Source organism: Kurthia huakuii LAM0618, assembly GCF_000505545.1.
In the GTDB taxonomy this organism is placed as follows: domain Bacteria; phylum Bacillota; class Bacilli; order Bacillales_A; family Planococcaceae; genus Kurthia; species Kurthia huakuii.
The window spans coordinates 227,885-330,693 of record NZ_AYTB01000013.1; the positions used below are offsets into that span (position 1 = coordinate 227,885).

Consider the following 102,809-nt stretch of genomic DNA (forward strand, 5'->3'; position numbering starts at 1 on the left):
AGAGCTTGCGTTGGTCGATGGAAATTTGCGCACGTTGTGTCGGAGTTGTCACAACAAAAGGCATGGTCGTTTTGGTTTTACTCAACAAAAAAACAAGTGGGCAGAAGATGAAAGTTGGGATTAAAGCACTACCCCCCACTCAAAACCTTTTGCCTTTTAAAAAAATATTGGGAAACCGGTGGTTGGGGTCAATTCATCAAATGTAACGAATGAATTATACCCACCCCACCCCTACCTCCTAAAATGAAGGGATGTGATTAATTTGGATAAACGAGAAGTGGGCTCACGAATGCGCAAAAAAAGAAAAGAAAAAAATATGACACAAGTAGAGTTATCAAAGGCTTGTGGCATTTCCTTTAACTATTATTCTAGTATTGAAAACGGACGAAATTCACCTAGTTTAGATGTGCTAAATGGCATTGCTAAAAACTTGGGTGTATCGTTAGTTTACTTATTAAACGATAGAATTGATGAAATGGAACAGCGGGTAGCAGAAGAAGAAAATCGAATCAAAACACTTTTCAAGACAATTCCAGAGCCGCAGCGGAAACTGTCTGAAGGATTAATCACACAATCTGCACGACTTCGTATTTTACTCGATGATAACTGGAAAGACATTTTAGAAAATGGTGAGTATGAAAAGTTTTCGCAAAGTGAAAATCAAGTACCTTATGACCGAAAGAGGCCGATTGTAGAAAACTACGATAATCGCGATCGTACGTATCAATCCATCATGAAACAATTAACTGAACTTCTTCCACAAGAAATGAAATCTAAAAAGTCGAAGTTATTGGGCCGGTAACTGATGCTGCAAAATGATTATGTAGATAGCTACATACAAAAGTGGAAAGATGGAGCGATACTTTTAAATAAAAAGCGTGAGCAATTATTAACCTTAATTGAAACGATGATTCTACCACGTGATGACTTGTATTATTTCAACGAAGAACAAATTAATAACTATATTGAATTTAGCCAAGTTTGGTATTTTGAATTAGATGAATGGGAAACGTTTATAGCCCCGTTCATCTTTTTATTTTACGTGGAAGATGATGAACCGGTATTCGATGAATTTGTTATTAACATGGGCCGTGGTGGCGGTAAGAATGGTTTTATTTCGACATTGGCCAACTATTTTATTAGTGAGCTACATGGCATTGATTATTATGACGTGTCCATTGTGGCCAACTCGGAAAAGCAGGCAAAACGTAGTTTCCAGGAATGTTATCGTGTCATTAATAAGAAAGACAATGAAGATTTATTAGAGGAATTTGAAGCGTATAAAAGTAGCATCACCGGATTAACAACGCAAAGTGTTTTTGAATACAAGACAAGTAATGCCAGCTCACAAGATGGTGGACGTGAGGGAGCAGTTATTTACGATGAATACCACGAAATGGAGACAACTGAAATTGTGGATGTCTTTTCTGGTGGTCTAGGTAAAGTCGATTGTGGTCGTCAATTCTTTATTGGTACAAAAGGTTTTGTACGTGAAGGTTATTTCGATATTAAATATCGTGAGTGTGAAGATTTATTAAATGGCCATACACCATTTAGAGGATTGTTCCCCTATATCTGCGAACTAGATAGCATTGAAGAATTAGATAAACCAGAAGTATGGGCAAAGGCTAATCCGGCGTTACAGGAGCCATTAAACAAGCGAGGGAAGCGTTTATATACAAAAGTATATAAAGAATACGAGAAGTTGGCTAAACAACCTTCTGGACGTTCTGCATTTGTTACGAAACGCATGAACTTCTTAGAGGATAATATGGAAAATTCGGTTGCAACCAAAGAAGAAATTACCGCAACGAATCGCCCATTTTTTGAATTGGATCATGTCCCTATTGGTTCGCTCGATTTTGGGAGTGTCCGAGATTTTGCAGCATGTGGATTGCTCTTTAAAAAAGGTGAAGAATATACCTTTAAAACATTCTCTTTTGCCTGTAAGCAGTTCTGTGATGTCCATTATGGCTATTCCAACAGTGCCAGTGATATAGGTACTGAAAAACGCGCACCGATCAAACAGTGGGAAAAACAAGGATTATTAAAAGTGGTAGACGAGCCATCGTTAAATCCTATGCATATTGTGAATTGGTTTATCGAGATGCGTGAATTGTATGGTGTTCGAAAGATTGTAGCGGATAACTACAAATTAGATATTCTACGGCCATTGCTAGAAGAAGCCGGTTTTGAAGTGGAATGCATTAAGCGCCCTACCAGTATTCACCCATTAATGGCACCGCGAGTTGAAGATGGGTTTGCCAATCATAAATTTATTTTTGGAGACAATCCACTGATGCGCTGGTATACCAACAACGTGTATGTAAAGGAAACGTCAAATGGTAAACAATTTTTGAAGAAAGAAGAAGTAAAACGAAAAACAGATGGATTCCAAGCATTTGTTTATGCGCTTTATCGTGCAAATGAATTAGATGAAATCAACATGGATTCAACGTTTGATGCATATAGCGACTTTTATGCATAGGAGGGAGGTGGATAATATCGGAGTCCTTGATTTTTTATTTAATCGGCACAAGGAATTAGGAGAAATGCTGGACTTAGAGTATGTCGTAGAAATTGAACAACGAACCTACCTCAAGGAATTAGCAGTTGAAACGTGTTCTAACTTTATTGCGCGATCTGTATCTCAAACGGAATTTAAACATATGCGAGGAAAAAAACGACTGCTAGATAGTGATTTGGATAGGATTTTTAATATACGCCCAAATACAGATGAAAGTGCATCTGATTTTTGGCAGACGGTTATCAATAAATTAATTCGAGAAAATGAAGTGCTCATTATTCCATACGAAAAACAATTATTGGTGGCGGATGGTTTTCATCGCATAGAACGCGCTCTATATCCAGATACATTCGAACAAGTTTGCATCAAAGATTTTACGTTTACGAATAAAAAATGGAATATGGATGAAGTTATTTACTTAACTTATAACAATGCCCATCTATCAAAATTTTTAGATGGATTAACCAATGATTATGCGGATTTATTCGGTGCACTTATTGATGCATCTAAACGTGGCTATCAAATTCGAGGGTCCTTTTCTTTCGATACCATCAATGACCCTAAAAATCTTGATAAACCGAAAGATGTTATCAGGCGAACGTTAGATGTCGTTAACAAAAGTATGGTCGCTGTATTCCCCATTTTTAAAAATTCTACTTATACGGAGTATGCAGATGGTAGCAAATCTGGTCCAAGTATTGATGAATCTGAAAAGGTAAAACGTGCATTAATTGATAATGTGGCTAATATCTTGGGTATTCCCGTTAATCTGATTCATGGTGATGTAGCCGAATTAGAAGATGCGATGAAAGCCTATGTGAAGTTTTGTTTAGGACCACTTTTAAAGAAGGTTGAAGATGAATTGAATGCAAAAATCAAGCTAGGAAAAGATGAAAAAATCCAGCTGCGTGGAATTGCTATTCATGATGTCATTCAAAATTCAGAAGCTGTAGATAAATTGATTGCGTCCGGTGCTTTCAGTCGAAATGATGTGCGAGAATTATTTGGCATTGATCGTGTTGATGACCCAGAGTTAGATGTTTATGTGCTTACGAAAAACTATGAAAAAGTAGATACAGCAAAGGGAGGTGAAAGTGAATGAAATTAGAAGTAATGGGTGCCATCATTTCGAATGATGATAAATGGATTTATGATTGGTTAGATATGGATAGCACATCACCAAAGGATATTGTCAATTCGTTACCTTCAACAAATGAAGATCTAGACGTTATTATTAATTCTGGTGGCGGTGACGTATATGCTGGTAGCGAAATTTATACAGCATTAAAAGAATATCCTGGTAAGGTAAATATTAAAATTGTGGGGATTGCAGCATCTGCAGCATCTGTTATTGCGATGGCCGGTCATGTAACAATCAGCCCTACAGCACAAATTATGATTCACAATGTATCGAGCTTTGTAGCTGGTGACAATCGTGCAATGCAACATGAAGCTGATGTATTAAAGGGATTCAATGAATCAATTGCGAGCGCTTATGTAGATAAAACAAATCAGCCGTTAGACGATATTTTAGAATTAATGAATAAAGAAACATGGCTTACGGCTCAACAAGCTGTTGAACTAGGATTTGCAGATGAAGTAATGTTTTCTGAGAATGCGCCAAAACTTGTTGCAACAACAGGCGGTGGTCTATCACCAGAAGTCATCAACCGTATGAAAACAATCATGAATAAAGAACCTGTTGTAAATGTGAATGTAGACATGGATGAAATCGTAAATAAAGTAATCGAAAAAATGAATACACAAAACGAGCCACCAAAACCTCAAAATACAGGATTTGGACGGTTCGTTTTTTAATTTAACTAGGAGGTCATATACATGACAATTAATTTAACAGATGATTTTAAAACAGCACGCCAAAACTTCTTAAATGCCGTACAAAACGGTGAATCAGAAGAAAAACAAGGCGAATTATATGCTGAAATGATTAATGAATTATTTGAAGAAACAAAAAAACAAGCGCGCGATGAAGCTGAAAAATTTGCTGCCAAAACACCGGCTGAATTAAAAATGACTGCACAGGAGCGCAAATTTTTCAATGCGATTAATACGGAAGTAGGCTACAAAGAAGAAACGCTTTTACCAGAAGAAACAATTGACCGCATCTTTGAAGATTTAACAACGGCCCATCCGTTATTAGCTGAAATTGGTTTAAAGAATGCCGGCCTACGCTTAAAGTTCTTGAAATCAGAAACCTCTGGTGCAGCAGTATGGGGTAAAATCTTTGGGGATATTAAAGGTCAATTAGATGCAACATTCAACGATGAAGTAGCAATCCAACATAAATTAACAGCATTTGTTGTCGTACCAAAAGACTTAACAGATTTTGGTCCAGCGTGGGTGGCCGCATTTGTATCAGCTCAAATTGATGAAGCATTTGCTGTGGCGCTTGAAGCAGTGTTTCTTGCCGGTGATGGAAACGATAAGCCGGTGGGGTTAAACCGCCAAGTACAAGAAGGTGTTTCTATTGTAGGTGGTGTTTATCCTGAAAAAACAGCCCAAGGCGAATTAACATTTACAGACTCTAAAACAACTGTTAAAGAATTAACATCGGTGTATAAGCACCATTCAACAGATGAAAAAGGAAAAGCCGTATTAGTAGATGGCTTAGTTGTAATGGTAGTTAATCCAGCAGATGCATGGGATGTAAAAGCGCAATATACATCACTAAATGCAAATGGCGTGTATGTAACAGCACTACCTTTCAACTTGAAAATTATTGAATCTGTTGCGCAAAAAACAGGTACGGTATTAACATTTGTAAAAGGTCGTTACGATGCTTATGTTGGTGGCGGGATTACACTTCGTAAATATGATCAAACATTGGCTATTGAAGATTTAGATTTATACACAGCAAAACAATTTGCATATGGTAAAGCGAAAGATGATAAGGCTGCGGCGACTTGGACACTTGCAATTCCCAGCTAATGCCGGCTCATTAAACGTGTCGGCTAGCCCGAATGCTAAAAGTGCCAATATTTCATGGGAGGTTAAGTAATGGCTACGATTAAAAATAATGGCGTTGTGGTGTCGACAGATGCTACATCGCCTTTTAGTTTGCAAAATTTAACACCGAATACAGCATACACTGTGGAAGTCGAGGACAACGGGGCTAAGGGTTCCGTTAAATTCACGACAACGGATATTGTGCCCGGTGCGCCAACTGTTACGGCTACAGCAAAAGTTGGCGCTATTGACTTCACAATTGTAGACGGTACAAATGATGGTACAGCAATCACTGGTTATACAGTGCATTACACAGAAGGCACAACACCTAAAACGCAAGATACCACATCTAAAACAGGTACTATTACAGGTTTAACAGCAGATACCGAATATACGATTCAAGCCACTGCTAAAAATGGTAAGGGTGAGTCATCAAAATCTGCTGCAGTTAAAGCGACTCCTACTGCATAAAGGAGTGATTAGATGGACGAATTACTAAAGGCATTTAAAAAACGCATGAAAATCTTCCACACGGCAGAGGATGAAACATTACTAGCCATTATTTCTGCATCTGTAGAGGATTTAAAAGTAAAATGCGGTCAATTCGACATAGCATCGCATGAACGTGCTAGAGAGCTTGTTATGGAGCGCTCACGCTATGTGTATAACGATAAGCTCGAAGAATTTGACACTAATTTTTTATCTCAAATTCAGTCGCTACAATTTGAACTTTATGAGGTGATTGAAGATGGCACGACAACTTACTAGCGGTGATTTACGGACACCTATCACGTTCTTTAGTTATGAGCCTGTACCAGGTTTCAATCCGGGAGAACAAGAAAAGGAAACGTTACATTATTGTTTTTGTGAAATCTATGCATCCAGTCAAAAGGATTTAGAAATCTTAAAAACGGTGCATGCAAAAGAATCAATCACGATTAATATCCGAGATCCACTGATGGATTATATTCCAGACCGTAAACATTTTGCAGAGATTGGCCATTATCGTTATATCGGCAAGGTTTGGAATATCGTTGAAGTAAGGCCAGATGCACAATCACTAGGGTTTATTAACATCGTATTGGCGGTGGTTTAATGAGTGTAGAATTTCATGGTTTAGCAGAAATCCAACAGCGTTTAAAACAAATGATGACTGAAAAAGAGTTTAAAAAGCTAACAGATACAGCTGTATCTGCCGGTGCAACCGTATTGAAGAAAGAAGTTACTAGGCGTTTATCAAGTAACTTAGGTGATTATTCAATTGGTGCAACTGTTGAAGAGACTGTGATGAGCAAGCCAAAATCAAAACGCGGTGCGCGGACTGTGCAGATTGGTTGGAATGGTCCGTTAGAGCGTTATCGTATTATCCATTTGAATGAGAATGGATATAAGCGTGATGGGAAGTTTTACGGTCCACAATTAGGTGGTTACAAGCAAATCGCAAAAGCTATGGAAACTAAAAAACAGGAAGTATTTGATGCAATGCGAAGGGAGATGGCGAAACGTCTATGAGGGATTTGATGATGGAAATTAATAATGCGTTACGTGAGAATACGCTCATTGCAGAAAGTTGTGGTGACCGAATTAAACCTTACGAATACGCAGAAACAGGCGATTTATTCAGTCCATTTATTATTATTACACCGTCACAGCCAAGCAAACCAAGTAGCTATGGCAGTAACATCAACCATAGTGAAAGCTACTACTACCAGATTAATGTGGAAGCAACAAGCCGAGGAGTCCGGGACTCTTTAGCATATGAAGTACGAAAAGTTATGAGGACACTTGGATTTGAACAACAAGCCGGTGGACTGGACACATATTTTAAGGAAACAAAGCGCTACGTAAACACACGTTTATATAGCGCTATTTTATTTAATCAAAAGGAGGAAAATGAATGAACGCAGTAGGATTTGAAAAAGCAGAAATTGCGGTATTAGATGAAAACTTTAAAACAACAGATGAAAAGATTTTCACACTTGAAGGTAAGACGGATAAAGGGGCAACACGTTCATTTAGTGTAGAAGGTTTAACTGCTGAAGCTGTGAAGCAATTTGGTTCGAATATTCCATATCGTACAGCAAAACGTGGTATCGGGGACTTATCAGCTACATTATCAGCAATCGATGTGCCGTTAGATTTAGAAATGACAATCTTGGGTATCGCAAAATCTTTAGAAGGTTTTTATGAAGGTGGCGATGATACAGAAGCACCTTACACAGCAGTTATCTTTTATGACAAAACACCGCAAGGCGAACCATATGCGATTGCACTTTACCGTGGATCATGGTCACGAAACTCACTCGAAGGTGAAACGCTTGAAGGTGAAAACAAAGAATTGCCAGAGGAAGAATACACAATGTCGTGTGTTGTTGGCGATGATAAAAAAGGTTACGGAATTGCAGTAGGCGCAGAACAAGTGGCAGCACTACGCGCAAAAGCATTTCCGAATGCTACCCCCAGCGAAGGCGCTTAATGTAGGCGCTACGCCAGAGGCAAAGCAAGCTACGATTACGTGGCAATAATTAAATGAAAACTCAATGAAGCACTCCGTTTTGGGGTGCTTTTTTATTTATCTAAAACATACTGGAGGGCTATTACATGGCTTTATATGAATTAAAATTGATGAAGAGAAAAGAAATTGTGGACGGTAAAGAACAATTTGAATATGAAACACGTAAGTTAGATTTTGTATCGATTAAAACAACACGCGATGCGCTAAAAGTAAAAGCAGAATTAGAAAAAATGGCGAATGAAAAAGAGCCAGATGAAGTGGCAATTTTAGATAAACAAATCGAATTTGTTGCAGACATTTTTAAAGTGACATCGGATGATATTTGGGAAGGCCTGGATGCATCGACTGGCGCATTAACAATCAAAAACATTTTTGAAAAAATCTTAGGTGTCGAAGAACTAGAAAAAGACGAAGAAAAAAAAATGGCGAAAATGATGAAATACATGCAGAAGTAACGTATGAAGCATCGTTAGAAACTATTGATAAATTGTATAAATCATTTATGGAAAACGGCATGGCTTATCAAGATATAGCAAATGCCGATTTCTTTCATTTAGTCGAACTTTTCAACAAAGAAAAGAAGGAAGAAAAAAAGGTCGGCAGTATGTATGAAGCCTTAAAAGGATTTATGTAAGGAGGTGCATTATGGCAAGCAATGAACAACCGTTAGGGCAGATGATTATCGAAGTCGATATTTCCAGTGTTGGTTTTGAAAATAGTTTAAAAGATATGCAAAAAGCATTGAAACAAAATCAACAAAAAATGAAAGCTGAAATGGCTGTTTATGATACATTAGATGATAAAATCGGAAAACTTGAAGCAAATTATGATGGTTTACGTGACTCCATGAAGCTCAACGCAAAACAAATCGATAAGCTAAAACAAGCCTATGCAGACGAAGTGGCAGCATCTGGGGAATCGTCAGAAAAAGCACGAGAATTAGCGCGTCAAATCAACAAAACAGTGCAAGAACAAGCAAAGTATCAAGCACAATTAAATCGTGTTACATCGCAATTAACGGATGCACGTGACGGTACAGATGAATTGCGTAAATCAATTAGCCTTTTGAGTACTGAAAATCGTTCAATTGTTGCAAATTTACGTTCGCAGGGCAGAGAACTTGAAGCGCTTGAAGCCGATTATGTAGGCCTTGACAGAGCTGTGGAAGAACGAACGCGTTTAATCGATAAAGAAAAACAAAAGATGCAACGTTTAAAGCAACAATACGGTGAAAATAGCGAAGAATATCGTCGCCAGGTAGCACGTGTACGCGATTTAGAAACATCGAATAATGAAGCACGACGCGCTATGAATCGTTTACAAGAAGAAATGGATGAAGCACAGCAAAGTAGTAGTAAGCTACGTTCAGCATTTTCTAAGGTAGGCGATAAAATTAGCGGTATGAGTGGGCCATTAATGGGATTATCTACAGCTGCTGCAGGCGTGGGAACGGCCATGGGGGCGCTTGCTATCGATATTTCAAATGCAACTGACAATATCGAATCAAGATTAGAAACATTAGTAAATGGTTCTGAAGAAAAATTGAAGAAAATGAAAAAGAACATCATGGAAACGTACACAGCTGGTTTAACTACGGATCTTGATGAAACAACCAATATTGCTGCACGTACCGAGCAACGAGGAATTGCAGATGAAGATAAACAAAAAGCAATTGATTATGCCACAGTTATTTCGAAAAATAGTGACTTAGAAGGCAAAGAGATTGTCGATGTCCTTTCTATGCTTCAGAAAAAATTTGGAATGACCATTGAGCAAGCCGGTGACTATGCACAACGTATTGCTCAAACAGGTATTGAAGATTTTGACCAAGCAATGGAGTATATTCCCCAGTTAAAAGATGGTGGATTGAGCATTGATGAAATCATTGCGCGACTTGAAGGTGGGATGAAATCCGGTGCATGGAATAGTGATAAAACACTCGATTTACTTGCTGAAGGTCAAAAGAAAGTAGTCGGTGATGGTGCTGATGCATACAAAGAATTTGGTTTAGGTACAGAATACGCAAAGTTCCAAGCTGGTGAAATTGATTATAAAGCTTTCATGATGGAAGCAAAGAAAAAGGCTGATAAATTACCAAAAGAAGATAAGAAAGCCTTTTGGGCAGCTATTTTCGGGACGCAAGGTGAAGATATTGATTTGGATTCAATCAATGGTATTTTCAATGCGAAAGAAAAAAGTGGTAAAGCAGAAAAAGGACAAGCTGATGATTTAGTAAGTAAAGAAAAAGAAAAAGCGATTGTTCGATTAACTGCTGCTTATAATAAGTTGAAACAAGAGTTGTTGCCACTTGGAACTATTTTAATGAATACAGGTGCAGCAATAGCTGAAGGACTCCTTCCTTATATTGAAAAGTTAATTAATTGGTTCAATGGATTATCTGATACACAACAAAAAATCGCAATTAGTGCGGGTATATTAGCGGTTGCAATGGGGCCTTTAACGATCGCTTTTAAAGTATTAGCTATGCCAATTAAACTTGCTTGGAATGCTGTTAAAGGATTATTTAGTGGTTTAAAATTACTCGTTTCCTTCCTACCATCTATGAGTACGGTTATGAGTGGGTTAGGTAAAGCTATCGACATCGCGTACAAACCAATTTCATGGCTAGGAACCGGGCTATCAAAAGTTTTAAGTGTTGCAAGATTTTTAGCACCATTTATCCGAACAGGGTTAAGCGTGGCATTCCGTACCTTACTTGGTCCAGTTGGTCTTGTAATTGGTGGTGTTACGCTACTTGTTTCTGGCTTTAAACTCGCTTATAAACATTCCGAAACGTTCCGTAATTTTATTAATAAACTAAAAAACACTTTGCTCACGACATGGAATACGCTTAAAGCAATGGGTGTCCGTGGTGTGGTATCGGCAATGTGGAAACATATTAAAGGAGCATTTAGCACAGGCTATACATTCGTTAAATCGAAGATAGATGGTACGAAGAATGCCATTTCAAATGCTTGGACAAATGCAAAAAAATTGGCTGTCACTAAAGTAACAGGCATGTGGACGAGTACGAAGAATTTATTCTCGACAGGTTACAACGCCGTAAAAACACGCATGTCTAACACTAAAAATACCGTAGTCAACACGTGGACAAATATCAAAAAGTCTGCAACAGATAAAGTATCATCGATGTGGACGAGCACCAAGAACTTTTTCACAAATGGCTATACTGCTATTAAAACTCGTATGTCTAATGTAAAAACAGCCATGTCAAATTCATGGACAGCTATTAAAAAATTAACAGTTGATAAAGTAGATAATATGATCGATCACGTTAAAAAAATGCCACAGCGAATGGCAGATGTTATCGCTAAAGGTGCCGGGGCACTAAAAAAAGGCGGTAAAAAAATGCTTAACGGGTTAATCGGTGGCGTTGAGTGGGGATTGAACAAAGTAGTCGGCGGTGTCAATAAAGTTATGGGCTGGGTTGGCGCTGATGATTCTAAGTTGAAAGAAGTCAAATTAGAAAAGTATGCGAAAGGTACACCAAATGGCGGGCACGATGGTGGTTTAGCAATGGTCAACGATGCACCAGGTAGTAACTATCGCGAGTTAGTAGCATTGCCAAATGGCCAAACATTCGTGCCAAAAGGACGAAATGTGGTCATGAATCTTCCACAAGGTGCCGAAGTGTTACCTGGGCATAAAACACGCGACTTAGCCCAACGTGGGTTAATTCCAAAATACAAAAATGGTATTGGTGACACATTATCAAACGCATGGTCGTCTACAAAATCGGGTGCATCAAAGTTATGGCAAGGTGCTAAAGATGTAGGTTCATCAGCTTTCAACAAAGTAAAAGATTGGTCTACAGAAATTTGGGATTGGGTAACAAGTCCAAAAAAAGTAAAAGAACTTTTGATGAACGTAATTGGTAATGTTATTCCTAGCCAATTTTCGTCTGGCATGGTGCCATCAATGCTTAATGGCATGATGAAAATGATGGTTGATAAAGCAAAAGATTTTGTCTTTAACATTGCCGATTCAATGGGCGGTGGCGCTGATTTTGGTTCTTGGTCACCATTTACAGGTGATTTTAATAAAATTAGTAACAAAATGGGCGTATATGATTATCTATATGATTTAGGTAAACAAATCGTAAATCAATTTAAATCGCAGTATCCGTCGCTTTATATTTCAAACGGGAAACGTAACGAGTCAACAACAAAAGCTGGTACGAAATCAGACCACGTTTATGGATTAGGATTAGACTTAGCACGTGGTGGCATTAGTGATAATTCCTACTATCAAATGGCGAAGTCCTTACAAGGTCACCCTTATCTTAAGTATGTAATCGGAAGTGATAAATGGAGTCAAAATGGTGGCGAGTTTAAAAAATTCCCGTATGGCGGGCATATGAATCACCTTCACTTATCAGCAAAATCGCCGGCTGAAGCAAAGGCATCCAAAGGAAGTTTTGGTGCTGCAGGAAATGTTTCTGGCGGTGCAAAGGCATGGATTCCACAAATCAAAAAAGCTCACCAAGCTATCTATGGTCGTGCAATTTCGAAACAAGGGTTAAATGAAGTACTTGAACAAATTCAAACAGAGTCCGGTGGTAATGCAACGATTCGACAAGGGATTGTCGATGTAAATACGCATAATGGTTCGGGCGGAGCAAAAGGGTTACTTCAATTCATTCAATCGACATTTGATAACTATAAAATCAAAGGTCATGGAAATATATTTAGTGGGTACGATCAGTTACTCGCGCTATTTAACGTTTCAGATTGGTACCAAGCAATCACACGTGCCGGCAAAGGTAAAGGTTGGTCGCCACGTAGTGGACGTGTTAAGCCTTATGCAAATGGTGGTATTGTCACAAAAGCACATATGGGGCTAGTTGGAGAAGATGGGCCAGAAGCTATTATTCCACTTGATAGGGCGAAAAGAGGACGTTCCATGCAATTACTTGCACAAGCTAGTCACTATTTGAATGGAAATAAAGCAACCACTTCTACTGCATCATCTGTGGAAGGTATCGTAGCTGCTATTATGGCGCAAGGTACTGAAACATCTAAGAAATTAGATGCGTTAATTGCTTTACTTGCATCGGGCACTACCATTCAAATTGATGGAAAGGAAATTGCGAATGTCGTGAATCGTATCAATCAAACGAATGAGCGCATGAGCATGCGAGCGAAAGGAGTGACAATATGATAATTACAGCAGAGCCGTCCTTTACTTATGACGGGGCATACATGAAACAACTAGGCTATTTTTTAAATGATGCAGTTGTTTCTCCGCCAGAGATTTCCCCAGAAACCGTGAATGTACCTGGTCGACTAGGAATTTTAAATATGGGCAATGATATTGGTTCGCGTCAGATTACATTAGACGTGAGCCTTTATTGTTCTTCACAAGAAGATTTCAATGAGAAACGATTATATTTAGAGAATCTAGTCATTTTACAAGAACCTGTAGAGAAACCACTTGTTTTAGACACAGATGCACAGTGGACATATTATGGACAGTTTACCGGCATTTCTGATTTTGAATGGATTAACGGCTATGACCATAAGGTAACTCTTACATTTACTTGTGCGGATCCATTGAAATATGGTGAACAAATGACGTATAACATCGTCAATAATATCTTGAAATTTACGCCAAGAGGACAAAAACAAACGTTTCCGGTCATCCATGCAATCGCTCAAAAAGACGCTACATGGTGCGGTTTATCGACTGTAGACCAGTTTGTTTATGTCGGAGGTAAAGTCGATGTGGAAACAGGTGAAACTGCTACAACTATCTACACACCAATCATGACTGACACCGCACAAAACATGGCGCTATGGCAACGACAATCGAGCGAAACATTTACACAAGTAGACAATGGTACTGTGGGCAAAGGCTCGTACTTCCAACAATCTGATGACGACATCAATGTACAAGATTTTGGTGAAAACACTGGTAAAAGTACGGAATGGTATGGCCCAGCACTCAAACGTATGATGACGAAACAAGTCGCTAACTGGAAAGTTACATGGCGCATACAATCCATGAATAATTACAAGCGCGCTGAAAACAAATTGGAACTTTATTTACTAGACAGTGCCAGTAAAGTAATTGGTAAGTTGGGCATTAAGGATAACGGTGAAGGTAGCGAACAAGAAATTAATGTACAAGTATACCGTTCAGATGGCAGCATCAAAAGCGTTGGCCAATTCAAACCAACTGTTAAAAATAAAAAAGCCGTTGCGCTTTCTAAAAAACAGAAAGTGAAAAAAACGGACTCAAAAGGAAAAGTAACGTATAGCTATGTCACGCTAAAAGAAACACTCAATGAAAATAACAGCACGAATGACTTAACAGATTTTTATGGTTATATCGAAATTGAGAAAGTCGGCAACAAATTTTTTGCAACAGTCGTTAAATTAGATACAAAAAATCGGAATGAATTGAATCGTTGGGAATCCATGTGGACAGATGAATTTGATACGTTTAAAAAAGACTTAGCCGGTTTCGTGTTATATGCCGGCAAACGTTCAATTACAGAAGATGCTAAAGGAATTAGCTACAAATCTAACTATTTAGCGTTCTGTGATTTAAAAGTGTATGAACGTGCTGAAATTAAAGAAGATACAATTTTATCGTCCACACCAGAGGTCATTATCTGGGAAGGCGATGAACTTATTTTTGACTGTGAACGTGGTCGTATTTATAAGAATGGTCAGTTATTTATGGATGCAATGCATATTGGCACCGACTTTATTAAGCTCGTAGGCGGTGTACAAGATGAAATTGTATTTGCAGAAGGTTTTGATTGGGTTATGCATATACGCCCAACAGCATTATAAAAAAGAAAGGAGGTAACCGATGAATCTACTCATTTTAAAAGCAGATGCAGCAAGTCGTTATGCTGCTGATGATTATAAAACAGTTGCAGTATTAAGTAATGATAGTACACATTCTTGCCCTTTTTATGATGATCTACGCATGGAAAAGCTAGAGGATTTTTATGACACATATCAATTTAGCGTTCCATCAAATGAAGAAGAATCCCAGCACATTGTGCGAGGAAATTATGTAGTATTTCAAGATGAAACTTATAAGCACCGGTTGTTTCGTATTTACGATGTAGAAGATGCATTATTAGGCGATATACATGTGAAAACAGCTTATGCAGAAAATGCATTTGTACATGATTTATTAAAAACATTAGTGCCACGTGCAAAAATTGGAACGGTCAATTTTCGCGATGCTTTTGCGCATTGTTTAAGTAATAGTGGTTGGCAAATTAAACAATCTGATTATCTGGGCGAATTAATCGCACAGGAATTTGACGGCACCACAACAGCGCAAGCGGAGATACAAACGATTTGTAAAGATTATCGTGGGGAAATTGACGCTTATGTAGAATTAAATGATGCGAATAAAATTATCAATAAATGTTTTGATCTTGTAGAAGAACGTGGACGACATGACACAGGTAAACGATTTGAATATCGCAGAGATTTAGTTGGTGTCACGCGTAGGGCATCTGATGCAGAGCTTTATACAGCTATCAAGGCACGTGGTAAAGATGGCATTACATTCACAGACATGAATAATGGTAGTGATACGATTTACGATAATGCTGCCAATGATTTATACAATGGTGGCCGCGAATATCTAGTGAAGTTTGTTGAGTATAGCGAAATCGAATTACCATCAGCTTTATATGCTGCAGCACGACAAGAACTAAATGAATGCAACCGCCCAAAATACCAATATGAAATTGATACAGCATTGCTCAATCAAATGGCGGGTTATACGGATGAAGAACCTGTTTGGCTAGGTGATAGTGTACGAGCAGTCGATTTTGAAATGTCCCCAGAACTTACAGTAGGTGCGCGGATCATCGAAAAAGAAACATCTTTTAGTGATCCAACGAAAAATAAAGTTGTTTTAGGCGAATATATTGAATTAGTAAACAATACGCCAGATGAAATTAAAAAAATACAATCAGATTTAACGGACCTAAACAATAGTTTATCGCCGGTTTATCGCATTGAAATTCGTCCAAGCGCCGGTTTAATTGCACGTAACGGTTACCTTCAAACGACTGGCGATGCAGTACTTGAAGCAGTGGTTTACAAAGATAATATTCGAGTGAACGGCACAAAGGAACAATACGTTTGGGAAAAGATTTATCGCAAAACAGGCGAGCATGATACAGCATGGGAAGTAGCACATCAAAACGTTGGCAATACGGTCACAGTGACAGGTGAGGATTATGCAAAAAACTGTGATTTTTATTGTCACTTTTTAGATGATTCGTTTAATTTTGTAGCAACAACTTACTTTAAAACAGCAATTGAAGACATGGTGAAAAAAATCGAAGCCTTGCAAAATACACATGTTATTATCCCCTTTATTACAGACACGCACTATGCAACAGACGGTATGGAACATACACAATCTAAATTGCGCTCGATGGACCATATCCGAAACGTTGTTGAAATTACACATCAAGTTGATTGCGATTTAGTTGTACACGGTGGTGATCTAGTGGATGGTAAAACATCTAGGGCGCTCACGTTGTCAAACTTACAAGCTGTAGCAGCTATGTTAAATCAATCCGATTGTCCAGTCATGTTTACAAAAGGAAATCATGATGATAATGGACTTGGCGATGTACGACAATATGGCGCAAAAGGTGATGGGCTTGTAAAACCAAAGGAAATGGCCATGATTTTGAAGGACCAATATTTACAGCATGATATTAAATATAATGCAGAAGATAACGCAATATACAGCTACTATGATTTGGATGATAAAAAGTTACGAGTGCTTGTATTAGATGCATGGGATTTACGTTATGACCTACTCGATGATGTAAAAAAAGTAAAATATCAATCACGTAAATATTTAGGTTTCCAAGCCACGCAAATCGAATTTGTTGCAGACGTTTTAAAGCAAACACCAAGTGAGTACGGTGTCGCTGTATTCGTCCACAACGGTTTAAATGGTACCGTTGATAACGGCGAATGGACTGCTATTAATGATGAAGTAATTTCCGGCATATTTAATGCATGGCGTACTGGCACAGCATATGATTCGACAAAAGATACGCTGCATACTGCTAATAAAAATAACGATTATCCCATTAATATTAAAGTAGATTACAGCGAACGTGGCACCGGTAAATTAATGAGTTTCTTTGCCGGGCACAAACACCGCGATGTGGCCAAACGTGAAGGTTTTGGAAATACACCAACAATTTTAACGAATTGCTCCTATTCCGCAGGTGATGCAGATGACAAAGAACGCCGTATCATCGGGACAGTTAATGAGGATTTATTCGATGTTATCGCAATTAGTGTTGAATTGAACGATATTCAATTAATTCGTTTTGGTGCCCAATCTAATAATCGTCCAATTCGGCAATATACAGGAGGTGCGTGATGAAGGAAAAACGAGTTAAAGCAACAAGTAAAGTTTCACTTAGTAATAACACGGACATTCACGTTGGTCCTACACCACCGCCGTTTCCAGTCGAAGGGCAGCAATGGTTGAATACATCCACTAATCCGCCACAGTTGTATGTATGGGATGGCAAGAAATGGGTACTACAGCAAATCGATGTTGAAAAGCTAGATCCTGATTTAATTGATGATTTAAAAAATGATACGCTACAAAAACACCAAGAATTATTAAACGAAATTGAAGGTATTAATACATCGATGGATGATTTAAAACAAACTGTGGAAGAACGCAATCAACAGGATGATGCAGCGTTTGCCACTGTGACGCAATCTATCATTGATAATCGGCTTGAAGCGCTTGGTTGGTATGAAGAAAATGATGGCCGGATTAGTGTAATTGCTCAATCAATGGATGGTTTAGTTGTAAGAGTCGGAAATGCAGAAGGTAATATTACCAACTTAACATTAACAGCTAGTGGTCTGCGTTCAGAAGTAAATGCTATCAACAATGGTACGGCATCTGTTATTACACAAATGAGCGACCGCATTAATTTACGTGTACAAAAAGGTGATGTTATTAGTCAAATCAGTGTTGAAGCTGATAAGGGTGTTTATATTGCCGGGAAAGCAATTTATTTAGACGGTACTGTAAAAGTAGCTGATACATTCGTTGCACCGCGTATTATTAGTGCCAATAGCGCGAATACGGCTTATACAAAAATTGAAGGTCAACAAATGACGTGTTTTGGCTATTTCTCAAATAACTGGCGTGGAAAAACATACGCTGGGAATCATTCACTTGAAGCCAAAGTGGGCTATATTAAAATGAAACAACTGGACGGAGGGAATACGAATGCTCTCTATTACAGTGCAAAAGGTATTTCAACGCGGATGGATGCTGATAATAACGGTTCTGCATCCGGTGTTATTGAATTTTTTGCTGATGGTTATACATCACAAGCTAACTCACTTGTACTTGCATCGAGTGGGAATATTATTTTAGAGTCAACTGTTGGTAGTAATATCTTTATTAATCCAGCAGGCGGTTCGCTCTATGTATCTGATAAAAATTATAATATGTACGACATCTATGCAAAATTAGCTGACTTAAGTCGTGTCAACGCTGTAACAGCAGGGATTGGGAACTTTTATTTTAATAGCACAAATATCAATTCCTGGAGTGACGCAATTAAAATTGGTGGTACAACAGGTAATGTTGTAATTTCAGGGAATATGACATGCGCAAAATTAGTGGAAACATCAAAACGTGAGTTAAAGAAAAACATCCGAACATACGAAGGCGATGCATTAGCGATTATTAACAGTATGCGAATTACAGAATATCAATATCTAGATGATATTGAAGGTATAGATCGCCCATACGTCGGACTAATTTTAGATGAAGCACCAGTTGAGGTTGCAGATACAAAAGGCGAAGGTGTTTTAGTTGCGCAAGGCACATGGCTTAACAGTCGCGCGATTCAGCAACTACTACATCGTGTGGAAGAACTAGAAAGGAAAGTGGCATAATGGCAGAAAAAACAACAGAGCAATATGAAGCAACGATTACGCGATTAAATCGTGTGATTAAAAATATGGCATCGTCCAAAGCGGATGATGCTATTTTAATTGCAGAATTACAAGCAATTGTAGGAGAGGATCAAGAAATTATTGAACACTTGGAAAAAGAAAATCAATCCTTAAAGCAAGCTATTACACATGCAGCAAAAGAAGGAGATGACGAGGTAAATGAAGTTACTACTGGTAAATGATATTGATACTTTAAAAAGTACCGATAACGCTACACAAGTTGAATTAGCTGTATTAGACGAAGAACAGCAACGTATTGATTTATCACAATTCACGACAATCGCTGTACAAATCGGCTCTAATGGCTCACTTTATTCAACTGAAACACCTATTGTAAATGAAGAAATGAATACATTTTCGTTCACACTATCAAGTGAATTGCCAGCCGGTACTTATAGCATTCAAGTCAATTTAACAACAGCAGATAATAAGCTACACATTGCCCCAAATGCCGGTACACAACGATTACTAATTGAAAAGTCGTTTAATGAAGTTGGGGAAACCATTCCGATTATCAGTATCAAGTCATTATTAGATGATATGGCTGAAACGTTAGTTATTGCAAAAGATGCTAAAACGGTAGCAGATGAAGCGAAAACTCAAGTAACACAAGCTGTTGAAGCATCTGAAAACGCCGTATCACAAGTTGAAGGTGCGGTAGCAAGTGCGAATCAAGCTGTGCAATCTTCCACAGATGCAGTAGCAGTAGCAAATGAAGCGAAAGATGTAGCACAGACTGCGACTGCTACATCAAGTGAAGCTATGACACAAGCAGACAGCGCTAAAACATTGTCTACGCAAGCGACTACTGATGCAACGAAGGCAAAAACGGATGCCAGTAATGCATTATCGACAGCAAATAGTGCGAAATCGACTGCTGAAAGTGTGGAAAGTCGATTTAATGAATTAACCGAAGGTAATACAAATGATGAAGTAATTCAAGCCCGTACAGACGATGAAAATACAACGCACGCTACGTTAAAAGCTCGACTAGATCATGAAGCAACAGCACGAAAAAATGCTGATGCTCAAACGCTTGCTGATGCGAAATCATATACAGACACAAAAGTAGGGAATGTTGATTTATCGGCGCTTGCAACAAAATCCGAATTGACTGAAGGATTAGCTACAAAAGTAAATACTGTGGAAGGTAAAGGCTTATCTACGAACGATTATACAGACGCAGATAAGTCAAAACTTGATGGTATCTCAAATGGCGCTAATAATTACACGCTACCTGTCGCGACTAGTGGAATTTTAGGCGGAGTGAAAGTTGCAGTGAATACAGGTATTGAATTAACGTCTGGCGGTACAATTAGCACAGCGACATTAAAGAAATCAGTAGATGACCACTTGATTGATTCGTTGAGCCACGTATTTTATTGTGGTGCTTCTAGCGGTGTAAATGCGAAAATCATTAGTAATGCAGCGGTAAAGTCATATGTTGAAGGTCTACAAGTGAAGTTCAAAAATAGTGACGCTAATACAGGTAATGTAACAGTCAATATCAACGGATTAGGAACGAAAAAACTATTATCATTCGCTGGCGCAGAACTAAAAAGCGCAGAACTACGGGTGAACATGGTTTATAACGTCGTTTACAATGGTGCCGATTTTTTCTTAGCTAGCGGTGGGGTGAACACAGGGGACGCTACCGCGTTATCAAATGATATTTTAAGCGGTAAGACTGCTTATGTTGATGGACAAAAAGTTACAGGTACGATGGCTAACCGCGGCGGAATAACGGAATATATCGCGCCGAATGACACGATCACTATTCCAGAGGGTTATCACAATGGCAGTGGTAAAGTTGTGCAGCAAGTAAACACTAAAGGCGCTGAAACATTTATTCCGAAAACTGTAGATCAACAGATTTTAGTGGGGCAATTGCTAGTAGGTACACAAACAATTAAAGGTGACGCTAATCTTGTGGGCGCTAATATTGTTAGTGGAAAAAGTATTTTTGGTGTGAATGGTAGTGCCGAAAAAACCATAAAGCCAATGTCTAACACTTTATTGAACATTGTTGGCGATGTAAACTCATCATATAAATTATCATCAATCGATAGTGATAGTAATTACTATTTTTTAAAAAATGGTGACCCTTTCACTGGTACAGGTTTTGTTTTTGAGAAATACTCTTATAACGGAAATTTACTCTCTAGTTATTCGCTAAAATTGACAACACAATACGGGAAATTGTTAGGATATACCAAGCATGGCTATTGTTATATTGATAACAGTAATTATTTTATAATAGAGAACTCTAACAAGAATATCATACACAGCCAACTTGCTAACAATAGTGACAGAATATCAGATTCTCAATATGTTAAAGCTGCATGGTATTTGGGCGGTGACAAAGCAATCTATCCTTACGACACTTACGGGGCTAATGCGGGTATTTTAACCAATTTCAAAACATTATATGCTGATTTAGGTTTTTTTCATCAAGAAACAGCCGTTTTGACATCAAAAGATGAAATTGTTTACTACTATGGCAAGACTTCTATGGGGGAGATTTACATCGCGAATACAGTAACAGGACAAAAAAGGTCTGCAAGAAATACTAAAATTGCATTAGGTTCATATATTTTATAAAGATAGGAGTGGTTTAAATGTATTTAAAGGTATCAAATATATTAAGTGGAGAAAGCGCACTTGTGAACTATCATGGGTTAGATATTTATTATTTCGATAATCCTATTTATTTCCTGGAGGAAAATTTTGTTGTTATTAAATACAACATTGAAACGTTCGATAATAATGCAAACATACTTGAAATAACAGAACAAGAATACAACGATTATAAAATCAAAAAGGAAAACGAACCACCAAATCCGCCACCGTCAGATGTATTAACATCAGAACAAAGAATCGAACAATTAGAAAAAGAAAATACAACAATTAAAGCGAGCATGGCAGAACTAGCTGAACTCGTATTATCGGGAGGAATGTAAAATGTATATTATTTACGCAGATTTAGTTGAATTAGGTTTACGAACAGTGGACGCAGAGAAAGCAAAAGAAACAGGCATCATCTTAGTACCTTCATTGTACCGCGATAAAGTAGTTGCCGAATTAGAACGCCGTGGCACACACGAAGGAATTTACGCTTAATCATCGCACCTATTAGGGTGTTTTTATTTTGGTCAAAATGAAGAAAAGTAGGTGTCACATGGCAGAGGAAAAAAGCGTTATGCTAGAAGTTTTCGAGAAATTAGGGAGTCTTGACGCTAAGCTAGACAATATTAATCAACTACGCAATACTGCACAACGTGCTGAAACAAAAGCAGATTTAGCACAAGACATCGCAGAAGAAGCACGAGCAAGTTCAAAAAGTGCGCATCATCGTATTGATCGCCACGATAAAATTATTTTTTGGGCCGGCACATCAATTATTGGTTCAGTCATTGTCGCGATTATGGCGCTCGTATTAGGTCAATAAAAAGGAGGAAATTATGAACGCAGAAAAATTAAAAGAATACATTGCATTATTTGGAGGATTGCTTGGTGCAGTCCTTTTATTTTTGCAGACATTAGGTTTTGAATTTACATGGTTTACAAATTCATCAATTGAAGCATTTACGAATGCATTACTTGCTGCAGTACCGTTTATTTTGATTGTTTACGGTGTGTGGAAGAACACGTATGTAGTGACAAAGAAGGCAAAAGAACAGAAACGAATCATCGATGAACATGAGAAAAATAAGGAGGAAGAATAATGTCAAAAATTAAAAATGATTATGTAATCGTTAATCAATTTAGCCGACCAGGGTTAAAACGTTCGGTGACAAAAGGTATCATCGTACACTACACAGCAAATCCTGGTGCATCAGCTGCCAATCATGCATCATACTTTGACGGAAAAGACGGTGGCGGAGGTCGCTATGCAAGTGCACATGTATTTGTCGATGCAAAAGAGGCTTTGTGTATCGTGCCATTGCATGAGCTCACTTATCAAGCCAATGATGTACAAAAATACGTACAAGGAAAAGCCTATCGTGGTGCTGCGGCTGAACTTGGCCAAAACGCTAACTGGACAACAGTAGGTGTTGAGATGTGTTTAGAAAAAGATGGTTCAATCTCAACAGCGACATTTAATCGTACAGTCGATGTAGTTGTAGAGTTGTGTAAAAAATATGGTTTGAACCAACATGATTTATATCGACACTATGATGTGACAGCCAAGAATTGCCCGGCACCATTTGTTGCACGTCCGAGCGACTGGACACGTTTTAAAAATGAAGTGGCACGTAAATTAAAAGGCGATACCACAAGCGATAAATTTTACATGTACACGCCAGATCGTGTCGTAACATTACAAGAAATCGGTTTGTATGAAGATGTTACATTGAAGAAAACGATTAAACGTTATCCAGAAGGTACGCGACTCACGATCACTGGAATCGAGTACGCTGGGAAAACGCCACGCTTGAAAACAGCAAAAGGCTACATCACTGCAAACAAGAATAATGTAAAAGGCTATCACACATCAATTGGCACAATCAAAGTACTTGTGGACGAATTGAATTACTATGATACAGCACGTTGGACGAATCCAGATGGACAAGTAAATAAATGTGAAGTATTCACTGTTGTTAAAAAAGTTGGAGATATGTATCTATTAAAAAGTGGTTTATATATCACTGCATCACCTAAGTTTGTGAAGAAACTGTGAATTTCTAAGATTACTTATTTTTTTATCAAGGATTATAGTTTACTTTTTAGGTAAATATTAGTACTTTTAAGTAAGTAATGTTTTTAGGTAATTTATACTTATTTTTAATAAACATTAAAATCAGAAAAGAAAGAAGGTTTATAAAGAATGAAGAAAAATTTAATTATTAAATCATTAGTATATTTAATAGTTTCATGTATCTTTATAAGTTTTGGTGGAGTAGCACATGCGTCAGAGTATATGGAAGAAGAGAATAATTTCTCTGATATGAATATCGCAGAAAGTTACCCTGCGGAAAACACTCTAGATGATGCAGAAAGTTACCCTGTGGAAAACACTCTAGATGATACAGAAAGTTACTCTGTGGAAAATACTCTAGATGATGTAGATGCAGCAGTTGCTCCTTTAATACCTATTATAATAGGGTGGATTGTACGTAATGGTTTAAAATCAGCTGTACAAAAATGGGGGAAATCCGTTGTTGGCAAACTAATTCGTACTAGTTCTAAGTTTGCAACAGCAGCAGCCAAAGATTTAGGTTATTCTAAGACTAGTTATACATCACATAACAAACCGGTATATAAAATTATTAAAAAGAAATCAGGTAAACCAAACTATATTTCACCAGATGAGACTGGTCACTTAGACGATTCTGCGTGGAAAGGTGCTAGTACAATAGAAAATTTAAAGAAAAAAAGCACTAGATCAGGAACATATGATGCCGAATTAAATAAAATCGGAGACTAATAATTAGAAGGGGGTATATAATTATATGAAACATTTAACTATAAAAGATATAATTAACAGAAAAATACAACACATAAATAGTCGTTCACCTGAAGAACAACTAGAATTTAAATATTATGATAAGGGAAGTCTTAGAGCATATAAAGATATTTTAATTGACATAGACTCTTTAGAAGAAGACGAGTTTGTTAAAAAATACATCGGCTTTATTCAAAAAAATAAAGAAAAAAAATTCAAACTTGAAGAAGGACTAGAAGAAATAGAAGAATTTGATGGTTATAACAACTTTGTTGTATTTGTTCTAATGCTTTTGAATCCTATATATGAATATGATTTAGATGATTAATTTCTAATCAGCAAAAATCCCCGTATCTTTTCCACATGTGTTAAGGTGCGGGGTTTTTTTTATTTCAACATCGAAGAATCCATATAAATAAATTTAAAAGTCTTAATTATAAAAAAGAGTAGTAATTTCCAATTAATCACTACTCTTTAATTTTCTTTGTTTGCCGATGATGAAGTTTTAGTTTATAGATGGTTCTCAAAACGTCCCCCAATAGTTCCCCAAAATAATGTATTAAATGTCGTTAATTTTATCTTTCATCTATGTGTTAGAATCGTTGCAAACGCTTGTATATCAACGTTTGATAATAATTTTTGTTAGTACGCTAAAGCCGTTGTCCATTTCCAATGACTGAGCGGTCGTAATTTTGCGCCGCCCACGAGCATATCGTATGCTTGTCCATTCCCCATATAAATACCGACATGTCCTTTGCCATCATATAAAATATCACCGGGTTTAGCATTTTTTACAGAACGCGTTTTGAGTGCACGGTCCGCTTGCGCTTTCGTTGTCGAGCCAATATCAACACCTAAAGCATTTAAGTAAATTTTTTGTGTGTATGTCGCGCAATCAAGTCCATAAAATAGCGATTGGCCGTTATAAACGTATCGTCCACCGGATAAGCGACGCGCTTCGTGCAATAGTTTTTCAGTTTTTGTACCGGTCGTTTTTGTTTTTGAACGATTATAGCGACGCACTGTATCGTCTTTACGTGCTTGGTCATTGTAAAGTACGGTATAACCCTTGGATTTTACTAATGCTTTATTGCCCTGCCATTTGAAAAATAAATTGTTGTTTGATGTATAGCCAGCGACAACTTTCATCCCTGTAGGTGTATAAAATGTTTGGCTTTTCCCTTTCTTAATTTGACGGTAAGTCGTATTTGAATATTTGTTTAACTGGCTGACAAAGCCATACGCCTGGCCATCACGCGTTGTACGAAGCCCTACTTCCGCTTGTCCAGAGCGGTCGCGCGTAATAAGCGTTTGAGTGGTCGGATATAGTACAAGGCTTGTACTGCGCAATTGATCTGTGCTTTCCACAGCTTGGATTGTCACGCTTGATGTTGGATTGATTAGACGTTCTTCGTCATGTGTCACGTCTTTATATTCAAGTTTTGAAAAATACGCCTCGTTATAACTAATGGCACTCGCTTGTTCGATTTGTGCCGTTAAAGCTACGGCTAAGAAACTTGAAGCGAGCAATGTGCCTCCAAATAATTTTTTCATAATTGCTAATTCTCCTTTAATGATGTTAGTGGTATTTTATAACAAAATTTTGTTATTAGGAATCCTTATTTCATAATTGCTTGTGAAAATGATTGATTTAATTAGAACCGCGTTATGGGCTACTATTTTGTGTAGAACATTCTAGAATAACGATGACAATGCCTAAGTTATTTTATATATAATGAAGAAAAGGGGGCGAAAGAAATGGTACATGTTATACAGATTGATGCTTTTAGTTGCATACCGGGAAAAGGGAATCCAGCAGGTGTTGTACTAGAGGCGGAAGAACTTACAGAACAAATGATGCAACATGTCGCAACACGCGTTGATTTTAATGAAACGGCATTTGTAAAATCTTCCGAGCTTGCAGACTTTCGTATTCGCTATTTTACGCCAGGGCATGAGACACTACTTTGCGGCCATGCGACGATGGGTGCTGTTTATGCATTATATCGAGCAGGGAAATTACCAAATCTTGATTTTACGATTGAAACAGGTGCAGGCGTGTTACCGATTCATGTCGAGGAGGGTGACGAAGTACGCATTACGATGCAGCATGCGAAACCACAATTTTTACCATTTGTTGGTTCAAAGCAGGAATTGGCAGAAGCAATTGGTTTAGCAGAAACAGATTTAGTTGAAGACTTGCCAATTGTTTATGGTAGTACGGGCGCTTGGACGTTTCTTGTGCCAGTGGAAAAATTAGCGAGTTTTGCGAAAATGCAGCCGCTTATTGCGCGATTCCCTAAGATTTTAGCGGATCGTCCGACTTGTTCGGTCCATCCATTTTGTTTAGAAACGCAATTTGACGATGTTGATATGCACGCGCGCCATTTTTCATCTCCTTTTTCTGGAACGACAGAAGATGTGGCGACTGGAACGGCATCTGGTGTTATGGGCGCGTATTATAAAGAATTTATCGACCATGAGAAGGTAACGCCGTACACACTTGTCGTCGAACAAGGCATGGAAATTGAAAAAGATGGACGCATATATGTACATGTCGATGAAACGATTGCGATTTCAGGAACTGCTGTTTTTGTGAAAGAATGGGACGTTTAATGGCAAGAGAGCTTAAATGGCTCTCTTTTTCTAATAGGTGATGGGAATGGAGAATTAACCACTTATTAGAAGGTAAGTGAACAGCTAGACATTTACATAGTCGCATGATTTATGAACAACGGCGTTCACTTGCCAAATGGTGCGCTAACTGTTAGTGTACTAACGATGGACGAAGCTGTGCGCAATATGCGTAAGTCGACAAATTATTCGTTAGAAAAACTTGTACGAATAACACAGCCGAGCAACTTTAGATAGTACACAAAAGATATGATGCTACTTGCTAAAAATTTAACGTTAGTTCAAGTGGTGAAAGCGGGTACTGTAGTGTATGAAGTGCAAGTATAAACAACTACATCGCTTATTAAACAATGTTGAAGCTACAGAAGTATCGAAAATCACAAATCGTCAATCAATTATTGGCGAATGGTATTATTTAATTATTTGGGTAGGACATTCGATGTTATTAGCACAAGATGGCTTGAGAAGCAGTGGTCTCGTCGCTTATGCTTCATAAAGTAGTGTTATTATCGTCAGTAAATCATAAGAGGACATTTGAAGTAACAGCTTAAACATGGCGTTGATTGCATAGTACGGACAGCACATACATTTTAATCAGAAAAGGGGATCAGTGATGGCAATACAATTAGAGAGAATTCCTTCAACAGAGGCGCTTTATGAGCGTGCAGTGACAATTATTAAAGAAGTAAAAGCGCAAGGCGCAAAAACATTTGGTTTAGCAACGGGTGGTACGATGGAGCCACTTTATGCAAAACTATGTGATACGACCATTGATTTCAGTGAAGCGGTAAGCTTTAATTTGGATGAATATGTTGGTTTAGGGGCAACTCATGATCAAAGCTATAATTACTATATGCATCATCATCTATTTAAACAAAAACCTTTTAAACAGTCGCATTTACCGCAAGGCTTGGCACACGATACGCAACAAGAAGCGGCACGTTATGAAGCATTGTTAAACGAGCACATACTTGATTTTCAATTGCTTGGTATCGGCGTCAACGGTCATATTGGTTTTAACGAACCAGGAACATCATTTGACTCCGTAACGCATGTCGTAAATTTAACACCTTCTACACGTGAAATTAATGCGCGTTATTTTGCATCGCTTGAAGATGTACCACATAAAGCTTTTACAATGGGCGTTCAATCCATTTTACGTGCCAATTGTATTTTACTTATTGCAATTGGTGAATCAAAGCGTAATGCGTTAGAGGCGCTAATTAATAATGAGTATATAGAAGATGTACCGGCAACTGCATTGACAAAACATCCAAATGTCATTGTATTAACGGATTTAGTATAATCGTAACTAACCACTTTCAATGGGAATATAAACCATTGAAAGTGGTTTTTTTACACGATATATGGAGAAATCATGGCGCTTCTTTTACGGCTATATTAGCGTTTTGTAAAGACTATGTAAAGTCTCTTTACGTTGCCATTCATTCTTGTTGTAATGGATGAGAATGAGGTGACATATGCGACATATTTTAGAAATCTTTTGGACAGCGCTCAAATTGGGGCTTGTATCGTTTGGGGGACCAAGCGCGCATTTAGCATATTTTGAACGCGTCTATGTTCATGAAAAGAAATGGTTATCGGCGATGGAATATGCAGATTTAGTTAGTTTGAGTCAATTTTTACCTGGACCTGCTTCGAGTCAAGTAGGAATGGGGATTGGTTTGAAAAGAGGCGGACTGCTTGGGAGTATCGTCGCGTTTATTGGTTTTACGCTACCATCAGTTATTGCGCTAATGATTTTTGCATATTGGCTCACAAAGAGTGATGTGTCGCTTAGTTGGTTGCATGGGTTAAAATTAGTAGCTGTGGCGATTGTTGCACATGCGATTGTCGATATGTCGAAAAAAATATTACGCACAACCGCCTCGAGTGCCATTATGGTTGTGACGACGATTGTGCTGTTGGCGTGGCAGACGACCTATAGTCATCTTATCGTCTTGATTGCTGCAGCTGTTATTGGGCAACGCTTCTTAGCTCAACAACAAGAAGTAATAGCTGTAAAGCCACTATTATCAAAGCGTGTGGCCTCGATTTTCCTTGTTGTTTTTGCGGGCTTATTAATTGTCTTACCACTTGCCGCAAAAATATGGCCTGCATCATGGCTTGTGTTATTTGAAAAGTTTTATACAGCTGGCTCGCTCGTATTTGGCGGGGGACATGTCGTATTGCCACTATTAGAATCACAGTTTGTCCAAACCGGTCTTATTTCAGCGAATGATTTTCTTATTGGTTATGGTGCTGTACAGGCGATGCCAGGGCCATTATTTACATTCGCAAGTTATTTAGGAATGGTGATCGGTGGATGGCCTGTAGCACTGTTAGCAACGATTGCGATTTTTTTACCAGCCTTTTTATTAATTGTTGGCGCCTATCCATTTTGGCAACAAATTCGTGCTAATTCGAAATGGCGTGGTGCATTAAATGGTATGAATGCAGCAGTCATTGGTTTGCTTGTTGCTGCATGGGTGACGCCAATTATGACGTCAACGATTCGTTCAGTATTTGATATTGTGTTCGCAATTTTATTGTTTGCGATGCTTTGGAAATGGAAACCGACGATTGTTGTGTTAACCGGACTTATGATTGGTGTCGTATTTTATACATAAGGAAAAGCAGAAATCAATGGATTTCTGCTTTTTTGAGTTGTATTTGTTAATGTTCATCCTCTTTATTGTCGCGCTTTTTAAAGTTTGTTGGTGGTTTTGCGCGGCGAAAAGCTTCAAATAAATTCATCATTAAGCTGAATAGTACGAATATAATGATGACAACAATCGCGATGGACATTTTATCACTTCCTTATGTAAAACGGCTGGCAACAACCAGCCGCCAACCTTAATGTTTAAGTCGATAAAAACGTGGCATAATCAATGTTTGTTGTAATTCGAATGTGTCGGCTGAAGGGTGTCGTAACAATTCTTTGACGTTAGAAATAAGCATCATTGCACCAAAGATAAAGAGTAATAACGCAATGAGTAACATGTTCACCACATCCCTTGCAAGTAGTATAAATATTATTCCCGTTTTCTTTAAACATTAATCCTGATGTAAAATGGTGCTTTGTTGTAAGTAGCGAATGTTATAGCGCATTGCAAGCAAGGCTAACCATAAGCGAACAGCTTGCCAATCGGCGGCTTCTAACAATGCTAAATAATGTGCTTTTTCGTCAACGGTTGCACATTTTTTAAAATATCCCCACATATGTTGCAGTGCATTGCGGCGACTACCGTCTGTCGGAGTGAGCGCTGTCGCTTCATCAATTGTTTTTTGAAGCGTTTCAAGCGTACAACCATCGCGCATCAACTGTCGAATTTGATTGTAATGTGTTTGGCTATGATACATGACGCGGTATTTTTCAGTGCGCCATAGTAGCTGTTGTGTGTGCATTTCATTCACCTCATAACGTAGTATAACAAAAAACAGGAAACGCGTTACATGCGCTTCCTGTCTCGTATTTTTTATTTCGCTTCTTTGCGTTCTTTTGCATATTGTGCAGTAGCTGTGAATAAGACGTCTGTAGATGAGTTTAATGCTGTTTCACAAGAATCTTGTACAACACCGATAATCATACCAACGGCAATCACTTGCATCGCAACGTCTGTTGGAATACCAAATAGGCTACATGCTAACGGAATTAATAACAGTGAACCACCTGTTACACCTGAAGCGCCAGCAGCAGATACAGCAGATAACACCATTAATAAAATCGCTGTAGGAATGTCTACTTCGACACCTAATGTATGTGCAGCTGCTAACGATAAAATCGAAATTGTTACGGCCGCACCACCCATATTGATTGTGGCACCTAGAGGAATTGATACAGCATATGTATCTTTGTCTAAGTTTAATTTTTCACATAGCTTCATATTAACGGGAATGTTAGCTGCAGAGCTACGTGTGAAGAAGGCAGTAATACCACTTTCTTTTAATGTTGTGAAAACTAATGGATATGGATTACGACGCGTATAAATAAAGACGATAATCGGATTGACGACTAATGCAAGGAATAACATTGTGCCGACAAGAACGATAATTAAGTGACCGTAATCAAGTAAGGCTTTTAATCCGCTTGTTGCAACGGCATCGAATACAACCCCAATAATACCAATTGGTGCTAAATTGATAACCCATTGTACGATTTTTGATACGGCATCTGATAAATTTGAGATAACGGTTTTTGTCGTATCGCTTGCCATACGCAATGCTACACCGAGTAAGATAGCCCATGTAAGAATTCCTAAGTAGTTAGCATTTAATAAAGCATCAACTGGATTTGTTGTAATGTTCATTAAAATATTGTTAAAGACTTCCGAAATGCCACTTGGTGGTGCAACATCTTGTGCACTTTCTTTTAAATGTAATGTCGATGGGAATAATTTTGCTGCGATAACAGCTACCGCGCCTGCCATAAATGTTGCAAAAACATATAAACCTAAAATAGATTTCATATTTGTTTGTTGGCCGCTTTTATGGCTTGAAATCGCTGCGATGACTAGTACGAATACTAGAACAGGAGCGACCGCTTTTAAGGCACTAATAAATAGTGTGCCAAGAATAGAAATGCCAGCTAAAGATTGTGGGGCAACGAGTGCAAGAATAACACCGATGATGATGCCGACAATAATGCGATTGACTAAGCTAATTCTATTCCATGTAGCGAATAGATTTTTCATTCATATAACCTCCGGATGTGTTCTCTGAAAAGACTGTTGTTTTTGTATAGTGTACAGTTTACCACTAAATATTCCATTAGTCTGAAAAATTTAGACTTTCTTATATTTTTACGCAAAAACACGCCATATTTCAACAAGAAACAGAAAAATCGATACATAGTCTATTGAAAAGTGAGTGATTTTGAGCAGTTTTGTGTATTGTGTTCTATTCAAGTATAATAAAGTAGATATTGGAGGGATTATTATGAAAATCACAGCTTTAGATCGCTGTAATAAAGAAACAGAAGAAATTATTGCGTCAGCCGACGAAAAATTTCTGACACAACCTTTAAACTATGTCGCACAACATCAAATTGAATATATTTATGCCGAAGCAAAAGAATTTACTGATCGTAAAATGGACGCGGTTGTTATTGAATTTGACGATATGTTTAAAGTACATAGCGCATTATTTGGTTTAGCGTTGCAGAAAAAGTTTAGCAATCCGATTAAGACGTATTTACGTGCGAATTTAACACCAATGCTTGGTTCATCAAGTGCGATGTTTAATGGCCAAGAAGGGATTTGGGAAATTAACATTGCTTTTGATGCGATGAAAGATTATACAGGTAATGAAACATTTGACGAAGCTTATACGAAATTATTACAATTTGTCGATAATATGTTAAAAGAAATTGGCGCGTAATGCGTAAAATGGGCTCACAGTTATGTGGGCTTTTTTTGTATGTAAAAGGATTTAAAATGGCATATTTAGGGAATGTATTGATACTTGTTGTTGCGCCTGCCATTGGAATTTTGATGACAAAAGGGGAGATGAAGCATGCAAAAATGTATGCCCTATGTTTTAAAGCAGCAAGCAATAAACCGACCTGACCACAGCGCCATTGAATTTCGCACGCATAAAAAGACATATGCTGACGTTTACCGTGAAGCGACAGCACTCGCTGGATACTTACAACAATTTGATTATGAGAAAAATACAGTCATCGGTATTTTTATGGATAATCATGCAGATTTTCCGGTCATTTATTTTGGCATTCAATTAGCTGGATTGATTGCCATGCCAATTAATACAAAATTAGCGCCAACGGAAGTAGCGTATATAATAGAGCATTCGGAAGCAAAGGCGATGTTTTGCGATACGGCACTTATCGAAAAAATGGCCGCAACGGGTATGCCGTTAGCACAGTGTTTTACAACGGAAGAGTTGCCGACAATTTATGCGCATGAACCATATGAAGCGAGCGACGTCGATGACGAGGACATCGCGGTGATTATGTATACATCGGGCACAACAGGAAAGCCAAAGGGGGTTATGTTGTCGTACCGCGCTATATACGAGGCAAGTGTACAGTGGGAGACATCAAGCGAACTAACGGCTCAAGATCGCGTATTTATTTGTACACCGTTGTTTCATTGCGCAGGGTTGCATGTTTTTTTAACACCAACTATTATGGCGGGAGGCTCATTTATTATTGAAGAAGCATTTTCACCTACACAAGCACCGACATGGCTTCGTGATTCGCAAGCGACGATTTTCTTTGGCGTGCCGGCAATGTATATGTTGCTATTAAACAATGATGATTTTTCAACATTTGACTTGTCGAAGTTGCGGTTGTTCGCGTATGGGGCTGCACCAATGCCCTATGAGTTAATCGCAAAGTTACGTCAATTGTTCCCACATGTCGCGTTGCAAAATTTTTATGGCCAGACGGAAAATTCACCTTGTTCAACAACATTAAAAGGTGATGATGTACTTGAAAAAATTGGCTCAGTCGGCAAGCCTCCTACGGACAAAACATCGGTGCGTATTGCAGCGCCAGATGGAGAAGAGTTGCCAAATGGTGTTGTGGGAGAGATTGCTGTGAAAGGGCCACAAACGATGACCGGCTATTTGCGTAATCCAGAGGAAACTGCGCATGCACTGCGCGATGGTTGGTTGTTTACCGGCGATTTAGGGCGGCTTGATGATGATGGGTTTTTATATATTGTCGATCGTCAAAAGGATATGTTGATTCGTGGCGGTGAAAATGTTTATCCTGTAGAGGTGGAAGAAGTGCTATTCCAAATGCCAGAAGTGCTTGAAGCAGCTGTTGTTGGTATTCCCCACCCGGTATATGGAGAAGTGCCAAAAGCATATGTTTGTTTGAAAGCAGGGCAGTCATTGACGATTGAATCGTTGATGAGCTATTGTAGTGAACGTTTAGCGAAATATAAAATCCCTATGGAAATGGAAGTACTTGAGGCACTGCCGCGCAATGCTTCGGGGAAAGTATTAAAGCACGTGTTACGAAGTGATAGATAGGGTATAGTTATATAACGAATAGAAACGGAGGCGAATAGATATGGATTGGATTAGTCTTATTATTGCCGCTGCATTTCTAATACTCATTGGATTAGCATTCTATCGCGTTGTGATCAAGCGTCGTCCCGTTGAGGATATGTATACGCCATTTGACAATGCTACATCAGGAAAAGATGATGGTGTCACGCGCCATCCGATTCAAGATGATAACACGTATATTGAGCCGACAACGGAAGATACAAAAAAATAAAAAAAGGAATCGCATCTACGGCGATTCCTTTTTTTATTTTGCATAGCCATTTTTATAAGTAATTCCATTATAAGTGCCATTTGCTGCTAGACCATCAACGAAATATTTACCACTTGCGTCATGCATACCGGTTAATAACTTGCCATCAACATAGCGCAAGTTCTGTTGCACGCCTGTATACGCGCGGCCATTTTTATACAAAATATCATTGAAAATACCGGTCGCGACTTTGCCGTCAGCAAAATATTTGCCACTTTCTTTATGAATGCCTGTTAGTGGAAGCCCGTTGTTATAGCGAATACTTTGTTGTACGCCACTATAGCGCACGCCATCATGATACAGTACCCCTTTATACGAATGACGACCCATTTTTTCAATGGCATCATAATAGAGAGTATGATTGTAGACACCATAACCTTTCACCGGTTGATTCGTTTTTTTATTGTAGAGCGTATAATAGACCAACTTGTAAGAAGCGGCCGATACAGGCGTTGTAGCAACGGTTAGTAGTGCGGCACAACTTATTGTAGCAAGCGCTTTTTTAAGTACATTCATCTGGCATAACATCTCCTTTTATGTAGATAACTTAACCTATTATATCATGTTTTTTTAAGTATAAATACTCAATTTTAGTTGTGATAAATACCCTCCTATGTTTATAGGGAATTAGCTATATGACAAAGATGCATTAGTTATGAATACAGTTGCTTTATCGTATATGCATAAAATTAAAATTGTATAAAAGTCTGTATTTTCAATGATTTTAACTATTTTTATAAAAAATAATGAGTTTTTGTTGACAACATACCTGCAGGGGTATAAACTGAGAATCGTAAAGTAATTCATTGCACCACTATGAAAAATAAAATACCCATTATCGTATAGGAGTATAGGAGGTCGTTATATGTTTTCATTTTTTTCAAAGATTCCAGCGATTTCAACGACGGAATTAAAAAAGATTATTAATGACAAAGATAAATTGTTTGTTGATGTCCGCACAAAAGCGGAGTACAAATCAAATGGCTTACGTCAATTTAAAAATATGCCACTCGGCTCAGATTACAGCAAGTTGCCAATGAATAAAGAAATCGTTGTTATTTGTCAAAGTGGTATGCGCTCAAAAGCGGCATGTAAACAAATGAAAAAGCTTGGCCTAAACGTGACGAATGTTCGCGGTGGCATGAACGCTTATTAATTAGGAGGAATTACGATGAAAGAAATTTCAACAACAGATGTTTTAGCAAAAATAAACGCTGGCGAAGCACTTCACTTAATTGATGTGCGTACACCAGAAGAAGTAGCAGAAGGTCATATTGACGGAATTGATAACATTCCACTTCATTTATTAGAAGCAAAATTACCAGATTTAAATAAAAAAACACCATACATTTTAGTATGTCGTTCATCTGCACGTAGTGGACAAGCAACACAATTTCTAACGGATATGGGCTATGACGCGACAAATATGGTCGGCGGCATGCTTGCTTGGGCAGGCCCAGTAAAATAAATAATTTAGTATAAACATCTAACTATTAGGAGGAAATTTATTATGTCAAACAAAGTAGCAATTATCGCAGCAAACGGTGGTCTTTTCGACGCTTATAAAGTATTCAATATCGCAACGGCAGCAGCCGCAACAAACAAAGAGGTCGCAATCTTCTTCACATTCGAAGGCTTAAACTTAATCCATAAAGAAGCAATGCATGCACTACCACTACCAGCTGGTAAAGAAGCAATGGCGGAAGGTTTCAAACAAGCAAATGTACCATCAATTCCAGAATTAGTGGAAATGGCGCAAGATTTAGGCGTTACAATGATCGCTTGTCAAATGACAATGGACGTAATGGGCTTAGGTAAAGAAGCATTTATCGATGGCATTGAAGTAGGCGGCGCCGTAACATTCTTAGAGTTCGCTAAAGACGCAGCTCCTTCATTATCATTCTAATGAGTTGCTTTAATAAAAATCGCCCATGCTTCGTGCAAAATACATCGGTTTTTATGTTTTATGTAAAGAAAATGGTTTATCGGATAAAAGCCGTTTCAAAACATGTACTATTAAAACGGAGTAGGTAACAATGAAAGAAGGTACATTATGACCATTGGACTTATTGTGACGTTATTTGCCATCGGTCTTGTTGGATCATTTATTTCCGGCATGCTCGGCATCGGCGGCGCTATCATAAAATTCCCGATGTTGCTCTACATTCCGACGCTCCTTGGTGTAGGTTCGTTTACATCGCATGAAGTATCAGGGATTACAGCGGTCGAGGTGTTGGTGACATCAATTTCTGGTGTGCTGGCATTCCGTAAAGGTAGTTATTTAAATGCGCAGCTCATTATGATTATGGGTGCAGCTGTGTTAGTTGGTAGTTTAGGCGGTAGTTTTTTATCGAGTGGCTTTAGCGAGGAAGGCGTCAATCTTGTCTACGGTATTTTCGCGTTACTAGCAGCGGTACTGATGTTAATTCCGCGTAAACAAGTGCCAGATACAACAGAAGTAACATTTAATAAACCACTTGCAGCAGCGCTCGCGTTGTTTGTTGGACTTGGTTCTGGTGTTGTTGGTGCAGGCGGCGGGTTCTTATTAGTACCAATTATGCTTGTCATTTTAAAAATTCCAACGCGTGTGACGATTGCATCGAGCTTAGCGATTACATTTATTTCGTCAATTGGTGGTTCAATTGGGAAAATCTCAACAGGACAAGTGGAATGGCTACCGGTTATCATTTTATCAGTAGCCGCTATTATTGCTGCTCCAATAGGCGCAAAAGTCGCAAAATCAATGAATACACGAGCGCTACAAATTTTCCTTGCGTTGTTAATTACGCTAACAGCAGTGAAAATTTGGACCGATATTTTATTTTAAGTAAAAAGAGGCTGGGACATCCGTGTAACAACACCCTCTCAGATGAGCATAAGAAAAAACGGAATCGCGCGGTGGCGCGGTTCCGGTTTTTTGTGGCGAACGCTAAAAAAGGAACATGACCTGTTTTGAACTGACCCACAAAAATGGGACAGTGAAAAAGACACTTCTTTTTAGCCGAATTTGACGGACGCTTACCTGGGGCATGGCCGAAGCCTCCTCGCTCGCAAGCTCACTGCGGGGTCTTCTGCTCATGCTTTTCCCCTAGGAGTCACCGTCAAATTTTTGTTGAACCATCTTTTTTCGGTACGCAACTGGAGAAAGGTGGTTTAACGTTACCAAAATTCGAGTATGATTATAGTAGTTGATGTATGTTTGAACGACAACGTCATTTGTTGTTCTCAAAATCCCTTCAATCAATGATGGCGTTATCAGCGGGCGTGCCTTTACGGGACATGCTCATGATAACGCCTTTTTCTTTGACTGCTTGCGATGTATAAACAGAATCTTAATCGCTGTGAAGTTATAAGATTTTGGAATTTTATAAATTTTTTTCTAGATGGTGCTTGTTTCAAAGGGAATCGTTCACTTAATATCTTGATGATTAGAATGAAATTTGCTTCATCACTTCCTTTTCGATTTGATGTACTTTTTTAGTAAGATATTTTGAATAGCTAACACTTCATTTTTAATCTTTAACTGTTCCATCTCACTCATGCCTTCTTCCTAAGGTCATTTACGATAGCTATATTGTTTGCCAATTGGCTGTTCTAATCGATGCAACTCCCCATCTTTAAACCATTTCATCCACTGATAGATTGGCGTTTCATTTTTAATCTCACATACATCCTTCACTTCTTTCGTTGGCACTTGCGCTAACTTCATTTCAATTGCTTTTATTTTGGTTTCATACGCACATACTTGTTTTTTACGTATCAAAAAACACCTCCAACGTTTTTATACCCTGAAAGTGTCTTTCTCTTTTTATGTTGTCTCATTTATTTAGGTCAGTTCGTTTGTCCCAGCCTCTTTTTTTATTTGACGGTGAGTATATCACGCTTCGTTTTACCATGTGCTTGATAAGTTAGAATGAGTTTATATGTGTCGCCTTTTTCGACAACATTTGTCGTGCTACGTAAATAAAAAGGATGCAGTAGCATATCAAAATCTTCAATGGTCGTACCTTCTTCAAATTGTGTAATATGAATGAGTTCCTCGCGACCATGACGTAGCTCAATCGATTGCATATCAAGCTTGTCAGTCGTGAGTTGTTCGATTTCATACGTCCAATTGTTCGTATCAAATGGACGCTCAAAAGAAACGTGCCATGTGTCGCTTGTCGTTGTATTAGACATGCGATGTAGCGCAAATAAAATCACATAAAGAATCGTAAAAAAGAGTGCAACAAACACGAGTGCTGGAATGGCTTTTTTCATTAATGGCACCTCCTCTGTAAGACTAGTGTAACATTAGAGGACTCTTTTTAAAAAATACAAATAGCTTTTTTTGTATCGTGTTACGTAACGAGCAATGCCCATAAAAGGGGAATGAAAATAATGAGTAATAAACAATAAGCCCATGGATTGCCAAAATTTAACGTCCAGCCGATATTGGTGCGTTTGCTAATAAAGAGCGCTGGGTCATGTCGATTGATATAAAATACCCCGCCGCGCCAATAGTGATCATCGCGTAGGGCGGTTTTTGTAGATGTCGCTGCAGTAGTGGTTTGTTGGCGGGCAGTATAAATTGTTAACCATAGCGTACCGCCAATAATGATGACGAGAAGCGCGATAAATGGCCAGCGTGCGTGTGATGCTTGTGGACGAATGAGTTCGGTAAACTGTAAATAGCTAAACATCGTAGTTAATGCATAGCTGAGTATCAGTGAAAAATATGTGCTCGCGCGGCGTTTTTTGACTTCAAAAGAAGCTGCTTCAGCTGATTGATTGGCATTTAGCTGTACTTTTGCTTGCTGAGAGCCCAATGCAACAATAAGCATTAAAACTTGTATCCCTAGCATGACAATTGGTAGCCCCATTGCCGCCAGCCATGATTTATCAACCCAACTATCGGCTGAGCCGTCAATGCCCCAGTGAATCGGGATTTTAGAAGGAATCGTGTCATAATATTGAAACGTTAAAATGGCTATCGCAATTGTGACAATCATCGGTAATAAAAATAACAATGTTGGCGTAGTATGGCTTCGTGCGCGCACCGATGTATCAGTTACGCGTATTTCTTCAAGCCCTGCATAAAATTGCTCATCGTCGACTAGTTGTTGTGCGCGGCGATGGTATTGATAATACAATAAAAAGCTGGCGATAATTATCGCAGTTACTGCTAAGAAAAAGCTTTGCTCCTGTGGTGAAAAGATGAAAAAAAGAATCGTGATGATACATATCAAGCCAAACATTGTGAAGCTATAGCGTTTGCGGAGTGCGCGTACTTTGGCATGTTGAATAAATTGTTCCGGAATGGCCGTGCCAAATAATAACGTGCGCTTTGATAAATATGGTTGCGCAATAAGGAGTGCGGCAACCAATACGAATGTAGTTGCTAAAAGAATCATTACTATGACCTCCATTTTGCCAAAATGTTCGTAACAAGCTGTTGGACATCGTGTTCGGCGACACCCATCGCAGAAGCCTCTGCTAGCGCGGGTGTTAAAGCTTCTTCAAGCGTTGTCATCGTCTGAGTTGTCGGTTTATGCGCAATGACACGCGCTTTTTTTTTCGGTTGTTGTTCAATTAATCCTTTTTCAACGAGCTCGTGATAGCTTTTAAGCACCGTATTGACATTAATGCTTAAGTCGCTCGCAAGTTGTCGGGCTGAAGGTAATGTGTCGTCATAGCGCAATGAGCCACGAGCGATATGCTCGGTAATTTGTTGCACAATTTGTTTGTACAGTTGGATGTCGCTCTGTTCATTTAATATAAGTTGCATCGTCGTTCACCTCAATTAATCTGTTATACATTTACTATATCAGTTTAGCTGATATAGTTCAATTAGTGCAGATGATGCGTGTGCAAAAAAGCGTCTAGGACAAACCAGTTCCTGTTCCTTTTTTTTATGCTCATCTGAGAGGGTGTTGTTACACGGATGTCCCAGCCTCTCCACGTATTAATCTTCAATGGTTGGTTGTTTCGTTGCGTTTTCCTTTGTAACAATTTCAAGCGAGATCCACGTTAGTGCAGCGGTAATTGTAATGAAAGCTGTCGCGCCCCAATAATAACCTTTTTCTAAATACACCCAATCAGTATTATAAATGCTGACACAACAATAAATAATCGAAATAACCGCAATGACCGATGCAATTCCTGCGTAGATGCGGTCGAGTTTTGTGCCACCTGTTTCGACAACGGTCGTAATTGATTTAGCGGCAGAAATAACAGAAAAGACGATAATGCCAGACATTGCTGTATAGTACCCACGCTCAAGCAAGAGCCAATCGATGTTGTTCCAAACGCTAATATTAAAGTAAGCAAATGAGAAAATAAGGCCAACCGCGCTAATAATTAAAATAAATTTATTCATCTCTAAAACCTCCTTTTACGGTACATTACCCATTTATAAAGAAAATGAAGATTCAGATGAGGACAAAGGTAGAATGGCACTAAAAAATGCTGAAGCGCTTCTATCTTTTGCGCTAAATAAGCAGTGCTGTAAACAACAAACAAGGTCTGTCGTACGCCACTTTCAATACGGAAAAATATGTTGCTAATCGATGTTCGAACGCATCGTCAGTTTTCTTTTTTTAAGGTAATGTAGGATTTCGTTTGTTTTTTTGATTTTCATAGTATCTATGCAAAAAGGTCCACAAAGCGTTTGTTTTGCGTTAAAGTAAAGGAAGAGATTTTAGAGAAAGGGTTTTGACTATGAATTATCTTTATCGAACAGAGGCCATAACAAAGACGCCACTACGACATTTGGCGCTTGTAAATGATGCGGTGCCAGTCGTCTATGTGTCGCTGAAATTAAGTGCTATCGATGCGCTTATTGCTCATTGTGACGCTTTACTCGTACGCTTTAATAAACAGCTTGAAAAAACCGTTAGTCGCTTCCAATCGCTTAGTGCGGTGCGCAAAAAATATAGCGACCAAGAAAAACAATTGAAGCCGCTTCGTGATGTGCGCGATGCCTATGTAGAAAATCCAACAGCTGATACGGCGATGACGCTTTATGACCATGTGTTACGTCATATTGAATTTGCGGCGAAGCATATGCCATTTGTTTATGATGCCAATGCGTGGCTGCTTGACAAGCATGGCGTGACGGTGGCGAGTGTGCGCGCTTTTTTCCATGAATTATACGATGTTGCCATCGATGTTTATGCGGCAAATGTCACGGCTGATGAACTTGGGATTCGCGATGAATACATGACTTTTTATATGATGGATACAGCCGTATTATATGATTTTCCAACGATGTTACACACCGATGATTTACCGAGTTTTGCGCTTAATTTAACGACCTATTTTAAAAAAGATGCGATGCATGGTAAAACGAAAAGCGCTGTTATTGACCATGCTTTCTCACGCATCGTCCAAGGATTAGCGCTTTCTCCGATGTCAGATGAAAATTTTTTATTCCGTCCAAATCCAGCATTTCGTGTGCATTTTGATGATGCGGCGCTACAGTTAGTAACAGAACGCAAGCGCTATACGATTCAGCGCTTGCAATCATTTGAGACGATTCCACATATCGCGATGCATTATGATAACGGTCGTTTTACGCGCTCAATGGAATGCGTTGAACAAGAGGCAATGCCGTTAATAGAACAATTTGAGCATAAGCCTTATATTGCGCGCGTTTATCATGATGTCACTAGTGGTAAACGCGATGCGGCGCATATACCAACGGCCATTGAAGTCATTACGGACCTTCATGCGTTTATAGAACAACAGACGGCTACATTATCACCAGAACAACGTGCGTTTAGTGCGTTACTATTACGCCAATTTGAAAAAGAGGGATTAACATGCACCAATTAGTAAAACAATTATTAGTAACTGAACAAGCGATGAATGCCAATTTCGTTGAGCGCCAACATGAAATTCGTGCGATTATGTTGGCATTAATTGCAAAGAAAAATATTTTATTAATCGGCCCACCAGGCGTCGCAAAATCAAGCATCATTCAGCAATTTATCGATGCTTTTGATGATGTTCATACGTTTACGCGCCTTATTTCACCAACAACACAGCCCGATGAACTGTTTGGCTCGGCGAAATTTGAGCGCTTAAAAGAGGGCATTATTGAACGGAATATTGAGGGGCAGCTACCGACCGCTCATTTTGCATTTTTAGATGAAATTTTTAAATCGACATCGGATTTATTAAATGGTTTATTGAAAATTATGAATGAACACCAATTCGAAAATGGGACGGCCGTATTAAAAACGCCGTTATTTACGTTGATTGGTGCAAGTAACGAGTTTCCAGAAGAAGACGATTTAGCCGCGCTGTATGACCGTTTCTTAATTCGTCGAGAAGTGGTAAGTTTGAAAACACCGGATGCGCTTATGGTGATGTTAAGCTCGTCAACGACAGCTGTTGACGTACCCAAAATTACGCTTGCACAACTCGCAACATTGCAGGAACTTGTCGACACAATTACTATGCCGCCAGCGATTCTTGAGCAAATTGTGACGATTCATTTCCGCTTGAAAGAACAAGGAATTCCGGTATCGGACCGTCGCACAAAGCAATGTCTTGCCTTATTAAAAGCACAAGCACTTTTAAGTGGTCGCATGCAAGTTGTCACAAATGATTTACTTGTGCTAGAAGATGCGCTATGGATTGACGCAGAGGATCGTTCAGTTGTGAATAGTATTCTTCATGAATATGTGCTCACACCACTAGATCACGCCTTTGAAAAAGCGGAAGCCTTTTACGGAGATGTAATGGAAGCTGTCAAGCGTTTTAGCACAACAGCCATCGAATATAAAGCGTATACCGAATATGCATCGGAAGCGTATAACGACTGGCAAGCAGTGAAGGAAGAAGTGATGGCATTAATCGACACGACCGAGCAACAGCAACGTTTTGATGCGCTTGAGCAAGAAGTGGAGCAGGCGTTAACGAAGGTGTTGTTATAATGCTAAAACATGAACAACCGCAAGTGCAGCAACAGTATGAACGTATACGCCAGCAATTTCATAAATTTGATGACTTGATTGAGACGTATGATTATGCACATTTTGCCGAACTTATTCGCGACCTGTGGCAGGCGCTCTATAGCGGTAATAAGGAGCTTGTTGAAGAGGATTCAGCTAATCGGGCGCTCCTTGAACAGTTATTTGCGAGCGAGGCATTTAGGAAGTTGCAAGACAATGCGACCGGCAACGTCTTACTGTCAACACTTGCGACGTGGCGTTTTAGCTATGTGGCAGGCGAGTGGTTAAACGAGTTTACTGATGATGCGACTGAGGAACAGGCGAAGGCGACCGATGACGGTACGAGTGAGACACCTTCAAATACAACGACGGCCGGTAACGATGAACAATTAACGGCAGCGCAACTTGCCGAACTTTTTAATGATGCGGAGGCGTTGGCTGCGTGGCAGGCGATGCTTGATGATGAGCTGCACGACGTTGAAGAAGTGGCGTCTAATGTCGATGATCTATTGCGTGGACTTGCGCCGAGTGTCGGTGAAGGAGATGCTAGTAAAGTGCCGGTGCAGCAGCAACTCGCACTTGCTGAGGAGCTCGCAAAAAATCCAGAGCTACGCAAAATTGCGGAGTGGGCCGGGCGCTTTAAAATAAAGGCGCGTTATGCGCGAAAGACAAAGCAAGTGCGGACGATTTTAAAGCAGGGGATGACGACCGGCAATGCGGCGGAGCGTTTATTGCCAATCGAATATTTGAAGTCGGAGGCGGAGGAATCAAAGCTTGATTTTATGCATCGCTTTGTCGAAGGTCGCACGCTTATGTACGATTATAAAAAGCGCTCGAAAAAAGGGAAGGGTGCATTTGTCGTGTGCTATGACGAGAGTGGCAGTATGCAGGAGCTTGATGTCGAAGGCAAGGGCTTTGTGCTTGCACTAATGGCGATTGCAAAAAAAGAAAAGCGCGATTTTGTCTTTATTCCATTTAGTGGCGACGTTGGCTATAGCGACGTGCAAGTTTTTAAAAAGGGACGCTATAGCGTACGTGAATTGCTCGACGTTGCAGCCTCTTATATAGGTGGTGGCACGAATTTTGAGGCGCCGCTACGCGAGGCGATGGTTCATTTAGAGCACTCAGCGAAAGATGGTGATATCGTCTTTATTACCGATGGCATGTGTCATATCTCGGATGATTTTATTGCAGAATTTAATGCGCTAAAGACGAAAAAGAACTTTGAAATGCTCAGCTTGCTCGTTGGTCATAATAAACATGAAGGCTTATTGCCGGAAGTATCCGAAGCGGTCATTAAAATTCATCATTTTGAAGATGACAACGGCGCGATTGCATTTACGTTATAGAAAAGGTACTTGACGATGCTCAAGTACCTTTTTTTATGACACTTCCATTGACATTTAAGAGAAAGTATGAGCAATGGATTTTTAGCAATATACTACATATTTTACGAGATAATCTACATAATTATAAGAAATTTTTTCATTTCTCCTGTTTTCAATTGAGAATCATTATTAATTAGTTGTTGACATCATAACAATGTATAAGCCATTATAAGTAGTAAATAAACGACTGAACATAAACGACTTGACGAGTTGTTTATCTCTAACAGCATAGAGGAGAATAGCCGATGAAATTTCAAAAGAAAAGTATCGTAGCGAGTTTAATGTTATCAGCAGCAATTGTAGGATTAGCAGGATGTTCAACGAGTGATTCATCAAGTAAAGCAGAGAGCGAACAACAGGATGTTTTAACGGTTGCATGGCCTCGTGACGTAGCCGAAATGAATCCGCACGTCTATAACCCATCGCAAATGTTTGCGCAAACAATGGTATATGAACCGCTTGTAGGTTATGGGGAAGATGGCAAGTTAGTACCGATGCTCGCAAAAAGCTGGGATATTTCAAAAGATGGTAAAACGTATACATTCCATTTGCGTAGCGATGCTAAATTTTCAGATGGGTCGGAGCTAACGGCTGACGTAGTCAAACGTAATTTTGATGAGGTGCTGCGCCAAACGACAGAAAATGGCACGCACGCATGGCTAACGGTGTTAACAAAAATTAAAACGGTTAATGTGGTCGATGATGCGACGCTTAAAATGACATTAACAGAGCCGTATTATGCAACGCTACAAGAGCTTGCAGTGGCGCGTCCGGTACGTATTTTAGGCGATGCTGGCTTCCCGAAAGATGACGATACGTCGAAAGGTGTCAAAGAAGCGGTTGGCACAGGTCCATGGGTGTTAAAGGACTATAAAGCGGATGATTATGCTATTTATGAACGTAACGAGCATTATTGGGGCACAAAACCTGATGTGAAGGAAATTAAAGTAAAAGTGATTCCAGATGCTGAAACGACGGCGATGGCGCTTGAGAAGGGTGATATTGATTTAATTATCGGTGAAGGTGCAGTGTCAACAGAGACATTTAAAGAGCTTGAAAAAGACGATAATTTAGAAACGCAAATTTCAGAGCCATATGCAACGCGTCAGCTTGTGATGAATACAACGCGTGAGACATTATCAGACGTACGTGTTCGCGAAGCGTTAGCGATGTCATTTGATAAGGCGACGATGGTGGACAGTGTTACGGCGGGTATGGAAGAAACAGCAGATCACGTCTTAGCAACGAATATGCCGTATACGAAAGATGTCGCGGCACAAAAAGCAGCATATGATCCGAAAAAAGCGGCGACGTTATTAGACGAGGCTGGCTGGAAATTGAATGCGAGTGGTACAGCACGTGAGAAAGACGGCAAGCCACTCGAAATCGAGATGATGTACGTATCAGCTGATACGATTCAAAAAACAATGGCAGAAGCGATGCAATCTGAATGGGCAGCAATCGGTATCAAAGTTAACTTAGTATCAGAAGAATTAGCGAACCAAGTCAAGCGTTTTAAAGGGGATGACTTTGATATTAATTTATTCAGTAACTACGGTACACCGTATGATCCACATACATTTGTCAACATTGTAGCAAGCGAAGGCTTCGGCTATCATACAACGATGGCGTCGTATGATAAACAACAAGCGTTAAACAAAGAAATTAAACGTGCTTTAACGTCAACAGATGAAAAAAAACGCCAAGCACTGTATACCGATATTTTAACGCAAATCCAAGAACAGTATTCTATCGTACCAATTTCTTATATTAATAAAATTGCCGTTTACCAACATGATGTAGAAGGCTTACAATTTGCGCCAAATCGTGATGAGCATTCCTTTACGGGCATTAAATTGAAGTAGGTGGCAACATGGGTGTCTTTATTACAAAACGGCTTTTGGCGATTATCCCGATTTTCTTGCTCGCTATTTTGTTAACATTTATTATGGTCAAAGCATCGCCGGTAGATCCGGCAGAAGCGTATTTTGCAGCGACTAATACGCATCCAACAGCACAGGCATTAGAAGATAAACGACAGGAGATGGGTTTAAATAAACCCATCTTTCTTCAATATGTGGATACGGTAAAAAGGGTCGTACAGTTAGACTTTGGTGACTCGTATATGACGAAGCGTCCCGTAACCGAAGAGATGCGTGAACGGCTGCCGATTACTTTTCAGCTAGGCATGTTAAGCATTTTATTAACGTTTCTTATTAGTGTGCCACTAGGGTTTTATACAGCGCTCCATAAAAATGGCATCGTGGATCATGGCACACGTTTTCTAGCATTTATCGGTGCGTCAATGCCTGCCTTTTTAGTCGGTTATTTACTCGTCGTATTCTTTTCAGTGAAGCTCGACTTATTGCCGATTGAAGGTGTAGGAACGTGGCAACATCTCGTACTACCAACCTTTACGTTAGCGTTGCCGTTTATCGTCCAATATACGCGTATGTTACGGGCTAATATGTTAGAACATCTTGATGAACCAGCCGTTCTTTTCGCGCGTACACGCGGATTAACCGAACGTGTCATTATGGTGAAATATGTGCTGCGTATGGCAATTGGCCCAGTTATTACAGGGCTAGGTATTAACTTAGGGACGCTTATGACCGGCATGGTAATCGTTGAAGTAGTCTTTTCAATTCCAGGCTTTGGTCGCTACTTTATCGATGCTATTTTTAGTCGTGATATGCCAGTGATTCAAGGTTATGTATTGTTAGCGGCAATCCTTTATTTACTATGTAATTTAGTCGTGGATTTAATTCAAATGTATATCGACCCACGCATTGTCAAAAAAGGGGTGCGCTAATGAGAACATTTATAAAACAACATAAATTATTGACGTTCTATAGTGTGTTGGTTCTGTTATTATTTGTCGTCACGCTCCTAGCACCGTGGCTTGCACCGAATAATCCAACAACTGTGAATTTAGCATTGAAGTTACAAGGTCCATCCGCGCAATATCCGCTTGGTACCGATCATTTAGGTCGATGTGTGTTATCGCGACTGCTTATTGGTATGCAAGCATCACTCGGTAGTGCCGCTTTTATTTTTGTTTGTGCGCTATCAATTGGACTTATGGCGGGGACGATTGCTGGGTATTTTGGTGGCTGGATTGATTATGTGCTCATGCGCATTTGCGAAACGATGATGGCTTTTCCGAATTTGCTGCTCGTTATTGGACTTGTTGGCATGTTCGGACCAGGGCTAAAACAAGTCGTTTTAGCGCTGATTCTTGTGCAATGGGTTTATTATGCCCGGATTTTCCGCGGCATGGTGCTATCGTTGAAAACGGAAAACTATGTGAAGGTTGCGAGGATTAATGGTTCGTCATCGTTTAAAATTATTCGTAAACATATCGTGCCGAATATTATGCCGCCATTGCTTGTGATGAGTACGCTTGAGATGGGCTGGTCGATTATGAACATTTCATCGATGTCGTTTTTAGGGCTCGGTGTGCAAGCGCCAACGCCGGAATGGGGTATGATGATTTTAGAAGGAAAATCTTTTGTTCGTACGAATATCGAGCTAATGCTTTATCCGGGGCTCTGTATTATGCTGGTCGTCATTATTTTTAATTTATTGGGCGAATCATTAGCGTCATTATTTGGCGTGAAAAAGCAAGCGTTGAAAGGAAAAGAGGGCTTATGACGATACCGGTTTTAGAAGTGCAGCAATTAGCTGTTGAAGTAGCGGGACAGCCGTTACTTTATCCGCTTGATTTGTCAATTGAAGCAGGTGAAGTAGTCGGCTTAGTTGGAGAAAGTGGTAGCGGGAAAACGATGACAAGCTTAGCTATTTTTCAGCTGCTGGATGCGTCGCTCACACAGCATGGCTCGATTCGACTCAACGGAGAGGAGCTAACAACGATGAGTGATAAGGCGTTGCGCCAGCGTCGAGGCAATGAATTAGCGATGATTATGCAAAATCCGATGACCGCTTTTTCACCGCTGTATACGATTGGTTATCAATTTATCGAGCTGATTCGTCAGCATAGCGCGTGTACGAAAAAGCAGGCCACACAGCGCGCATGCGCGGCGCTAGCAGACGTGCAGCTACAAGCACCAGAAAAATTGCTGACATTGTACCCATTTGAGCTGAGCGGAGGAATGTTACAGCGCGTCATGATTGCATTTGCGGCGGTACTGCGTCCGAAATTAATTATTGCTGATGAGCCGACAACAGCGCTCGATTTATACAATCAAAAGGAAGTATTAAAGCATTTAGAGCATATACGGGTCACGCATCAGACGGCGATTTTACTCATTTCGCATGATTTATCCGTTATTGCAGAAATGGCGGACCGCGTGCTCGTCATGGAAAAGGGGCATGTTGTCGAAGCAACCGATGTCGTGTCGTTGTTTCAGGCTCCGCAGCACCCATATACGCAGCATTTAATAAAGGCACGTTTAACAGTTCCCGCGCTTGAGGAGGGATTGTAGTGGCAATTTTAACATTAACGGACATTGCACATAGCTATCAAAAAAAAGGTCTTTTTCAGCCAAAGCAAGCACCCGTTTTAGAGCATATTTCACTTAATATTCCTGTAGGGCAATGCTTTACGCTACTCGGTGTCAGCGGTGCGGGGAAATCGACGCTCGGTAATATTATGCTTGGTATTGAGCGCCCGACTCGTGGCACTGTGACATTTTTAGGGCAAAATTTATACGAAGCAAAGGGCGCTACCTTAAAGCAATTGCGTCGAGAGTTACAAGTCGTTTTTCAAGATTCTTTGTCAGCGGTCGATCCACGTATGACGGCCGAGCAAATTATTGCAGAGCCACTTGATAATTATCAAATGGTGGCACAAGCGGACAAACGTGCCTATATTACGGAGCTCCTAGAACAGGTGGGACTTAGCGCCGACGATTTAACAAAATATCCACGTCAATTTAGCGGTGGGCAGTTGCAGCGTATTAACATAGCACGCGCGCTCGCACTGAAGCCAAAGTTGATTGTGCTAGATGAGCCGATTAGTAGCTTAGATATGGTCAATCAGCGCCTTATTATCGATTTATTACAGCGCCTAAAAGAAGATTTTCAATTGACCTATGTTTTTATTACACATGATATTAAGGCAGCCTGTTTATTGTCAGATCATATTGCGATTTTGGAAGCTGGAACGATTACCGAGCAGTATACGACTGTTGCAGACTTTATCGCTTCGACAAAGTCAGCTGCACATCATTTGAAAACGAGTCTGTTAGCGGAACATCCTATGAAGCGCACAATTCGCAGCTTACCATAAAAGACTTTACATTCGTATGATACTTCTGTAGGATAACAGATAGGGATTGCAGAATGGAAACTGTATGTTAAACATACATAAAAAAGCAGGGATCGTCATGAGGCGATCCCTGCTTTTTTGTTGCGTAGTTAAAACAAAAGAGACTTCGACAATCGTCTAAGTCTCTTGCAAGTCAAAACTAATGGGCAACTTTTGTTCCGTTACGTTTTGCTTGGCGGTGTTTTTCAATTTCTTCAGGTGGTAATGATAAATAGTTGATATCATATGCGTTGATAATGAATAGTCCAATTATAGAGCCAATACCAATTGCCATGAAGATGATAGTAGTAATAATAGCCATCATAGTTATATAACCTCCAATCCTTTTACGCTTATTATAGGCGATTTTTGTGCTTGTGACTACAAGTAAAAGAGAGCCGTTACAAAAAGTTCATGAATGACGGCCAAATTTAGCAGTATTATCACGAAATTGTAATCATTTTGCCATTTCTTAAGAAATTCTTCATAATTATCATAAGCAAATGTTCATAAATTTTTTATACGATAAAGATACTTCGAGAGGGAGGCAATGGATATGTATACGATTTTAGTAGTCGATGATGACGCGGATATTCGCAGCGGCATTGAAATTTATTTGAAAAATGAAGGGTATGCGGTGCTGCAAGCTGACAACGGCGAAGAGGCGCTTCAAATGCTTGAGACGCATGATGTGCATTTAATTATTTTAGATGTTATGATGCCAACATTAGATGGCATTCAAGCAACGTTTAAAATTCGTGCTGAACGTAATATTCCAATTATTATGCTGAGCGCGAAAGTTGAGGAAGCGGATCAAATTTTAGGATTGTCTGTTGGTGCTGATGATTATATGACGAAGCCATTTCGTCCACTAGAGCTACTAGCACGCGTGAAGTCACAACTTCGCCGCTATATGACGCTTGGTACATATGAACTTCAAGATAATAACGCGATGTTAGAAGTGGGTGATTTGCGTATCAATATCGACACGAAGCAATGTTTTGTCAGCGGCAATGAAGTAAAATTGACCCCACTAGAATTCCAAATTTTGACGCTCCTCATGCAACACCCGGGGCGCGTTTATCCGATTGAAGCGATTTATGAAGCGGTGTGGCAAGAGCCAGCGTACAATGCAGCGAATATTGTAGCGGTCCATATTCGTAAAATTCGCGAAAAAGTAGAAGTGAATCCGAAAAACCCACAATATATTAAAGTGGTGTGGGGTGTAGGCTATAAAATTGAGCAACCGTAGTTGGTCTATCGTGGCAACGGTACTAGGTGTGTGTACAATTTTAATGTGTCTATTGCACTTTCTCTCACTAAATTTAATGAGGTGATGACGTTGAGAAGGGTATTGATTAGCATTTTGCTGGCGCTTAGTTGTATCGCATTTGCGGCACTTGTGAGCGTTGGCGTGAATCAAAAAACGCAAGACAGTCTTATGATTAACAATCAAGTTTATTCGATTGAACGGGAATTGCAACAAAAAATTCTTTTGCATTATAAGCTCGAGGAGTTGTTGAAAGAAACGACAGTGACAAATGATGATTTGCGCGCTTATCGTGAGAGTTTAGCGCCTTCTGAATCGGAGCGTGAGAATAATTTACGCAGAACGTATAGTAATGCGATGAGCTATAAAACAACAGCGCAGCAAAAAAAAGACTTACAACAAGAGCTAAAAAAAGCATTAGCATACAATAAAAAAATTTACAATGATGATGCATTTACGAAAAAAATTGTGTTGAACATTAAAAAACGACAACTAAAAGAAGCCTATCATGCGCTAGAAGAAGCGAATTATAGCTATGACATGGCAGGCATTACGTATAACATTACGAATGTTCAAACAGGGGAATTAATTTCGAATGAACAAGAGCCTCAAAAAGCGGCTTTTTCTAAGTCGTATAAAAATTTTGTGTCGGATTTTAATTCCGATTATTTAGTAGGTGCATATGATGAGAACTACAATGATGTCGTACATTTATCGTTAATGCCTGAAAACTATAAGAAATATAATGTGACTTGGTATTTACCTGTGTCGGAAAAGGAACATACGTTATTAGGTGAAGCATTGCAAAGCCAAGAAGATTTAGCGATGTTTACACGCATGATTCAAATCGCCGGTGCTATTACGCTTATTGTCGCAGTTATTTTATGGGTGCCGATTCGAAATCGTTATCCACGCATGACATGGCCGATTGATATTTTAGCGCTGGCGTCCATGGCAATTTTAGTAGCGGGGTTATTATTAGGTGGCATTGCGAGTGGTATTTTTAATGCGAGTAGCGAGCTAAATGGTCGAGCTTATTTAACGCTTGCTGCAGTGTGGACGACGGCTGCGTTCTTAATTTATTGGTTGTTGCAGTTTGTTCATACAATTGTGTATGCATTACATGAACGAAATATTCGTGAGCGACTATTTATTGTGAAATTAGCTCGGACGCTCGTACAAGCATTTGGTACACCGCAATATACGATGTTTTTATTGTTTTCATGGTTTGCCTTTTTCTTAGCAGGCTTTGGATTCCTTATCATAATGGAAGCGGGCTTTAGTATCGATATTTTCTCAATCTATATTATTTTATGGCTCATCGTTATGGTGCCGATTATGTACATAGCGCTTAAACATATTGGCTCGGTAAATTATGTCATGGACCAAACGAAAGAAATTGCGCTTGGCAATAAAAATGTTGTGCCGTTACAAGGCTCGACACCACTGGCGAAACATTCACAGCGCATTCAACATTTAAAAACAGGTGTGGATGAATCGATGGCTGAAAAGCAAAAAAGTGAACGCATGAAAACGGAACTGATTACGAATGTCAGTCACGATTTACGTACGCCGCTGACCGCGATGATGACGTATACCGATTTATTGAAAAATCCAAATTTAACGGCTGACGAACATGCGAAATATGTCGACGTGCTCGATGCGAAAACACAGAAGCTAAAGCTATTAATCGATGATTTATTTGATGTAACAAAAATGGCGTCTGGGCAAGTAGAACTGCACAAACAGACGATTGATTACGTGCAATTATTGCAGCAACTTGTCGGTGAGCAGGAAGAGCTCGCAGCGGAGCATCAATTAACGATTCGCACGCAATTAGATGCCGAAACATACCCGATTACCGTTGATGCGGCTAAATGGGCGCGCATGATTGATAATCTACTTGGCAATGCTATTAAATATAGCGCGGCAAATACACGCATTCATGTGCAATTAAAAGAAGGGACATTGACGATTAAAAATGTTTCCGCCTATGAACTAAGCGAAGATGTCGATGAACTCGTTGACCGCTTTAAGCGCGGTGATGCATCGCGCCATACGGAAGGCTCTGGTCTAGGGTTAGCGATTGCGCAATCGATTGCGAATTTGCATGGCACGCATTTAACAATTCAAGTAGACGGTGATTTGTTTAAAGTAATCGTTTCGCTATAAATAAAAAGTAGGAGTCGCAATTATGCGATTCCTACTTTTTGTTTATGGGCGACGTACGACTAAAACGTCGCAAGTTGCGGTGCGCAGTACAGCACTTGCAACGCTACCAACGACAAGGTGGTCAAGTCCACGTACACTTGATGCGCCGATGATGATCAGGTCTGCTTGAACATCTTTGGCAATTTTTTTCGTAATAATTGAGCGCGGCGAACCGGCTTCAACGATGATGTTAAATTGTGTTTCAGGCATGCCACTTTGTTCGATGAAATGCTTCACCGCTTCTGCGGCTTTGGCGCGTGCTGTTTCTTTTAATTTTTCTTCTGTTTGCGTTAAATTTTCATAGCTTGGCCAGTTACGTGTATCAACCACGTTGGCAACATGAATTTTTGCGGCATTGCGTCCTGCCACGTCAATTGCGTGTTCTAATACGAGCGGTGATACTTCAGAGCCATCAATACAAACTAAAATTTGTTGATACATAAAAAATCCCTCCCTACATCTAGTATACATGGTGTAGCGAAGGGAATCGACAACTATTTACATATCTGGATGAACAACGAGCACATCACATTTGGCTGTATTTAAAATATGCATCGTCACATTCCCAACAAAGCGTTCGGCTCCTTTTTTTGGACTGCGTGCTCCACAAATAATAAGACCTGGTTTAATTTCTTTGGCAATTTTTGGTGTAATTAACTTTCTAGGCGAACCAGCTTCTACGATGATTTTCACACGATCATAACGTTCGGGTGTATCGGATTGCGCTTTATACGCCGCAACGACTTCTTCACATTTTTTATAAGCATCATCAGTCATTTGTTCAAATGTCATGGCAACATAGCTCTTCATATACGGTATGGCGCGCATATCGATAATACGTACTAAATAAACGTCCGAATCATAACGTCCTGCAACGACAATTGCTTGTTCAAATAATTTATACGACATTTCTGTTCCATCTACACAAACCATGATTTTTTCATACATGTGAAACCCTCCCTATTAGTTTTATAGTTTATATAGCACTTTTGTAAGCGCTTCAAACCTCCACTGGCACTTGTGGCACAAAAATGAATAAGGCGAATATTGTCAATTCCTCCCCTCCTTGTCTATACCCGTATTTGTTCTGAGAAATGTGGGTATAGGGTAATAATTCTGAGAAATAGGAGTGATGAACGTGAAGAATAGTGACAACATGAGCGAGCGCTTTATCGAAATGGAACGGCTTGAACGTTCAAAGGATTCACATGAATGGCTCCTTTGGCAGACGATAAAAGAAACTTTCGCGAAGCGGACCAGTAAAAGTTATTGGCGCTTTCCTTTATATACGCTAATTGAAGACCGTATGCAGCAACCTGATCTGTTAATTATTGACCGTGAGGAAGGTATTTTTTTGATTCAAGTGCACCTAGGCGAGCTTGATGAGCAAGAACTAATTGCTGCTAAACAGCGCGTTGATGCTCATCTTGAGGCGTTGATAGACATGTTTAATCGCGATCCGCGCACAGAAAATAAAGTAAATGGTAAGGTGTTTGTAGCCGTACCACATGCGGCTCACCAGCAAGTTGCAAAAAATGAAGGATGTTTAGGGGCAGAAATGTTGACGCCTAACCGGCTGTTGCAAGCTATGAAAGAGGCGCCGTACCAAGTGAAAGGGGCACGCTTAAATGAGGAGCGCTTTTTGCTTATACAATCGCTGCTAAATGGCAATCGTATGCGTGAGCGTGAGCAGCGCCCGGAAAAGAGTGGCACGCGTTATGAAGTTATTTACGAGCTCTCAAAGCAAACGCGAGAAGTGGATTTAAAGCAGCATGAGCTCGGCAAAATAATTCCACCGGGGCAACAGCGGATTCGTGGTATTGCTGGTACCGGGAAAACGGTTGTGCAATGTCAAAAAGCTGCGCATATGCATTTAAAACATCCGGAGTGGCAAATTGGCTTTGTGTATTATTCGCCGCATTTACAGGCGACTATTATTGAGCAAATCGATCATTGGCTACGTTATTTTAGCAATGATACGATTAATTATGAAATGGCACAACATCAAATTCGTATCATGCCATTTTTTGGTGACGAAGGTTTTTACGCGACGGTGTGCGATGCGCATAGCTATGAGCCACCAAGTGAAACATTGCTTGAAAAACAACAACATATTACGTCTAAAAGTGATTTAGTTGGAGCGTTGTGCTGTGAATTTTTAAACAATGTTTATATTTTTACACAGCTATACGATGCGTTATTAGTCGATGAAGGCGAATGTTTCGTGACGCAAGATGCATATCGTTTTGAGGATAAACAAGCCTTTTATTGGCTCGCCTATCAGCTCGTACAGCCACTTGCCAATGAGAAGGTGAATCGCCGCCTAATCTGGGCATACGATGAAAGTACGGATTTAACGAAAATGTTGACGCCGACTGCACGTGATTTATTTGGTGAGGACCTAACATTTCGCCATTTTGTGACCGGTATGCACAAAGGCGGTTTATTAAAGAGTGATATCATGCAGCGTTGCTATCGCACACCAGGGTCGATTATTGTCGCCGCACATACGATTGGCATGGGGCTGTTGCGGCAACGTGGTATGTTAGCGGGTATTACAACGAAAGATGCCTGGCAACATCTTGGCTATGATGTACGAATGGGCGTGTTTCAAGAAGGGGAACGAATCGTGCTATATCGTCCTCCAGAGCATTCGCCAAGCATTGTGCAAAAGCTCTGGAAGGGCGATGTGTTGACGCTTGCCACACATCCGTCACGCCAACAAGAACTCGATGATTTAGCGAGGCGCTTGCAGCAAAATGTATATGACGATGAACTTGATATAACACGTCATATTGCGGTACTAGTCTTTGGTGATGATGAGGCGTTATTAATGGAAGTTGCAGACGGGCTAAACCAACGTGGTATACAGACGCACATACCTGATGAAGAAACATTTTCGATGCCGGGTGTGGTGACTGTGACAACGGTTCAGCGCGCGCGCGGGCATGAGGCGTACATGATTTATATTGTTGGTATCGACAAGCTTGCGCGTCAAGAGTCCAATCAAGCGTTACGCAATGAGTTGTTTATGGCGCTGCTTCGCACGAAAGGTTGGTGTCATCTGTCGGGTATTGATGGGGGAATCTTTTATGAAGAATTACGTGATGTGATGCAATGTGGCAATACAATCACGTTTACGTTTAAAAAAAGTACCGATCGTTAGCGCTTCTTAAATAATGAATGACTAATTTCGTCATAATTATCAGAAATTTCTCAGACGTCAAATAGCGTGTTTTCGATATGACATATTTTTAAAAAGCGATAATGCTAGGAGACAAGGCTTGTATATGGCGTAAATAATTGTTTAACGATGGAAAAAGCAGCTCTTTTCTAGTTTGAATCGAGCTGTTTTTGTTTGTTTTTAGCACTTATTTTTTAGAGAGGGAAAAATAACATAAAATCATCACGTTAATCTTATGAAAAGAGGGTAATAAACAATTAAATACAGTAAAGGGGTGTTTCGATGAATATTCGTATTGCGACAATAGACGATGCTCGGCAACTGTTAGAGGTTATTGAAAATGCCGATGCGTATGACTCAGTTGTTTTTCAGTTAGAAGAAATCGACTTAAGAGAAGAGCGTATTGTAAAATGGATGGAAGATAATAAAGATTTTATGACGATTTTTGTAGCGGAGGAAGATGGCGATATTATTGGCTATCTACAATTGAAGCGTGGTGTCATACATAGCACAAAACATTGCGGCACAATCGCGATTGGTGTGCACAGTAAGGCACGAGGCTCAGGCGTTGGTACAAAGCTTTTTGAACACATGCACGAATGGGCGCGTGCGAATCAACTTCATCGCTTAGAACTGATGGTATTAACGAATAATGTCAAAGCGATTTTCCTGTTCCGGAAAATGGGTTATAAAATTGAAGGCACAAAGCAAGATGCGATGTGGATTGATGGGCGATATATAGACGAATATTCGATGACGCGTTTTATTGACGAAGAATAATATCCGAAGGCAAAGCATTTCGCTTTGCCTTTTTCTATGCGTTTTGTATCATAAGATGGCAGAGAGGTGATCGAGATGGTAACAATTTTAGTTGCTGATGATGATGTGCATATTTTAGAGCTTGTATCGCTAACATTGCGCGATGCCGGTTATGATGTCAAAACAGCAAAAGATGGTATGAAGGCGCTTGAAATCGCGAAAAATCAAGCCATTGATGCGGCCGTACTTGATGTGATGATGCCGTTTATGGATGGCTTTTCATTAACGAAAGAGCTACGCAAGCGCTTTGATATGCCAATTATTTTATTAACCGCAAAAAATCAAATTAATGACAAGGCGCAAGGTTATGAATCGGGGACCGATGATTATTTAGTGAAGCCTTTTGATGTACAGGAGCTCTTATTCCGTTTAAAAGCCTTATTGCGCCGCTACAATGTGTACGAGGACAGCGATGTGCTAAAAGCCGGCAATTTAACGATTTATAAGTCGAGCTTTAAAGTGATTGTTGGCAATGAAACGTTTTTCTTGCCACCAAAAGAATTTGAGCTGTTGAGTTTTTTAGTAGCGAATAAAAAACAGGCATTTACACGTGAACAGCTGATTGAGCACGTATGGGGCTTAGATTTTATTGGCGATGAGCGGACAATCGATGTTCATATAAAACGATTGCGCGAGCATTTTCGTGATTTAGCAAAAGATGTTGAAATCAAAACGGTGCGCGGCATTGGCTATATGTTAGAGGTTTACGCATGAAAATGAAAACACTTTATACGAAATTCGTCGTTGTGACGGTTTGTATTATGATTGCGAGTTCAGTCATTGCGTTTGTGTTATCAAATGGCTATTACCAATATAAGTTAAAGCCTGAAAATGATTTGAAAAATATGCGGATTGCACAAAGTATTGCGGAATTCACAGATGTGCATGCGGATATGTCGCTTGATGATTATTTGGAAAATTTATCGGAAATTGGCTATCAATTTTATATTGTTGAAGATACCGGCGAAGAGCGCTTTTATGGCTCACCATTTCGCAATAATGACCTATCACAGCAAGCAATCGATGAAGTACTTGTTGGTGAACTATATCATGGTATGCGCGACTTTCCGCAGCAAACATTTGTCACAGGCTTTTTTGCAAATGAGCTAACGAATACAGTAGGGGTGCCGCTGACGCACAACGGGCATCATTATGCGCTGTTTTTACGCCCGGATATTAAGCTATTATTTAATGAAATGCATGGCCTATTTGGCGTGATGTTTGCGGCGGCGATTTTACTAAGCATTTTATTTGTTTTTGTCAGCACGTATTATTTAGTGAAACCGATTCGTAAATTAACGCGTGCTACGCATGTCATTGCAGAAGGGAAATTTGATGTGCCACTTGACGTCACAACGAAAGATGAAATTGGGCAGCTAGCGACAAGTTTTTCACATATGACTGCGCAACTGGCGAAGATGGAAGATGTGCGCCGTCAGTTTATTTCTAATGTGTCGCATGATATTCAGTCACCATTATCTAGCATTAAAGGCTATACGAATTTATTGGCGAAAGACTCGCTGACCGATGAGCAAAAGCGCTCGTATATCGAGGTAATTAATAGCGAAATTCAACGTTTATCGAATTTAACACAACAGCTCTTGCAATTGACATCGATTGACCAAATGCAGCATTTAGTAAAATTTGAAACGGTTAATTTGACGGCATTGTTGCAGGAGATGCTACATCAACATCAATGGAAAATTGGACAAGCGGGGATTATGCTGCGTTCGCAAATTGACGATATTGTGCTCGAAGCCGATACGGTGATGGTTGGCACAATTGTTGATAATTTATTAACGAATGCCACAAAATACAATCGCGAAGGTGGGAGTATTGAGCTAATTGCAAAAAATGATGGCGAGCAGGTCATGTTACAAGTCAAAGATAGTGGCATTGGCATGACAAATGAGCAACGCGCGCGTATTTTTGAACGATTTTACCGCGCTGATGATGCACGAACGCAAACGGTGTCAGGCTCAGGACTTGGATTATCAATTGTTGAGTCGATGGTGAAACTGCATAACGGGACAATTACGGTCGACAGTACGTTGCATGGTGGTACAACATTTACAGTTCGATTGCCGAAAAAACAAAGGTTATAAGAAATAATAGAGAAAATGGCTTTCCAGTAAGGATGTGCCGTTTTCTCTATTTATTTTAAGAAACAGAAGTATATAATAGTTAGTAATTATGAGAAAATCTTTAAGAATAAAAAGCCTAAAGACTTATAGCTACATCTAAAAAAAGAATGAATGGACCTACAAAATAAGTAGAACTGTACTAGAATCATAAACAATCGTTATAATATACTATAATTATAAAAAGAGAACTATTATCTTATTAGTGCTAGCAACTAGAGTGGGAGAAAAAAATGCGAGAATTGTTATTTTTACAAGTGAAGCCAGGGTGTCTTTTTTTTAATCAGTTGACAATTGATAATGTCAATCGTGCAAAAATATCGTTAATTATTGTTATTATTTTTGAGTTATCCTTAGTAGTACGTAATATCCTCGAGTACGGCTTGTCAATGCATTACTATGTCATTTTTTATAGCGTGCTGTTAGTCGTATCGATTGGATCATTGTTGCTATTATGGTATTTGCCGAATAAGGAACAACATATTCGTTTTTTAGATCGTTTTATATTTCTCTATTATTTATTTTTTATTTTATGGGGTGGCGCTTTAACAGCTCTAGATCAAGGGTCTTATGGGCAAGTGACGGCCTATTTATCGAATGTATTAGTCGCTGTGTTAATGTATCATTGCTCGATGCGCAAATTTGTCGTGCTACAATTTGTGCCACTTGTTATCGTGGCGTTTGCGATGCATTATGCACAACCAAATGAAGCAATATTTATCGGTCATTTAATTAATATGACGATATTTATGGTCTTTGCAACGATTGGTTCACGCTTTTTATATAATAACGCCGCACAAAATCATTTACAGCGCGAATTGTTATGTGAAACAAATGAAGAGCTTGAAGCGTTAAATACGGAATTGGAATATTTATCGGTGCGTGATGAATTAACGACATTGCCCAACCGCCGCGGATTGTACCGCTATTTGGAGCAGCATTTACACGATGAGCAGCAAGTAGTCAGTGCGGTTATTTTAGATATTGATGCATTTAAACATTACAATGATTTTTATGGCCATTTAGAAGGCGACTATATCTTGCAACGCGTCGCAAAAATTTTACAGCAACAAGCTGAACAGCATCGTGCGTTTGTGGCGCGTTTTGGTGGCGAAGAGTTTATGTTTATTTGCTTTCATGATGATGCAGAAAATGTTGAGGATTTTGCTGAAGATGTGCGCCAAGCGGTTTTTCAAGCACATATGCCACACGCCTCTTCACCATTTGCGGCATTTTTAACGGTGAGTTTAGGCGTGTCTAATTCGCATAGCGCGTCAACTGTTAATATGACGCAATTGTTTAAGGAAGCAGATGAAGCATTGTATGAAGCGAAACATCGTGGCCGCAATGGTGTTTGTCGGTTCGATGACGTAGCAATAGGGGTATAAAAAAAGAGGCTTGGACAAAACATTTCATGTTCCTTTTTAGCGTTCGCCACAAAAAACCGGAACCGCGCCACCGCGCGATTCCGGTTTTTCTTATGCTCATCTGAGATGGTGTTTTTATACTTATGTCCAAGCCTCTTTTTATTTAAGCGACTGGATCTAATAAGATCGCTAATTCATCAATATCATTAATATGGTAAGTTGATAAGCGGTCATCTGCCGTATGAATCGATAATTGATTTTCACCAATAGTTGTTACTGTACCGATTGTTGTACGATTCGCATTTTCAACGATTACTTTGTCATTAATTTTTACATTTTGGAATTTTGTCATGTAAAACGCCTCCTAGTTAATAGATGGCTGACTTACAGCGACATAATCTCGTTTTTCGTATTTTTCCAACGTTTCTGCGATGTTGCTGTCTGTGTCAGCTGTCAGAAATGAGTATCAGTTGTGAGATGTCTGACCTTTATTCTGTTTCTATGAATACTATACAACGATTGTAGCTGTGCGTCAAAGTTTTTGTCCTCAGCGTATAAAACTTCAACATTTCAATATTTTAAAAAAACAAAGCAGCCGATAATGTATAATAGAAAAGAGACAAAAAATAGACAGTGCATAAAATTTTTGCATGATAAAGAAATGTTTGTGTAAAATAAAAGTAATTTATTTTGCGATAAAACGAAATCTACGAAGGGAAGGAATGCTATGAAACAACCGGAATTAACGGCGCTGTATCGCTATATTACAAATCATGTCGAAGCGGGGATTCACGCTATTGACGTGCAAGGAAAAACGCTTATTTATAATGATAAAATGCGTCAATTAAAAGGAATTTCAAGCGATGAGCGCATGGAACAAGCACTTGATGCACGCGGGCAAGATAGTTTAATTTATCATGTTCTCAAAACGGAGCAGCCGATTAAAAATCATCGTCAAAATTATTGGCTTAAGTCCGGTGAAGAATTTGTGACGCTATCGGATTTGACGCCGGTGTATCAACAACAGACCTTGATAGGCGCCGTTGAAATCACACGTGATATTACCGAGCAGGAATTGCTTGCCTATCAACCGCTACGCCGTTATGGGAAGCCTTTATTGTTTGAAACAATTACGGCTGTATCGAAAAAAATGGCACGCGTCATCGACAAGGCGCGCATGGCCGCTGAAAATCAAATGCCGGTGTTATTATATGGGGAGTCTGGCGCTGGAACGGACCTTATTGCAGAAGGTATTCACCACGCGTCAACGGTGAAGAAAGAGCAGTTTGTGACATTGATTTGCCGGCACGATGAACAGGCGCTGTTATCGCAAATTGCTGCACTTTTTGATGAGCAACAAAATGTTACGGTCTTTTGCGAACGTCTGGAATATTTAAGTTTAGAAGGGCAGCAACGTCTTCTAGAATTGTTTGAACGACATCATGAGCACAATCAGTTTATCGCCTCTGTTGGCGATGATCCGATTGATTTAATTAGCGAGCAAAAGCTATTAAAAGAACTGTATTACTTTTTTGCGTCAGTATGTGTACGCGTGCCGGCATTGCGCGAACGTAAAGAAGATATTCAACCATTTATTGATGATTATTTTAAACGTTACCGCGAGACGACCGGCAGCCAATTAGAAGGCTTGTCTGAGCGCGTTGAACAACTTTTTATGGACTATGAGTGGCCAGGGAATTTAAAAGAACTTGAAATATTGCTTGATGAAACGATGAGTACAGTAACAAATGAACGCCAAATTGATGTTGACCAATTGCCGATGTCATTTCGTTGGAAAGTACAACGTGAGGAAGAGGTCGAGCCGGTGCAATCGATTGTCGTGACATCAAAGCAAGATATTCGCCCGCTGACCATTTTTATGCAGGAAATGGAAGAATATTATATTAAAAATGCACTTGAGCTATTTGATGGTAATGTTTCACAAGCGGCGAAAGCATTGGATATCCGCCGCCAAAGTTTGCAATATCGTTTAAAAAAATTTGAAGATTAAGCCAAAGGATTTTGCATTTGCAAAATCCTTTTTTCGTGTAATAATTTACTTAATGATTCGTGAATAACTTTTTCGCACTAGCGTAAAATAATAATACGCGTGTTTTTATTATCGTTTCAAAATTTTGATTTTTCCGATTATTATTGGAAGTATACATATGAAAAGAGGGATTTCATGTCAGATAATGGATATCAATTAATTGCCATTACACTTTATATGATTTTGATGCTTGCAATCGGCTGGTATGCATTCCGTCGCACAGACAATTTGACGGATTATATGTTAGGTGGTCGCTCACTCGGGCCAGCCGTTACAGCATTAAGCGCGGGTGCTGCAGATATGTCAGGGTGGTTATTAATGGGCTTACCGGGTGCTGTATATGCGGCAGGGTTAGTAGAAGGTTGGATTGCGATTGGTTTAACAATCGGAGCCTATACAAACTGGCGCATTGTGGCACCACGTTTACGTGTCTATACACAAGTATCAGACAATGCGATTACGATTCCGAGTTTCTTAGATAGTCGCTTAAAAGATAGCTCAAAATTATTGCGCATCGCATCAGGTCTTATTATTTTAGTATTCTTTACGTTTTATGTGTCATCAGGTATGGTATCAGGCGGTGTGTTTTTTGAAAGTTCGTTTGGTTATTCATACCATACCGGCTTATTTATCGTCGCTGGTGTCGTCGTTGCCTACACGCTATTTGGCGGGTTTTTGGCGGTAAGTTATACAGACTTTATTCAAGGACTTACGATGTTTGTCGCATTAATCGCTGTGCCAATTGTTGGATTGTATTATACGGGCGGCGTATCGGAAACGCTCGCAACGATTAAAGAAGTCAATCCGGATATGTTAAGCCTTGTCGCAACAGCAACAACGGCCGGTGTTATTTCAAGTCTTGCGTGGGGGCTTGGTTACTTTGGTCAGCCACATATTATCGTTCGTTTTATGGCGATTTCAAGTGTTAAAGAAACAAAACAAGCGCGCCGCATTGGTATCGGTTGGATGTTTTTAAGTTTATTTGGCGCTGTCGCAACGGCGTTAGTCGGCGTAGCGTATTTTAAGCAAAATAATTTAACTTTAGAAGATCCAGAGACCGTTTTTATCTCACTTGGTCAAATTTTCTTCCATCCATTTATTGCCGGCGTCATGTTAGCAGCCATTTTAGCAGCAATTATGAGTACGATTTCATCACAACTAATCGTTACATCATCAGCATTAGTCGAAGATATTTATAAAAAAGTATTTAATAAAAATGCCTCTGATAAACATTATGTCTTTATGGGGCGTATGGCTGTATTAGCCGTCTCGCTCGTTGCATTTTACTTATCATGGGAACAAAATGACACGATTTTAAAATTAGTATCGTTTGCATGGGCTGGATTTGGTTCGGCCTTTGGACCAATTATTTTATTAGCGTTGTACTGGCGCAAGTTAACAAATTGGGGCGCGTTATCAGGCATGGTTGTTGGAGCAGTCGTTGCGTACGTTTGGGGCTCAAATGCTGCACTACACGCGATGTTGTATGAAATTGTGCCAGGTTTCTTCTCGGCTTTAGTAATCGCCATCATTGTTAGCCTTGTGACATATAAGAAAAATGAGCGTATTGAGCAAGAATTTGATGAAACATTACGTATTTTAAAAGAAGAACATTAATTAAAAAGACACTCTTGTGCTAAAACAGCCAAGAGCGTCTTTTTTTAATATTAAATTTGTTTTCCTAAAATAACTAAATCACGTTTAATACCGTCTAATTCGGCAATTGCTGGATAGAAGCCCCATTGCTCAAAACCAAAATGTTTAAACAGCGCAAGGCTCGGTGTATTATGACCAAAAATAAAGCCAAGTAATGTTTCAATGTGTAACGCAGGGCAAGCATCTAACGCAAATTGAATTGCTTTTTTTCCTAAACCTTGGCCGCGGAACTGTTCGTCTAAATAAATACTTACTTCAACCGTACCATCGTAGGCAGGGCGTCCGTAAAAGTCTTGAAAGCTAATCCAACCACAAATCATACCATCTAATTCGATAACCCATAGTGGGCGGCGTGCTTCGGTATGTTCATAAAACCACGGCGTGCGATTTTCAAGTGATACTTCTTCGGTATCGGCGGTTACGGTGCGACTAGCGATTGTTGAGTTGTAAATGTCTACGATGCGCTGTAAATCTGCTAACTGTGCAAAACGAAATGTAGGATTTGTCATGTTCATCACTCCTAAATAAATACTATGCTTAGAATAACATATTTCTTGAAAAAAACGCATTCACATCATATTTGTTACAATCATGTTTCTACTATGACTAATTGTTGCAAAAATATTACTATTTAATTGTAAGATGATTACATTTGAAACGAATGTCATAAAGGTTTAATGCGCCGCTTTAAGGGTATATCAATATAATAGAATAGAGGATATAGTTACATAAAGAAATCTAGGAGGAAATACATATGAAGCATTTTTTAATTCGTGCAGGCGTTTCACCGCTAGACAATTTTGATGCAGCTTATATGGCCGCAAATAATTCAATTGGTAGTAACGTCGGAAATTTAGTTTATGCGTATAGCATTTTCCGTACATTAATGAAAGAGGACGTCAAAATTACACCGGATTACTATAAAATTAATCCGAATCAAGCGGCGTTTATTAACGAACATTATGACGGTTATATTATTCCGTTAGCTGATGCTTTCCGTGACAAATTTGCGCCTAAATTACGCGCTTATACAGATTTGATTAATCGTTTAACGATTCCTGTTTATGTTGTTGGCGTTGGCCTGAGTACAGACTTTGACCCAAAAGCAGGCCAAAGTTACGCGTTTGACGATGATGTACGCAATTTTGTGAAGGCGGTATTAAATAAATCGGCAATTGTTGGTGTACGTGGACAAATTACGGCGGATTATTTAACGGGATTAGGCTTTAGAGAAGATATCGATCATATGGTCATCGGCTGTCCATCAATGTATATGAATGGCCGCGAATTAGTCGTGCGCGATACGACGATTACGAAAGAGTCGATTATTTCGGTTAACAACTCACCAAAATCACCCGACAATGTGCTTGATTTTATCGATCGCAGTATGCGTGAGTTTGACAATCACCACTTTATTCCACAATGGTTACGTGAGCTACGCATGTCGTATTTAGGTGGCCCGGATTTACCAAATTCCGATAAAAACTATCCGTATTCGGTATCGCATTCTTTATATCAAGAGGACCGCGTACGCTATTTCTTAGATGTTCCAAGCTGGCATCAGTTTTTAGAGTCAACGGATTTAAGTTTTGGCGCGCGTTTACATGGGAATGTAGCGGCGATTTTAGCGGGCACGCCAAGTATTATTATTCCAAAAGATGGTCGTATGCGCGAGCTAGCAGAATACCATAATATGAACTTTATTTATGGCCCAGAGATTACCGATGAAACGTCGATTTGGGATGTTATTGAACAGAGTGATTTCCAATCGGTAGCACGTCAAGCACCGGCTAATTTCGACCGTTATATTCATTTCTTAAATCAAAATAAAATTCCACATATTTATGAGGAGACGAATCATCCGAGCGATATTTATTTTGATAAGCTTGTTGCAGAGATGCCACAACGTGAAGCCATTCCATCGTTCTTCACATTATCACAAAATGCGAAAAGCAAGCGCTGGATGAGTTATGTTGAAGAAGAGAAGAAAGCGCAAGAGCGTAAATTTAATGCGCAAAAACGGCGCCTTGATAAAAAAGTAAAGGCATTGCAATCAAAAGTAGATTTCCAAAAACGCACGCTGGATCGTAAAGCAGTTAAAACAGCGTTAAAAGCGGCGAACTTATTTACAAAAAAATCATAATCTTCATAATGAAAACGGCGGATGACGTAAATTCCGCCGTTTTTTTTATCGTTATTTATAAAAAAATGACATGAACAGCATTAAAAAAATACATATCAGTTTACAATGTTGTTATTTTATTAATAAAATAATGTATAGAAAGGGGAAATGTGGAATGAGAGATAAAAAAATGAATTTAGCGGTGCAAATTTTAATTGCGCTTGTACTTGGAGCAATTGTCGGTATTATTTTAAATATTACGTCACCATCGTTATTTGAAAAGTTAGACGGCTTATTGTTTTCACCACTTGGAACGATTTTCTTAAATCTTATTAAAATGCTTATTGTGCCATTAGTATTTTTCTCGATTGCAGTTGGCGTCGCAAACATTGGCGATCCGAAAAAATTGGGGCGTATTGGCGCAAAAACGATGATTTTCTTTTTAACAACGACAGCGATTGCAATCATTGTAGGGATTTCATTAGCGCTTGTCTTTAAGCCAGGCGAGGTGGGGTCATTTAACACCGAAGGCTTATCGTATGAAGCGACTGAAGCACCACCTGCATCGGAAACGCTGTTAGGTATTATTCCAGCGAATCCGATTGAGGCGATGGCGTCAGGGTCGATGCTACAAATTATTTTCTTTGCTTTATTTATCGGTCTTGGCTTGAGCTTTCTCGGTGAAAAAACAGCGACTGTACAACGCTTCTTTGAGCAAGCGAATGAACTGATGATGTTTTTAGTAACACTAGTGATGAAAGTAGCACCATTCGGTACATTTGGTTTAATCGCATCAGCGGTTGGTTCACAAGGCTTTAGTGCGTTAAAGGCGATGTTACTTTATATGGTTGTCGTCTTGCTTGCTTTAGCAGTACATTTCTTTATCGTGTATGGCGGCGCGCTTAAATTTATGGCGAAACAAAATCCACTCAAAGTATGGAAAACTTATATTCCAGCATTAACGGTCGCATTTAGTACATCAAGTAGTAGTGCCACGCTACCAGTTGGCATGAATATTGCACAAAAGCAACTTGGCGTGCCAAAATCGATTAGTAGCTTCGTTCAGCCACTTGGCGCCACGATTAATATGGATGGGACGGCGATTATGCAAGGGGTTGCGACGATTTTTATCGCGCAAGTATTTGGCATTGATTTAACGATTCCACAAATGGCAATGGTCGTTTTAACGGCTGTACTCGCATCGATTGGGACAGCAGCTGTACCTGGTGCCGGTCTGATTATGCTCGCGATGGTATTAGAATCGGTTGGTCTACCAGTCGAAGGGATTGCGCTAATTATCGGTGTCGATCGTTTACTTGATATGACACGCACGATGGCCAATTCAATGGGAGATTTAACATGTGCTTTATATGTCGCGGAAAGCGAAAAAAATAAAGGGGTTACATTTAACGAAAAAGATGTGGCAGATTCTGCATCACAATAACACAACGGGGATGGCGTCTTCATGACGTCATCTTTTTTTAGTTAATGACGCGTTTTTTCGGGTATACTAAAAGGGATAATAGAGACGATGAGGTGGCAATATGGCAGTGGATTTAACGGGAAAAACGATTTTAATTACGAGTGGTGGCACGCTCGAAAAATGGGATAAAGTACGTGGTCATACGAATATGGCCACAGGAACGATGGGTACATATTTAGCAGAAGAAGCACAAAAGCTTGGTGCAACGATTATTTATTTGAATGGGTATTTCGCAAAAAAACCGAGCAATACCGATAATTTATCGTTGATTACATTTGAAGGTATCGAAGATTTACGCGACAAAATTAAGCATATTGTGACGACGCAAGCTATAGATGCTGTGATTATGGCGGCAGCTGGGAGCGACTGGCTTGTTGATGAAATTTTAGACCAACAAGGGAACCCCATCGCGGAAGCGGGGAAATTATCGAGCGATGAACCACCAATCATTAAATTTAAAAAAGCACCTAAAATTTTGCCACAAATTAAAACGTGGAATCATGATTTAACGCTCGTTGGCTTTAAATTAGAAGATGCGACAAATGACGAGCTTGTTGCGCGGGCGACAAAGCGCATGGCGACGTCAAAAGCATCGTTTATGGTGGCCAATCAATCAAGTTCATTGTATACGCCTGATGTGGATCATTATATTATTGATGAAGCGGGAAACTATACGATTTTTGCAGGTAAGCGTGCCGCGGCACAAGGGTTAATGGCAACGCTAGCGGCACATTTAAACGAGGCTGGGACAGACGTGTAACAACATCCTCTCAGATGAGCATAAGAAAAACCGGAATCGCGCGGTGGCGCGGTTCCGGTTTTTTGTGGCGAACGCTAAAAAAGAAAAATGAAATGTTTTGTCAAAGCCTCTATTGAATGACTAATTGCTCTAATAAATCGATGACGCGTGGTAAATCTGCTAACGTTTCGATTGTCGCATCTGCACCAAGCGCTTCAAATTTTTGTTTTGTCGCTTCGATTGCGGTTGAATATCTTCTTTCTTTACATGCTTCTGCTTATTTTTTAAGCCGTAGACAATATTGTCATAGGCTGTTAAATGCGGAAACAGCGCAAAATCTTGAAAGACGATATTAAAGCCGCGATCTTTCATCGAGACGTGCGAAATATTTTGCTGCTCATGCGAAATCGTACCGCCACTCAGCTGTTCTAATCCTAAAATGACATTGAGTAGCGTTGTTTTTCCACAACCACTTGGCCCAAGTAATGACAAGATTTCTCCGCGCTCAATTTGAAACGAAATATCTTGCAATACTTGTTTCGGGCCAAAATTTTTACAAACATCGTTTAGCGCTAACATACAATCACCTCTGTTTTGTTGATAGCTTTAGTATAGGGGCTTTTTGTAAATGGCACATACGATTTGTGTAAATGTTGGGTAAATTATGAGTATAAGTTGACTATATGTTGAGGCTCTTTAGTATAGTAGATACAAGGAGGTCGTAGAAATGTATCCAAAAGAACGACAAAAACAAATCATTCAATTGTTAACAGAACAGGATATGATGAAGTTAACCGATTTAAGTACGCACCTTGAGGTATCAATGGAAACGGTACGCCGCGACATTCAAGCATTAGTTGTCCAGCAAAAAATTGAAAAGTTTTACGGTGGCATTAAGCTTGTGCCAACACCTGAGCAAGAATCATTGATCGCTGCACGCATGCATGAGCATATTGATGAAAAAGAAAAAATTGCACGCGTTGCCGTTCATTATATAGAAGATGGTGATACGATTTTTCTTGATAGTGGCTCGACAACGTATCCTCTAGCAAAATATATAAAGGAACGTCAAAAACTAACCGTCGTGACAAACTCTTTACCAATTGTTAATGAATTGATTGATAGTGAGGTCGATGTGTTGTTAATTGGTGGGAAGTTGCGGCATTCTGAAAAATCAATTACTGCTTATGACATGCTCTTTCGGTTTGACTATTTAAACATTCAAAAAGCATTCATTTGTACGAGTGGTTTATCGCTTGAAAATGGTTTATCTGATTATGATATTGATGAAATTCGTACGAGACGTCAAATTATGGACAATAGTAAACAAACGTATGTATTGTGCGATCACTCAAAATTTGGGCATGATGTGACGATTAAAACGTGTAATTTAGCACAAGTCGACGGCATTATTACCGATGATGGGCTAGATAATACGATTAGACAGCAGTTTAATGAAGCGGGTCATAGGCTCATCATCGCTGATTAATGACATACATCGCGTAGAGTGTTTTTTTGTTATACTACTGTTAGAGGTGAACAACGTGAGAAAATGGGCATGGCTAATGGCAAGCATCGTATTGTTAAGTGCTTGTCAACAGGAAAATGAGGCGCCAAAAGCACCACCAATAGCTGAAACACCACAACAACAGGACGTAAAGTTATCTGCGAAAGAAAAACAGCTACTAGCAGCAAAAATCGATACGCGCTTAGCTGGGCGCCCACTCGTACGCAATAATGAGGAGCAGTCCGGCGTGATGTATGTAGAGCTAGTGAATTTAAATGACTCTGAGCAGCAAGAACTGTATTTTTTAACGAAGACGCCAACAGGCTATTTTGAAGAAGTTTGGGGCATTGTTGGTGGGCAAGTGCAACAATTATATAGTGAAGTGCTCGAAGGAGAGACAACACAGCGCTCACTTGTCACGCATAATGAGCATACGTTTTTAGGCTCAACGATTGCATATGAGCAAGATGGCATGAAACAGTTGACAAGCACGTATCAACATGTCGATGGCGGAAAGTTACAATTAGATGCTGGCATGCACATTGAACTACCATTTGGCTCGAATGAACCGACAGCTGCCAGTAAAAATTTAGTGACCGACGAACCAGCAACGCTTGCGCAATATGAAGCGCTCGTCAAATCATATAAAGTGACGAAAACGATACTGAAAAATGAACAGGGCATTGTGTCAAGCGGTGTACCATTTAATGAAGCCAATGCGACGCTTGATGAGAGCTACGAAAAATTGACCGGTAACACGTATCAAGTAAAGCGTGATATTGCGACGATTTCACTAGAAGAACAGCAGGAGCTCATGACATATTTAGCGGCATTATCGCTGTTTCATGAGGACCGTACCATCGCGTCGTTAAGTGACCAACAGCTGTCGGAATATGCAGCGCGTGATATTGTAAGTGGCGCCTTGCGTTTTTTTGATGTACATTTCACCGATGTGGCAGAGTCAGTAAAAACGCTAGAAGGTTATACATATATTGGCTACAACCGAGCAGAGCTAGATGCCGTAATGAAAAAGTTATTTGGGCGCAGCGTGGCATGGCAAGATGTGTCATTCAAAGAGTCAAAGCTACCACAAGATTTGATCGTGTCGGACGACTATATTTATTTGCCGAAACTAAAAAAGCTGCCGCCAGCGACCTTGCCAATTATTCAACATTTAATTCCGCTTTCAGCACATGAATTTTATGTCGAGCTCGATTTTTATGAGCTTGCTAACAATCCGCTCGGTTATACGGAAGATACTTTTTTAGTACCAGAGCGTGTATGGTCGGATGATATGCGCCAAGCAGTAAAAGCAAGCGAGCCGAAAACAGGCTATGCAATTGTTAAAAAACAACAATCTATTCAAATTGAAAAAATTGTTTTCGGAAAAACAGTTAAGTATGAAGATATAATAAAAACTCGCTAATCTATATAATAAAAAAACATCGCTCAAAAGCGATGTTTTTTTATTTCACAGAAGCCATTAACAATTTTTCAATTTGTAACAAATCATTCGCCGGCATTTGTGAACGGATAAAAACAGTTGGCTTATTACTAGGTTGTTGCATAATCGTACAAATAATATTAACATCCGCTTCCTCGGGCGTATCGACATAATGCAATATAAAGCGCCCAGCAAAATGACTTTGCAAAAAGTGCTTCGCATAATCTTGATACAATAGTGTAAAATCGCAATAATAAAAAACGCGGACAGTCGGAATAAAAGAATCAAGTGCGATGAGCTTCGAACACATCGTCAAATGAATCGCACGAAAATGGTCCGAATTTGTCAAAGTCATCGCAGTGGCATAATGGTCCCATAAGCAATCGAATTTTTCCATATAAAGCGGGAAGCGTTCCTTTAAGCGCTCAAAATCAATTGATTGGAATGTAGCAACTAACCAAAAATCAATATAAAAGAGCGTACTCGCGATATAGTTTTTCGTCAGCATCATTTGAACCCATTGCTGCTCATAGACTGCAAGTGGACGGAAGTGTTGTTCAAACTGAGCAAACCATATAGAGCTACAACTAACTTCTTCTGTGAGGTGCTGTTGAACGGGCGTATAATCTACTACAGATGTTAAATTGACGATGTCAAATGCATCATAAGTTAGCAGTAACAGCCGCCAATCAACGTCGGTCCAATGAGTTAAAAAATTAGGACGTGGTGGCAACAGAACAGCATGAAACAATTCGTGCTCTTGTTGTGTAAGCTCGCTATGCTGACATAAACGCCTTTCTGTTAAAAGAACATATAAAGCGACAGTATGCAACAGATTCGTCGTATATGAAATGTTTAAATAATCGAAAATTTGTTTAGTGCGTTGGATATAATCAGCCGCATTCGTGAGCACAGGAATACGTGATATAGAGCGATGCGCAGTAAATAAAAAAATAGCGCCTAACATACGAATTTTATGTTCAGGTCCTGTGACGGAGAGGGTCGAGGTGCAAGAAAATTGTACATCATAAACGGTCGTATAATGATTAATCTCTTTGACTTTACGGCGCAATTTCGATTCACTAATATGTACAGATTCGCAGAAATCATATGTATTAACCGAGTCGTTGAGAAATGTTTGTATAAAAATATCGTATGCGAGCTCTTTTGAATAAATAAAATCAACATAATCTTGTGTATGAATACTATGCCGTAAAAAGCGAATGCCATGATGTTTATGAATAATAAACTCCGCTTCCTCCGCTTGATAAATTGTTTCTATTTCTTCTTTTAATTCGCGGCACATTTTTTTAATCGTTTCAACACTTGTATAGGTCAGTTTACTTGCTAAATATTGGCTCGACACATAATCATCCTGTTTATCGAGTAATTCAATAATGTCTTTTTTCAGCCATGTAGCTTTTGAAATACCGAACATCTGAATGCCTTCTTTCATATTTTTATTTACTCAGACATAAAAACTGACTTAGCAAAGCACTCTTATTTTACTATATACTGAACAATAACAGAATTAAAGTTTTGAAAATTCAATTAAATAAGGAGGGAAATAGAATATGATTGCTGTAGCGCAGCCGATGTATGTCGCTAAAATTAAACGAGCCCATGAACAAGTGTGGAATGATGTGATGTGTGTCAGTAGTTATCAAGCAGCCCCATATATCGGGGAATGTTTTTACGTATATGAAGAACGCTTGCAAAAAGGACAACGCTATTTTTCACTGCAACGTACGGCGATTAGTGAGCCAATTGGTTGGCTTCATGAAAATAGTGTTATGTTTGCATCATATAAAGAATTGCCGCGTGATGAACAGATTTATCAATTTTCTGGAACAGGGATGTGCTATACGCATCCGAATGGCGGGCGATTAGATCAGCTCTATCCAGCATTGCACGTTTTTGAAGGCCAGTTATTTATGCCACTTGAAACGGTGCGTATTGGCAATAATCGTTGGCATCTTGGGAAAATTGGAGATACAAGTGCCTGGGTGCAAGATGTTCATCTGTTAAAATGTTGAAAAGCAACTCGATTTTTAGGAGAAATATAAAATTTGAGTCGTGATTTTCTTGGCTAAATGAATGATTTAATGCGCTTGAAAGCAAAAAAATGTAAGGCGATTTTGAAAATCGCCTTACATTTTTTCTTTTGTCCCAGCCTTTTTTGAAGGCACAATCTTTGACTTTAAAAACCGATAAGATTACTTTTAACTAGAAGGAGTGATGAACATGTTAACACCATTTACATTTAACAACGGCGTGAAATTACGCAATCGCTATGTAATGGCGCCGATGACAACTTATTCTGCCAATGCAGATGATACGGTATCCGATGAGGAAATCGCTTATTACAAAGAACGTTCGCATGGCGTAGGCGCTGTTATTACAGCTTGTACATATGTCATCGCAAACGGCAAAGGCTTCAGAGGACAAATTGCTGGTCATACCGATGCGTATATTGCGAGCCTTGCGAAAATTGCTGCGGCGATTCATGAAGGCGGGGCGAAAGCCGTTTTACAAATTTATCATGGGGGTCGCCAAGCCGTACGTGAGCTTGTGCCAAATGGTGATATTGTTAGTGCCAGTGAAACGCTCGCAGCAGATGGTGGTATCGCACGTGCACTAACAATCGATGAAATTCATGATATTATTCAGGCATTCGGTGAGACGACGAGACGCGCTATTGAAGCTGGCTTTGACGGTGTTGAAATTCATGGCGCGAACACGTATTTGTTACAGCAATTTTTCTCAGGCTTTACAAATAAACGCCAAGACGCTTATGGTGGCTCGATTGAAAAACGACTGCGCTTTCCATTAGAAGTAGTCGCAGAAGTGAATCGTGTGAAGGCGCGTTATGCAAATGATCGTTTTCTTGTCGGTTATCGCTTTAGCCCTGAAGAACCAGAAGAGGATGGTATCACATTAGATGATACGATTCAGCTTGTTGATCGTTTAGCGGATGCTGACCTAGATTATTTACACATTTCGCTTGGTGACTTCCGCACACAAGCACGTCGTTATAGCGGCGCAAAAGAAAACCGCATCGCGATTTTACATCGTGTTATTCGTGGTCGCGTGCCATTTATTGGTGTTGGCTCGATTTATTCAAAAGAGGATGCGCGTGAAGCTGTTAGTACCGGCGCAGAGCTTTTCGCCCTCGGACGTGAACTATTAATTGAACCTCATTGGGTAGAGAAAGTAACGAATGGTGAAGAAGTTATTACAGCAATGGATATGACGCGCGATAATGTCATCCCAGGACCACTGATGGACATGATGAAGTTTCGTAAGGGCTGGGTACCGGGTGTGAAATAATAAAAAGCAGGAAGCCAATGCTTCCTGCTTTTTATTATTTATTTTCTTCGTTTTTCTTGACCCAGTAATCAGCATTTTTAATGCCTAATTTCACTGGATCAAATACAGGGTCTTTGCCTTCTTTTTTCTGTTGCTCGTAATCTTTTAACGCGATTAGTGTAGGCTTCACTAAGAATAAGAGCGCGATAACGTTGACCCAAACCATTAAGCCAAGGCCGATATCCCCAAGTGTCCAAGCAGCTGTTGACGTCTTAATTGAACCATAGAATAAACCGATTAAGAAGATGACTTGCATAAAACGAATCGCTAATTTTAACTTATTGCCATCTAAGAAGTACGCCAAGTTTGTTTCAGCGATGTAGTAGTAAGCCATAATCGTTGTAAAGGCGAAGAAGAATAATGCAATTGCCACAAAGCCCGCACCAAATCCGTCTAACGGGAAGGCGTGCTCTAATGCAGCTTGTGTATATTGTGTACCTGCCACAGCACCAGGTACATTTTCAACGATAAATTCACCCTCTTTTGGACCTGATTCATACGACACATTGTATTGACCTGTAAATAGGATAATAAATGCCGTTGCCGTACATACTAAGAATGTATCAAAGTAAATTGAGAACGCTTGTACAAGACCTTGTTTTACAGGGTGACTAACTTCAGCCGCTGCTGCATGGTGAGGACCTGTACCTTGTCCTGCTTCGTTGGCGTAAATCCCACGTTTGACACCCCATGCGATCGCTGCACCAAGAATACCGCCGAACATTTCATTGGCACCGAAGGCACTTGAGAAGATTAAGCTAAAGACTGCTGGAATTTGGTCAAAGTTTAAAATAATAATAATGAAAGCAACTAAAATGTATGCACCTGCCATAAATGGTACGATGATCGATGCCACGCTAGCAATACGTTTGACACCGCCAATAATAATAATCCCAATAAATACGACTAAAAATGCGCCAGATACCCAAGCAGGAATGTTAAAGGCGTTGTCCATCGCATCTGCGATTGAGTTTGATTGTACAGTTGGCATTAAAATAGCCATTGCAATTACACCAACAACGGCGAAAATCATGCCTAACCATTTTTTACCTGAGAATTTATGTATGTAGTAAGCAGGGCCACCACGATAAATTCCATTTTTTTCTTCTTTGTAAATTTGCGCTAATGTTGACTCGACGTAAGCTGTTGATGCACCGATAAAGCCGAGTACCCACATCCAGAAAATAGCCCCTGGACCACCGAATGCGATTGCCGTTGCTGTACCGGCGATGTTCCCTACACCAATACGGCCTGATAATGCCATTGCCATCGCTTCAAATGATGATACGCCGGCAGATGATTTTTCTCCTTTAGACAATTGTACGAACATGTCTTTGAAAAAGCGCAACTGCATAAATCGTGTCATAAATGTAAAAATTAAACCAACAACTAAAATGCCATAAATCATGACAGGACTCCAAAGCCAGTCGTTGACGGTCGTTAGCATGTCTTCCATAACATCACCTCTTGATTATTTTGACTATAAGATATATTATATTCTGACAATTCATAACATTCAATATAATTTTATACGAAAATAATATTTCCGAAAAAATATTCAATATATTAGACGACAAAAAAGCTTGTAAATAAAGGGATTGCGCTGTATATTAGCTATCTAAAAATAGCTATTTTTTTTGCGATGCTATTAAAAAAGAAAGCACCGATTTGGTACTTTCTTGTCATTATGCACGGTATTGTGCTAAAAATTGTTGCCCTACTGCTGTAAGTGCGACCTCACCGACGCCAAATGTTACTTCACAATTGCCATCCGTTAGCATACTAGAAATCCCAACGACATAATGATGGCGTTTCGCTTCTTGAATGGCTTCGTGCATTTCTTCGTCATTCAACGTATTTTGCCATTGCGTATAATCGCGACCGGCATGCTCGACGTCGCGTAAAAGAGCGTAAACATGCTGCATCTAAACACCTCCCTACAAGTAATCAAGAAATAGGCGATTGAGTGTCGTCACCGCTTCGTGAATAAACTGACGATATGCGACATTGTCAAACAACGTAAAATATAAATCATCACTCGACTGATTTTTAAATGACGGTACTTGCTCGATATCATCGAAAGGTAAGAATTCCCAATAGACGAAATCCCCATCAAAAAATGGCTGTTCAATATGTGGTAAGAAGCGCTTCACTTCTTCTGTACTCAACGGTTTTGTTGCTATAAACCCTGCATATAAGCGGTCATCTAGTTCAATGCGAAATAATAGTTGTACATCTCGGTAAATTTCGGTGAATACATACGTTAGTCCAGGTTTTGTCGAAGCATGCTGCTGATAGTAACCATCCAATTTATTTGGTGCTAAATAATCGTGCTCATTTGTGAGCCGCTTCAATGGAATAGCGGCATCCAAATCTGCAAAAATACGACGAATCAAGTCGATTTTCGTTTGCTGCATCGTCTTTTCAATCGCAAAAGCGCTCTTCATCATTTCCGGTGAAGAAGCGAGCGTTTGTTTTAATTCCATTTGCTGTTCATCTCCTAATTGATTCGTCATTTTACGAAGCATTTGTAAAAATTGCATCAGTACCTCACGTATGGGTGGTACATTAATCGTTTCATAGTGACATAGTGCTTGCTTCACAAAGCGCGTCATATCTTTTTCAAACGATACTGAAATACTACGCGCTGATGCTGCATCGTGACCAAATGGGGTTACATAATAGAAAGAACACGTTAATTTTGTCGGCAATACGCATGGCGTTTCAAGCTCAATCATTATCGGGAAAAACTGGGATTTCGTTTGAAGCACTAAATCAATGCGTTCATTGTCAGGCGTCAAATAATGACGGAAAACGCGGAGCTCCGTATCAAGTGTCGTATGTAAAACGTATTTAGCAAACAATGTCGCGTAAAGGTCGCGCTGTCCATGACTGCCTAGTGGATTGAGTACATCATAAAGAAAGCGCCCAATCGCATCTTTTTGTTGATGCACTTGCAAAATCGAAAAAATATTAAAATGGCCACCTGTTTGTTGTTTCAATGCTTCTCTTTTTTGACGAAGATTTGTCGTCTGTTGCAAGAGCATATGTTGCAGTAAAAGCTGTTGTTCCATCGCATTCGTTCCTTTCTGATACAGCTAGTATAACAAAAACCTTTACAGTTTTGTCGCTGCGTGCTATGATAAATCCATAAACTGACGAACGTTCGTAAGGAGGCAGGCGCATGACGCAGCAAGATATTATGATGGCCGGGTTACGTAATTTTGCAGAGCATGGCTATGAGGGAGCATCAATGGCGATGATTGCCGATGCGGTCGGCATTAAGAAACAATCGATTTATACGCATTTTAAAAATAAAGATGCGCTTTTTTTAGCGGTATGTGAGGAATGTATTACACAAGAAATGGATTTTATTCAAATGGTAATAGAGTCACAACAAAATTATAAAGAGCTGTTTGAACGTTATATTGCACGTTATCAACACAACGCGGCGACGAAGTTTTGGCTACGGATGATGTTCTTTCCGCCACAGCATTTATATGATGAGGTGATGGACGGGGTGTATCGTTACTTAGATGCAGTCGAGGAATTAGCAACGGATATGTTTGCGATGGCTGAGACGGTAACACGAGACGTTCCGCCGACGATTTTGGCACAAAGTTATTTAGCATTGTTAGATAGTATTTTTGTTGAATTATTGTATGGTGATAGTGAGCGCGCACACCGCCGTTTAGAAGCGGCCTATACTGTTTTTGCGCGCGGAATTTAGAGGAGGCATAAATAATGACAAACTGGCTATATGTATTGGCAGCAGGGCTTGTGGAAATTTTATGGGTATTTGGCTTAAAGGCATCTGAGTCCGCGTTGGAATGGGCTGGAACGATTGGCTTAATCGTTATTTCCTTCTACTTAATTATGAAAGCAACATCGCAGTTACCTGTTGCAACGGTTTATGCGGTATTTACAGGGATTGGCACAGCGGGGACAGTAGCAGTAGGCATGTTATTTTTAGACGAACCCTTTAGCTGGCTAAAAATCTTCTTTATTGCAACGTTATTATTAGGCGTTATTGGCTTAAAATTGGTCACAGGTGAAAAGGAGGCTGCGTAAATATGGCTTGGGTAGCATTAATTGTAGCAGGCTTATCGGAAGTGATCGGCGTCAACGGTATGAACATGTTGGCACGTCGTGATAAACGCGGATTACTCGTCATGATTGTCGGCTTTATAATTAGTTTTTCCTTATTAAAATATGCGATGATGACGTTACCAATGGGCATGAGTTATGCAATTTGGACCGGCATTGGGACGGTTGGCGCCGCACTGATCGGCATGTTTTTTTATGGGGAATCTAAAAGTGCCTTGCGCCTTGCCTGTATCGCACTGATTTTAGGCTCGGTTATTGGCTTAAAATTAATTGCATAAGTGAGTAGAGATTCGTCGTTGTGCGAATCTCTTTTTTTAATGCTGCATAATAGTAAAAAGGAGGTGACGACGACATAGCGCACCTCCTTTTTTTAGCCATTCATCGTTCGGAGTGTTAATAAATCGTGAACATCATTCATTAAATAGGTTGGTTCTTCGGCTAATAAGCTTTCAAGCGAATGACTGCCCCACGTTACGGCACACGTTTTAACGCCAGCTGCCTTGCCCATTTGCAAATCAAAAATCGCATCCCCAATCATAACAGCTCTCTCTAGCGGAAAGCGATGCCGCGCTTGTAACAATAAAATACTTTCGGGATTAGGCTTATGCTCAGCGACCATATCGGCACCAATAACGTCGCTAAAATAGTGGCGGATGCCAATCGATTCTAAGTTTCGTAACAAGGCGATGCTATGCTTACTCGATGCGACATAACAGGCATCAAGTTTCGATAACGTTGCTAGCACTTCGGGAATGCCTTCATAAACATGAATATATTGTTGCTCATATTCTTTGTAAAGAATACGAAATAATGTAATTAATTCATCTAAATCGGTGTCATTTAGTGGCTCAATTGCCATTGCTTGAAATGATTTTTCGATTGGAATGCCCATATAATAAATGATCGTGTCGTCATTTGGGACTGTTAAATCTAAGTCAAAATAGGCTTTGCGCGTTGCAAGTAAACTACATTCATGCGAATCGGCTAATGTACCATCAAAATCAAAAATAAAGACCATCTAAAACACTCCTTTCAAATCACATACATTATTCTTTACCCGAAAAAAGTGTTAGCGTATCATCTATTAAAAAATGGAATGACTAAAATCGAAACTTTTTATCTAAGTCAACAGTAGTATTTTATGAAAATAGTAATAAAATGAATCCTTTAAGCAAAAATCTATTAATAAACTAGCTAAAAAATTTAGATTTATGTTTATTCTGCGCGTTTTTTTAGTGAAGAATAATAGACAAACATGCCTTTTGGGTTACAACTAGATACTTTTAGGGTATAAGGTTAAATAGGAAGGGGAGAAGCACATGCTGAAACTAGAACAGTTATCGAAAGTATATCGAGGTGGAAAGAAAGCGGTAGATGACCTCAATATCGAAGTAGAAAAAGGCGAATTTATTGCATTTATCGGTACGAGTGGTAGTGGGAAAACAACCGCGCTTCGTATGATTAATCGCATGATTGAGCCGACAAGTGGCACCATTACATTGAATGGTGAAAACTTGATGAAAAAAAATCCAGTGGCGCTCAGACGTTCCATTGGCTATGTTATTCAACAAATTGGTTTAATGCCACATATGACAATCCGCGACAATATTACCCTCGTACCAAAACTACTAAAGTGGTCTAAAGACAAGAAGGACCAAACAGCTGAAACACTTATTGATCTCGTTGATTTGCCACGCAGTTATTTAGATATGTACCCTGCACAATTATCAGGAGGTCAGCAACAACGTATTGGTGTACTGCGTGCACTTGCTGCCAATCAAGATATTATTTTAATGGATGAACCATTCGGTGCACTTGACCCGATTACGCGTGATACGCTGCAAGATTTAATGAAAGATTTACAGCAACGCCTTGGGAAAACGGTCATTTTCGTCACGCATGATATGGACGAGGCTATTAAGTTAGCCGACCGTATTTGTATTATGCACAATGGGCAAATGGTGCAATTTGATACACCAGACAATATTTTAGCGGCACCTGCGAATGATTTTGTGCGCGAATTTATCGGTTCGCATCGTCTTATTCAAAATAAGCCGAGCGCCAAACTCGTAGATGATGTGATGATTAAACCGATTACGATTTCAATGGAAAAAAGTATCGATGATGCTATTTTAACGATGGTAAAGCGCCGCGTTGATACGCTATTTGTCGTCGATGGTAAAGAACATTTACGCGGCATGATTACCGTTGAAGCAATAACAACCAATCGCAATTCAACCGATACGGTGTCTGATGTGATGACGACGGATATTTCGGCAGTACATACCGGCACAAAACTTCAAGATACAGTGCGTCGCATTTTACGTCGAAATTTAAATAATATCCCGGTTATCGATGAAGAACGTCATCTTGTTGGGCTCGTAACGCGCGCAAACATCGTTGACATTGTTTATGACACAATTTGGGGCGACGAGGAAACAGAAAAAGCAGAATAGGGGGCGTTATCCATGATGGAATTTATTCAAGCTAATAGTAGCGATATGCTAACGAAAACATGGGAACATCTCTACATCTCGCTAATTGCACTGGGGCTTGGCATTATTGTAGCCGTCCCGGTCGGCATTATATTATCGAAAACGACAAAAGTAGCAAAAGTTGTGTTATCGATTACAAGTGTCCTTCAAACGTTACCATCACTCGCAATTTTAGCGTTAATGATTCCGTTTTTAGGTGTAGGTGTCGTTCCTGCCATTATCGCATTATTTATTTACGTATTACTACCGATTTTAAACAATACATACCTTGGCATGAAATCGGTCAATTCAAATTTAGTCGCTGCCGGCACGAGTATGGGTATGACGCGTTGGCAAACGGTTTATATGGTCGAGCTACCACTCGCAATTCCAGTTATTATGGCTGGGATTCGTTTATCGGCTGTGTATGCCATTTCATGGGCAACACTGGCATCATATATTGGTGCTGGTGGGCTCGGAGACTTCATTTTTAACGGTTTAAACTTATATCAAACAGACTACATCGTAGCGGGGGCAGTACTTGTTACGGCACTTGCGCTCATCGTTGATTTTATTTTAAGCCGCGTCGAAAAATGGGTGACACCAAAAGGCTTGCGTGTCGAACGATAAGGGGGAAGGATAATGAAAAAGCTTATAGCATTGTTAGCTTGTAGTATCCTACTCGTTTTAGCGGGATGCTCAAGTCAAAATGCTGTCGAATCAGGCGATCAAGTCACGATTGCCTCGGCAGCAACAACCGAAAGCTCAATTATGGCGTATATGCTACGCGATATGATTGAGCATTATACAGATGAAGAAGTTGAGATGATTAACAATTTAGGAACGAGTACGACGCTTCACCAAGCGATGCTTAACGGTGATGCTAATATTTCGGCGACGCGTTATACCGGGACTGATTTAACGGGGGCGCTTGGCGAAGAGCCGATTTCGGACCCTGTAAAGGCACTTGAAACCGTAAAAAAATTAACACAACAGCGCTTCGACCAAACGTATTTTGACTCATATGGTTTTGAAAATACGTATGCCTTTTTAGTAACAAAGGACATGGCTGAAAAATACAATTTAAAAACGGTTAGTGATTTAGGGAAAATAGCGAAAAATTTACAGGCCGGTGTTGATACATCGTGGATTAACCGTGAGGGCGATGGCTATAAAGGCTTCACAAAAGCATATGGTTTTGACTTTAAAAAAGTGTATCCGATGCAAATTGGTCTTGTTTATGATGCGCTGCAAGCAGGAAAAATGGACGTTGTATTAGGTTATACAACAGATGGGCGTATTAGTAGCTATGATTTAGTCGTATTAAAAGATGATAAGCAGTTTTTCCCGCCATATGATGCAAGTCCACTAGCAACCGATAAATTGCTTGAAAAAAAACCTGAAGTGAAAGCCGCCATTGAGCGCTTAATTGGTCAAATCTCAACAGATGATATGCAAAAGTTAAACTATGAAGCGGATAATGATTTAATCGAGCCTTCCATTGTAGCAGAGCGCTTCTTGAAAAAGCATAATTATTTTGAACAGGACAAAGGAGGCGAGTCGTAATGGCAGATATGAATACATTCGAACAATTTATTTACTACCTCTCTGAAAACGGCTCGTATGTCTTAATCTTATTTCTACAACACTTTTTAACGTCCATTTACGGCGTATTACTCGCAGCGATTGTCGGAATTCCAATTGGCGTCGTCGTTGCGAAATATGGCAAGTTAGCAGGGCCGATTATTACGATTGCTAATATTATTCAAACGATTCCAGCACTCGCATTGCTCGCGATTTTAATGCTCGGTATGGGGCTTGGGCGTCCGACAGTTATTGTAGCGGTATTTTTATATGCGCTGCTTCCGATTATTAAAAACACGTACACAGGGATTACGAATATTAATAACGATTTAATCGATGCTGGTAAAGGAATGGGCATGACGCGTAGCCAAGTGCTCTATATGATTGAATTACCGCTATCACTATCGGTAATTATTGGTGGCTTACGTATTGCACTTGTTGTGGCGATTGGCGTTGTAGCGATTGGCGCATTTATCGGGGCTGGCGGTTTAGGCGATATTATTATTCGCGGCACCAATGCGACAAACGGTACAGCGATTATTTTAGCCGGTGCGATTCCAACAGCACTAATGGCCGTTATTGCCGACATTGTTTTAAGCTTTATTGAACGTCGTCTAGATCCGGTGAAACGTCATAAAAAAGTGGCGACACCTGAAGTACAATCGTTAGAAAATTAACGATAAAAAGAATCACGCATTGACGTGGTTCTTTTTATTTTTCCAAATATTGTTTATAATATGGGGGGGATGGAGGGATACATATGAAAAAATTATTCGCAATCGTTGGGGCGGCCACATTACTACTCTCAGCTTGTGGGCAACAAACAATGGTGTCACAAACAACATTTACAAAAAAAGAAGAAGCGATCATCGAGACATCGAATATGACGCCAAGTAACTTCCTAGATTATCAAGTCGAACCTGGCAAGGAATTAGTGCTCGACATTTACTTGTATCAAGATGGCTTGACGAAAAATAAACTCGTCTATTCAAAAGACAATGGCGAAGAAAGTTCGGGCATTATTACGCTAGGATTTCAGCCACAAGGAAACACCTTAAATTTTAGGGCGGATTATTTGACGTTGAACATAGGTAAAAATTTCACACAATGGGGGCAAAATGTTTTTTATCCACAAAAAGAAATAGGCGAGAAAGCCGTATTAATTAGTAGTTACCAAGCATCTCAAAACGAGCAGATGGTTTTTTCGGCAGAATTGGAAGCAGACGGGGTGTATAAACAACGCGACCTTTCAAAAATTAAAGCAGGCGATGTTTTTGTTGATGTTGTCGCTCATACGAAATAAAAAACAGGAAGTGCGATGCCTGCCTGACTTAAAAAACGAAGCCATTATTAAAGAGAAAGACACTTCTAGAGTATTAAAACTTTAGAGGTGTTTTTTGATGGGCAAAAACCATAAAAGTAATGGACATGAAATTGGCAAATACGTTGCATTTAGCAAGCAGTCAAAGAAAAAGGCGTTATCATTGAAACATTCTATCTTAAAAGGCTTTTAGCACAACAAATGACGTTGTCGTTCAAACCGTTCAAGCATACGCGAATTTTGGCAAAGTTAAACCACCTTTCTTCAGTTGCATACCGAAAAAAGGTGGTGAAAAAACAATTTGACGGCAACTCCTAGGGGACTAGTATGAGTGGAAGACCCCGCGAGCTTGCGAGCAAGGAGGCTTCAGCCATGCCCCAGGAAAGCGTCCGTCAAGTTTAGCTAAAAGAAGTGTCTTTTTCACTGTCCCAGTTTAGTGGTTCAGTGCGATCATGCACTTTCTGTTTTTGTTATACCTTAAATTCTTCAAATGGTTGAATCGTTAATTTCATTTGTAAAATGCTTAATTGTTCATCTGATAAGCCATAAAAATCTGTCGCCGCATTATTTAGTGCTGTAACGATAAATGGCCCAAACACGCGCATTGTAAATTTGTCCTCATCGGCCGCAATACGAAATGAAAAACCTTGTTGGTCGTACTGTGCCTCTTCATCACAAAATAGTACGACATTTGGTACGACGTCATGTAAACTAACGGGTGTAAGTTTGCGCTCCTCTAAGCCAAGTTGGTCTAATGCCCACGTAAAATCAAGCTGCCCCTCTTTTGACATCATTTGAACCCCTTGATCTGTTGCGATAATGTAATGCATCATTCATTCCCCCTAAGTGTTTTCTTTCTAAATTGAATCCATAAAAATACAGATCGAACATATAAATCGATTAATAATGCGAGCCAGACGCCAGCAATGCCCATATCAAGCATAATTCCAAGAACGTAGACACCAACAATGCGCAGGCCCCACATACCTACAGCCGTTGAATACATCGGTGTTTTCGTATCACCGGCACCTTGTAGCGCACCAGCTAAGACGAAGCTCATTGCTACAGCAGGCTGTGCAAAGGCATCAATGCGTAGTGCGGTGACAATTTGGTCAATGACGACCGGGTCATCGGTAAACCAACGTGCCATCCACGGACAAAAAATAAACATTAGTACCCCTAGTATCGACATGACGACAATCGTCACAGCTGTTGACAGGACGCCGTATTCAAATGCGTCGTTCAAACGCTTTGCGCCAATGCTTGCACCAACAAAGGTTGTCGCGACAACGGCCATACCGTAGCCGGGCATAAACGTAAAGGCTTCAATATTTTCAGCAATCATATGTGCCGCATACGTGTCAGCACCAATTTTAATAATGAGACCAAAATAAACAACTTGTCCAACGCGCATAATGAGGCGCTCTGCCGCTGCTGGTGTCGATAACGTAATAAGCTGTTTCATCAGTGTGCGATCATTCGGGCTCTGCCACTGAAAGCGAAGCAACGTTTTCTGTACCGCATAGTAAAGCCATAAACTATTGGCAATGCGAATAACGACCGTTGCATAAGCAGCGCCGGCCACACCCCAATCAAGTACAATAATAAATACATAATCCAGTGCGATATGGACGATATTTAATAAAAAGCTAATTTTAAGTGGCGTCGTTGTATTCCCGGTTGCTCGAATGACGCTTGCGAGCACCATCGTTAATGAGATGAACAGCGCTGGAATCCCAACGATGCGTAAATAAATAGCACCAAGCGCAACAATCGCTTCACTTGCGCCCATGACACGTAGCATATTTTCAGCAAAAAACTGTGTGGCGATACCAAACAAAATGCCTGACACAATCGCAAGTAGTGTGGATTGTTTTGCTGTTTGTTTTGCTTGAACTAAGTTGTCAGCGCCTAAATAGCGCGCAATTAGTGACGAGGCACCGACACCAATTGCCATAAAGATGGCCATATAAATGGCGATAATCGCATTGGCAATACTCACCGCTGTGACGGCGTCTAAACTGACTTTTGAGACAAATAATGTATCGACAAAACCGACGAGTGTTTGTAAAACATTTTCAAACATCGCTGGAATCCCCATAACAAGAATGGCGCGCAGTTTTTTCTTACGCGTATTGTAATGCTCAAGTTGTAATTTTTCCATCATGTTAAAAGTATAGCACAATAGTTGCTCTTTTCGTCGAGAGCCTTTAGAGTAGAATGTAGAAGGCGAGGTTTTTTTAATGAAACGTATTGCACTTGATATGGACCAAGTGATGGCGGATTTGGTCGCAAAATTTTTAAGCCGCTTCAATGAAGAGTACAATAAAAATTATACGAAGGACGATGTTGTTGGGAAACGTCTACCTGAGCTTGATGAAGCCGCACCACACGCATTGTATGAATATTACGGCGATCCATCATTTTTCCGCGATTTACCGGTTATGCCACATAGCGTCGAGGTCGTTGAACGCTTAAGTGAACACTATGAAATTTATATTGCAACAGCGGCGATGGAAGTGCCACCATCATTTATGGCAAAATTTGAATGGTTGCAGCAATTTTTCCCGACAATTCCGCAACATCATTATGTTTTCTGCGGTGATAAAAGTGTTATTCATGCCGATTATTTAGTTGATGATACCGAGTTACAATTAAATCGTTTTAAAAATACAGGTGTTATGTTTGCAGCGCCACATAATGAACATTCGGCATACCCAATTCGCGTGAACGATTGGTTAGAACTTGAAAAATTCTTTATGACTGAGCTTGAAAAATACAAAGAGGCCGAGACAGAACTAAAATAAAATTTCCATTAAATAACGACAAAAAGCGAACGCTGATGAATCTTCGGAGTGAATTTCCATCATATCGTTCGCTTTTTTCATTGGCTGAACCTCTTTTTTTAAGATAATAACGCCATTTTGTTGAAGCGTTTTCGCGGCTGAATATGGTCATATGGCAAAATATGAAGAACTTGTTCGATAAAGCGCTCTGTATTAAGCTCAATATCTTGCTCATACTGTGCAATCGCTCGTTCAAAACGCGCATATTGAAGTTGATCCTCAAGCACCGTCATTACTTGCGCAATCGCTGGCTTTGAAGAATCGAGTGCATAAACGAGCTGCTTAGGTACTAAATAATCCATATTAATTTGTTCTTGACCCGGAAGCACGGATGATACAAAAATCGGCACACGTTTTACAAAAGCTTCAGAAATTGTAACGCCACCAGGTTTTGTAATAAGACCGTCGACTTGTTCATACAATGCATTCATATCTTCACGACTGGAAATATAAGAGAGAGGCGTAACATTTGGCAAAGCAGACGCTTTAATTTTTTCATATAATTGTTTGTTATTGCCACATAATACGGAAAATTGCGTATCCGGATAAGCACGACATTGTTCAGTTAGCGATGCCATATCGCCTAAGCCACTATTGCCGCCCGCTAAAAGCAAATGTTTTGATGGCGAATGTTTACGCTGTGCGATGCGCGTCATTGATGGATGTACCGGAATCCCTGAAATTAAAATACGTTCAGATGCAATATCAAAATTTGTTTTTAACTGTTCACCAACCGCTTTAGATGGTACTAAATGCAGATCGATGCCAGCCTTTGCCCACACACCACCAGCAAAGAAATCGGTATACGCATTGATGACTGGTACTGAAATATGCCCTTTTACTTTCAAATTTCCAACCGCATGTGAAGGAAAACTATGCGTACAAATAACCGCTTCTGGCTTTTTTTCTAAAATAATACGTTCAAGCGTTTGTTCCATTAAATTTTCCCATGGTGAAAATGGTTTGAAGTCATACGTTTGTTGATTAAATTGCTTCGCATAAAATTTACTATATGATACGGGATGCTTTTGAATCCAAGCTAAATAAATACGCGAAATCATTTTTTCAATACGCGGAAATGTGTAATTAAAAATATCGAGCTTTTCAACTTCTTGCGCTGGGTCTTGCTTTTTTATATGAGCTGCAATGGCATCAGCAACTTGATGATGCCCTGATTGCATTTGCATAAATGGTAAAATTAAAATCATAATTAACACGTCCTTTACGTCCAAATAAAGTGCGACAATAGTTAGGTGAAGTTATTTTTTTAATGCCTGTTTTCGTTTATGCTTAACAAAGAAAAATAAAATGAAGGCAAGACCAATAAAAATACCGATAAACGGTAAATATTCATAACGAATTGAAATAACATTTGCGGTTGCGTATCCAAGCGCCATAAAAGGCACTACCCATATTGTGGTACCAATTAAACTTACGATGACATACGGTACAAATGAAATTTTTGAAATACCAGCTAAATAAGGATTAATTTGACGCGCTCCGGGGATAAATAGGCCAATAAGGAGCGCTTTTTTGTAGTTGGCTTCATATTTTTCTTGAAATGCTTTTACTTTAAAATCGCTCATTTTCATTAATTTCGTCACTTTTTGAAAGACCGGCGCACCTGCATAGCGACCGACAACATAGCTTGATAAGAAACCGATGAATACGCCGAAGAAAGCCGCAAGAATCGATGGGAGCCCTGGTAATGTGTGCTCATGAATTAAAATGCCGATAATGACGACCAATGTTTCCTCTGGTGCCGGAATCCCAACGACACCAAAAAATAACGAAATAAAAATAATTAATGGACCATAGCTTTCAACGAGTGATAATACGTGATTAGTGTCCATGCGTTGCTAACCACACTTTCGAATCTGTGAACTGCTGACCCGAAAGCGTAGCCTGATGAAGAAACTGCGATAATTGGTGCAGCATATAGGCTGGAGCAGCGTCATCTGCCCCGCGGTTTTGTCCACAATCATGCAAGACATAAATCGCCCCGTCTTGGCGCTTTGCATGAAGTTTTTGTAACAATGTTGTTTGACACGTTTGAATTTTCCAATCACCAAAAATACCTGACCAGAGCACAGGCGTTAAATCCAATTTTCGCGCTACAGGTAATGTGGCTAATGAAATATGTCCATACGTAGGTCGATACAGTGTAATCGCCTCATGTGTTAATTGCTCGATGACATCTTTTGCATGCTCTAATTCGCGATAAAGGCCAACAGGTGATAACAAATAGCTATTCACATGGGTATAGTGATGTAAGCCAATGACATGACCTTCTCGTTGCATCCGCTTAATCAGCTCTGGATGACGTTCTGCTTTTTCAGCAACGACAAAGAAAATCGCTTTTATATCGTAACGCTTTAAAAGATCCAACAGCTGCGGTGTATATTGCGGATTAGGGCCGTCATCGAACGTCAGCATAATTCCGGGCATCCCATTATTTTGCACGATGCCATAAGAAGTACTACGCGTAAACACTGTCGGTAACACTGTGTAAGCAGCGACGAGTCCAATTGCCGCTGCCATTATTTTTTTCATCATAACCAACCCCTCATAAAACTAGAACGAACTTCCTGTAAAAAGGTGTCCTTGTATTCCATTATTTCGTTGAATACGTTATTTTTCAATCGATTTTTGAAAAAATTGTGATAAACTGAAAACTTTTTTAAGGGAACAAGACGTCTATTGTGCGAACTAGTTTGGTAAAGGAGCTCCTATACATGACAAAAAAAAACGAGGCACGTGCGCAGTTTGTGGCATGTGTGACGGATTATAGAGAAGATTTTTATCGCTTAGCCTATAGCTACGTTAAAAATCAACAAGATGCGCTTGATATTGTGCAAGACGCCATACAAAAAGGCCTACTTGCGCTTGAACGATTAGAACAAATTGACTCGATGAAAAGTTGGTTTTATAAAATCGTTGTGCGCACCTCCATCGATTTTTTGCGCAAACATAAGCGTGTAACGGTTACCGATGACGAGACGCTCTGTTATTTGCAAAGTGGTGCTGAAGACCACTATGAAGATATCGATTTACATGAAGCACTCGAACGCTTGCCTGTTGCTTATCGTACGATTATCGTTTTGCGCTATTTTGAAGATTTAAAACTCGATGAAATTGCAGAAATTGTTGACGAAAATATCAATACAGTGAAGACGCGACTATATCGCGGATTAAAATTATTACGTGTTGAAATAATGGAGGGAACCGTGCATGAATAAAAAAATAGAGGATTTAAAAGAGCAATACAAAAATATACCGATTCCTGCGGAGCTTGATGCAATCGTAGCAGAAGCATTAGCTGAAAAGAAGCCAGCAAAAAAACGCTTTGTAGGCCCGATGACAACGCTAGTCGCAGCTGCCGCCATTTTTGTTGCATCCGTCAATTTGAGCTCAGCTGCAGCAGATACATTATCAAAAATTCCTGGTGTAAAAGAAATCGTCGAAGTGGTGACTTTTGATGAAGTTAAGGAAGGGCACGACTCTACAACCATCGACGTCAGAACGCCCGAACTTAAAGGTATGGAAAATCAAACGCTTGAAAGGAATATCAATGCCGATTACCAAGCAACGAGCGAAAAACTTTATAAAGAATACGAGCAGAAAAAAGGTCATTTTGCCGTTGATAGCGACTATCAAACGATAACCGACCGTAATGGCATCTTATCGATTGAGCAAACCATTCTACACATTGCAGCATCAGGATACGAACAAAAACGTTATGTGATACTTGACACGAAAAATGAAGCGCTTATTACGTTGCCAAGCCTCTTTAAAGATACGTCTTATGTCGATGTGATTAGTGCGGAAATTATTCATCAAATGCGCGCGCAAATGAACGCCGATGACAGTAAGGTTTATTTTGTCGATAAGCAAGATGAGCTGGTTGATAGTTTCAAAAAAATCAACGACAATCAGCAATTCTATATTAATGATAAAGGAAAGCTAGTCATTTCATTTGATGAATATGACGTGGCACCCGGATATATGGGAGCTGTTCAATTTGTCATTCCAACAAAAGTCATTCAATCGATTTTAGTGGGAAATCGTTATATTCAATAGTAAAGAAAAAGAGTCGCTAGACAAGAGTATCGTCAAAAGAATGCGGATAACCATATGCATGATCAGTGAGCTGTCTTGGAGTGGAAAATGCTCGAATTCTTGCTATACTAAGAGCCGAGAACGTTGTTAAATCAACATTCTCGACTTTTTCGTATAGTTCTAAATTTCATTTAATTATACACATCCAGTTAATTAAGGGGAATGTTTACATAAATCAATATTTAAAGTTACCTTTAGGCTGTGAATTATGAATTTAATGGCATTTTCAGGCATACTATTAGGACTTACTAGTGGCTTATTTGGCTTAGTATACGGACGAAAAAAGGCTGCTCAAAGTAGATGTTTAGATGAACGCTACGAAGAAATCGCTAAAAAGGTGTTAGCTAATGGGTGGAAAGTCACTTTAGTTGCCATCTATGTATTGTGGTTTTTACTTGTATTCGGTGTTCAAATTTCAGTAGCCTAAGTTTTAGGACTATTATTATTTTTGTAAATTACCCCAATATATTACTTATTTATGATATGTTAAAAATGGAGGTTATATAGTCATGAGTATTTTTATTTTAGAAGATGATATTATGCAAGGACAATATTTGAAGAGTCAAATATTAAACATAGTACAAAAGTTAAACATTCCGTATGACTTTATTGAAGTAACTAGTAAGCCAAATGAAATTTTAGAACAGATTGCACAGTGTACATACATACCTATTTACTTTCTAGATATTGAAATAAAAAATGAACTACGTAAAGGACTTGATGTAGCACAGGAAATCAGAAATCTTGATCCGCACGGTATTATTGTTTTTATTACTACTCATGCAGAACTTGCCCCGATCTCATACCAATACATGGTATCTGCTTTAACATTTATTGATAAAAACATGCCGTTAATAGAACGCCAGCAATTATTAAAAGAAACATTGAAGCATTACCAAATACGAAATAATAACATTATTGCAGAAGATTTTCTTATTATTGAAAATCGCTTTAGTCATGTAAAGGTGCCATTTGAAACCGTAGAATATATTATGACTGATGAACCCCATCGTTTAAGCCTTATTACAACTACTCAAATCATTCAGTTTTATGGCACGCTAAAAGAAATTGAGCTCATCGACGAACGATTAATCCGCTGTCATAAATCTTTTCTCGTTAACTGTCGACAGATTGAACGTATAGAAAAAACAACCCAACAATTGATGTTGAAAACCGGAAAAACCGTCCCTGTTTCTCGTCGTATGATACACTACTTTCAAAAAAAATTAAAAGAGGAAGAAAAATAATGCTCATCATTTTATGGTTTATGCGAGGGGTATGTCATCTTTCTTTTTTTTATTGGTTAGTAAATCGACACTGCTCAATGCGACATATTCTTGTTGGGGTCCCGTCAGAAAAATGCGGATTTACAACGTTAAGGGATTTTTTCTGACGGAAACGCCTATTTTAACAACGTTAAGGAATTCGTAATGGGCGAAGTTCCCTTGGATTGTGGCTATTTTCTGACCTAAAATGGTATTCACCTAAGAAATTAATATGCTCCCAACCGAGTGGAGAAATATGAGGTAATAGTTCTTCTTTGAAATGTCCTTGGCTCTTTTGGTGTTCAAGTGCCTCCGTTAAATAAATCGTATTCCACACGCTAATGGCGTTAATAATGATATTTAGGGCGCTGGCACGTTGTAATTGATGCTGCATTGTTCGTTCTCGCAGCTCACCTTGTTTCCCAAAGAAAATCGCACGTGCTAGCGCATTCATTGCCTCACCTTTGTTCAAGCCCTTTTGAATTTTCCTTCGTAATGACTCATCTGAAATATAATTTAAAATGAAAATTGTTTTTTCAATTCGTCCCATTTCTCTTAAAGCTGTGGCCAAACTATTTTGTCTTGCATAAGATCCTAGCTTGCCCATGATGAGCGAGGCAGACACCGTTCCTTCACGTAAAGAGTGTGCTAAACGCAAGCATTCTTCGTAATTTTCCTGAATGATTCTTGTGTTAATTTGACCACGTAAGAGCGCATTTAATTTGGGATACTCTTTCGTTTGTTTAAAAGTAAATAGCTTGGCATCTGATAAATCTCGAATTCTTGGCGCAAACTTGAAGCCTAATAGGTGCGTTAAGCCAAAAATTTGATCGGTATAGCCCGCTGTATCGGTGTAATGCTCTTCAATCGTTAAATCTGTTTCGTGATGTAATAAGCCATCTAACACATGAATGGCATCTCTTGAATTGGTATGAATAATTTTAGTGTAATAGGATGAAAACTGATCACTTGTAAAGCGATAAATGGTTGTGCCTTTTCCTGTGCCATAATGTGGATTGGCTTCTGTGTGTAAGGAAGAAACGCTTACTTGCATACGCATGCCATCGGAGGAAGATGTTGTGCCGTCCCCCCAATACGAAGCCATTTTCAACCGGTGCTGATAATTCACTAAGGTCGCTTGTGCGCGATTCATTGCATCTTCATGCATACGCCAATGAGCGACATTGGCCAATTGTTTATAGGTTACACCTGGTGTTGCATCAGCCATTTTACTTAAACCAATATTTGTCCCCATGCCGATTAAAGCAGCCATGAGCAACACGGTTTCCTCTTTGTCAGGTTTCCGATTTGATGAAGCATGTGTAAATTGCTCATGAAAGCCTGTTAAATGTGCAACGTCCATTAAGAGATCGGTTAATTTGATACGTGGTAACAGCTTATATAAACTTGCGCTATACGCTTGTGCCTCTGCTGGAATATCTTTTTCTAATCGTGCTAACGATAAGCGTCCTTTTTCAAGTGAAACGCCATCTAAGTCTTTTAAATTCGTGGTTAACCATTTCAAACGTTCCTCTAAGCTTGCCATTCGCTCTTGCAAGTACTCTTCAAAAGCAATAGGGACAGCGAGTCGCGTTTGTTGTTTGTCAGTTTGCCACTGTTCAGTTGTAAATAAATATTCCTCAAAATCTCGGTATTGCTTACTTCCCTCAATGGAAATATCCCCAGCTCGTACGTGCTCACGTAATTCAGTTAAAACAGCCATTTCATAATAGTGACGATTAATGGAGCCGTCTTCCTCATATAAATGCTTTTTCCATCGTGCAGAAATAAAGTTGATAGGTGCATCAATAGGTACTTTTCGTTTCCCAGCATCGTTCATCTCACGTAATAGCTCAACGGCTTCTAGTAAAGGTTCATTTGCTTTTGTTGAACGAAAATCAAGCACACGCAGCAGCGTTGGTGTGTATTTACGAAGAGCGTAAAAGCGTTTTTGCAATAAGTCTAAATAATCGTAATCCGATGGTCGTGCAAGCTCCTTTGCTTCTTCAATGGACGTAACAAATGTGTCCCACTTTAAAACGGATTCTAATACTTCAAAAACATTCAGGTTCTCTTGTTTTGCCTTAATAAGTGCCTGCCCAATGTTTGTGAAATGAATAATTTTTTCGTTTAATTTCTTGCCGTTTTTTCGTTGGATTTCTTCTTGAGCTTTACGCCCTTTTGATAATAAGCTCAAAATTTGTCGGTCATGAATTTCAAAGGCTTTATCGGTTAGTTCTTGTGCTAGCTCCAGCAAGTACACAACTAAAATGGCGTAGCGTTTGTTTTCTTTAAAATTACGAAATGCATACGGCTCATAGCGTGTTCCAAGTCGAGCGAGCTGGCTTAATCGGTTTCGATGAATCGTATGTAATGAACGGTCATTTAACGCCATATCTCGTATAAATTCTATCCGTTCAATGACTTTTAAAAAGGTATCTGGTGAAGGGAACCCCATCGGCTCTTTCAGCCAGCCAAGTGGTGTTTTATTGGATTCGGTTGCACTCGTTGGTACAATCAATGTTTCTAATTTTTCTATTTGCGTAAGTGTTAATGCATGATAAATCCGATTAAATATCCTTTCTTCAGCTCGGTCACGTGTTTCCCATACAACCCGTTCAAGCGTTGTTAAAGCAGGGAAAATGATTTTCTGTTGGCGTAAGTATTCAAAGCATGCATTTAATAAATACATCGAATCTCCGTTCTCTAAGGCTAGAAGCAGCAGGTGCTTGGAAAGCTGTCGATATTCCTTACTTGTGAATTCTTGATAACCGTACACTTTACGAATTTCCTTTAAGTGATCCCATAATGTATTTTCCCTTTGCCCATAAGAATGAATGGCTGCTGCTGGGACATTGATTTGTTGAGCGATGTACTGGATAACGCTATGTGGGATGCTTTTAAGGTGCGTATAGGACCATCCCGGATAGCGTAAAACCGCAAGCTGCACAGCAAAGCCTAAGCGATTGTCTTCACGTCTTCGTTTTAAAATAATGGCTAAATCCTGCTCTGAAAACGTATAGTATGTCCCTAAAATCGATTCATCCGTTGGGATTTGCATGAGTTCATTTCGTTGATTGTCAGTTAATAATTCTCTTCCTCTTGAAATTTTCATTTTCTATCAACTTCCGTCATTTTATTTTTCACATTAAAATAGTTTAAACCATTTTAATGTTCCATCGTCATCAAAAGTTAAGGATTTATAAAATTAACTAAAATGTGCTTTATGTTATTTTCTTTCTTTTAAATTACGTTATTTATGTTTCTGAGAACTTGTATAAATTTGAATTAATTGACATGTGAAAATAGCCATTAATCCGAAATTCTGGATTAATGGCTATTTATTATGCGTACCAGAAAGGTACACTATTTTTATAATTCGGTCTTACTTACCTAATAGGTTTAATTGAGAGTTCAAGTTAATTATACATTGAATAAGCAAAGTGATATAGAATACTTTCACTAGAGTTCACTTCATTATTACCCGAAAACACTAACAATGGAATAATGTCGTAATAATGTGTGCTTGAAATATTATAGAAAGAATAATTTCCAGCAGCAGGTCCAATATTATTAATTGAAATACTGAAATTTCCTGAACCATCTGTATACCCAGTATTTGAATGTACTGTATTGTTAATAGTGCGGACTACTGCTACTGTAACAGGAGCATTTTTGGCTAATGTGCCATTAGCATTTTTAAGTTGCCCATTTACAGTAATATTGCTTTTAATACGCCAGTACCTTCCATAACCATAGTCGACTTTCCCTTGGACACCGCCATCAGAAGTAATAGATGTAATTGTTGCATTAGCAGTAGAAGTAACAGGCTCTTGTACACTAAATACATATTCTTGATTTAATGTGTCTGTAGAAAGAGGTGTTATACGAATCAAATATTGACCCGCAGGGAAATTAATAGAGTAATTTACATTTGGATTCAACGTTAGTAAATAATTAAGGTTTGTATCAAAAAAATCGATTTGGTAATTTGATGATAAAGAACGCATGTTTACAATAAGTTCTTTACTAGACGTAATATTTAGATATGACCAGTCCGTATCAAACCCATTATCTATTGTGTCTCTTGTATAAAGAGTATTTGTATATGAATTCGCTTGCCAAATATTATCATTAGGCTCATTTTCACTATAAGTAGCAGAATGCTTGATAATAAAAGCATAAGGATTAACAGCGTCAAATCCTTGAACTGATTGGACAAGAATATAGTATGTTCCAACTTCAACAATCTTACTAATTTGTTCATGTACACCTGGACCATATGTAGATGAAACTTGTTCTTCAAGTTCGTTTGTTGATTCATTAAGTTTGAAAACATGTAAATTATAATCTACCGAAGTAGAAGCGATAGTTTCCAGATAAACCGTTAATTTCCCTGGTGAAGTTACTGTATATTCATAAGCATTAACTTGTCCTTCCTCTGTAATAAGATCCGTATATACCAAATCTGGACTTAATGAATATGAACTAATTTGAGAATCCTCAGACTGCATCCTATTTGTCTTTAAAGGATTAACTAATTTTTCTTCCATTTCCTTTTTTGTATTAATATTAATTGCATTACTAGTATCTAATGTTCTTTGCTCTACTTCTACGATGTTAGATTTTTTTTCAATAACTTTAATTTCGTTATCTTCTGTTTTCTTGACTTCTTGTATGTTTACATCTGTCAAAAGTGTATTGGATGATGTACTATTATCACTAGCAAAGGCTAGAGACGGTATCATCAAAACCGCTACAAGAGAAGCCATAATAATTTTTTTCATGCTACATTCTCCTTTATCTTGGTTTATTCGTATTCAGTTTGAACATCTTCCAGATAAACTTGAATACAATATAAATTATAACAAAAAAGTAAAAATAATACATTAATTATCCGAAACTAAAATTAAATTTGGATATTTTTAACACTCGAAAGGGTAATATTAACAAAATTAAAAGGAGACCGATAGTAAAATTAAGAAAGGAGATGAGAGGATTTGAATATTTTAAACAATAAGAAGTTAAATTTGGCACATTCTATGTCATTAAAAAATCATTCATTAATTAAGAATAAGGAATTAAAACAAATTGAAGAACAAGCAAAAGTAAGCATAAAAAATAACTCTACTATCACGAACAGAGGAAATGCTTCAATAAATCCATCAGAAATTAAAGTAAATGTTACAGGTGAAATGGCTCACTTCAATTTTATTAAGGATATGGATGAACTGAGCTTAGATGAGAAGAGAAAAATCGATATGTTGATAAAGAAAAGTATTGAAAAGCCAAAAGGTGGTACAGGTGATTATTTCGTAATGGACCGTGCCCAAACGAATGCACAATTGCAACTGATTGCTGATAAATTGATTCCTGAAAAATACAAAGACCAGATGAATAAGGCCATTAAAAGCTATCAAGAGGATGGTTTGAACTTTCAAGTTAAAATCTATGAAGCTGCACAAGAACGTATGGATAAACTAAGCTCTAAATATCCAACATTAGGTAAGAAAACAATCGCAACGACCGGAATAAAAACATTACAAGAACAAGAAAAAAAGATGGTTGGCTTTTATAATCAACTAGATTTATCTAGCCAATCAAATTTCGTTCAGTCTTTTGAAACAATTTTAACGAACTTTAAAGAAAATCAATTGCAATTAAAAAATAGTCCTGAAGATGTTTTGAATCAATTTCAAGATGAACTTCGTGCAAAGTGGAATGATTTTGCCACACTATTTAATGACTCAAAGATTTATAAACATCCAACCGTTAATAATTCTGTGATTGATGTGCGCCTTTAAAATAATTAAGTGTTTATAAACCGTCTCAAAAGCCATTGTTTTTGAGACGGTTTTCATTTCAGTAATTTTCATTCGTATTTCTAGCTAAATGCTGTTTCAAAACTTTGCTCAAAATCTATGTTTCAAAAAGCCCCCTTTGTGATATAGATTTGTATATCAAAGGGGGAAAACGATGGCTTCTTATACTTATGGCTATGCACGAGTGAGTACACGACAGCAGGAATTGAATCGACAGTTAGATTTATTGAAGCAGTACAATTGCCACGAGATTTTAACGGAGAAATTATCTGGAACGAAAACAGATCGTCCGGAATTAAATCGGCTGAAGGATAAATTGCGACCAGGAGACATGGTAATCGTAGAAAGCTTTTCTCGATTAGGGAGAAGTACGAAGGATTTAATTGAATTAGTTGCGTATTTCGAAGAACGAGAAATTAAGCTACTGAGCGTTAAAGAAAACTTTGATACTTCAACACCACAAGGGAAATTAATGATGACGGTTTTCCAAGCATTCAGCCAGTTTGAACGTGATTTAATTGTCCAACGAACGAAGGAAGGACTAATTAGTGCTAGAGCAAGAGGGCGTCAAGGTGGGCGTCCGAAAGTGAATGAACGTGAACTAAAAAAAGCCCTCAATTTATATAGATCCGAACAGTATAGTGTGAGTGAAATTGTTGAAATGACAGGGATTAGTCGTGCTACACTTTATCGCTATTTAAAACAAGAGCAGCCCAACAGTTAACGTTGTGCATGCTCTTGTTTTGTGTCCGTTTTTCCTTAACGTTGTAAATCCGCATTTTTCTGACGGGACCCCTCGTTGGTTGTGGAAATCAAGTAGATGATGCAACTGCCCAAAAATATAGTGACAAAGCAACTAGCATCGTAACAAAACTGAATGCAGGCGCGTATACTGATATTACAAAGCAATTTGATGCTACAATGAAAGCTAACTTAAGTGCTACACAATTAGCTGAAATACAACCAATTATTGAAAAATCAGGTACTTTTAAAAAAATAGAAAAACAATCTGTGGAAGAAAAAGATGGTATGACAACTGTTATACTCGTTGCAAAATATCAAAATGATAAACGTGTGTATACTATTTCATACAATGAAGAAAATCAAATTTCGGGATTATATGTGAAATAACGAAAATTTCCAATAGCGTTCAAAAATCCAGAAGCATCTATTCTATGCTTCTGGATTTTTATTTGAACGATTAACCTTTTTTTGCAGCTTCAAGCTCCGCAATATCAATCTTCTTCATTTGTAAAATCGCTCGTGTCATCCGTTCTTTTTCATCAGGAGTAGCTGTAAACAATTCATCCATCGAATCCGGCACAATTTGCCACGAGACACCATAGGCATCTTTAACCCAGCCGCATTGCTCTGATTCAGGTACTGCCGATAAGTGATTCCAAAAATAATCGATTTCTTGTTGGTCGCGACAATTAATAATAAACGATACACTTTCATTAAACGTGAAATCTGCCTCATTGCCATTGTCCGACGCAACAAATTGACTGTTGTCTAATTGAAAGCGTAGGTAGGCTGTTTTGGCCAGTTTGTTAGGTGCCTCGCCATCTTTAAAGGCGCTTTCTTGCATAATGGCGGTGTTCTTGAAAATCTCTGTATAGAAGCGGGCAGCCTCGGCAGCTTTCCCGCACACTTGTTGTGAAAAGAGTAAACTTGGTGTGATTTTTTGTAGGCCTGGTTCATCTGTCAGCATAAGCTGCCATGACAAGCCATAGCGATCCTGTACCCAGCAATACAATGAGCTAAATGGATATTCTCCTAGTGGCATTAGTTCCACGCCACCGTCACTCAAAGCGCTATGCAATGTCCGAAGCTCTTGTTCCGATTCACAAGCTACCATGAATGAAAAAGATGGATTGAATGTAAAAACAGGTCCACCATTAATGGCTTGTAGTTCTTGCCCAGCTACCGTAAAAGAAATAAGCTCTGCATCACCAGAAGGCGTATCTTCTAAAATGACTGAGTGCCCCATATGACTGTTATCAAATAATGAAACGTACCAATTTGCGGCTTCGCGTGCTTCTGTATCAAACCACAAATGCGTAATTAGCTTTTTCATGATTTTCCCTCCTCTTTTACGTACAAATAACATCGTTTCTCATGCGGTGCGGGAATATACCCACAAGCTATAAGAAAACTTTCGGCTGTCGTGTTGCCAACATGTTTGAAGTGCTGCCGTAATGCCGGAATCCGTTCGTCAGGTGTTAATGTATCGAGAAATTGTCGAAAGCTGCCATATTGCTGCTGAAGCATCAAAATCTGCTTAGCATTATAAATCGTCGCGGCAATTTTCATACGATGGCGTATAATGCTTGCATCTTTTCTTAATTCCTCTTTTTTTGCTTCATCAAACTGTGCTACTTCATCAATGTTATAGTGTGCAAATGCGCGCCTAAAACCTGCTCGTTTGTGATAAATGGTGGCCCATTTCAAGCCTGCTTGAAAAATTTCGAGCGTTAATGCTTCAAATAACGCCTCATCCGTCGCGCGCTTTGTGCCCCAAATTTCATCATGATAATGGCGCAAATCATCGTCCTGTTCACACCATTTGCAACGAAACTTCTCCATCACATCACCTTCTTTATACGAGTATACCACAAATCGAACGAATGTTCTAATCAGAAGCCAGAAACAAAAAATCGTTGTTTGATTTTAAGGAGAGGGGAGTTCATGATACACTTAAGTCCCAAGTAAGGAGGGGATTTAGATGAACGGTAAAAATCGCAAAGATGTTTATAGTGGCTTGAAAGTAGATATTGTACTTAAAAAAGATCAACGTACCGGAAAAACAGTGCAAGGCATTGTGAAAGATTTATTAACAAACAGTAGCTCGCATCCGCATGGTATTAAAGTACGTTTAACGGATGGACAAATTGGTCGTGTCTGTAAAACATATCCGGAATAACAATCGTCGACACCGCTAAGTGATTATGTAATAGCAGTACTATTCATGCCAAGCTAAATAATTAACTTTGTCTCACAAGATGGCTCGTCAGAAAATCGCTGTGAGCTCAAGAAGCGTGTTTTGGATACAACATATTTGAGAATAAGTGCCAAACAAGGACCATTAACGCACGAAAAAATCCATATTTAGTAATCATCTCGCATATGTTGTCAACGAAAATTTTTATTTGCGATAAAAAAAGCAAATCATTACGATTTTTAATGAAGTGCTTTTGCCCTTTTTCACCGAAAAAAGCACAAAAGCGGTCGATTTTGACGCTCTGAGGGGCATTTTTCACACGAAATTTGTCGTCAAAAATTCGCTGTTGTCATTTATTCAAAAAACGACAACTTGCGCCATAAAATCAGCGATCTCGTTACAGCGCTGTGTTGAAACATCCCGTTAGCGACCGAAAATAACCAAAATCGCGTCTCTAACGGGCATTTTTTGTCCGTTTTTTGGAAGGTCCTGTTATGAAGTTGTATTAACTATCGCCACAAGTGTCGTACTTATTTGAGAAACGGACATTTTATCGCAAATAATTCGCATTTTTCTAGGTTTATTTTCTTAGTGATGGCGCATAGTTAAATTTATGTTGTATTCAAAACACGCTTTTCGAGGTGATAAGCGATTTCTGAACAGCGTCTTGGTATCATACATAAATATTTTGAACCTCGTAAAAATAATGACGTGTCGCTGCGTCGTTATTTTTTCATAGCATATTCATTTGTAAGCGGACTCTTTGTTTACCTAGCTTCTCCAATATGTTTGCAAGGCGTTCGTCAAAATCAATATTCGTCTATCCATTTAGCATGTATAACATATGCAATCGTGTACATCATTCGAATAGGAGTTAAGGCTGTTACTATGAGTAGTTATACGCTAAAGAAGCTGGGACAAAACATTTCATTCTCCTTTTTTAGCGTTCGCCACAAAAAACCGGAACCGCGCCA

Annotated in this window: 111 protein-coding genes and 1 pseudogene (1 of these 112 cut by a window edge); 80 read left to right on the top strand and 32 right to left on the bottom strand. The window is 39.2% G+C overall.

What is annotated here, in order from left to right:
* The 27 genes from V514_RS0111050 to V514_RS0111180 form a co-directional block, all read left to right on the top strand.
* Window positions 1–124, top strand: partial view of an HNH endonuclease gene (locus tag V514_RS0111050; protein ID WP_029500007.1) — the 3' portion only. 185 nt of this gene lie to the left of the window's left edge; the window shows 124 of its 309 coding nt (coding positions 186–309); its start codon lies beyond the left edge, outside the window; it ends in the stop codon at window positions 122–124.
* Between the two features lie 138 nt (window positions 125–262).
* The gene (locus V514_RS20015) at window positions 263–802 is read left to right on the top strand and encodes a helix-turn-helix domain-containing protein (RefSeq protein ID WP_235073307.1); all 540 of its coding nucleotides are present in this window, start codon (window positions 263–265) and stop codon (window positions 800–802) included.
* A gap of 3 nt (window positions 803–805) precedes the next feature.
* On the top strand, window positions 806–2,488 hold the full coding sequence (locus V514_RS0111060) for a terminase large subunit domain-containing protein (protein ID WP_029500009.1): 1,683 nt from the start codon (window positions 806–808) through the stop codon (window positions 2,486–2,488).
* Window positions 2,489–2,495: 7 nt separating this feature from the next.
* On the top strand, window positions 2,496–3,629 hold the full coding sequence (locus tag V514_RS0111065; protein WP_161630196.1) for a phage portal protein: 1,134 nt from the start codon (window positions 2,496–2,498) through the stop codon (window positions 3,627–3,629).
* Window positions 3,626–4,345: a head maturation protease, ClpP-related gene (locus tag V514_RS0111070; protein ID WP_029500011.1), complete on the top strand. Its 720-nt coding sequence runs from the start codon at window positions 3,626–3,628 to the stop codon at window positions 4,343–4,345. The genes V514_RS0111065 and V514_RS0111070 overlap by 4 nt, the downstream gene beginning before the upstream one ends.
* A 21-nt stretch (window positions 4,346–4,366) precedes the next feature.
* Window positions 4,367–5,476 (top strand): phage major capsid protein, encoded by a 1,110-nt coding sequence (locus V514_RS0111075; protein WP_029500012.1) that lies wholly within the window; start codon window positions 4,367–4,369, stop codon window positions 5,474–5,476.
* 69 nt (window positions 5,477–5,545) lie between these two features.
* Window positions 5,546–5,965 carry a fibronectin type III domain-containing protein gene (locus V514_RS0111080; protein WP_029500013.1) on the top strand — a complete coding sequence of 140 codons (420 nt, stop codon included), beginning with the start codon at window positions 5,546–5,548 and terminating at the stop codon, window positions 5,963–5,965.
* Between the two features lie 12 nt (window positions 5,966–5,977).
* Window positions 5,978–6,262, top strand: a complete 285-nt coding sequence (locus V514_RS0111085; RefSeq protein WP_029500014.1) for a hypothetical protein — start codon at window positions 5,978–5,980, stop codon at window positions 6,260–6,262.
* Window positions 6,243–6,590 (top strand): hypothetical protein, encoded by a 348-nt coding sequence (locus V514_RS19095; RefSeq protein WP_035944684.1) that lies wholly within the window; start codon window positions 6,243–6,245, stop codon window positions 6,588–6,590. The genes V514_RS0111085 and V514_RS19095 overlap by 20 nt, the downstream gene beginning before the upstream one ends.
* A complete protein-coding gene (locus tag V514_RS19765) occupies window positions 6,590–7,006 on the top strand; it encodes a hypothetical protein (RefSeq protein WP_029500015.1) in 417 nt (138 codons plus the stop codon). The genes V514_RS19095 and V514_RS19765 overlap by 1 nt, the downstream gene beginning before the upstream one ends.
* 8 nt (window positions 7,007–7,014) lie before the next feature.
* Window positions 7,015–7,395, top strand: a complete 381-nt coding sequence (locus V514_RS0111100) for a DUF3168 domain-containing protein (protein WP_200864028.1) — start codon at window positions 7,015–7,017, stop codon at window positions 7,393–7,395.
* Entirely contained in the window at window positions 7,392–7,970 is a 579-nt protein-coding gene (locus V514_RS19770) for a major tail protein (RefSeq protein WP_029500017.1), read from the top strand. The genes V514_RS0111100 and V514_RS19770 overlap by 4 nt, the downstream gene beginning before the upstream one ends.
* A gap of 125 nt (window positions 7,971–8,095) precedes the next feature.
* Window positions 8,096–8,464 (top strand): phage tail assembly chaperone G, encoded by a 369-nt coding sequence (gene gpG / locus V514_RS0111110; protein ID WP_029500018.1) that lies wholly within the window; start codon window positions 8,096–8,098, stop codon window positions 8,462–8,464.
* A gap of 47 nt (window positions 8,465–8,511) precedes the next feature.
* Window positions 8,512–8,643 carry a hypothetical protein gene (locus V514_RS20765; RefSeq protein WP_268744215.1) on the top strand — a complete coding sequence of 44 codons (132 nt, stop codon included), beginning with the start codon at window positions 8,512–8,514 and terminating at the stop codon, window positions 8,641–8,643.
* Between the two features lie 11 nt (window positions 8,644–8,654).
* Window positions 8,655–13,190 (top strand): hypothetical protein, encoded by a 4,536-nt coding sequence (locus V514_RS0111120; RefSeq protein WP_029500019.1) that lies wholly within the window; start codon window positions 8,655–8,657, stop codon window positions 13,188–13,190.
* Window positions 13,187–14,830 (top strand): distal tail protein Dit, encoded by a 1,644-nt coding sequence (locus tag V514_RS0111125; protein ID WP_029500020.1) that lies wholly within the window; start codon window positions 13,187–13,189, stop codon window positions 14,828–14,830. The genes V514_RS0111120 and V514_RS0111125 overlap by 4 nt, the downstream gene beginning before the upstream one ends.
* Window positions 14,831–14,849: 19 nt before the next feature.
* Window positions 14,850–17,420: a phage tail spike protein gene (locus tag V514_RS19775; RefSeq protein ID WP_029500021.1), complete on the top strand. Its 2,571-nt coding sequence runs from the start codon at window positions 14,850–14,852 to the stop codon at window positions 17,418–17,420.
* Complete coding sequence (locus V514_RS0111135) at window positions 17,420–18,970, top strand: gp58-like family protein (protein WP_029500022.1); 1,551 nt, start codon at window positions 17,420–17,422, stop codon at window positions 18,968–18,970. Before V514_RS19775 ends, V514_RS0111135 begins: the two co-directional genes overlap by 1 nt.
* Window positions 18,970–19,212, top strand: a complete 243-nt coding sequence (locus V514_RS0111140; protein ID WP_029500023.1) for a hypothetical protein — start codon at window positions 18,970–18,972, stop codon at window positions 19,210–19,212. The genes V514_RS0111135 and V514_RS0111140 overlap by 1 nt, the downstream gene beginning before the upstream one ends.
* A complete protein-coding gene (locus V514_RS0111145) occupies window positions 19,190–21,631 on the top strand; it encodes a cell envelope integrity protein TolA (RefSeq protein WP_029500024.1) in 2,442 nt (813 codons plus the stop codon). The genes V514_RS0111140 and V514_RS0111145 overlap by 23 nt, the downstream gene beginning before the upstream one ends.
* Before the next feature lie 17 nt (window positions 21,632–21,648).
* Complete coding sequence (locus V514_RS0111150; protein ID WP_029500025.1) at window positions 21,649–21,990, top strand: hypothetical protein; 342 nt, start codon at window positions 21,649–21,651, stop codon at window positions 21,988–21,990.
* Window position 21,991: 1 nt separating this feature from the next.
* Window positions 21,992–22,150: a CD1375 family protein gene (locus tag V514_RS20545; RefSeq protein ID WP_200864029.1), complete on the top strand. Its 159-nt coding sequence runs from the start codon at window positions 21,992–21,994 to the stop codon at window positions 22,148–22,150.
* Between the two features lie 58 nt (window positions 22,151–22,208).
* Complete coding sequence (locus tag V514_RS0111160) at window positions 22,209–22,478, top strand: hypothetical protein (RefSeq protein WP_029500026.1); 270 nt, start codon at window positions 22,209–22,211, stop codon at window positions 22,476–22,478.
* A 13-nt stretch (window positions 22,479–22,491) separates the two neighbouring features.
* On the top strand, window positions 22,492–22,755 hold the full coding sequence (locus V514_RS0111165) for a phage holin (protein WP_029500027.1): 264 nt from the start codon (window positions 22,492–22,494) through the stop codon (window positions 22,753–22,755).
* Entirely contained in the window at window positions 22,755–23,711 is a 957-nt protein-coding gene (locus V514_RS19780) for a DUF5776 domain-containing protein (protein ID WP_029500028.1), read from the top strand. The genes V514_RS0111165 and V514_RS19780 overlap by 1 nt, the downstream gene beginning before the upstream one ends.
* Window positions 23,712–23,858: 147 nt before the next feature.
* Window positions 23,859–24,458 carry a toxin C-terminal domain-containing protein gene (locus V514_RS19785; protein WP_029500029.1) on the top strand — a complete coding sequence of 200 codons (600 nt, stop codon included), beginning with the start codon at window positions 23,859–23,861 and terminating at the stop codon, window positions 24,456–24,458.
* Window positions 24,459–24,483: 25 nt separating this feature from the next.
* A complete protein-coding gene (locus V514_RS0111180) occupies window positions 24,484–24,804 on the top strand; it encodes a hypothetical protein (protein ID WP_029500030.1) in 321 nt (106 codons plus the stop codon).
* A 314-nt stretch (window positions 24,805–25,118) separates the two neighbouring features.
* Here V514_RS0111180 and V514_RS0111185 read toward each other — a convergent pair whose 3' ends face one another.
* Window positions 25,119–26,030: a C40 family peptidase gene (locus V514_RS0111185; RefSeq protein WP_029500031.1), complete on the bottom strand. Its 912-nt coding sequence runs from the start codon at window positions 26,028–26,030 to the stop codon at window positions 25,119–25,121.
* 204 nt (window positions 26,031–26,234) lie between these two features.
* Between V514_RS0111185 and V514_RS0111190 the strand changes: the two genes are divergently transcribed.
* The 5 genes from V514_RS0111190 to chrA all read left to right on the top strand — a co-directional run bounded on the left by V514_RS0111190 (window position 26,235) and on the right by chrA (window position 29,740).
* Complete coding sequence (locus tag V514_RS0111190) at window positions 26,235–27,092, top strand: PhzF family phenazine biosynthesis protein (RefSeq protein ID WP_029500032.1); 858 nt, start codon at window positions 26,235–26,237, stop codon at window positions 27,090–27,092.
* A 111-nt stretch (window positions 27,093–27,203) separates the two neighbouring features.
* The gene (locus V514_RS20420; RefSeq protein WP_161630197.1) at window positions 27,204–27,347 is read left to right on the top strand and encodes a hypothetical protein; all 144 of its coding nucleotides are present in this window, start codon (window positions 27,204–27,206) and stop codon (window positions 27,345–27,347) included.
* A gap of 73 nt (window positions 27,348–27,420) precedes the next feature.
* Window positions 27,421–27,606: a hypothetical protein gene (locus tag V514_RS0111195; RefSeq protein WP_029500033.1), complete on the top strand. Its 186-nt coding sequence runs from the start codon at window positions 27,421–27,423 to the stop codon at window positions 27,604–27,606.
* A gap of 117 nt (window positions 27,607–27,723) precedes the next feature.
* The gene (locus V514_RS0111200) at window positions 27,724–28,416 is read left to right on the top strand and encodes a glucosamine-6-phosphate deaminase (RefSeq protein ID WP_200864030.1); all 693 of its coding nucleotides are present in this window, start codon (window positions 27,724–27,726) and stop codon (window positions 28,414–28,416) included.
* A 175-nt stretch (window positions 28,417–28,591) separates the two neighbouring features.
* Window positions 28,592–29,740, top strand: coding sequence for a chromate efflux transporter (gene chrA / locus V514_RS0111205; protein WP_035944692.1), 1,149 nt, complete (start codon window positions 28,592–28,594; stop codon window positions 29,738–29,740).
* 46 nt (window positions 29,741–29,786) lie between these two features.
* On the opposite strand, the gene V514_RS20770 is transcribed toward chrA, so the two are convergent.
* The 4 genes from V514_RS20770 to sstT all read right to left on the bottom strand — a co-directional run bounded on the left by V514_RS20770 (window position 29,787) and on the right by sstT (window position 31,804).
* Window positions 29,787–29,918, bottom strand: a complete 132-nt coding sequence (locus V514_RS20770) for a hypothetical protein (RefSeq protein WP_268744216.1) — start codon at window positions 29,916–29,918, stop codon at window positions 29,787–29,789.
* 48 nt (window positions 29,919–29,966) lie between these two features.
* A complete protein-coding gene (locus tag V514_RS20425) occupies window positions 29,967–30,113 on the bottom strand; it encodes a hypothetical protein (RefSeq protein ID WP_161630198.1) in 147 nt (48 codons plus the stop codon).
* 54 nt (window positions 30,114–30,167) lie between these two features.
* Window positions 30,168–30,518, bottom strand: coding sequence for a YbgA family protein (locus V514_RS0111220; protein WP_035944695.1), 351 nt, complete (start codon window positions 30,516–30,518; stop codon window positions 30,168–30,170).
* 71 nt (window positions 30,519–30,589) lie between these two features.
* Window positions 30,590–31,804 carry a serine/threonine transporter SstT gene (gene sstT / locus V514_RS0111225; protein ID WP_029500037.1) on the bottom strand — a complete coding sequence of 405 codons (1,215 nt, stop codon included), beginning with the start codon at window positions 31,802–31,804 and terminating at the stop codon, window positions 30,590–30,592.
* Between the two features lie 244 nt (window positions 31,805–32,048).
* On the opposite strand from sstT, the gene V514_RS0111230 reads away from it, so the two are divergent.
* The 3 genes from V514_RS0111230 (at window position 32,049) to V514_RS0111240 (ending at window position 34,359) form a co-directional block, all read left to right on the top strand.
* On the top strand, window positions 32,049–32,489 hold the full coding sequence (locus V514_RS0111230) for a hypothetical protein (RefSeq protein WP_029500038.1): 441 nt from the start codon (window positions 32,049–32,051) through the stop codon (window positions 32,487–32,489).
* A gap of 135 nt (window positions 32,490–32,624) precedes the next feature.
* Window positions 32,625–34,109 carry a class I adenylate-forming enzyme family protein gene (locus V514_RS0111235; RefSeq protein WP_029500039.1) on the top strand — a complete coding sequence of 495 codons (1,485 nt, stop codon included), beginning with the start codon at window positions 32,625–32,627 and terminating at the stop codon, window positions 34,107–34,109.
* Window positions 34,110–34,149: 40 nt separating this feature from the next.
* The gene (locus V514_RS0111240; RefSeq protein ID WP_029500040.1) at window positions 34,150–34,359 is read left to right on the top strand and encodes a DUF3951 domain-containing protein; all 210 of its coding nucleotides are present in this window, start codon (window positions 34,150–34,152) and stop codon (window positions 34,357–34,359) included.
* 33 nt (window positions 34,360–34,392) lie between these two features.
* Here the strand turns inward: V514_RS0111240 and V514_RS0111245 are convergent, their stop codons facing one another.
* Window positions 34,393–34,914: a hypothetical protein gene (locus V514_RS0111245; protein WP_029500041.1), complete on the bottom strand. Its 522-nt coding sequence runs from the start codon at window positions 34,912–34,914 to the stop codon at window positions 34,393–34,395.
* Between the two features lie 349 nt (window positions 34,915–35,263).
* Between V514_RS0111245 and V514_RS0111250 the strand changes: the two genes are divergently transcribed.
* From V514_RS0111250 to V514_RS0111265, 4 genes are all read left to right on the top strand, one after another.
* Window positions 35,264–35,554 carry a rhodanese-like domain-containing protein gene (locus V514_RS0111250; protein ID WP_029500042.1) on the top strand — a complete coding sequence of 97 codons (291 nt, stop codon included), beginning with the start codon at window positions 35,264–35,266 and terminating at the stop codon, window positions 35,552–35,554.
* Between the two features lie 15 nt (window positions 35,555–35,569).
* Window positions 35,570–35,866: a rhodanese-like domain-containing protein gene (locus V514_RS0111255; protein WP_029500043.1), complete on the top strand. Its 297-nt coding sequence runs from the start codon at window positions 35,570–35,572 to the stop codon at window positions 35,864–35,866.
* A 42-nt stretch (window positions 35,867–35,908) separates the two neighbouring features.
* Entirely contained in the window at window positions 35,909–36,304 is a 396-nt protein-coding gene (locus V514_RS0111260) for a DsrE/DsrF/DrsH-like family protein (protein ID WP_029500044.1), read from the top strand.
* A 147-nt stretch (window positions 36,305–36,451) separates the two neighbouring features.
* Complete coding sequence (locus V514_RS0111265; RefSeq protein ID WP_029500045.1) at window positions 36,452–37,225, top strand: sulfite exporter TauE/SafE family protein; 774 nt, start codon at window positions 36,452–36,454, stop codon at window positions 37,223–37,225.
* Between the two features lie 261 nt (window positions 37,226–37,486).
* Here the strand turns inward: V514_RS0111265 and V514_RS20020 are convergent, their stop codons facing one another.
* The 6 genes from V514_RS20020 to V514_RS0111295 all read right to left on the bottom strand — a co-directional run bounded on the left by V514_RS20020 (window position 37,487) and on the right by V514_RS0111295 (window position 40,756).
* Window positions 37,487–37,642: an IS3 family transposase gene (locus V514_RS20020; RefSeq protein ID WP_407636648.1), complete on the bottom strand. Its 156-nt coding sequence runs from the start codon at window positions 37,640–37,642 to the stop codon at window positions 37,487–37,489.
* A 312-nt stretch (window positions 37,643–37,954) separates the two neighbouring features.
* Window positions 37,955–38,161 carry a hypothetical protein gene (locus tag V514_RS20025; RefSeq protein ID WP_081715041.1) on the bottom strand — a complete coding sequence of 69 codons (207 nt, stop codon included), beginning with the start codon at window positions 38,159–38,161 and terminating at the stop codon, window positions 37,955–37,957.
* A gap of 95 nt (window positions 38,162–38,256) precedes the next feature.
* A complete protein-coding gene (locus V514_RS0111280) occupies window positions 38,257–38,658 on the bottom strand; it encodes a hypothetical protein (RefSeq protein ID WP_029500046.1) in 402 nt (133 codons plus the stop codon).
* A gap of 80 nt (window positions 38,659–38,738) precedes the next feature.
* Window positions 38,739–39,791 (bottom strand): DUF1648 domain-containing protein, encoded by a 1,053-nt coding sequence (locus V514_RS0111285; RefSeq protein ID WP_029500047.1) that lies wholly within the window; start codon window positions 39,789–39,791, stop codon window positions 38,739–38,741.
* Window positions 39,792–39,793: 2 nt separating this feature from the next.
* Window positions 39,794–40,165, bottom strand: coding sequence for a GntR family transcriptional regulator (locus V514_RS0111290; RefSeq protein WP_029500048.1), 372 nt, complete (start codon window positions 40,163–40,165; stop codon window positions 39,794–39,796).
* Window positions 40,166–40,342: 177 nt separating this feature from the next.
* Window positions 40,343–40,756, bottom strand: coding sequence for a YiaA/YiaB family inner membrane protein (locus V514_RS0111295; protein WP_029500049.1), 414 nt, complete (start codon window positions 40,754–40,756; stop codon window positions 40,343–40,345).
* Window positions 40,757–41,097: 341 nt separating this feature from the next.
* Here V514_RS0111295 and V514_RS0111300 point away from each other — a divergent pair, with 341 nt between their 5' ends.
* From V514_RS0111300 to V514_RS0111335, 8 genes are all read left to right on the top strand, one after another.
* Window positions 41,098–42,213, top strand: a complete 1,116-nt coding sequence (locus V514_RS0111300; protein WP_029500050.1) for a hypothetical protein — start codon at window positions 41,098–41,100, stop codon at window positions 42,211–42,213.
* Window positions 42,201–43,319, top strand: coding sequence for an AAA family ATPase (locus tag V514_RS0111305; protein ID WP_029500051.1), 1,119 nt, complete (start codon window positions 42,201–42,203; stop codon window positions 43,317–43,319). The genes V514_RS0111300 and V514_RS0111305 overlap by 13 nt, the downstream gene beginning before the upstream one ends.
* Window positions 43,319–44,686: a vWA domain-containing protein gene (locus tag V514_RS19790; RefSeq protein WP_029500052.1), complete on the top strand. Its 1,368-nt coding sequence runs from the start codon at window positions 43,319–43,321 to the stop codon at window positions 44,684–44,686. The genes V514_RS0111305 and V514_RS19790 overlap by 1 nt, the downstream gene beginning before the upstream one ends.
* Before the next feature lie 284 nt (window positions 44,687–44,970).
* Complete coding sequence (nikA, locus tag V514_RS0111315; RefSeq protein WP_029500053.1) at window positions 44,971–46,590, top strand: nickel ABC transporter substrate-binding protein; 1,620 nt, start codon at window positions 44,971–44,973, stop codon at window positions 46,588–46,590.
* A gap of 8 nt (window positions 46,591–46,598) precedes the next feature.
* Window positions 46,599–47,537, top strand: a complete 939-nt coding sequence (locus V514_RS0111320; protein WP_029500054.1) for an ABC transporter permease subunit — start codon at window positions 46,599–46,601, stop codon at window positions 47,535–47,537.
* The gene (gene nikC, locus V514_RS0111325; protein WP_029500055.1) at window positions 47,537–48,379 is read left to right on the top strand and encodes a nickel transporter permease; all 843 of its coding nucleotides are present in this window, start codon (window positions 47,537–47,539) and stop codon (window positions 48,377–48,379) included. The genes V514_RS0111320 and nikC overlap by 1 nt, the downstream gene beginning before the upstream one ends.
* Window positions 48,376–49,170, top strand: a complete 795-nt coding sequence (locus tag V514_RS0111330; protein WP_029500056.1) for an ABC transporter ATP-binding protein — start codon at window positions 48,376–48,378, stop codon at window positions 49,168–49,170. The genes nikC and V514_RS0111330 overlap by 4 nt, the downstream gene beginning before the upstream one ends.
* Complete coding sequence (locus V514_RS0111335) at window positions 49,170–49,976, top strand: ATP-binding cassette domain-containing protein (RefSeq protein ID WP_029500057.1); 807 nt, start codon at window positions 49,170–49,172, stop codon at window positions 49,974–49,976. The genes V514_RS0111330 and V514_RS0111335 overlap by 1 nt, the downstream gene beginning before the upstream one ends.
* A 178-nt stretch (window positions 49,977–50,154) precedes the next feature.
* Here the strand turns inward: V514_RS0111335 and V514_RS20430 are convergent, their stop codons facing one another.
* On the bottom strand, window positions 50,155–50,319 hold the full coding sequence (locus tag V514_RS20430; protein ID WP_161630200.1) for a hypothetical protein: 165 nt from the start codon (window positions 50,317–50,319) through the stop codon (window positions 50,155–50,157).
* Between the two features lie 225 nt (window positions 50,320–50,544).
* Here V514_RS20430 and V514_RS0111345 point away from each other — a divergent pair, with 225 nt between their 5' ends.
* Window positions 50,545–51,246 (top strand): response regulator transcription factor, encoded by a 702-nt coding sequence (locus tag V514_RS0111345; protein WP_029500058.1) that lies wholly within the window; start codon window positions 50,545–50,547, stop codon window positions 51,244–51,246.
* A 90-nt stretch (window positions 51,247–51,336) separates the two neighbouring features.
* The gene (locus V514_RS0111350) at window positions 51,337–53,436 is read left to right on the top strand and encodes a sensor histidine kinase (protein WP_035944698.1); all 2,100 of its coding nucleotides are present in this window, start codon (window positions 51,337–51,339) and stop codon (window positions 53,434–53,436) included.
* Window positions 53,437–53,478: 42 nt separating this feature from the next.
* Here V514_RS0111350 and V514_RS0111355 read toward each other — a convergent pair whose 3' ends face one another.
* Entirely contained in the window at window positions 53,479–53,916 is a 438-nt protein-coding gene (locus V514_RS0111355) for a universal stress protein (RefSeq protein ID WP_029500060.1), read from the bottom strand.
* Between the two features lie 57 nt (window positions 53,917–53,973).
* Entirely contained in the window at window positions 53,974–54,423 is a 450-nt protein-coding gene (locus V514_RS0111360) for a universal stress protein (RefSeq protein WP_029500061.1), read from the bottom strand.
* A gap of 181 nt (window positions 54,424–54,604) precedes the next feature.
* On the opposite strand from V514_RS0111360, the gene V514_RS19135 reads away from it, so the two are divergent.
* From V514_RS19135 to V514_RS0111385, 5 genes are all read left to right on the top strand, one after another.
* A complete protein-coding gene (locus V514_RS19135) occupies window positions 54,605–56,641 on the top strand; it encodes a DEAD/DEAH box helicase (protein ID WP_161630201.1) in 2,037 nt (678 codons plus the stop codon).
* Between the two features lie 300 nt (window positions 56,642–56,941).
* The gene (locus tag V514_RS0111370; protein WP_029500063.1) at window positions 56,942–57,439 is read left to right on the top strand and encodes a GNAT family N-acetyltransferase; all 498 of its coding nucleotides are present in this window, start codon (window positions 56,942–56,944) and stop codon (window positions 57,437–57,439) included.
* 75 nt (window positions 57,440–57,514) lie between these two features.
* The gene (locus tag V514_RS0111375; RefSeq protein ID WP_029500064.1) at window positions 57,515–58,192 is read left to right on the top strand and encodes a response regulator transcription factor; all 678 of its coding nucleotides are present in this window, start codon (window positions 57,515–57,517) and stop codon (window positions 58,190–58,192) included.
* Window positions 58,189–59,583 (top strand): sensor histidine kinase, encoded by a 1,395-nt coding sequence (locus V514_RS0111380; protein ID WP_327059466.1) that lies wholly within the window; start codon window positions 58,189–58,191, stop codon window positions 59,581–59,583. The genes V514_RS0111375 and V514_RS0111380 overlap by 4 nt, the downstream gene beginning before the upstream one ends.
* A gap of 323 nt (window positions 59,584–59,906) precedes the next feature.
* Window positions 59,907–61,007 (top strand): GGDEF domain-containing protein, encoded by a 1,101-nt coding sequence (locus tag V514_RS0111385; RefSeq protein WP_235073312.1) that lies wholly within the window; start codon window positions 59,907–59,909, stop codon window positions 61,005–61,007.
* Between the two features lie 142 nt (window positions 61,008–61,149).
* Here V514_RS0111385 and V514_RS0111390 read toward each other — a convergent pair whose 3' ends face one another.
* Window positions 61,150–61,338 carry a hypothetical protein gene (locus V514_RS0111390; protein WP_029500067.1) on the bottom strand — a complete coding sequence of 63 codons (189 nt, stop codon included), beginning with the start codon at window positions 61,336–61,338 and terminating at the stop codon, window positions 61,150–61,152.
* Window positions 61,339–61,713: 375 nt separating this feature from the next.
* Here V514_RS0111390 and V514_RS0111395 point away from each other — a divergent pair, with 375 nt between their 5' ends.
* Both V514_RS0111395 and putP read left to right on the top strand, forming a co-directional pair.
* Window positions 61,714–62,997 (top strand): sigma-54-dependent Fis family transcriptional regulator, encoded by a 1,284-nt coding sequence (locus tag V514_RS0111395; RefSeq protein WP_029500068.1) that lies wholly within the window; start codon window positions 61,714–61,716, stop codon window positions 62,995–62,997.
* A gap of 174 nt (window positions 62,998–63,171) precedes the next feature.
* On the top strand, window positions 63,172–64,653 hold the full coding sequence (gene putP / locus V514_RS0111400; protein WP_029500069.1) for a sodium/proline symporter PutP: 1,482 nt from the start codon (window positions 63,172–63,174) through the stop codon (window positions 64,651–64,653).
* A gap of 50 nt (window positions 64,654–64,703) precedes the next feature.
* Here the strand turns inward: putP and V514_RS0111405 are convergent, their stop codons facing one another.
* The gene (locus tag V514_RS0111405; protein ID WP_029500070.1) at window positions 64,704–65,201 is read right to left on the bottom strand and encodes a GNAT family N-acetyltransferase; all 498 of its coding nucleotides are present in this window, start codon (window positions 65,199–65,201) and stop codon (window positions 64,704–64,706) included.
* Between the two features lie 245 nt (window positions 65,202–65,446).
* Between V514_RS0111405 and V514_RS0111410 the strand changes: the two genes are divergently transcribed.
* The 3 genes from V514_RS0111410 to V514_RS0111420 all read left to right on the top strand — a co-directional run bounded on the left by V514_RS0111410 (window position 65,447) and on the right by V514_RS0111420 (window position 69,057).
* Window positions 65,447–66,835: a polysaccharide pyruvyl transferase family protein gene (locus V514_RS0111410; RefSeq protein ID WP_029500071.1), complete on the top strand. Its 1,389-nt coding sequence runs from the start codon at window positions 65,447–65,449 to the stop codon at window positions 66,833–66,835.
* 169 nt (window positions 66,836–67,004) lie between these two features.
* A complete protein-coding gene (locus tag V514_RS0111415) occupies window positions 67,005–68,258 on the top strand; it encodes a dicarboxylate/amino acid:cation symporter (RefSeq protein WP_029500072.1) in 1,254 nt (417 codons plus the stop codon).
* 100 nt (window positions 68,259–68,358) lie between these two features.
* Window positions 68,359–69,057, top strand: a complete 699-nt coding sequence (locus V514_RS0111420; RefSeq protein WP_029500073.1) for a phosphopantothenoylcysteine decarboxylase domain-containing protein — start codon at window positions 68,359–68,361, stop codon at window positions 69,055–69,057.
* 159 nt (window positions 69,058–69,216) lie between these two features.
* Here the strand turns inward: V514_RS0111420 and V514_RS0111425 are convergent, their stop codons facing one another.
* The gene (locus V514_RS0111425; protein ID WP_029500074.1) at window positions 69,217–69,615 is read right to left on the bottom strand and encodes an ATP-binding cassette domain-containing protein; all 399 of its coding nucleotides are present in this window, start codon (window positions 69,613–69,615) and stop codon (window positions 69,217–69,219) included.
* A 148-nt stretch (window positions 69,616–69,763) separates the two neighbouring features.
* On the opposite strand from V514_RS0111425, the gene V514_RS0111430 reads away from it, so the two are divergent.
* Window positions 69,764–70,525, top strand: coding sequence for a DeoR/GlpR family DNA-binding transcription regulator (locus tag V514_RS0111430; protein ID WP_029500075.1), 762 nt, complete (start codon window positions 69,764–69,766; stop codon window positions 70,523–70,525).
* A 55-nt stretch (window positions 70,526–70,580) separates the two neighbouring features.
* Window positions 70,581–71,969 (top strand): hypothetical protein, encoded by a 1,389-nt coding sequence (locus tag V514_RS0111435; RefSeq protein ID WP_029500076.1) that lies wholly within the window; start codon window positions 70,581–70,583, stop codon window positions 71,967–71,969.
* Window positions 71,970–72,009: 40 nt separating this feature from the next.
* On the opposite strand, the gene V514_RS0111440 is transcribed toward V514_RS0111435, so the two are convergent.
* Window positions 72,010–73,443, bottom strand: a complete 1,434-nt coding sequence (locus V514_RS0111440) for a helix-turn-helix domain-containing protein (RefSeq protein ID WP_081715043.1) — start codon at window positions 73,441–73,443, stop codon at window positions 72,010–72,012.
* A 118-nt stretch (window positions 73,444–73,561) separates the two neighbouring features.
* Between V514_RS0111440 and V514_RS0111445 the strand changes: the two genes are divergently transcribed.
* Window positions 73,562–74,023 (top strand): hypothetical protein, encoded by a 462-nt coding sequence (locus tag V514_RS0111445; protein ID WP_029500078.1) that lies wholly within the window; start codon window positions 73,562–73,564, stop codon window positions 74,021–74,023.
* A gap of 208 nt (window positions 74,024–74,231) precedes the next feature.
* Window positions 74,232–75,317: an NADH-dependent flavin oxidoreductase gene (locus V514_RS0111450; RefSeq protein ID WP_035944703.1), complete on the top strand. Its 1,086-nt coding sequence runs from the start codon at window positions 74,232–74,234 to the stop codon at window positions 75,315–75,317.
* Window positions 75,318–75,351: 34 nt separating this feature from the next.
* Here the strand turns inward: V514_RS0111450 and V514_RS0111455 are convergent, their stop codons facing one another.
* From V514_RS0111455 to V514_RS0111465, 3 genes are all read right to left on the bottom strand, one after another.
* Window positions 75,352–76,812 carry an alanine/glycine:cation symporter family protein gene (locus V514_RS0111455; RefSeq protein ID WP_029500080.1) on the bottom strand — a complete coding sequence of 487 codons (1,461 nt, stop codon included), beginning with the start codon at window positions 76,810–76,812 and terminating at the stop codon, window positions 75,352–75,354.
* A 229-nt stretch (window positions 76,813–77,041) separates the two neighbouring features.
* Window positions 77,042–77,281 carry a hypothetical protein gene (locus tag V514_RS0111460; RefSeq protein ID WP_029500081.1) on the bottom strand — a complete coding sequence of 80 codons (240 nt, stop codon included), beginning with the start codon at window positions 77,279–77,281 and terminating at the stop codon, window positions 77,042–77,044.
* Window positions 77,282–77,293: 12 nt separating this feature from the next.
* Window positions 77,294–78,430, bottom strand: a complete 1,137-nt coding sequence (locus V514_RS0111465; protein ID WP_029500082.1) for a PD-(D/E)XK nuclease family protein — start codon at window positions 78,428–78,430, stop codon at window positions 77,294–77,296.
* 110 nt (window positions 78,431–78,540) lie between these two features.
* On the opposite strand from V514_RS0111465, the gene V514_RS19140 reads away from it, so the two are divergent.
* From V514_RS19140 to V514_RS0111480, 3 genes are read left to right on the top strand one after another with little or no spacing between them, the layout of a single operon-like run.
* Window positions 78,541–79,086: a TetR/AcrR family transcriptional regulator gene (locus V514_RS19140; RefSeq protein ID WP_035944704.1), complete on the top strand. Its 546-nt coding sequence runs from the start codon at window positions 78,541–78,543 to the stop codon at window positions 79,084–79,086.
* Between the two features lie 14 nt (window positions 79,087–79,100).
* Window positions 79,101–79,427, top strand: coding sequence for a DMT family transporter (locus V514_RS0111475; protein WP_029500083.1), 327 nt, complete (start codon window positions 79,101–79,103; stop codon window positions 79,425–79,427).
* A 2-nt stretch (window positions 79,428–79,429) separates the two neighbouring features.
* The gene (locus tag V514_RS0111480) at window positions 79,430–79,741 is read left to right on the top strand and encodes a DMT family transporter (RefSeq protein WP_029500084.1); all 312 of its coding nucleotides are present in this window, start codon (window positions 79,430–79,432) and stop codon (window positions 79,739–79,741) included.
* A gap of 92 nt (window positions 79,742–79,833) precedes the next feature.
* Here V514_RS0111480 and V514_RS0111490 read toward each other — a convergent pair whose 3' ends face one another.
* Complete coding sequence (locus tag V514_RS0111490; protein ID WP_029500085.1) at window positions 79,834–80,481, bottom strand: HAD family hydrolase; 648 nt, start codon at window positions 80,479–80,481, stop codon at window positions 79,834–79,836.
* A 301-nt stretch (window positions 80,482–80,782) separates the two neighbouring features.
* Here V514_RS0111490 and V514_RS0111495 point away from each other — a divergent pair, with 301 nt between their 5' ends.
* From V514_RS0111495 to V514_RS0111515, 5 genes are all read left to right on the top strand, one after another.
* Complete coding sequence (locus V514_RS0111495; protein ID WP_029500086.1) at window positions 80,783–81,919, top strand: betaine/proline/choline family ABC transporter ATP-binding protein; 1,137 nt, start codon at window positions 80,783–80,785, stop codon at window positions 81,917–81,919.
* Between the two features lie 12 nt (window positions 81,920–81,931).
* On the top strand, window positions 81,932–82,567 hold the full coding sequence (locus V514_RS0111500; protein ID WP_029500087.1) for an ABC transporter permease: 636 nt from the start codon (window positions 81,932–81,934) through the stop codon (window positions 82,565–82,567).
* Between the two features lie 12 nt (window positions 82,568–82,579).
* Window positions 82,580–83,503 (top strand): glycine betaine ABC transporter substrate-binding protein, encoded by a 924-nt coding sequence (locus V514_RS0111505; protein WP_035944705.1) that lies wholly within the window; start codon window positions 82,580–82,582, stop codon window positions 83,501–83,503.
* Window positions 83,503–84,198 (top strand): ABC transporter permease, encoded by a 696-nt coding sequence (locus V514_RS0111510; protein ID WP_029500089.1) that lies wholly within the window; start codon window positions 83,503–83,505, stop codon window positions 84,196–84,198. The genes V514_RS0111505 and V514_RS0111510 overlap by 1 nt, the downstream gene beginning before the upstream one ends.
* 83 nt (window positions 84,199–84,281) lie before the next feature.
* A complete protein-coding gene (locus tag V514_RS0111515; protein WP_029500090.1) occupies window positions 84,282–84,824 on the top strand; it encodes a hypothetical protein in 543 nt (180 codons plus the stop codon).
* A 488-nt stretch (window positions 84,825–85,312) separates the two neighbouring features.
* On the opposite strand, the gene V514_RS0111525 is transcribed toward V514_RS0111515, so the two are convergent.
* On the bottom strand, window positions 85,313–85,675 hold the full coding sequence (locus tag V514_RS0111525) for a DUF3846 domain-containing protein (protein WP_235073317.1): 363 nt from the start codon (window positions 85,673–85,675) through the stop codon (window positions 85,313–85,315).
* A complete protein-coding gene (locus V514_RS0111530; protein ID WP_327059467.1) occupies window positions 85,672–87,009 on the bottom strand; it encodes an MATE family efflux transporter in 1,338 nt (445 codons plus the stop codon). The genes V514_RS0111525 and V514_RS0111530 overlap by 4 nt, the downstream gene beginning before the upstream one ends.
* A 76-nt stretch (window positions 87,010–87,085) precedes the next feature.
* Here V514_RS0111530 and V514_RS0111535 point away from each other — a divergent pair, with 76 nt between their 5' ends.
* Window positions 87,086–87,649 (top strand): 5' nucleotidase, NT5C type, encoded by a 564-nt coding sequence (locus V514_RS0111535; RefSeq protein WP_029500093.1) that lies wholly within the window; start codon window positions 87,086–87,088, stop codon window positions 87,647–87,649.
* A 98-nt stretch (window positions 87,650–87,747) separates the two neighbouring features.
* Here V514_RS0111535 and V514_RS0111545 read toward each other — a convergent pair whose 3' ends face one another.
* The 3 genes from V514_RS0111545 to V514_RS0111555 are packed head-to-tail and all read right to left on the bottom strand — an operon-like array spanning window position 87,748 to window position 90,244.
* On the bottom strand, window positions 87,748–88,896 hold the full coding sequence (locus tag V514_RS0111545; protein ID WP_051392462.1) for an MGDG synthase family glycosyltransferase: 1,149 nt from the start codon (window positions 88,894–88,896) through the stop codon (window positions 87,748–87,750).
* A gap of 51 nt (window positions 88,897–88,947) precedes the next feature.
* Window positions 88,948–89,541 (bottom strand): DedA family protein, encoded by a 594-nt coding sequence (locus V514_RS0111550; RefSeq protein ID WP_029500095.1) that lies wholly within the window; start codon window positions 89,539–89,541, stop codon window positions 88,948–88,950.
* A complete protein-coding gene (locus V514_RS0111555) occupies window positions 89,531–90,244 on the bottom strand; it encodes a polysaccharide deacetylase family protein (RefSeq protein ID WP_235073326.1) in 714 nt (237 codons plus the stop codon). The genes V514_RS0111550 and V514_RS0111555 overlap by 11 nt, the downstream gene beginning before the upstream one ends.
* Before the next feature lie 179 nt (window positions 90,245–90,423).
* Here V514_RS0111555 and V514_RS0111560 point away from each other — a divergent pair, with 179 nt between their 5' ends.
* The 4 genes from V514_RS0111560 (at window position 90,424) to V514_RS0111575 (ending at window position 93,054) form a co-directional block, all read left to right on the top strand.
* Window positions 90,424–90,927: an RNA polymerase sigma factor gene (locus V514_RS0111560; protein ID WP_029500097.1), complete on the top strand. Its 504-nt coding sequence runs from the start codon at window positions 90,424–90,426 to the stop codon at window positions 90,925–90,927.
* Window positions 90,920–91,768 carry a DUF3298 and DUF4163 domain-containing protein gene (locus tag V514_RS0111565; protein ID WP_029500098.1) on the top strand — a complete coding sequence of 283 codons (849 nt, stop codon included), beginning with the start codon at window positions 90,920–90,922 and terminating at the stop codon, window positions 91,766–91,768. The genes V514_RS0111560 and V514_RS0111565 overlap by 8 nt, the downstream gene beginning before the upstream one ends.
* A gap of 247 nt (window positions 91,769–92,015) precedes the next feature.
* Window positions 92,016–92,234: a hypothetical protein gene (locus V514_RS19145; protein WP_081715044.1), complete on the top strand. Its 219-nt coding sequence runs from the start codon at window positions 92,016–92,018 to the stop codon at window positions 92,232–92,234.
* Window positions 92,235–92,316: 82 nt separating this feature from the next.
* Window positions 92,317–93,054, top strand: coding sequence for a LytR/AlgR family response regulator transcription factor (locus tag V514_RS0111575; RefSeq protein WP_029500099.1), 738 nt, complete (start codon window positions 92,317–92,319; stop codon window positions 93,052–93,054).
* A 169-nt stretch (window positions 93,055–93,223) separates the two neighbouring features.
* On the opposite strand, the gene V514_RS0111580 is transcribed toward V514_RS0111575, so the two are convergent.
* A complete protein-coding gene (locus V514_RS0111580; RefSeq protein WP_029500100.1) occupies window positions 93,224–96,187 on the bottom strand; it encodes a Tn3 family transposase in 2,964 nt (987 codons plus the stop codon).
* Window positions 96,188–96,491: 304 nt separating this feature from the next.
* Window positions 96,492–97,859: a hypothetical protein gene (locus V514_RS19795; protein ID WP_029500101.1), complete on the bottom strand. Its 1,368-nt coding sequence runs from the start codon at window positions 97,857–97,859 to the stop codon at window positions 96,492–96,494.
* A 213-nt stretch (window positions 97,860–98,072) separates the two neighbouring features.
* Here V514_RS19795 and V514_RS0111590 point away from each other — a divergent pair, with 213 nt between their 5' ends.
* The 3 genes and pseudogenes from V514_RS0111590 (at window position 98,073) to V514_RS19155 (ending at window position 100,025) form a co-directional block, all read left to right on the top strand.
* Window positions 98,073–98,876, top strand: a complete 804-nt coding sequence (locus tag V514_RS0111590) for a hypothetical protein (protein WP_029500102.1) — start codon at window positions 98,073–98,075, stop codon at window positions 98,874–98,876.
* A 172-nt stretch (window positions 98,877–99,048) separates the two neighbouring features.
* Window positions 99,049–99,606, top strand: a pseudogene (locus V514_RS0111595) (recombinase family protein); the annotation flags it as partial.
* Between the two features lie 59 nt (window positions 99,607–99,665).
* Window positions 99,666–100,025, top strand: coding sequence for a DUF3887 domain-containing protein (locus V514_RS19155; protein WP_035944707.1), 360 nt, complete (start codon window positions 99,666–99,668; stop codon window positions 100,023–100,025).
* A 70-nt stretch (window positions 100,026–100,095) separates the two neighbouring features.
* On the opposite strand, the gene V514_RS0111605 is transcribed toward V514_RS19155, so the two are convergent.
* Window positions 100,096–100,971, bottom strand: a complete 876-nt coding sequence (locus V514_RS0111605; RefSeq protein WP_029500105.1) for a VOC family protein — start codon at window positions 100,969–100,971, stop codon at window positions 100,096–100,098.
* A complete protein-coding gene (locus V514_RS0111610) occupies window positions 100,968–101,480 on the bottom strand; it encodes a DNA-3-methyladenine glycosylase I (protein WP_029500106.1) in 513 nt (170 codons plus the stop codon). The genes V514_RS0111605 and V514_RS0111610 overlap by 4 nt, the downstream gene beginning before the upstream one ends.
* 139 nt (window positions 101,481–101,619) lie before the next feature.
* On the opposite strand from V514_RS0111610, the gene V514_RS0111615 reads away from it, so the two are divergent.
* A complete protein-coding gene (locus tag V514_RS0111615; protein WP_029500107.1) occupies window positions 101,620–101,817 on the top strand; it encodes a YwbE family protein in 198 nt (65 codons plus the stop codon).
* Window positions 101,818–102,809 lie beyond the last annotated feature (992 nt).

Excerpts from the sequence above, each read along its gene's own strand:
- V514_RS0111135 (WP_029500022.1), top strand. The coding sequence starts at position 17,420 with ATGAAGGAAAAACGAGTTAAAGCAACAAGTAAAGTTTCACTTAGTAAT.
- V514_RS0111515 (WP_029500090.1), top strand. The coding sequence starts at position 84,282 with ATGAAAAAATTATTCGCAATCGTTGGGGCGGCCACATTACTACTCTCA.
- V514_RS0111125 (WP_029500020.1), top strand. The coding sequence starts at position 13,187 with ATGATAATTACAGCAGAGCCGTCCTTTACTTATGACGGGGCATACATG.
- V514_RS20770 (WP_268744216.1), bottom strand. The coding sequence starts at position 29,918 with ATGTCCATCGCGATTGTTGTCATCATTATATTCGTACTATTCAGCTTA.
- V514_RS0111480 (WP_029500084.1), top strand. The coding sequence starts at position 79,430 with ATGGCTTGGGTAGCATTAATTGTAGCAGGCTTATCGGAAGTGATCGGC.
- V514_RS0111255 (WP_029500043.1), top strand. The coding sequence starts at position 35,570 with ATGAAAGAAATTTCAACAACAGATGTTTTAGCAAAAATAAACGCTGGC.
- V514_RS0111575 (WP_029500099.1), top strand. The coding sequence starts at position 92,317 with ATGAGTATTTTTATTTTAGAAGATGATATTATGCAAGGACAATATTTG.
- V514_RS0111140 (WP_029500023.1), top strand. The coding sequence starts at position 18,970 with ATGGCAGAAAAAACAACAGAGCAATATGAAGCAACGATTACGCGATTA.
- V514_RS0111145 (WP_029500024.1), top strand. The coding sequence starts at position 19,190 with ATGAAGTTACTACTGGTAAATGATATTGATACTTTAAAAAGTACCGAT.
- V514_RS0111610 (WP_029500106.1), bottom strand. The coding sequence starts at position 101,480 with ATGGAGAAGTTTCGTTGCAAATGGTGTGAACAGGACGATGATTTGCGC.
- V514_RS0111530 (WP_327059467.1), bottom strand. The coding sequence starts at position 87,009 with ATGATGGAAAAATTACAACTTGAGCATTACAATACGCGTAAGAAAAAA.
- V514_RS0111220 (WP_035944695.1), bottom strand. The coding sequence starts at position 30,518 with ATGCACACACAACAGCTACTATGGCGCACTGAAAAATACCGCGTCATG.
- V514_RS0111560 (WP_029500097.1), top strand. The coding sequence starts at position 90,424 with ATGACAAAAAAAAACGAGGCACGTGCGCAGTTTGTGGCATGTGTGACG.
- V514_RS20545 (WP_200864029.1), top strand. The coding sequence starts at position 21,992 with ATGTATATTATTTACGCAGATTTAGTTGAATTAGGTTTACGAACAGTG.
- V514_RS19790 (WP_029500052.1), top strand. The coding sequence starts at position 43,319 with ATGCTAAAACATGAACAACCGCAAGTGCAGCAACAGTATGAACGTATA.
- V514_RS0111320 (WP_029500054.1), top strand. The coding sequence starts at position 46,599 with ATGGGTGTCTTTATTACAAAACGGCTTTTGGCGATTATCCCGATTTTC.
- V514_RS0111085 (WP_029500014.1), top strand. The coding sequence starts at position 5,978 with ATGGACGAATTACTAAAGGCATTTAAAAAACGCATGAAAATCTTCCAC.
- V514_RS0111475 (WP_029500083.1), top strand. The coding sequence starts at position 79,101 with ATGACAAACTGGCTATATGTATTGGCAGCAGGGCTTGTGGAAATTTTA.
- V514_RS19095 (WP_035944684.1), top strand. The coding sequence starts at position 6,243 with ATGGCACGACAACTTACTAGCGGTGATTTACGGACACCTATCACGTTC.
- V514_RS0111230 (WP_029500038.1), top strand. The coding sequence starts at position 32,049 with ATGAAAATCACAGCTTTAGATCGCTGTAATAAAGAAACAGAAGAAATT.
- V514_RS0111300 (WP_029500050.1), top strand. The coding sequence starts at position 41,098 with ATGAATTATCTTTATCGAACAGAGGCCATAACAAAGACGCCACTACGA.
- V514_RS0111535 (WP_029500093.1), top strand. The coding sequence starts at position 87,086 with ATGAAACGTATTGCACTTGATATGGACCAAGTGATGGCGGATTTGGTC.
- V514_RS0111060 (WP_029500009.1), top strand. The coding sequence starts at position 806 with ATGCTGCAAAATGATTATGTAGATAGCTACATACAAAAGTGGAAAGAT.
- V514_RS0111550 (WP_029500095.1), bottom strand. The coding sequence starts at position 89,541 with ATGGACACTAATCACGTATTATCACTCGTTGAAAGCTATGGTCCATTA.
- sstT (WP_029500037.1), bottom strand. The coding sequence starts at position 31,804 with ATGAAAAATCTATTCGCTACATGGAATAGAATTAGCTTAGTCAATCGC.
- V514_RS0111495 (WP_029500086.1), top strand. The coding sequence starts at position 80,783 with ATGCTGAAACTAGAACAGTTATCGAAAGTATATCGAGGTGGAAAGAAA.
- V514_RS0111245 (WP_029500041.1), bottom strand. The coding sequence starts at position 34,914 with ATGAATGTACTTAAAAAAGCGCTTGCTACAATAAGTTGTGCCGCACTA.
- V514_RS0111430 (WP_029500075.1), top strand. The coding sequence starts at position 69,764 with ATGTATCCAAAAGAACGACAAAAACAAATCATTCAATTGTTAACAGAA.
- V514_RS0111615 (WP_029500107.1), top strand. The coding sequence starts at position 101,620 with ATGAACGGTAAAAATCGCAAAGATGTTTATAGTGGCTTGAAAGTAGAT.
- V514_RS0111405 (WP_029500070.1), bottom strand. The coding sequence starts at position 65,201 with ATGACAAATCCTACATTTCGTTTTGCACAGTTAGCAGATTTACAGCGC.
- V514_RS0111490 (WP_029500085.1), bottom strand. The coding sequence starts at position 80,481 with ATGGTCTTTATTTTTGATTTTGATGGTACATTAGCCGATTCGCATGAA.
- V514_RS0111200 (WP_200864030.1), top strand. The coding sequence starts at position 27,724 with ATGGCAATACAATTAGAGAGAATTCCTTCAACAGAGGCGCTTTATGAG.
- V514_RS0111265 (WP_029500045.1), top strand. The coding sequence starts at position 36,452 with ATGACCATTGGACTTATTGTGACGTTATTTGCCATCGGTCTTGTTGGA.
- nikC (WP_029500055.1), top strand. The coding sequence starts at position 47,537 with ATGAGAACATTTATAAAACAACATAAATTATTGACGTTCTATAGTGTG.
- V514_RS0111425 (WP_029500074.1), bottom strand. The coding sequence starts at position 69,615 with ATGTTAGCGCTAAACGATGTTTGTAAAAATTTTGGCCCGAAACAAGTA.
- V514_RS19795 (WP_029500101.1), bottom strand. The coding sequence starts at position 97,859 with ATGAAAAAAATTATTATGGCTTCTCTTGTAGCGGTTTTGATGATACCG.
- V514_RS0111185 (WP_029500031.1), bottom strand. The coding sequence starts at position 26,030 with ATGAAAAAATTATTTGGAGGCACATTGCTCGCTTCAAGTTTCTTAGCC.
- V514_RS0111500 (WP_029500087.1), top strand. The coding sequence starts at position 81,932 with ATGATGGAATTTATTCAAGCTAATAGTAGCGATATGCTAACGAAAACA.
- V514_RS0111525 (WP_235073317.1), bottom strand. The coding sequence starts at position 85,675 with ATGATGCATTACATTATCGCAACAGATCAAGGGGTTCAAATGATGTCA.
- V514_RS0111290 (WP_029500048.1), bottom strand. The coding sequence starts at position 40,165 with ATGCAACTTATATTAAATGAACAGAGCGACATCCAACTGTACAAACAA.
- V514_RS0111545 (WP_051392462.1), bottom strand. The coding sequence starts at position 88,896 with ATGATTTTAATTTTACCATTTATGCAAATGCAATCAGGGCATCATCAA.
- V514_RS19765 (WP_029500015.1), top strand. The coding sequence starts at position 6,590 with ATGAGTGTAGAATTTCATGGTTTAGCAGAAATCCAACAGCGTTTAAAA.
- V514_RS19140 (WP_035944704.1), top strand. The coding sequence starts at position 78,541 with ATGACGCAGCAAGATATTATGATGGCCGGGTTACGTAATTTTGCAGAG.
- V514_RS0111120 (WP_029500019.1), top strand. The coding sequence starts at position 8,655 with ATGGCAAGCAATGAACAACCGTTAGGGCAGATGATTATCGAAGTCGAT.
- V514_RS20430 (WP_161630200.1), bottom strand. The coding sequence starts at position 50,319 with ATGATGGCTATTATTACTACTATCATCTTCATGGCAATTGGTATTGGC.
- V514_RS0111505 (WP_035944705.1), top strand. The coding sequence starts at position 82,580 with ATGAAAAAGCTTATAGCATTGTTAGCTTGTAGTATCCTACTCGTTTTA.
- V514_RS0111160 (WP_029500026.1), top strand. The coding sequence starts at position 22,209 with ATGGCAGAGGAAAAAAGCGTTATGCTAGAAGTTTTCGAGAAATTAGGG.
- V514_RS0111555 (WP_235073326.1), bottom strand. The coding sequence starts at position 90,244 with ATGATGAAAAAAATAATGGCAGCGGCAATTGGACTCGTCGCTGCTTAC.
- V514_RS0111150 (WP_029500025.1), top strand. The coding sequence starts at position 21,649 with ATGTATTTAAAGGTATCAAATATATTAAGTGGAGAAAGCGCACTTGTG.
- V514_RS0111180 (WP_029500030.1), top strand. The coding sequence starts at position 24,484 with ATGAAACATTTAACTATAAAAGATATAATTAACAGAAAAATACAACAC.
- V514_RS0111195 (WP_029500033.1), top strand. The coding sequence starts at position 27,421 with ATGAAGTGCAAGTATAAACAACTACATCGCTTATTAAACAATGTTGAA.
- V514_RS0111370 (WP_029500063.1), top strand. The coding sequence starts at position 56,942 with ATGAATATTCGTATTGCGACAATAGACGATGCTCGGCAACTGTTAGAG.
- V514_RS0111100 (WP_200864028.1), top strand. The coding sequence starts at position 7,015 with ATGATGGAAATTAATAATGCGTTACGTGAGAATACGCTCATTGCAGAA.
- V514_RS0111510 (WP_029500089.1), top strand. The coding sequence starts at position 83,503 with ATGGCAGATATGAATACATTCGAACAATTTATTTACTACCTCTCTGAA.
- V514_RS0111345 (WP_029500058.1), top strand. The coding sequence starts at position 50,545 with ATGGATATGTATACGATTTTAGTAGTCGATGATGACGCGGATATTCGC.
- V514_RS0111580 (WP_029500100.1), bottom strand. The coding sequence starts at position 96,187 with ATGAAAATTTCAAGAGGAAGAGAATTATTAACTGACAATCAACGAAAT.
- putP (WP_029500069.1), top strand. The coding sequence starts at position 63,172 with ATGTCAGATAATGGATATCAATTAATTGCCATTACACTTTATATGATT.
- V514_RS0111080 (WP_029500013.1), top strand. The coding sequence starts at position 5,546 with ATGGCTACGATTAAAAATAATGGCGTTGTGGTGTCGACAGATGCTACA.
- V514_RS0111190 (WP_029500032.1), top strand. The coding sequence starts at position 26,235 with ATGGTACATGTTATACAGATTGATGCTTTTAGTTGCATACCGGGAAAA.
- V514_RS0111355 (WP_029500060.1), bottom strand. The coding sequence starts at position 53,916 with ATGTATCAACAAATTTTAGTTTGTATTGATGGCTCTGAAGTATCACCG.
- V514_RS0111375 (WP_029500064.1), top strand. The coding sequence starts at position 57,515 with ATGGTAACAATTTTAGTTGCTGATGATGATGTGCATATTTTAGAGCTT.
- V514_RS0111380 (WP_327059466.1), top strand. The coding sequence starts at position 58,189 with ATGAAAATGAAAACACTTTATACGAAATTCGTCGTTGTGACGGTTTGT.
- gpG (WP_029500018.1), top strand. The coding sequence starts at position 8,096 with ATGGCTTTATATGAATTAAAATTGATGAAGAGAAAAGAAATTGTGGAC.
- V514_RS0111070 (WP_029500011.1), top strand. The coding sequence starts at position 3,626 with ATGAAATTAGAAGTAATGGGTGCCATCATTTCGAATGATGATAAATGG.
- V514_RS0111295 (WP_029500049.1), bottom strand. The coding sequence starts at position 40,756 with ATGAATAAATTTATTTTAATTATTAGCGCGGTTGGCCTTATTTTCTCA.
- V514_RS0111330 (WP_029500056.1), top strand. The coding sequence starts at position 48,376 with ATGACGATACCGGTTTTAGAAGTGCAGCAATTAGCTGTTGAAGTAGCG.
- V514_RS0111390 (WP_029500067.1), bottom strand. The coding sequence starts at position 61,338 with ATGACAAAATTCCAAAATGTAAAAATTAATGACAAAGTAATCGTTGAA.
- V514_RS0111235 (WP_029500039.1), top strand. The coding sequence starts at position 32,625 with ATGCAAAAATGTATGCCCTATGTTTTAAAGCAGCAAGCAATAAACCGA.
- V514_RS0111240 (WP_029500040.1), top strand. The coding sequence starts at position 34,150 with ATGGATTGGATTAGTCTTATTATTGCCGCTGCATTTCTAATACTCATT.
- V514_RS0111165 (WP_029500027.1), top strand. The coding sequence starts at position 22,492 with ATGAACGCAGAAAAATTAAAAGAATACATTGCATTATTTGGAGGATTG.
- V514_RS0111260 (WP_029500044.1), top strand. The coding sequence starts at position 35,909 with ATGTCAAACAAAGTAGCAATTATCGCAGCAAACGGTGGTCTTTTCGAC.
- V514_RS0111415 (WP_029500072.1), top strand. The coding sequence starts at position 67,005 with ATGAATTTAGCGGTGCAAATTTTAATTGCGCTTGTACTTGGAGCAATT.
- V514_RS0111465 (WP_029500082.1), bottom strand. The coding sequence starts at position 78,430 with ATGGAACAACAGCTTTTACTGCAACATATGCTCTTGCAACAGACGACA.
- V514_RS19770 (WP_029500017.1), top strand. The coding sequence starts at position 7,392 with ATGAACGCAGTAGGATTTGAAAAAGCAGAAATTGCGGTATTAGATGAA.
- V514_RS20420 (WP_161630197.1), top strand. The coding sequence starts at position 27,204 with ATGAACAACGGCGTTCACTTGCCAAATGGTGCGCTAACTGTTAGTGTA.
- chrA (WP_035944692.1), top strand. The coding sequence starts at position 28,592 with ATGCGACATATTTTAGAAATCTTTTGGACAGCGCTCAAATTGGGGCTT.
- V514_RS0111605 (WP_029500105.1), bottom strand. The coding sequence starts at position 100,971 with ATGAAAAAGCTAATTACGCATTTGTGGTTTGATACAGAAGCACGCGAA.
- V514_RS0111305 (WP_029500051.1), top strand. The coding sequence starts at position 42,201 with ATGCACCAATTAGTAAAACAATTATTAGTAACTGAACAAGCGATGAAT.
- V514_RS20425 (WP_161630198.1), bottom strand. The coding sequence starts at position 30,113 with ATGTTACTCATTGCGTTATTACTCTTTATCTTTGGTGCAATGATGCTT.
- V514_RS0111075 (WP_029500012.1), top strand. The coding sequence starts at position 4,367 with ATGACAATTAATTTAACAGATGATTTTAAAACAGCACGCCAAAACTTC.
- V514_RS20765 (WP_268744215.1), top strand. The coding sequence starts at position 8,512 with ATGGAAAACGGCATGGCTTATCAAGATATAGCAAATGCCGATTTCTTT.
- V514_RS0111460 (WP_029500081.1), bottom strand. The coding sequence starts at position 77,281 with ATGCAGCATGTTTACGCTCTTTTACGCGACGTCGAGCATGCCGGTCGC.
- V514_RS0111420 (WP_029500073.1), top strand. The coding sequence starts at position 68,359 with ATGGCAGTGGATTTAACGGGAAAAACGATTTTAATTACGAGTGGTGGC.
- V514_RS19145 (WP_081715044.1), top strand. The coding sequence starts at position 92,016 with ATGAATTTAATGGCATTTTCAGGCATACTATTAGGACTTACTAGTGGC.
- V514_RS0111360 (WP_029500061.1), bottom strand. The coding sequence starts at position 54,423 with ATGTATGAAAAAATCATGGTTTGTGTAGATGGAACAGAAATGTCGTAT.
- V514_RS0111445 (WP_029500078.1), top strand. The coding sequence starts at position 73,562 with ATGATTGCTGTAGCGCAGCCGATGTATGTCGCTAAAATTAAACGAGCC.
- V514_RS19785 (WP_029500029.1), top strand. The coding sequence starts at position 23,859 with ATGAAGAAAAATTTAATTATTAAATCATTAGTATATTTAATAGTTTCA.
- V514_RS0111410 (WP_029500071.1), top strand. The coding sequence starts at position 65,447 with ATGAAGCATTTTTTAATTCGTGCAGGCGTTTCACCGCTAGACAATTTT.
- V514_RS19780 (WP_029500028.1), top strand. The coding sequence starts at position 22,755 with ATGTCAAAAATTAAAAATGATTATGTAATCGTTAATCAATTTAGCCGA.
- V514_RS0111280 (WP_029500046.1), bottom strand. The coding sequence starts at position 38,658 with ATGAAAAAAGCCATTCCAGCACTCGTGTTTGTTGCACTCTTTTTTACG.
- V514_RS0111395 (WP_029500068.1), top strand. The coding sequence starts at position 61,714 with ATGAAACAACCGGAATTAACGGCGCTGTATCGCTATATTACAAATCAT.
- nikA (WP_029500053.1), top strand. The coding sequence starts at position 44,971 with ATGAAATTTCAAAAGAAAAGTATCGTAGCGAGTTTAATGTTATCAGCA.
- V514_RS0111450 (WP_035944703.1), top strand. The coding sequence starts at position 74,232 with ATGTTAACACCATTTACATTTAACAACGGCGTGAAATTACGCAATCGC.
- V514_RS19775 (WP_029500021.1), top strand. The coding sequence starts at position 14,850 with ATGAATCTACTCATTTTAAAAGCAGATGCAGCAAGTCGTTATGCTGCT.
- V514_RS0111455 (WP_029500080.1), bottom strand. The coding sequence starts at position 76,812 with ATGGAAGACATGCTAACGACCGTCAACGACTGGCTTTGGAGTCCTGTC.
- V514_RS0111440 (WP_081715043.1), bottom strand. The coding sequence starts at position 73,443 with ATGAAAGAAGGCATTCAGATGTTCGGTATTTCAAAAGCTACATGGCTG.
- V514_RS0111565 (WP_029500098.1), top strand. The coding sequence starts at position 90,920 with ATGAATAAAAAAATAGAGGATTTAAAAGAGCAATACAAAAATATACCG.
- V514_RS0111285 (WP_029500047.1), bottom strand. The coding sequence starts at position 39,791 with ATGATTCTTTTAGCAACTACATTCGTATTGGTTGCCGCACTCCTTATT.
- V514_RS0111250 (WP_029500042.1), top strand. The coding sequence starts at position 35,264 with ATGTTTTCATTTTTTTCAAAGATTCCAGCGATTTCAACGACGGAATTA.